This window comes from Robinsoniella sp. RHS, from assembly GCF_001029355.1.
GTDB lineage: Bacteria > Bacillota > Clostridia > Lachnospirales > Lachnospiraceae > Robinsoniella > Robinsoniella peoriensis.
On record NZ_JNGB01000001.1, the window covers coordinates 1 to 115,343 of the forward strand.

Consider the following 115,343-nt stretch of genomic DNA (forward strand, 5'->3'; position numbering starts at 1 on the left):
AGAGAAGGGGGCGGACCAGGACATTGGTTTTKGAAGGCGTATAGCAGAGCTGAGCATTTACTTACCTTCCCGAAGTGCTTTTTGGCGGATAGTATTCGACTGGCTCCCATCGGATACTAAGCGGGCAGTGAGCTGCGAAATGCATCAGGATTTCGGAGCGAATGCCCGCGTGCCGCCAAAAAGTGCTCCGGGAAGGTTAGAAAATGCCAGTTCTGCGGTAAGCCTTCCAAACCAATGTCCTGGTCCGCCCCCTTCTCTTTCCGTACACTACCTACATCTACAAAGCGTCCCCTTCCTCAGCAAAACCCAAATTTAAGCTATAATTATCTGCTCTAATATACTATGTATAAGATCATGATTTCAAGCAAAAAAAAGACACCATATACAGGTGCTTTTCAAAAGTACTGATATTACTGCCGGCAATGGGACTTGAACCCATACGTGGTTGCCCACAACAGATTTTGAGTCTGCCTCGTCTGCCATTCCGACACGCCGGCTTAAGTTGATGTGTTCCTCTCAACGAAAATAATTCTAACATAAGATACCAAATTATGCAAGCATTTTTTGAATTTTTTTTATTTTTCCTAATTTATCGACAATAAGAACTTTTCTGAATGGAAACTGCCCCATAAGGGATCGGATGTATTAAAAACACACCAATCCTTTATGAGGCAGAATGCAATGAGATCAGGCAGCTGTGGCCAAATACTACTCTTCTACTAACTTGTTATATAGATCAAAACAATCAAATGTAGCAAAGTAATCTTGTGGAGTTTCCGCGCGGCGGATTAAAGCGGTGCTTCCATCTTCTTTTAAGAGTATTTCAGCAGATTTCAGTTTACCATTATAGTTATATCCCATGGAAAAACCATGTGCTCCGGTATCGTGAATTACCAGAAGGTCACCTTTTTCAATTTCAGGCAGCATTCTGTCAATTGCGAACTTATCATTATTTTCACACAGAGATCCTGTTATGTCATACTTGTGGTCACAAATCTTGTTTTCTTTGCCCATGACGGTAATATGATGATAAGCGCCGTACATTGCCGGGCGCATCAGATTGACAGCGCATGCATCTACCCCGATATATTCTTTATGGGTATGTTTTTCATGAATCGCCCTGGTAACCAGACATCCGTAAGGTCCCATCATAAACCTTCCAAGCTCCGTATAAATGGCAATATCACCCATATTGGCAGGAATAAGCACTTCTTCATATACTTTTCGAACACCTTCTCCAATAGCACGGATATCATTTGATTCCTGATCCGGGCGGTAAGGTATTCCGATTCCTCCGGATAGATTGATAAATGTTACATGGGCACCGGTTTCTTTTTGAATCTCTACGGCTGTTTCGAATAATACTTTAGCAAGCATTGGATAATAATCGTTTGTTACCGTATTACTTGCAAGGAATGCATGGATTCCAAACTCCTCCACCCCTTTGCTCTTTAATATTTTAAAAGCCTCTTTGATCTGTTCTGCTGTCATGCCGTATTTGGCATCTCCGGGATTATCCATAATATCATTGCTGATTTTGAATAAACCGCCCGGATTATAGCGGCAGCTGATTTTCTTAGGCAGCGTTCCAATCGCTTTTTCCAGAAATTCGATATGTGTAATATCGTCCAGATTAATAATAGCATTCAGTTCATGTGCATATTGAAATTCTTCCATTGGCGTGTCGTTGGAAGAAAACATAATATCATCGCCGGTTGCGCCGATTGCTTTCGCCAACATAAGCTCTGTCTTGGAAGAACAGTCACAGCCGCAGCCATACTCCTGTAAGATATTGATCAGAAATGGATTTGGTGTTGCTTTTATGGCAAAATATTCTTTATAACCCTTATTCCAGGAAAAGGCTTCTTTCAAAGCTTTTACATTTTCCCGTATTCCTTTTTCATCATAGAGATGAAATGGTGTAGGATATTTATTTACTATTTCTTCCAGCTGTTCTTTTGTTACAAAAGTTTCTTTCTTCATAATGCTTCTCCTCTTATGCTTATTTGCTGATTTCGCATCAGATGTAGTCTTCGGGTCAACTATAATATGCACATTTTTATTTGTCAATACTTAACCGCCAAAAAAGTCATTCACACGGTTTTTATAATCACTTAGATGATTATATTGTAAAATAGAGTACTGGTTTAGCTGTTCTTTAAAAGAATCTTCGGAATACTGGTGATAGTTTCCATCTTTATCAATATATACATTTGCAGTTATAACAGGTATTGTCTTTCGAAGATCTTCTAAATAAGATTGATAATCAGTTAAAGGCAGCCCGGCATTGGAAAGGAGTAATCCACTGAGATAGTTTGGACTTATCATAGGGATATCCTGATTCTCCAGCTTATAATTTGCCCACATAACCATAGGTACGATATAACCGTTCTGGTATTCTTCCACAGAAGCATCCTGATTGATATGATTCAGTTTCAGAATAGGTTTTGCCACATTATCAGCGGGCTGATGGTCTCCAAACATTACGATTATGGTAGGTTCCGATTCTTTTTTAAAGTAATCGGTGAGTTCTTGAAAAGCTTTATCCGATTCCTTAATTAATGTCAGATACTGTTCCGCCGCCCGCACATTATCGGATTTCTTCTTATCGGCATATTGTGATAGGGTAATGGTTGGTTCAAACCCCGGAAACTCTTTATCATAGCCACCATGATTTTGCATGGTTACTTCGAAGGTAAATATTCTATCATCCTTTGCCTTGTTTTCATAGATTTCAATAATTTTCTGAAATGCTGACTCGTCACTGATATAGTCACGGATTTTCTTTGGTTTTTTGAAATCTGTTTTTGAAAAATATGTATCAAATCCAAAATAGGAATATACATTTTCCCGGTTCCACCCCTTTGAATTGTACGGATGGATGGCAGTTGTTTTATAGCCCAGACTTTTTAAATAGTTTGGCAGTGCGGGCATGGGGTGGCGTACAAACTGTTGGTATGCCACACTTCCGCTGGGTAAAAATGCCATAGTATCACTTGTCAGAAACTCATATTCTGTATTTGCGGTATTTCCACCTTTTACTGAAACAAACATATCAGATTTAATGGTATTTTCTGTCAGGGAGTGGATGAAAGGCATGTAGTCCTCGTTGGTTTCAAATTTTCCACGGACAGACAGATCTGAAAAGGCTTCATTCATTATTACGATAATATTGGGCTTATCTTTTGAAGTTTTTTTATTTGTACTAGCTGCAGAAGCCACCTGCACCTTTGATTCAGACATAATTTCTTCTGCTTCTTTTGGGGTGTAATCTTCTGGCTTTTGTATATGTAGATATCGAAAGTTGGTAATGAATGCAACAGCAAAGCCATTTCTCATATAGATCCGTTTTGGGGCGAATAAAGTATGATATAGCTTAAATACTTCTGTAGTTCGCTCAGATTTTACAACAGTGACATATCCTGCCATACAAATAGATGAAAAAAGGAGGACCGCCAGTCGGATTCGAAGGTTCTTGATTTTTACCTGAATTTTTTCAGCACAGATCATAAGATAGGCAAAACCAAAGATTAGGAATACAAATCTATAATCAAAGGTAAAAGAATAATTATCTGTGATAGAAAGTGCCGTCCTTGCTGCCAGAAAATCCCAAGGCATTAATGGTGAGGAGCGAAATTGAATCACAAAGAAATTTATTACACCAAAAATTAGTGGAATTAAAGTTGCAAGTACATATCCCCATTTTATAGAGTTTAACAGAGAACTACAAATTGCATACAACAGATAATAAAATACTAAATTAAGCAAAATAACAATTTTCTTAATATCAGTTATCTCATGGGTGAAAGATTCGATTCCGATTAAAGAAAAAAATGGAATCATTATTAAGAATAATATGCTCAGGAACTTTGGAAATTGAACGTTCAGGCTTATCAAAGCCCCGGCTGCCAAAGATATCATAATACAAAGAACCAGCTTGACGGCATGCCCTTTACTGTGCATTGCCGCCAAACTGGAAAGTAATATAAGTGTACAGGTTACTAAAATGGATATACCTATTCTTATTTTTGATTTCGTAATTATATTTTTCATTTGTCATAACTCCCCGAAATATCTTCTGTATCCGAAACAGATAAATTCCCCGGTATTAACCTCCGAAAAATTTATCTACCCGGTTTTTATTATCACATAAGTGATTATATTGTAATATAGAATACTGGTTTAACTGATCTTTATAAGCTTCATCAGAATATTCATAAAACTGACCATCTTTGTCAATATAAATGTTTGCCGTAATAACAGGGAGTGTTTTACGCAGTGACTGCAAATAGGTCTGGTAGTCGGTCAGGGGAAGTCCTGCCTGTTCCATTAACAGTCCACTTAAGTAATTTACACTGATTTGATTAATATCCTGCTCCTCAATATCATAATTAGCCCACATAATCATTGGAACTTTATATCCATTCTGAAATTCTTCAATGGAGGATTCCTGGTCAGTATTATTCAGACGCAGGATCGCATTAGCGATATAATCAGATGGCTGATGATCGCCAAACATTACCACAATGGTATCTTCATCTACATTGCTGAAATAATTAATTAACTCTTCAAAAGCCTGATCTGTTTCTTTTACCAAAGTAAGGTAACGTTCCGTAGAGATAACACTTAAGGTCTTCTCCTCTTCCGGAATCTGTGTTAATTCTATAGATGGCTCAAATCCGGGGTACTCTTTACTATAACCGCCATGGTTCTGCATAGTAACTTCGAAGGTAAACATTGGCTCTCCGGGGGTCTTATTTTCATAAGTTTCAATGATTTTATCAAATGCTGATTTGTCACTGACATAGCCACGGATTGTTTCCGGGTTTTCAAAATCATCCTGGGAATAGAATTGATCAAAACCAAAATAGTCATACACCTTATCTCTGCTCCATCCGGTTGCATAATAAGGATGGATAGCGGTGGTACCATACCCCATACCTTTCAGATAACTTGCCAGCGTTGGCATGGATCCTTTTACATATTGCTGGTATGCGACACTTCCGGTTGGAAGGAATGCCATAGAATCGCCTGTCAAAAATTCAAATTCGGTATTGGCGGTATTACCCCCCTTTACAGATACGAACATGTCCGCTTTGATGGTGTTTTCTTTCATGGAACGGATAAATGGCATATAATCTTCATTTGTCTCAAAATCACCGCGGTAAGCCAGGTCTGTAAATGCTTCATTCATGATCACGACGATATTCGGTTTTTTTTGCTTTTTTGTCTCGTTCGCAGAAGCATTGACAGAGGATGTCTTTTCCTTTTCGATTTCCTGCTCTACTTTTGTTACTTCTTCCGGTGAATAGCCTTCGGGCTTGTCTATATCCAGATAGCGCAGATTTGCCAGGAACGCCACCATAAAGCCATTGTTACGATACAATACATTGGGAGTAAATAAAATATCATCCAACCCGAACATATCTTTTACAGTGTCCGTTTTTACTTCAGTTACATAACCTGTCATAAGAATAACAGATAGAATCAGGGCTATTAAACGAACTTTTATATTTTTAACTGAAAAAACAGTCTTTTCGCCAATAATCATTAAATAGATAAAACCAATAAGTACAAATACTAAACGATAAGAAAAGGTAAAAGTATAATTATCTGTAATTGTTATCGCTGTGCCAAGCGACATAAAATCCCATGGTACGATGGGCGAAGAACGAAAGCTTACAACAAAGTAGTTGGCAACCCCGAAAAACATTGGTACTGCCGTAGCAAGTATATATCCCCATCTTGTGGAACCCAGTAAAAAAGTGCCGATTGCGTACAGCAGATAGTAAAACATAAGGTTCAGGATAAATATTAATACGGTCAGATCCCATGGTACATGGGTGTAAAATTCCATCGTACACAGAGCCAGAATGGGAATTAAAATAAGTGCTGCGATTCCCAGGGGTTTTGGCAGCTTAAATTTTAAAGCGATTAAAACACCTGCTGCAACAGATAAAAGCAGTGAAAGCACCAGTTTGCCGCTATGCATCCCATCGCCGTTCACTGCCAGTATAGTTAATATAATAAGAATAATTGTCACGGCAGAAGCCATGACAATTCGTAATTTTGATTCAGTAAATATTTTTTTCATCTCAACAATCCAATCTATTTTGCTTGTAATACATGCATCATGTTCGTTATTGCACCCTCGCCGGTAACAACATTGGTAGCAGGATCACCTGCCGTAAATATTACCAGATCCCCTTTATTTACGAGATTTTTCTGACGTAATGTAACCATCGGGCTGGAAATAATATGCTCTGTCGTATTTTCATTATTTCCCTTCATCGGATAAACGCCCCAATACAGCTGCATTCTGCGTACGGTACATTCATTAGGTGAAATAGCATATATTGGCATTTCCGGTCTGAAATTAGAGATTAATCTCGCTGTCTGTCCGGAAATAGTCGGGATTACAATACAGGCTGCGTCCAGGTTACGTGCAGTAGATACGGTAGCAAATCCAACTGCGCTGGAAATATTTTTCTTTCTTCTGCTTTTACTGTTCTTAACAAGCATTTTATAATCCAGATGTAATTCCGTAGTTTCAGCAATTTTCACCATCATCTTCAATGCTTCTAAAGGATATTTGCCCATTGCTGTCTCTCCGGAAAGCATGATCGCATCGCTGCCGTCATATACCGCATTTGCCACATCTCCCGCTTCTGCTCTGGTTGGACGAGGGTTACGGATCATAGAATCCAGCATCTGGGTTGCAGTAATAACCGGTTTGTAATGTTCATTACATTTGTTAATAATCTTTTTCTGAATGTATGGAACTTCATCAGCAGGTATTTCAACACCAAGATCACCTCTTGCTACCATGATTCCGTCAGCCACGTCAATGATTTCATCTATGTTTGCGATGCCTTCGGCATTTTCAATCTTAGCTATAACATTGATATGTTCGCCGTGATTATCTTTTAAAAGCTTTTTGATATCACGGATACACTGGGCATTACGTACAAACGATGCTGCAATAAAATCAAAGTCCTGCTCAATTCCAAATAAAATATCTTCTTTATCTTTATCTGTCACACCAGGAAGGTTTACGCTGACATTTGGTACATTGACTCCTTTACGCTCACCAAGTTCACCGCCGTTTACAACAACGCATTCAATTTCTCTTTCTGAGACTTTCTTAACAACGAGTTCAATTAAGCCGTCATCAATTAAAATAAAATCGCCTTTTTTAACATCCTTTGTAAGTTCCGGATAAGTAATGGAACATCTCTTATCATCGCCTTCGATTTCTTCCATTACCAGAGTAAACTCTTCGGCTTCTTTTAACTGTACTTTTTTATGGTCTTTTAATACTCCGGTACGGATTTCCGGACCTTTCGTATCTAAAAGCATAGCCACCGGAATTCCAAGTTCTGTACGGACATCTTTAACTAATTGGATTCTGCCCAGATGTTCTTCATGATCACCATGGGAAAAATTAAAACGTGCAACATCCATACCGTTATTTACCAGATCACTAAGCAATTCCCTGTTGTTTGTATTTGGTCCCATTGTACATATAATTTTCGTTTTTTTCATAATGCGCCTCCTGATGTTGTTTGAGATATATTCTTATTTTCATAGAAAACCTGAGTTCCAGAGCGTGTTTTAAAATTCATTCCCGCCATCTGCACGCCCCACTTTACGGCATATTTGCCCCGAATTCAGGTTACGCAGTCCGCTGCGCGCCCTTCATTCGGGACAAATATCCCTCAAACTGTGACGCGCGGCTGTCAGAAAGCAATTTTCAGACACACTCTAGCGGTGGTGCTTTTTCACATGTTCATGTGTGAACAGATGATCCTGACAGTATTCATAATTGCCGTCACATTTGGAACAGAAACGAAATTCCAGATCTTCTCCGTCCAGTTCTGTCCTGCCGCATATTGCACATTTATGTTTTGTAAGACCGCCTGAAGACTGTCTTGTTTCCTGCTTAAACTTCTTTTTCCGCCTTATTTCACCCGGAGAAACTCTCCTGAAATCTCTTGTTCCAAGGAAGAAAATAATGAAGTTCATTAAGGAAGCAATAATTGCAACTTTAATCGGCCAAGAGGATTTAAAGAAGGAAAACAGGATAAATACTCCATATAAAATTCCCATCCACTTGATTTTAATCGGTATAACAAAATACAATAACACCTGCATATTGGGATAACATAAAGCAAATGCAAGGAAAATTGACATATTAATGTAATAAGTACTGAAAATAGGACCAAACAGTTTACCGCCGCCCAGTACAAAATACAGAATAAATGCTCCTATATCCGTAAATAGAAGACCGGCAAGAATATAAAGCGTATAACGGAAAGCACCCCAGGTATTTTCCAGAGAAGTACCCAAAGAGTAATAAAAGAACAACATGATAACCGTAAATATGCTAAGTGATTCCGGCGGCACTAATATCCAGGTAACTATACGCCAGATCTGACCTCTGAGAATGTAGTAAGGTTCCAGCGTTAAAAAACTCATGATATTCGGCTGAAAAACATTAAAAGTGTAACCCAGGATGTAGCAGATGATAAGGTATAAGGATAAATTACGGATACCGTACCTGCCAAATTTACGTTCCAGTTTATTTATAAAGTCCATTTATACTACCTTTCTTTAAAATAAATTCTTTTTTGAAAAAATCAAAGCTACAACAAGACTTAAAATTAATGAAAACAAAATAACCAGTGCGAAACCATAGGGACTGCCGGAAAATGGCATACCGCTGGAATTCACATTCATACCATAAGCACTGAAGATCATGGTCGGAATAGACATTACAATGGTCACAGTTGCTAAAAATTTCATTACAATATTCAGATTGTTGGAGATAACCGATGCAAATGCATCCATCATACCGCTTAAAATACCGCTGTAGATATTTGCCATTTCAATTGCCTGCTTATTCTCAATAATAACATCTTCCAGAAGTTCGGTATCTTCCGGATAATGTTTAATACCTTCGGTTTTCAGCAGTTTCTCAAGGACAACTTCATTCGACCTAAGTGAAGTTGTAAAATACACCAGACTCTTTTCCAGTTCCAGCAGTTCAATCAGCTCCTGATTTTTCGTGGACAGATGAAGTTTTTTCTCCACGACTTCACTTTTCTTATCAATGATACGCAGATAATGCAGGAACATGGTAGCGTTCTTATACAGAATCTGTAATATGAATCGGGTTTTCTTATAGGTAAAGAAATTCCGTACCCTGCCGTCCATAAAAGCGGAAAGCACCGGCGTATCCTCCAGGCATACGGTAAAAATGATTTCATCTGTTACGATAATAGACATTGGAATTGTTCCGTACCAGTCTTTGTCATTACGTTCCTCAATGACAGGGATATCCACCAGTATCATCGTATAGTTATCTTCTACTTCAATTCTGGACCGTTCTTCTTCATCCAGAGGTGCCCGCAGGTCATCTACCTCAATATTGTATTCATTTGCGATGTCTAATATTTCTGTTGCTGTTGGGTCTACCAGAGCAATCCAGCAACCCTCCTGTGCTTCATTTACCTGATGAATTGCACCATCAATTGTCCTAAAAATTTTGATCATGACTCCATAATCTCCTTTCAATTATCCATAGAACAGGATAATCTTCCGAAGGCCTGTCCTATGCGTATTTTTCTATATGAACTTCGCTATTATTTTCCCTAGGACTAGGACCACCCTCCATGGAATCACACTTCCTTTCTTTCTCCAAAATATCTTGCAACTAAAGGACATTATAAAGACTAAAAAACTATTTGTCAATCGAAGCCATCATTTTTTTCATCTCTTTACAATATTTTAACAATTAGGTATACTAGTAAGAGGCAATAAAGAATGGCTGAAGCATATTGTACAAGGAGGATATTATGGCAGGATCAACATTTGGCAATCAATTTAAAATAACGACCTGGGGAGAATCCCACGGAAAAGGCATCGGAGTTGTGGTAGACGGCTGTCCGGCAGGGCTGGCTCTTTGCGAGGAGGATATTCAAAAAAATCTGGACCGAAGAAAACCCGGACAAAGTAAATATTCTACTCCCCGTAAAGAAGACGATGCGGTAGAAATCCTCTCCGGTGTTTTTGAGGGAAAAACAACAGGGACTCCGATTTCCATGATTGTTTATAATAAAACACAGCGTTCTTCTGATTATGGAGAAATCGCTGATTACTACAGACCGGGGCATGCAGATCTGACTTATGACACGAAATATGGATTCCGGGACTACCGCGGAGGCGGACGTTCATCCGGAAGGGAAACCATCGGGCGTGTAGCCGGCGGTGCCATTGCAATTAAAATACTGGATCTTCTGGGTGTACAGCTTCTGACTTACACCAGATCCATCGGTCCTGTCAAAATAGATAATAATAATTTTGACCGTAGTATTATTTCCCAAAATCCACTATATATGCCAGATGCCGAAGCTGCTCAGCGTGCTGGGGCATTTTTAGAGGAATGTATGCAGCATGGAGATTCTTCCGGCGGCATGATTGAATGCATTGTAAAAAATATGATACCGGGCGTTGGCGATCCGGTTTTCGAAAAATTAAATGCGAACCTGGGAAAAGCGCTTCTATCCATAGGTGCCGTTAAATCTTTTGAAATTGGTGACGGCATTGCCGTATCACAGGCTCTTGGCAGCGAAAATAATGACCAGTATACACTTTCTTCAGAGGGGCATAAAGTAAAACTCACGAATCACTCTGGAGGAATAATGGGAGGAATCAGTGATGGCAGCGATATTCTCCTGCGGGTAGGCATTAAGCCTACACCATCTATTAAAAAGGAACAGTCTACCATAACAAAAGATGGCAGAAGCATACAGATCAAGGTAAAAGGAAGACATGATCCGGTGATCGTCCCCCGTGCTGTGGTTGTGGTGGAATCCATGACGGCTATCACGTTGCTGGATATGTTATTTGCCAGCATGACTTCCCAGATGGACCATCTGATCAGATTTTTTCACAGGTAACAAGAAAAGACAGCCGCACAAACCTGCGGCTGTCTTTAATGAATTTACTCTTCTACTTTTGAAATCAAAATGCAATTTGGCGTTTCAACTTTGACCGGTTTGCCCTTCATTATTAATAGTCCTTTTTCATAATCGATGGTAAAGAAGCGAATTTCATTGCTTTCATGGTTAAGGACAACTAATGTCTTTTCATCCGGGAACACATCGATATCTTTTGGATAATCCCCGCTGATTGGTAAAATGCAGACCTCTTCTAACATTCCGTTTTCCTGATTGATGCGGAATACTCCGGCACTATTGTCTCCTGCCGAAGAACAATACAGGTATTTTCCACTTGGAGCAATCTTCAGGCCCGAAGCTGCACAACCGCCTTCTTTCTGGTCCATTGGTGTGCGTACTGTCTGAATCAGCTCAAATTGAGGGGACTTACCTGCGCCGTCATAGGTATATACGTTAATTTCATTGCTGAGTTCACAGATAACATATGCATATTTTCCATCCTTGCTGAAACGTATGATCCTGGGACCTGACTCCAGCTCACATCTTAAGATATCATATAATTTTAATTTTCCGGAGGTGGGGTTCACGGTATAAAGCTTTATATGGTCAATTCCGTTGTCTACGACACAGAGATATTTTCCGTCCGGTGTTGGCATTACACAGCTGATATGGGGTCTGAAGTTACGTTCAGCAACACTTCCAAGGCCTTTATGGAAAATACCGTCCACTACACTTCCAAGACGGCCATCCTGGTGAATCCGTACAACGCTGACTTTACCGTCATGGTATCCGCCCACAAATAAAAACTTACCATCCAGATCCGTAGAAAGAAAACAGCCTCTCATCCCATCGATATCTACCTGGTTTATGGGCTCTAAATCTCCATTGGGGAATATTTTTAATACTTCAACACCTTCATCTGCTATGGAATACAGATATTGTCCGTTTGGAGATTTCGTAATATGGGAAGCGTTATTAACTGAAACCACATTCCGCTCACTCATTGTCCCCTCTTCAATATCTAAATCATAAATATGAATACCAACACTGCTTCCATGTGTATATGTACCTACATAAGCAACGTATTTACTCTTGCTCATTATCTTATCCTCCTTAGCTAAAAACTTATGTCTCATTAATTTCTTATATCTTACCATAAACTTATCTATTTGTTAATAGAAATCAGAAGAAAAATTTAGCAAATAGTGCGTGACATTCCGATCATTCTATGCTATATTGTTTCTGTTTACAATTGCTAAACTTTATGTTTATTTATACTATTAGTTGAGAGGTAGGAAAATGGTTATCGGACAAAAGCTAAAAGAACTGCGTATTGCCAAGGGTCTGACCCAGGAAGAACTGGCTGGCAGAGCTGAACTTTCCAAAGGTTTTATTTCCCAGCTGGAACGGGATCTGACTTCTCCGTCCATCGCCACTCTGGTGGATATACTCCAGTGTCTGGGAACCAATCTGAATGAATTTTTCTGTGAAACGACGGAAGAACAGGTCGTATTTCATGATACAGACTATTTTCAGAAGGTTGACTCTGAATTTTTCAATAAAATTGAATGGATCATTCCCAACGCGCAGAAAAACATTATGGAGCCTATCCGCCTGACTTTAGAACCCGGCGGAAGCACTTATCCGGACAATCCCCATGAGGGGGAAGAATTTGGATATATATTACAGGGGAATATTACACTGTATATTGGTAAACGTATTTATAAGGTAAAAAAGGGAGAATCTTTTTATTTTAATCCAAGCCAAAGACATTATATTAAAAATACAGGGAAAAGCAGTGCTGTCCTGATCTGGGTCAGCTCTCCGCCCAGCTTTTAAATCAGGAGGTACGACATGAGTAATAAATTAATCGACTTAACGCATATAACAAAATCCTATGATGGACAAAAAGTTTTGGATGACCTTAATCTCTATATACGGCAGAATGAATTTCTAACACTGCTTGGTCCAAGCGGCTGCGGCAAAACTACCACCCTTCGCATTCTGGGAGGATTTGAAAACCCTGACAGCGGCAATATAATTTTTGACGGTAAAGATATTACGAATCTTCCGGCAAATAAACGTCAGTTAAACACAGTATTTCAAAAATACGCACTTTTTACACATATGACTATTTCTGAAAATATAGCATTCGGATTGAAAATTAAGAATAAGAGTAAAAATTATATTAATGATAAAATAAAATATGCCTTAAAGCTGGTTAATCTGGAGGGATATGAAAACCGCTCTCCCGATTCCTTAAGCGGCGGCCAGCAGCAGCGAATTGCAATTGCTAGGGCAATTGTAAATGAGCCGAAAGTGCTTCTGCTGGACGAACCTCTGGGAGCCCTGGATTTGAAACTGCGTCAGGATATGCAATATGAATTAATCAGGCTAAAAAACGAATTGGGCATTACCTTTATCTATGTGACACATGACCAGGAAGAGGCCTTAACCATGTCTGATACGATTGTGGTTATGAATCAGGGATACATTCAGCAGATTGGTTCTCCAGAGGATATCTACAATGAGCCAGAAAATGCATTTGTGGCGGATTTTATCGGGGACAGCAATATTATTGCGGCAACCTTCATGGAAGATAAACTTGTTAAAATACTGGGTGTGCCCTTCCCTTGTGTAGATGTGGGATTTGGGCATAATACACCTGTGGATGTAGTGATCCGCCCGGAAGATATTGACCTTGTTAAACCAGAAGAAGGAACCATAACAGGTGTCGTAACCCATCTGATCTTCAAAGGCGTCCATTATGAAATGGAGGTACTGGCCAATAATCACGAATGGCTTGTACACAGCACGGATCTCTTCCCCGTGGGAACGGAAGTGGGCATTCATGTAGATCCTTTTGATATCCAGATTATGAACAAACCTATTTCAGAAGATGAGGAGGCGGTAAATATTGAAGAGTAAACGACTATTAGCCGGACCTTATCTCTTTTGGGCGGTTTCCTTTATAATTATTCCCCTTCTGATGATTGTATATTATGGTTTGACTGCAGAAGACGGATCTTTTACCCTGATGAATATTGCCAGGATTACAACAGCAGAAAACTTAAAAGCTTTAGGCCTGGCGATCCTGCTTGCCGTGATCAGTACCGTGATCTGCCTGGTGCTGGCATATCCATTGGCGATGATTTTAAGTTCCTCTAATATGAACCAGTCCAGTTTTATTGTTTTAATTTTTATTTTACCTATGTGGATGAACTTTTTACTGAGAACGATGGCATGGCAGAATCTCCTGGAGAAAAACGGTGTTTTAAATGATATTTTAACATTTTTTCATTTAGCACCGCTTGAGATTATTAATACACCCTATGCGATTGTATTAGGCATGGTTTATAATTTTCTTCCCTTCATGGTACTGCCCTTATATAATATACTGAGTAAAATAGATAAAGATGTAATTAATGCGGCAAAGGATTTAGGTGCCAATAATTTTCAGACTTTTGTTAAAATTACTTTTCCGCTGAGTCTTCCAGGCATCATCAGCGGAATTACCATGGTTTTTGTTCCGGCACTTACTACTTTCGTAATTTCCGACCTGCTGGGCGGCGGTAAGATTCTATTAATTGGTAACGTCATTGAGCAGACATTTAAGCAGGGAAGTAACTGGAATCTGGGCAGCGGGCTGTCTCTTGTGCTTATGGTATTCGTAATTGCAAGTATGGCTCTGGTTTCTAAGTACGATAAAGATGGAGAGGGGGCTACATTCTAATGAAAAAAGCGGCACAAAAAATTTACCTGATCTTAATTTTCATTTTACTGTATGCACCCATTGCAACCCTTATCGTACTTTCATTTAATGCTTCCAAGACCCGCGCTAAATGGGGCGGTTTTACTTTAAAATGGTATAAAGCTCTTTTCCAGAATGAGCAGATCATGAATGCTTTTTACACTACGCTGATCATCGCACTGCTCTCGGCTCTGATTGCTACTTTGATCGGCACCATGGCTGCAATCGGCATTCAGAGTATGAAACGAAAATACCGTACCCTTTTTAACGGCCTTGCCAACATACCTATGGTAAATGCTGAAATCGTAACGGGTGTATCTCTGATGCTGCTTTTTATAGCGTTTCATGTAACACTGGGATTTAGTACAATCCTGATGGCGCACATTACGTTTAATATTCCATATGTTATGTTGAGTGTAGCTCCAAAACTAAAGCAAACCAAGCGCAGTACTTATGAAGCAGCGCTGGATCTTGGAGCTTCTCCCCTGTATGCTTTTTTTAAAGTTGTATTTCCGGATATTATGCCGGGTGTATTGTCCGGATTTTTGCTGGCATTTACCATGTCCCTGGACGATTTTGTAATTACCCACTTTACAAAGGGACCGGGGATTGACACCTTGTCAACAAAAATTTATACTGAAGTACGTAAGGGAATCAAACCGGAAATGTATGCGCTTTCCACTCTTCTGTTTGTTTCTGTGCTGGTATTGCTGATTATGGTAAACATGTCGCCAAAAGAACAGGTTCATGACAAAAGAACAACGGCAAAGAAGAAAACAAAGTTAACCGGTATCTTTAAAAAAGTTATTCCGGCACTTATGGCGTTCGTGATTGTGGTAGGAGGCTTTTACTATGGTTCCCAGGGCTCTCTTGCCGGCGATAACAAGGTGATTGTATATAACTGGGGAGAATATCTGGATCCGGAAGTAATTACCATGTTTGAGGCGGAAACCGGCATAGATGTAATCTATGAGGAATACGAAACAAACGAAATCATGTATCCTAAAATAAAATCAGGAGCAATTGCATATGATGTAGTCTGCCCCTCCGATTATATGATCCAGCGTTTGCGGGAAAATGACCTGCTGGCGGAAATAAACTTTGACAATGTTCCAAATATTAAAAATATCGGAAAAACTTATCTGGAGAAATCAAGGGAATTTGATCCTGAAAATCTCTATTCCGTGCCATATTGCTGGGGGACGGTAGGTATTCTATACAATAAGACCATGGTGGACGAACCGATTGACAGCTGGTCTGTACTGTGGGATCCGAAATACAAAGATAATATTTTAATGCAGGACAGCGTCAGGGATGCTTTTGCCGTAGCCCTGAAAGAACTTGGCTATTCCCTGAATTCATCCGACCTGGATGAGCTGACCGAGGCTAAAGATCTTCTGATTAAGCAAAAACCATTGGTTCAGGCTTACGTCATTGACCAGGTGCGTGATAAGATGATCGGAAATGAGGCAGCCCTGGGCGTTATTTATTCCGGAGAAGCAATTTATACTAAGACGGAGAATCCGAACCTGGAATATGTAGTGCCAAAAGAAGGTTCTAATATGTGGATTGATTCCTGGGTAATTCCAAAGAATGCAGAACACAAAGAAAATGCGGAAGCTTTTATTAATTTCTTATGCCGTCCGGATATTGCATTGATGAATTTTAATTACATTACCTATTCTACACCGAATACAGAGGCGCGTAAAATGATAGAGGACGATGCAATCCGCAACAATCCGGTTGCTTTTCCGGATGATACCGTATTAAACCGCTGTGAAACCTTCCGCTATCTGGGTGATAAGGTAGACCAGACCTATAACGAATTGTGGAACAAAGTAAAATCAAATTAGGAGGTATGTATCATGAGTTTTAAAGAAATCAAAGCAACAGAATTACAGAAAAATCCATTTCAGATGATTGGAAAAGAATGGCTGCTGGTAACAGCTAAAAATGGAGACAAATGCAACACGATGACAGCATCCTGGGGTGGTGTGGGCATAATGTGGGGAAAAAATGTAGCATATGTATTTATCCGTCCCCAGCGTTATACAAAAGAGTTTATAGACGCTTCCACCACATTTTCACTGTCTGTACTGGATGATTCCTACCGTAAAACATTAACTTACCTGGGAACTGTTTCCGGCAGAGATGAGGATAAAATCCAGAAATCAGGACTTACGGTTACACTGGAAGAGGATACCCCATACTTCGAAGAAGCCAATACCGTTATGCTATGCCGTAAACTCTATGCACAGGAATATGATCCCGCATGCTTTATTGATAAGAGCTGTGACGAAAAATGGTATCCCCAGAAGGATTACCACACGATGTATATTGTAGAGATTGAAAAAGTACTGGTGAAAGAATAGCATAAAAAGAACGGAACAATGTAATATAAAAGGCATGCCATGTTTTGATCACATGAGCATGCCTTTTGTGTTGGAAAATTTGCAATTAAAAGAATTTTACAACGTAGCCCTGAATAAAGATAGCCAATACAATAATCGGCAGAATCCAGGTCACATATACCTTTGCCCAATTGGGAAACTTTATTCCTTTACCCGCATTTGCTTCTGCAGTAAACTTCTTAAATCCCCATCCATAGCGGCTGGTACAGAATAAAAGATATACCAGACTGCCAAGAGGCAGTAAGTTATTGCTGACAATGAAATCCTCCAGATCCAATATATTTGATCCCGGTCCGAAAGGAGTAAATCCGCTTAACAGATTGAATCCTAATACACATGGCATCGAGAGAATAATAATTACGATCAGATTTACTGCAACTGCTTTTCCTCTGCTGCATCCGGTGAGATCCATTGCAAAAGAAATAATATTTTCAAATACGGCAATGATTGTTGAAATAGCCGCAAAAGACATGAATAAGAAGAAAAGGCTTCCCCATACTCTTCCACCGCTCATTTCATTAAATACATTGGGTAATGTAATGAATATCAGGCTTGGACCGCTGTCCGGCTTAATGTTATAAGCAAAACAGGCCGGAAAAATAATTAAACCTGCCATAAGTGCAACAAAAGTATCCAAAATGGTAACACTTACTGCTTCTCCGGTCAATGATCGGTCTTTTCCAATATAACTTCCGAAAATTGCCAATGCACCAATACCCAGGCTTAAAGTAAAGAACGCCTGACCCATAGCTGCAAAAATACTTTCTGATATCCCGGATTCCACTAATTTACTAAAGTCCGGATATAAATAAAATTTAAGTCCGGTGGAACTGCCTTCTAACATTACGGAACGGATAGCAAGAATAATCATAAGTGCTAACAGGCTGACCATCATTATCTTTGTGATTTTTTCTACACCGTTTTTCAATCCTTTCGCGCAGATGCCAAAGCATACAATAACCACAGCGATCATACAAACGGTCATCAGTACCGGCTGTCCCATTAACTCTCCAAAGGCTCCTGAGACCTGCTCCGAATTCATGCCCTCGAACTGCCCGGCAGCCATTTTGAAGAAATAGAGAATCATCCATCCGCCGATTGTGGTATAAAACATCATCAGCAGATAATTTCCCGCAATTGCTCCAAATTTGTATAAATGCCATTTTGTTCCTTTGGGTTCCAATACGTCAAATGACAGTGCCGCACTCTTCTGGCTTCCACGCCCTACTGCAAATTCCATTACCACAATTGGTAATCCAAGAATCAGCAGGAAGAATAAATAAACTAAAACGAATGCCGCACCTCCATATTTTCCCGTAATATAGGGGAAACGCCATACATTTCCTAACCCGATTGCACATCCTGCCGATATCAGGATAAAGCCCAACCGGGAGGAAAACTTCTCTCTCTCCATATCTGTCTCCTTTTTAAGTTATTCTCTAACTATTTTACACGAATTTTGTATATATGAAAAGCAAAAAACGCTTTTTTCAATAAATTTGGTAGAGATTTAAAGCGTTGATACTTTAAAACGTTGAGTTGTATAAGTATAGCATACCAAGATCAATCCATTGACAGTCTTAAGCCGGTACTGTAAACTAGAAAGGGCTTTACGATAGAACAAAAGGAAGGAAAGGTTTTGCCTGCGGTTATTTTTTAGCGGGCAATAAAGACGGAAACACGAATGAAAAGAATACTGACTTACCACATAGATTTACACAGCTCAGGCAAAAATATCACTGCTTTTCTGAAAGAAAAGGGCTATTCCAGACATATCCTTACCCATCTGAAACGTACAGAATATGGCATTTTAAAAAATGGGAAGTGGGCTTATACCTCAGAACAATTGCAGGAGGGGGATGAATTAACGATACAGATCGTGGAAGAAGGATTTTCCAGTCAGATTGTACCTGTAAAAATGGAACTTGTAATTGTGTATGAGGATGAAGACATACTGATTCTGGACAAAGCTGCCGATACGCCCATACATCCTTCCATCAATAATTATGAAAATACGCTTGCCAATGGTATAGCAGATTACTTCTCCAATAAAGGAACGGCATTTACTTACCGCTGTATTAACCGCCTGGACAGAGACACCACAGGGCTTTTGATTATCGCAAAAAATATGCTGAGCGCTGCTATCTTGTCCGATATGGTAAAAAGCCGGAAAATTCACCGGGAATATCTGGCTGCTGCTATTGGGAAAACACCTGATTCCGGTAAAATTGATGCACCAATTGCCCGAAGAGAGGATTCTGCAATTGAACGCATTGTTGATTATGAACATGGAGAACGGGCGGTGACCTATTTCAGGCGCCTGTCATATAAAAATGGGTACTCCCTGGTTTCCTTAAAGCTGGAAACCGGGCGTACCCATCAGATCCGCGTGCATATGAAATATCTGGGACATCCCCTGCCGGGGGACTTCCTGTACAATCCGGAATATACCAGAATCAAACGTCAGGCACTCCATTCCCACAGACTGGAATTGGAACATCCGATTACAAAAGAAAAACTGGTTTTTACTTCCCCTTTGCCCCCGGATATGCAGTTTGAGGAGTGGGATTAAGACTGCGCGAAACGCTTTCTGCTTCCCTTAAATATTGCCGCGTATTCTAGGGACTTCATCGATGTGCAGATACCGGCTGATACATTTTACAACAAGGTCATGATCGGATACGTGATCCAGGCCGGATACAATTACACCGCCGATGACACCGACTTCTTCCACACGAATTGGGAAACCGCCGCCGCAGGCTGCATAGTCTTTGGGATCCATGAAACGCTCCTCCAGGGTTTCTTCTGTTTTACGAAGCAGCATGTAAGCCCGCAGGCTGCTCTGCTCTAACCTGCGTACTGTATTGAACTTTCTTGCCATCCAACTTTCATTGTCCATGTTTGTCCGATTCGATGCGTATTGGAAAACCACATACCCATTATTTAAACGGATACTAACCGCTACCGGAAGGCTTCTTCTCTTTGCTTCCATTACAATCAGATTTCCAAGTTCCCATGCATCTTCATTTGTAAAATGAGAAAACTGAAGAATTTCTTCCTGCATCTCAAGCATAGCAATTAATTCGTCTACTGTCATAGTCATTCCTCCTAGTGTGAAAATGTTAATATAGTGTCATTATACTACTATTTCGGGGAAAAGAAAAGGGGATGTGAAAAACACCCGGATGCGAAATATTGATCGCAGAACCGAGTGTTTTAAAATGGGTTTTTCTTTATTTTTTACAGGTTTGCTTTAAAGAACGATTCCATTGCTTCGATTGCAGCAGCTTCATCATCTCCTTCAGCGGTTACGGTAACTTCAGCACCCTGTTTTACCCCAAGGCTCATAACAGCCATCAGTCTTCTGAGGTCTGCACTTTTTTCACCAGCTTTCAGGGTCAGCCTGGAGGTAAATGGCTTTGCCTCTTTTACCAAGAGTCCTGCCGGTCTTGCGTGAATTCCAATCTCGTCTGTAATTACATAATTAAATGATTTCATAAAATTTCCACCTTTCGTCTTTTATCTATTGTTATGGCAGTCCGGAAACAGTTTGGAATTATCCGAAATGTTGGTTTGCCGGACTGCACAAATAACCAATTTATTAATAAATCTTAAGCAATTGCTGCTTGCTCTGTATGTCACCGGTATTTACGACGGTAACTGTGTGATAGTCATCTGTATTGGAAACAATGACCGGTGTAACCGTTCTGTAATGTTCACTCTTTATGCCGTCCAGATCCACAACAGCCAGAAGGTCTCCGGTTTTTACACGATCTCCGTCTTTTACGTGAATATCGTAATATTTTCCATTTAGCTGAACGGTATCGATTCCCACATGGATCAGAAGCTCTATACCATTATCTGAGGTAAGTCCGATAGCATGTTTGGTGTCAAATACCATAGATACAACTCCATCAAAGGGGGCAGTTACCCTGCCGTCCGCTGGTTCAATCGCAGCACCGTCTCCCAACATTCTTTCCGAAAACACACCGTCATTGACTTCTTCTAACGGAATGGATTTACCGTTCATCGGGGCATAAACCGTGTAGCCTTTACCAGTTGAATTTTCCTCCTGCGTTTCAGATTCTGCATGGGTACTATTCATATTATTATACTCCCCGCTCGTTTCATCTGCAATCTCCGGTTGATTAAAATTCAGATCTTTATCGCTGTCGCTTGCAGGACTTGCCAGATAATCCTCCAGGTTTGATTTGATTACCGTTACTTTCGGTCCATAAATAACCTGGACTCCATTGCCCTTCATGATAACACCGGCGGCGCCGCTGGCTTTTAATATGCCCTGATCTACTTTTTCTTTATCTGCTACCGTTATACGAAGTCTTGTGGCACAGCAGTCTACGTCGCTGATATTAAGTTTTCCTCCTAGTCCCCGTGTTATCATGGCTGATTGTTCGTCGATGATTTCACTGGCGCTGTTTTCCTGATTTTTTCCTTTTTTTGCATCAACGTCTGCCCTGCGGTAAAGTTTTACCTCTTCTTCCCCTTCTTCACGTCCCGGAGTCTTCAGATTGAATTTTCTTATTAAAAAAGTGAACAGGAAATAGTAAATAATAAAATATATAATACCTATCAGTACAATCCATAGCCAGCTTGTTTTCGCATTTCCCTGCATGATACCAAAAAGCGTCAGGTCAATAAGTCCGCCGGAAAAAGTCATGCCGACTCCTACTCCGAAAATATGCGTGAACATATATGCCAGTCCTGCCAGGACACAGTGAATTGCATACATTAAAGGTGCAACAAACAGGAAGGTAAACTCCAGCGGTTCGGTAATACCGGTAATCATAGAAGTCAGGGCTGCTGAGATTAAAAGGCCGCCCACTATTTTCCTCTTTTCCGGCTTTGCACAGCGGTACATGGCAAGCGCCGCACCGGGAAGTCCAAATATCATAAAGACAAATTTACCCGACATAAAGCGGCATGCATTTACGCTAAAATGTGTGATACCAGGATCCGCTAACTGGGCAAAGAATATGTTCTGTGCACCTTCTACATAGGCACCTGCAACCGTTGCAGTACCGCCTACCGCTGTCTGCCAGAATGGCAGGTAAAACACATGGTGAAGCCCGAAAGGTATCAATGCCCTTTCAATTAAACCGTATAACCAGGTACCAAAATATCCGGAATTCATAACGAATTGCCCCAGGCTGTTAATACCATTTTGTATAAATGGCCAGATATAAAACATCAAAATACCCACGATCATATAGACAGCTGCCGATATGATCGGTACGAATCTGGTTCCGCCAAAGAATGACAGTACCTGTGGAAGCTGAATTTTGTAAAAACGGTTATGGAGTGCTGCCACACCAAGCCCTACAATAATACCGCCGAATACACCCATCTGTAAGGAGGTGATACCAACAACGGAAGTTGTTGCACCTTCTAGCATACTATCCGGTCCGCCCTGTGCAGTAATCAGCGCACCTATGGAAGCATGCATAACAAAAAATGCAATGGCACCCGACAATGCCGCAACTTCTTTTTCTTTCTTCGCCATACCGATGGCAACACCCATGGCAAAAATAATAGGCAGATTGCTGAATACAATACTTCCGGCTGCATTTAGTACGGTCAAAATCGTATAAATAAAAGTACCGGGCCCCATGATCTTCATTAAATGATAGGTCTCAAGCATTGTTTCATTTGTAAATGAACCGCCGACTCCAAGAAACAGTCCCGCGATGGGTAAAATAGCGATGGGCAGCATAAAAGATCTGCCTACACGCTGTAATATACCAAAAATTTTATCTTTCATTTCTCTGATTCCTCCTGAAAAAATATATATTATAATCTGATTCTGCACAAAAAAAGACCGTAACAGAAAACATGATAGTAGTATACCCCAGCTGTAGATATCTACTACCAAATCCTGTTCCGGTCTAGCCTGCATTACCAGTTACAATCCAGATTATACAGTATTTGATACTCTTCTTAAATGAATGGTGAGGAAAATCATCTCTTCCTCAGTGATTTCTTTCTTATATGTCTCCCGGATAAAGGTCCGGATCTCTTCTGCACATTTATAGTCATTTTTATAACGTTTCTTAACCATTTTCTGAAAAGTTACATCATCATCTTTCGTAATCCGGTCAGAAAATAACCGCTGTCCGAAAAATTTCAGGTGTGTTATAAAACGTTCGTAGGCCAGAGAATGATCATCTAATTTCATCTGATAATATTTCTCTGCGATGTCCAGCACCTGCTGTATCATTTCCGTGATATTCACCATGTCGCACATATCCGTGTTTAATTCTGCATTCACAATATGTAAGGCTATAAAACCTGCCTCATCCCTGGATAATTCTACATCCAGCTTTTCTTTGATGATTTCCAGAGCTTTGCAGCCAATCTGGAATTCCTGTATATAAAAATTACGGATTTCCATCAGCAATGCATTCCGGTACTCCATGTTCTGACGCTTGCGTTCAATGGCGAAACTGATATGATCTGTCAAAGTAATATAAACATTTTCATTTAATCTTTTGCCTACGGTATTCCTGGCATAATCGATAATTTCCGTACAGGTCTCCACATATGACAGTGGAATTTCCGCCATTAATTCCTGTAATTTGCCGGATGCCTTGGGGCTTTCCATTTTATAAACTTTTTCAATTTTCTCCCCGGGGATTATATCATGAGGTTTTTGCTTAAATCCAATGCCAAGCCCCCTGACGATGATTTCCTGCCCATCTTCATCAACGGAACATACAATATTATTATTGATAATCTTCGTTATCTCATACATTCCTGTCTTATCTCCATTCCGTTTCCAAACATGTTTGATCAAATAATGTCATTTGTCAGAATTCAAAAAGTATAAACAGGATTTATGCAGTTTCAAACATAAAAAAAACCAACCCTGCAGAAAGTTATCATACTCGCTTCAAAGATGGTCTCGCCTGCATTACCAGTCACAATCCCGTATTTATCTTTAAAAAGGATATCATATAATGTAATTAGTGTCAAGTGGATTTGAAAGAATAATTGAATAATATCATATCAGAGAACAGCCGGTACCGGATTGGCACAAGGCTGTTCTCTTTTTCTTTTAAACGGTTATTTTTTTATTTTCGCTTTTGAAGAAAGTCCCTTATTTTTTAAGAGTTTTTTATAGTATGTTAATTTTTTAGACGGAACCTGAATGACAGCTTTGGAATGAATTTTTTTCAAAGCATTTTTTCCTACCGTTTTTAACTTACTGCTCTCAATCTTAATGGTCTTGAGATTCTTTGCTCCATAGAATGCAGCATCACCGATTTTTGTAATATTCTTTGAAATGGTAATGGATTTTAACTTTGTATTTTTGTAAAATGCTTTGTTTTTAATTTCCGTAACTGTAAACTTATAACTGGAAATTGTAACCGTATTGGGGAGTTTAAGTTTTGAGGTTTTCTTGTTTTTAACGCCTTTCACACAAACCGTCCCATTGCCGGCAGAAGATTTCAGTATCTGATATTTTAATTTTCCTACGGTATAGGAAGCACCTTTCTTAGGGATTTTGTAAACAGAAAGGGTAAGTCTGGCGGCATAGAGTAAATTTTTCGCAGATTTTAATTTATCCAGGTTTGCCCTGCTGTCACTCAATATCTTTTCTGCTTCACTGAGGTTATCTTTGAAACGCCGGAAGCTTGCTAAAGTATAATGTTTCTGTCCTTTCTTTACGATTGCGCTGCATGCTGTAATTTCTGCCTGCAGCGCTTTTCTTGCATCTGACAGGGAAGTATCCGGCTTTAACTGCAGACCTGCCATTGCAGAATTTAGTTTATCCAGAGCTGCCTGTATTTCTTTAGCGGTTGGTTCTGCTGAGGATAACACTTTTACTGCCCCGTCATACGCAGTTTTGAAAACTGCCCAGCTCGTATCGGTATAACTGCCCTGGCCTTTATCGAAGAGTGTCTTTGCTTTGTTTACTGCTTCTCTCAGTCTAAAGGTATCCTCTTTTTGGATCAGGGAAGCCATAGCATGATTTAATTGCTCTGCTGCAGCCAGTATCTCATCTGCTGAAGGATCTTCTTTTTCTAATACAGCGGCCGCTTCTTCATATGCGGCAAGCAATTGTGCCCAGCTTGCATTTGTATAATTACCCTGGCCTTTTTGAATTAGATTTTGTGCAGTACTGACGGTATCTTCCAAGGTGGCTGTATCTCCTATGAGGATCAGTTCCCTGAGCGCATTTTCAAGTGCATCAGATGCCGCCTGGATCTCCTCTTTGGATGCCTCTTTGTTTAAATAGACACCATAAGACTCGACTATACGATCTGCTGCAGACTTCCTGCTGGTAAAGGTATAGTTTTTCATGGCATCCCCTTCAATCTGTTTCATTAAGCCGCCAAGTGATAGGAGAATCGGACTTTCCGTTAATGGCTCATCATCGCCGCCAGACACAGTTTCCACTCCATATTCAAAATAGTCCAAACCAAATTTTCCGGCAGGTACAAGTTTAACGGTATGTTCCCCGTCTTCCAGATAACCGGATGCATAGACTTCTTTGTATACATTAACATTCTCATTGTTATTAATATGTCCCGCAGGTTCTCCATCGATATAAACATCGGCACCCTGCTGTCCGCCATCTGCTTTTGCACCTATTTTTATATAGTTTCCGTTAAATGTAAGGGCGATATAATCTCCATCTTTTACCGGATTGCCTTTGTCACCCAGGAAGGTCTCACTTCCGTTGTAAGCATCGGAAGATGGCCACAGCTGCCAGTCGCCTGTCTTTTCCAGCAGGCTGTCTTCACCATCAACTTTTGTCCAGGCAGTTTCCGTCTTTGATCCGGATTCCAGTTTATCCGGGTCCGGATAGATCATGATTGTATTTGAAATTATTTCCAGTGTATTTTTATCCCACACACTGAGAATGGCTTCATATCCTTTTATATCAGAAGGCATATTGAGCGTCAGGTGAAGATCTTTTGCGGCGCCGGGATAGAATTCGTCGGAAGTCATGGTGAAGCCTGCCAGCATTCCATCCGGTCCATAGAGGGACAGTGAAGCACACAAAGACTGTAAATCTTCCGAAGTATTTTTTAGGGATAATATCCCGGTGAAGTCTTCTCCTGCCTGTAAGCCTTCGGTAATTCCCACATAGGCGGTACGGATGCTTTTGCTTTTTTTGCTGATGTCCCGGATGGCTCCGTACAATTTTGCGTCCGCCCAGTCTGTGTGATCCTGGGATTCAGAACCGTTGGCGTCTGTCATAAGCTTCAGTTCCGAAACTCCGCTGACGCTTAAATTGAATTCATCGGCTTCCCCGCCAGAAAGTTCCTTTTCATAAATCAGGCTGTTGTCGGCATAGATCCTAAAGATTGCATTGCCTCCATCCACTTCATTATCAATGCCCGCCACTCCGGAAAAGCGCGTATACTTTTTGTCCAGGTTATGAATAATGGTGCTGTCAGCATGAAGACCGATTCCTTTTTTATAAACTTTATTGCCTACCTTTATCTGATTTCCCTGGCAGGTCTTGTCTTTTCCTTTTTCACCCCATCCAGTGGAGACTTTGTCGTAATCCACTACATCGGAGAGGTAAGCACTGTATTTGGTATATTGAGGTGTAATTGAGGAGGGGTTTCCATATACATTCAGTTCCGTGAGAAAGGCTTTTTCATTTTCCGGAACGTCCGTAAAGGTTATCTTAACATATCTGGCTTCCGGCCCGTCCAGGGATTCTTCTGCTTTCCTTGATGTAATGGTATCCTTTGTATATTCTGCAGCAATGGTCCATGGGCCATTCTTATCCATAGCTGTTTCGACTTTATATGGATAGGGAGATTTGTTAAATCCCAGTCCTATGTTATAGAGGTATAATGTAAATTCCAGATCTACCATAAAGTATTCCCCGCTGCCTGTATTCTCTGCCTGCCAGGATGTCGCCATATTACCGTCTGCTGCCAGTGCACTGTCCTGATCATTGCTGCTTGGGAACAGGGGTCTTCCGGAAGCGGCATTGTTTTCACCATATATAATGGGATCTTCTATTTTAGCAGTTACACTGCCCCACTTATCTGCATTATAAAAATCTTCCGGTTCCGAACCATCATCGGTTTCGGACATATTATCTGTATGTATTGTAATTGTGGATACCCCAAGACCTTCTGCCGTTGCGCTGATAATGCTGTCTCCCGAATAGTAACTGCGGAATTCGATGCTTGCTTTTCCATCCCGTATTGATTTGCCGGGGGTAAACTTATATGTTTTACCTCCCGGGAAAACACCGGGGCCGGATTCCACCTTCAGGGTTACCTCTTTAGTTTCATTTACCCAGTTGCCGTCTGCATCCTGTAAGGTAACAATCAGCTGGGTGTCTTTTGTACCGTTGTTCGTAATGGTTTCTTCAGAGGACGTAATGTCTATCTGAGATGCCGCACCCGATATGGAGGATTCCTGTTCTATACCCATATTCTGTTCCCGGTACCAGTACCAGCTGTTTAAAGGCAGGCGATAGTAGTCGATTATTCCCATTTTAGCCAGCCCGTCACCGCCGATGGTACCGTGATGAAAGCCACACCAAAGAACCAGGCCTGCGCTACTTGGTTTTAGCTGATAATTATATTCGTCACTGCCCTGTATCTGATCATAAAATGGCCGGTATTCGCCTGGCCGGTCTGCAGTCTTTGAGCCGTATTCCGCAACTACATTGGGCATCCAGGTATTTTCAAATTTTCCTCCGTCTCCGTTGTATCCTGCAATATCACAAACCGCCAGATCGGCATACCCGCCTCTTTGCGCTCCGCCCATTCCTGCTTTTCTGGTAGGATCAAGCTGGTGTGACAGATTCCGCATTTTGTCTACAAGCGCAAGCGCTTTCGGCGCAGTTCCATTTGCAGAAGCATCATTTCCGTTATCCATGCCGCCATTTGTGAAAAACGCTTCATTTCCCATACTCCAGTTAATAATAGAGGGATGGTTGCGGTTTACGCGTATCATAGCTTCCAGGGAATCCAGGCAGCTCTGCTCAAAAGCTGCTTCATCTGCAGGATTCTGCGGGTATGCATCCTTAAACCAGTCCGCAGATGTGCCTATTGCCGGTTCGTCTTTTCCGGCGCATCCACCCATCCCCCAGAAATTGCACTCTGACCAGAACATAATTCCCTGATCATCACAGGCTTTTGCAAATGATGGATCATGGGGATAATGGGAGCCGCGGATAAAATTCATCCCGCACTCTTTGATCATGGATACGTCCCGCATGAATCCTTCGTTGGTAACTGCATCCGCAAAGCCTGCATGATCCTGATGTACATTTGCTCCATTTAATTCTACTTTTTTTCCGTTCAAATAGAACCCGTCGTTTTTATACTGCGCCCAGCGAAAGCCAAAAGAGGATTCATAGGTATCTGCCGGAACACCATTTCGGTATACGGTAGTATATAATTGGTACACATATGGATTTTCAGTATCCCATAACTGTATGTTTTTGATTTTTTCACTGACCGCAGTAATTTCTGCAGCAGATCCTGCAGAAATATTCTGTTCAGCCGATTCAAATACAGCCTGCACGATACCGTCTTTGTCCACCACTTCCTGTTTTACTTTTACCAAAGCCTCAGACAGCGAATCATTTTTTATTTCGGTACTGACGCTTACGTTAGATTGTTTCTGCTCAATATTATTCAGGATTTCTTCCTCACTGGCATAATTATCCGGAATATTCTTTGCAGAAGGGTCGAATCCGGGGTTAGACAAATCAGGAGTAGTGACGAAAGTTCCATACCAGGTTACATGAACCTCATCCGTAATATTGAGATAGACATCCCGGTAAATTCCTCCGGTAAACTGGTGGTCTCCTGCTCTTGGAGCAAGATCCGGCTGCCAGATATTATTGACGCGGACTGCAATCAGATTCTTCCCAGGATTCAGATAGTCTGTAATGTCAAATACAAAGCCAGAGTAACCGCCGCGGTGTGTACCTGCCGGCTGCCCGTTTACATATATTTCGGCCTCCTGAAAAACACCCTCAAATTCCAATTCAATTTTCTTTCCAACCATATTGTCCGATACTTCAAATTCCTTACGATACCATCCGTATCCCACGTAGAAAGATGCCTGCATTTCATAAGGGATGCTGAAATTATGAGGAATACCGATATCCACCCATTGGGAATCATCATAGTCCACGGATTCTGCTCCCGGGATATCATTACGGATAAATTTCCACTCCCTGTTAAAATTCACCTGCTCCCTGCCCGTCTGTTCACTTACATAAGTTTTCCCAACTTGTTCAGCCGCAAGTTTGTAAAGAGCCTCACTTTTTTCGATTGTGGAAGTACGGTTGTCCAATGGATTTTCCGTTTCCGTTTGGGATTGCGTTTCCACCTGATATGTTTCAGATTCTGTCAGAAGTTCTGTTTCAATCTCCTGATTTTCAACCGGGGTACTTTGGAGTGCCTCAGTTACCATTTCCGTTTCCGGCACCTGAGCCGCCGATACCGCCATTGATGGCAGAATCATGGAACAGGACAAAACGATTGCAATGATACTTTTCCATCTCTCTTTTTTTCTCATCTTAACCTTCTCCTTTTTCTCTCACTCTCATTTATCTATTTAAAAACTAAAGCATATTTTACCCTTTCCCCACATTATCTTCAGAATTTACATAAATAGATAAATTATCGTCATTATATTTAAGCTGAATCAAAATGTACATACTATTTTCTGTGGTTATTATTAGAATTTATTAATTACTATTGAATGATACCGGGAAAAGTAAAGAATTTTCTGAAAATAAAAAAAGAAGGGGATTATTTCCCCTTCCCAGACTGTACATAAACTATATTTTTTCCCTTATTCAATACCCCTATCTTGAAAATAATTTGGCAATTTCTTCTTTCTTATTTCTTCGGACTCTTTGTCTTCTTCAAGTTCTTGAATCTGCGCATCACCTGTTCCCGAAAAAGCTTCAAGCATCTTGACTATCTCATTCTGGGCTATGGGACCTGAACCCAGGGACAGGCTCACCATTAGGGTGAGAAATAATTTATATATCTTTTCTTTCATTTATATTCCTCCAATTCAATCTCTGCTTTGCTTCACTCTCGTAATAAGTATTCGTTTATACCCGCTTATACCCGTTACCTATTTGCATACAAAAAAGAAGCCATTGTCTGATTCTAAAATGACTTATAACCACCAACACACTTGCAATGATTTGAAAAGGATTTGATTCAATTGTCCAGACGTACCTTCTGATTAATTAATGACCATTCATCAGGCAATAATATAAATAAGGTCAAGAAGAAAAAAAGAAAAACTATAATAAGAAAAAGAAGCAGGCTGATTCCTTTTGGGATAGCTGCTATCATGAGTATTGAGCATATATTCTTGGTTCCAGGTTCATTATAAGAATTATTTTTGTTCAAAAATGAAGCCTTAAAGCAGGTAGTATTATAACCGTCTTCATTGGTAACGATACTTTCTGAAATTGCCCACGTTTCAATTACAGTTGCCGTATCTAATAATTCATTAAGATTATAAGTACTGCAAAAAAACACATTCATAGTTAAGCACATAGCAAAAAGAAGCATAATGAAAGAGACTCTAATACGAGAGAAATGATTTTTCTTATTATTTATTTCCATTACAATCCCCTTCTTTGCTACTTGCTGCGACAAATGTGGCTATAGTCTGAGAAGGGGATTATTTCCCCTTCCTAATAACTTTATTTAATCCGATCCGGAAATCCTACCTTACGCTGTACCTTACGAAGAGTCTTCGTAGCGTAATAATTTGCCTTTTCAGCGTTTGTTTTGATTATACCGTCAATATAACCTTTGTCTTTGTTTAACTCGGCTACACGGTCCTGTACCGGTTTTAAAACGGAAATAACAGCCTCGCCAATGGCTTCTTTGAATGCGCCATAGCCCAGTCCGTCAAATTCCTTCACTGCTTCGTCCGGTGTCTTGCCCATACAGGCACAATAGATATCCAGAAGATTTTTAATTCCCGGCTGCTCATCACGATACAAAATAGTTGCTTCTGAATCCGTTACGGCACGTTTGCATTTTCGCATTATGGTGTCAGGATCATCCATCAGATAAATACTTCCGTTGGGATTTTCATCGGATTTTGACATCTTCTTCGCCGGATCCTGGAGACTCATAATTTTTGCACCGGTTTTTCCGATATAAGCTTCCGGAACGGTAAAAACATCTCCATAAATTCCGTTAAAACGCTGTGCAATGTCACGGGTCAGCTCCAGATGCTGCATCTGGTCGATTCCTACCGGAACCAGGTCGGTCTGGAATAAAAGGATATCTGCTGCCATAAGTGTCGGATATGTAAAGAGTCCGGCATTGATATTATCTGCATGTTTGGCTGATTTATCTTTAAACTGTGTCATACGGCTGAGTTCGCCCATATAAGTATAGCAGTTTAAGATCCAGCTGAGTTCCGCATGTCCGGAAACATGTGACTGGTAATAGATGCAGTTTTTTTCAGGATCAAGTCCTGCTGCAATATATAAGGTCAGAAGCGCCCTGGCTCTCTTGCGAAGTGTAGCCGGATCCTGACGAACGGTGATGGAATGAAGATCTACAACACTATAGAAGCACTCATACTCATCACTTAAAGTAACCCAATTTTTTAAAGCGCCCAGATAATTGCCCAAAGTCAATGTACCGGTTGCCTGCATACCGCTGAATAAAACTTTTTTGTCATTAATCATGTCTAAATTTCCTCCATTTACTTTGGTTAAAGTTTATCACCTGAAACTATGAAAGTCAAGGTTGTATCCATACACAATCTTTGATAAAATAAAGGAGAAATACAGGGTGGCTGGGAATCAGTCTGTACCCGAAACAGAAAGGAGTGTACTATATGGAAAAAATAACAAGCTTCACCATAGACCATATCAAGCTGTTACCCGGGGTATACGTATCACGAAAAGATCATGTGGGCAGTGAAGTAATAACCACTTTTGACCTTCGCATGACGAAACCAAACGGAGAACCGGTCATGAATACCGCAGAAATGCATGCCATCGAACATCTGGCTGCAACCTGGCTTCGCAACAACGAAGAAATGGGGAATAAGGTCATTTATTTTGGTCCTATGGGCTGCCGCACCGGATTTTATCTTCTGTTACATGGGGATTTTGAATCGAAAGATATCGTCGAATTGATGATTGGATTATTTGAATTCATCAGAGACTTTAAAGATGAAGTCCCCGGCGCATCTGCCAGGGACTGTGGAAATTATCTGGATATGAATCTTGGAATGGCAAATTATCTCGCAGATAAATATTTAAATGAGGTGCTTTACCGCATCACACCGGACAGGCTTGTGTATCCGGTCTAAACCGCACCTTTTCTTCAGATATCTGTTTTTTACAAAATCAAATAACACATCTTCACCATGCTTATCCAGGACATGCAGCAGCTTTTCCAGCTGATCGGCTGTTTCTGGATGAAGCAGGTAGTGTGTCTTTCCGTTTTGGTAATAAGCCAGCGGGTCATGATCGGTATATTTACTTCCATTGTATACTTTCGAGGCTGCTATCCGGTCCATCAGCATTTCCGCCACATATTTTCTTGGCATTTTCACACCAACCAAGGCAGCGCCTTTCTGTTCCAGGCTATAGTCGGTCCAGTACTCAAAATGATGCTTGTTTCTGCCTTTATGATGGAGCCATGCAGCGGAATATCCTTTTACTTCACGTTCCGCATTATTGGGACTTCTTGTACCCTGATAATACTTGCATCCGATCAGAAATTCGGAAGGTAAATACTTAGACATGTCATGCAGCAGCCCCTGTTTATAAAGGCCGATCCGGAAACAATGCTTCATTACCAGAAATTTATGCTTCGTAATAGTTCTAAAATGCGCCAAAGCTTTCATGTCAACACCTCGTTGTTTTTTTGTCTTTCTCTTTTGCTCTTCCGATCAGGACAACGATTGTTCTTGGTAAAACCGTGAAGATATTCTGAACTTCTAAAAGAGGCTCGCTGCCCTCTTCGTATACACAGTTTCCATCGCTTTTCCCGGTATCAATTGCTGTATACCAGTCCAAATTTTCAGGAAGATGCGGCAGGGCAAATTCATGCTCCACCCAATGCATATTATATGCAGTATAGAGGAAAATGTCCTCACCGGCATAGAATCCGCAGTACATTACACCGACCTGGCGGTTCGTATGCTCAAATGCCCCATACCAGGCTCTGCTGCCATGATAAGATACATCCGGATAACCGCAGGAAACCGTATCCATCACTCTTAATTCATATGGCATATGTAAAATTTTATGTCGTTTCCGAAATGCAATAACATCCTTTACGAACTGTAATATTTCCTGGTTTTTCTTATTCAGATTCCAGTCAACCCAGGAAATTTCATTGTCCTGGCAGTAAGGATTGTTATTACCCTCCTGGGAATTACCGATTTCATCGCCTGCCAGAAGCATGGGTGTTCCCTGGCTCAGCAGCAGCAGGAGAAATGCATTTCTAATCTGCTTCATGCGAAGGTCCAGAATCTTTTTCTTTCTGCTTTTGCCCTCCACACCGCAGTTCCAGCTATAGTTGTAACTGGATCCGTCCCGGTTTTGTTCTCCGTTTGCCTCATTGTGCTTTTCGTCATAGGAAACCAGATCCATCAGTGTAAATCCATCGTGGTTGGTGATATAATTTATGATTCCCCGCCCGGCAGGATTTCTGCGTATGCGGTATGTAAACTGATTAAGCTGGTCTTCATCTCCCTTTAAAAATCTGCGGATATCAATCAGGAACCCATCATTACATTCAGCCAGATTTTCATATTCCGGAAATGGGGGTTCACTGTAAAACTCCTCGGTCGGAAAATAGACTGCCATGATTTTTGTCCTGGATAATAACGGATCTTTTGCCAGCATATTGCAAAGAACCTGATCTGCCAGTATATGGAATCCATCAATATGGTAATTGGTTACCCAGAATGTGAGACAGTCCATAATTAATCGGGAATTGATCTGATTTGGAAAGTAAAATTCCATAATCACTTCCATACCATTTGCGTGCATTGTACGCACAAGATCTTTGAATTCACGGATTACATCTTTTGATGCCCCATATGATTTCTTGGGCGCAAAGTAATTACCGGCTTCATATCCCCAATAATTCACCCGGGGCATCTCCTCCTGCCTCATCTCATAGGACATACTCATTTGTGCATGCAGTTTTTTGATTTCATCAAATTCATATGCCGGCATGAGCTTTACCTGATTTATGCCAAGCTCCCTGAGATAAGGTATTTTTTCCTGTAACCCCAGAAATGTTCCTTTGTGGCGGACCTTAGAACCATTATGTCTGGTAAAGCCCCGCACATGAAGCTGGTAAGAAATAATTTCCTGATATGGTATCTGCGGATTGGTATCTTCCATCCAGTCATATGTTTCAAAAGCAAAGCCACAGCGGATGGTGTCACCGTCTTCCAGTGATACCGCCTCACCAAAATGCTCACGGCCGACAATCAGCTGGGCATAAGGATCCTGAAAAATCTGTCCGTCAGACCAGTAATTGTATTCATATTCACTCCAGCGCAGACCACAAACTTTTATGGCTAAGATATCGCCAATCAGATGTTCTTTTGGAAATGGGATCTCCTGGGCAATGTGGGGAGATCCTTTTTTATAAAGCACTAATTTCACTTCATGGCTGCCCGCTACTGCCACGGCAAAGTTGATTCCATCTTCCTCTTTTGTAACACCTAACCTTTGATAATTTCCTTTTTTGACTACCAAATCAATCTCCAGCTTCTCTTCTTCCACAATTAATTACCTGCCCTTTCCTGTTCTATCCGTTCTGCCAAGTCATTCAGGTATTCCCAGCGCTGCATTTTTTCATCCAGTTTACCGGAAAGATCTTCCTTTTGCTGCATCAATTCGCCTAGTTTCCCATAATTACTGGCCGCTTCCAGCATTTCCTCTTCCAGATGTTTCAGCTGTTCCTCTAGCTTTTCTATATCTTCATCAATTGTTTCAAAATCCTTTTGTTCCTGATAGGTAAACTTTAATTTCTTGTCTTTTATTTTAACATTTTTAGTTTCTTTTTGAATTCCGGAGGATTGATTATCTCCGGATGGATTCCGCAGTTCCCATGCAATAAGGTAATCAGAATATCCGCCTTCATACTGCTGTATGACTCCATTTCCTTCAAATGCAAAAATCCTGCGCACTACCCGGTCCAGAAAATAGCGGTCATGGGAAACCGTAATTACAATTCCGTCAAAACTGTCCAGATAATCTTCCAGAATCGTCAGAGTCTGTATATCCAGATCATTTGTGGGCTCATCCAGAATTAAAACATTTGGAGCCGTCATCAGAATTCTCAGAAGAAACAGACGCCGTTTCTCACCACCGGACAATTTGCCGATGAGATTCCACTGCATAGTCCCGTCAAATAGAAACCGCTCCAGCATCTGGGACGCAGTTATCGTGCCCTCCGTAGTCTGAACGTACTCGCCAGCCTCTCTGATGTAATCAATGACTTTCATAGAATCATCCATTGCTTCACTTTCCTGTGAAAAATAACCGATCTTCACAGTTTGTCCAATATCAATGGTTCCACAGTCCGGTTCTGTAATACCGTTTATAATCTTAAGCAGAGTACTTTTTCCACATCCATTTGGACCAATGATACCAATACGCTCGCCTTTTAAAAATATATATGAGTAGTCTCTGAACAGTACTTTTTCGCCATAAGACTTTGACAGTCCGGTTACTTCTATTGTTTTTCGTCCAAGCCTGGTGGAGATGGAGTTCATTTCAACAGACAGATCTTCTTGGGGACATCTTCGTTCCTTCATTTCCTCAATTCTGGCAATATGGGCTTTTTGTTTAGTAGAACGTGCCCTGGCACCTCTGGCAAGCCATTCCAGCTCTGTTTTTAAGATACTCTGCCGCTTGCGCTCTGTTGCAACTTCCATATTCTGCCTGGCCTCTTTTAAACGGACAAATTCAGAATAATTTCCGGGGTAATTGTAAATCTGCCCTTTATCGATTTCAACAATACGGTTCGATACACGATCCAGAAAATAACGGTCATGAGTAACCATAATCAGTGCGCCCCGGAACTGGTTCAGATATTCCTCCAGCCATTCAGACATGGCATTGTCCAGATGGTTGGTAGGCTCATCAAGTATCAGAATTTCAGCTGTGGCAAGCAGTATATTCGCCAAAGCCACTCTCTTTTTCTGTCCGCCGGACAATTGGCTGATCTTCTGATTGAAATCTTCTATTTCCAGCTTATTCAGCATGGACTTTGCTTCACTCTCTAAAGACCATTCATTTAATTTTGTCTTATTTAGATGCATAACTGCTTCAAGAGCAGTCATATCCTCATTAAATTCAGGATTCTGGGACAAAAAACGTATGGTAACCTGATTTCCTTTGGTTACCTTGCCGGAATCGGGAATCTCAAGTCCCGCTGCTATTTTCAGCAGCGTAGACTTACCTGTTCCATTAATTCCGATCAGACCGACTTTATCACCATCGTTAATACTAAAATCAGCCTGATCAAATAATTTCCGTTCTGTAAAAGCGTGTGTCAGATTTTCTATCGTCAATAAATTCATAAGTTCATTCCTATTCTACAAATCAATGTCTAATTCTACCGGGCAATGGTCGGAGCCGAATATTTCCGTATGGATCTTTGCATCTTCCAGCTTGTCCTTCAAAGAGTCGGAAACACAGAAATAGTCAATTCTCCACCCTGCATTCTTTTCTCTGGCTTTAAAACGGTAAGACCACCAGGAGTATATACCTTCCTGATCCGGATAAAAATGGCGGTAGGAATCGATAAAGCCGGAGCGAACCACCTGTGTGAATTTTTCTCGTTCTTCATCTGTAAATCCCGCATTTTTGCGGTTGGTTTTCGGATTCTTCAAATCAATTTCTTCATGAGCCACATTTAAGTCTCCACAGAAAATCACTGGTTTGCTCTCTTCCAGTTTCTTCAGATATTTAAGAAAATCATCTTCCCACTGCATCCGGTAAGGCAGTCTCGCTAATTCGTTCTGAGAATTAGGCGTATATACCGTTATCAGGTAAAAATCTTTGAATTCCAGAGTGATTACCCGGCCTTCCTGGTCGTGTTCTTCCATGCCGATACCATAACTGACACTGACAGGCTCCTCTTTCGTAAACACCGCAGTTCCGGAATATCCCTTCTTTACTGCATAATTCCAATACTGGTGATAACCTTCTAAATCCAGATCTATCTGCCCTGCCTGCAGCTTACTTTCCTGAATACAGAAAATATCAGCATCTATATCCCGAAAGAAATCTAAAAACCCTTTTTGGACGCAGGCACGCAGTCCATTTACATTCCATGATATTAATTTCATATTATTACCTTTGCATATTACAGGCTCACCTGCAATAAGCCCTTTCACTTTCGTCTATTCACATAGATAGATTGATTATAATATACCGAATCGTAAAAGTAAAGGTCGTTTGTGCACAGAAACGCGGGCTGTGTATGATTCAACGGCACTTTAATCATGTACTGAATAAAATCCAATCCCAATTCAGCCTTGCATTTTGTGTCTGGTTACACTAAACTAAAAGAAAGAGAAATTATATAAAGATTAGAGGTTGATTACATAATCATGAGAAGTAAATTCAAGATTCATCTGCGTTACTCTATGGATTTCACATTCATTTTCTTTAAGTGGGTTCTGTGTGCAATATTGATGGGGGTGATCTGCGGAGCAATTGGTACCGCATTTCATTTCAGTGTTCACTATGCATCGGATCTTTTGTCTGTTCATACCTGGCTGCTTTATCTGCTGCCGGTTTCCGGCCTGCTCATAGGATTTCTGTACAAAATCTGTAAAATGGAAAACGATAAGGGTACCAACAGTATCCTGCAATCCATTCGAACGTCCCAGGAAGCACCTGCCAGACTTGCGCCCCTGATATTTATCGGTACTGCGCTTACCCACCTGTGCGGCGGTTCTTCCGGCCGAGAAGGGGCAGCTCTTCAGATTGGGGGCAGTATCGGTACCTGGTTTGGTCATTTCATCCATTTAAATGAGAAAGACCGCCATCTGATTACGATGTGCGGTATGAGTGCTCTCTTCTCTGCCGTCTTTTCAACACCGATAACTGCGGCTTTCTTCTGCATGGAAGTCATCAGTGTGGGTATCATTCATTACAGCGCATTTGTGCCGTGTCTGATCTCTGCAATTATTGCCAACCATCTGGCTTCGTATCTGGGTGTAGAACCTACGACATTTTCCGTACCGCTTCAGCATGCATTCGGACTTGCGCTGGGTGGAAAAATTATTGTGCTGGCGGCTGTCTGCGCTCTGGTAAGCATGATTTTTTGCATTATCATGCATAAAGCAGGAGAACTTTACCAGAAATTCCTGAAGAATATGTATTTGCGGTTTTTTGTGGGCGGCTGCCTGGTGGTTGGATTAACGCTCCTTGTGGGAAGCCGTGATTATAATGGTACCGGTATGGAGTTAATCTATAAGGCGATGAACGGAGAAGCCAGACCGGAAGCATTTTTATTAAAAATGATCTTTACAGCAGTAACACTTGGTGCCGGTTTTAAAGGCGGGGAAATTGTTCCTTCTTTCTGCATTGGAGCTACTTTGGGAGCCACGGTCGGAAGTCTGCTTGGGATGGATCCGGGTCTTGCTGCGGCAATCGGTCTGGTATCTTTATTCTGCGGGGTCATTAATTGTCCGATTGCATCGATTCTCCTTAGTATCGAGCTTTTTGGCTCTTCCAATCTGCTGTTGTTCTGTATTGCCTGCGGGGTTAGTTATATGCTCTCCGGCTACTACGGTATCTACAGTGCCCAAAGAATCATGTATTCAAAACTGCATCCGCAATTTATTAACAAACAGACAAAATAAAGGCTTGCAATTCTATGGCACATCTGATAAAGTGATGGGGAGATACTAAATAATAACATTTAAAGCGAGGTACTTACTATGAGCGAACATGAACACGATTTAGACTGCAGTGGCGGCTGTGATTCCTGTGGATGCGGATGTGACCACGACCATGAAGAAGGTGCTACCGTAACTCTTACTATGGATAATGGCGACGTTGTCGAATGTGCGGTATTAACAATCTTCCCGGCTGGTGACAAAGAATATATTGCCCTTCTTCCATTAAATGAAGAGGGTGAAAACGAAGAGGGAGAAGTTTTCTTATATCGCTTCTCTGAAGAAAATGGAAATCCAATGTTAGAGAATATTGAAGACGATGATGAATATGAAGCTGCAGCTGATGCATTTGATGAGTTTCTGGATGGCCAGGAATATGATGAAATAGTAGATGCTGAAGAGGAAGAAGACGAAGAATAATCTTTGTCAGTAATGAATAATATTTTGGTATATCACAAATCCCCCACCGTTTAATTCCGGCAGGGGATTTTTTGATATTCATTAAGTAATCAACCGGCTGTTTTCACATCCTGCTTCAAATTTTCCAAAAACACAGAAGGCATCAGATTCTTCCCATAGCGTTCCCGTATGGAATACATATGGAGATGTTCTTTTGCTCTTGTCATACCCACATAGAACATACGTCGTTCTTCCTGCATGTCCGCATCCAATATGGCTTTTCTGTGGGGAATAATCCCCTCATTTATATCAATAATAAACACATTTGCAAATTCCAGGCCTTTGGAGCTGTGCAGCGTGGTAAAGGTCACCGCGTTGGATACCCTATTCTGCTCTTTTGCCTGATCATTCAGAGCCTTTGTGTATTCTTCAATATGGGCAAACCAGGCTTCAAATGTCTTAAAGTCTTTTGCCCCCTCCTGCATTTCATTTAATACTTCATAGAGATCTTCTGCTTTTATCTTCCTGAAATCTGCATACTCATTTAAATATGCTTCATACCCGATTCCATGACGTATAAAATTAATCGCTGCATATGGGTTCATCCTTTTTAAAATATTCAGCTGATATTCCAATTGTTCGATCCGTTCGACTACCCAGTGCTTATCATCATAATATTTTTTGAGATTTTCCAATGATACTTGCGCTTCATCTATACATTCTCTTCCGATATACCGGTTTGGACGGTTCATAACCTGTAGAAATTCCCGGCGTTCACGGCTTCCAAGTGCCAGATGAATGTAGCTGATCACATTTTTTGCAATCCAGTGATCGTAGATATTTGGCATGCTGTCCCTCATTTTGAAAGGTATATTATATTCCATGAATTTCTCAGCTAAGAGCCGGGCATCGGTATTTGTCCGAAACAGGATGGCAATATCGCTGTATTGATAATCCTGTTTGATATACTCCTGCACTTTCTTAATAATATGAGCACATTCCTGGGGCTGATTTGCAAATGTGTGGAGTTCGATCTTATCACCAGATTCTTTTACCTCTTTCATATTCTTCTGAAAGCGCATCTGATTGTGCCGGATAACAAGTTCGGCTGCTTTTACAATATTACCGGTGCATCGGAAGTTTTGATCCAGCAGTATGGTCTTTGTATCTTTAAATTCTTTTGGAAAATTCAACATTATTTCCGGTTTCGCACCACGGAACCGGTATATTGACTGATCGTCATCGCCTACAATAAATATGTTATTTTCCGGAGCCGCCAGCATCTTGACGATCTCATACTGAATCGTATTGATATCCTGAAATTCATCCACCAATATGTAACGGTACCGGTTCTGCCAGCCCAGCAGGATATCCGGCCGTTCCTTTAACAGCTGGTAAGTATAAACCAGCATATCATCAAAGTCCAGGCGGTTTTCCCTTTCCAGGCGCTGCTGGTATTTTTGATAAATATCACGGAATGCATTTTCCGAACAGGTCGTCGAATAATAGTGTTCTAATGGGATCTGATCATTTTTTACGAGACTGATCTCAGAAATAATGCCTCCGATAAAATCCGCCTCATCTTCGATATCCAGATTCATCCGCCCTACAATGTCTTTTAGATATTGATGCTTCTGATCCTCGCGGAGTATATTTTCTCCGGTAAAATGATAGGCATGTTTTAATATTCCAAAAAATATTGCGTGAAAGGTTCCAAAAGTAACCTGGGTCTGTTCCTGTTCCATTAAACGTAAAAAACGCTGCCGCATTTCCTGTGCCGCCGCTTTTGTAAAAGTAATGACCAGTATTTCCATCGGGTTAATCCCGTAGTTCTGAATCAGATATTTTGTCCGCTCTGTGATAACGGTTGTCTTTCCGGAACCGGGTCCGGCGAGCACGATCATGGGACCATCTTTGTGGGTAATCGCCCGCGACTGAGCCTTAGTAAAACTCATTCGTATTTCCTCCAATCGCGCACTCAATGCGCCTAAAATCAGTTTTATAGCCCTTAATAGGGACGATGCATGGTTGCACCGCCCCCCACTGGGTGTATTTATGACCCTTACTTAGTTACCCAATTTTTCAATTGCAGCTTTGATGCGGGCAATTGATTCTTCTTTACCGATGATTTCCATGATCTCCGTAGCGCCTGCAGGTGTCATCTGCTTTCCGGACACGGCAGTACGAACCGGCCACATAACATATCCGTTTTTACATCCTTTTTCGGATACATAAGTGGAAAGCAGGGCATATAAAGCATCATTACTATAGTCATCCTGGTTTTCCAAAAGAGGAAGAAGATCTTTTAAGACAGCCAAAGAAGTCTCTTCATTTGTCTTCATCTTTTTATGTGTATACATTGCACTGTCGTATTCCGGAACTGATTCAAAGAAATCAATTAAATCTGGAATTTCCGGAAAAACTTCAATTCTGCTCTTCACCATTTCTGCAATCTTTTTTAAATCCAGATCTTTGGTAAGCGCCTGTTTGATAAATGGCAATGCTTTTTCATAGAACACATCAAAATCCATGGCCTTCATATATTCGCCATTCATCCATTTTAACTTATTGACATCAAAAACGGCAGGTGACTTACTCATATGACGGTAATCGAACGCTTCCACTAGTTCTGGAAGGGAGAAGATTTCACGGTTGTCCTGCGGGCACCAGCCAAGCAATGCTACATAGTTTACAATTGCTTCGCTTAAAAATCCCTGTTCCAGTAAATCTTCATAAGAGGAATGACCGCTTCTTTTACTTAACTTCTTATGTTCTTCGTTGGTAATCAGCGGGCAATGTACATATACCGGTACTTCCCAGCCAAATGCCTGATACAGGCGGTTATATTTCGGTGCGGAAGATAAATATTCATTTCCGCGAACTACATGTGTAATTCCCATTAAATGGTCATCTACAACATTGGCAAAGTTATAGGTAGGATATCCGTCTGATTTAATCAAAATCATATCATCCAGTTCTGAGTTTGGTACTTCGATCGTTCCATAGATCTCATCTTCAAACTTCGTAGTACCTTCTTTTGGCATATTCTGACGAATTACGTAAGGTATGCCTGCCGCTAATTTGGATTCAATCTCTTCTTTTGGGAGGTTCAGGCAGTGTTTATCATATACGATGATTTCCTTGCCTGCCACTTCCTGTCTTAAGGATTCCAGGCGTTCTTTATCACAGAAACAGTAATATGCTTCGCCTTTTTCAATTAACATTTTAGCATATTTCAGGTAGATTCCCTGTGCCTGTCGTTCACTCTGTACATAGGGACCTACTCCGCCATCTTTGTCCGGTCCTTCATCATGAACTAAACCTGTCTTTGCCAGGGTACGGTAAATAATATCCAGTGCGCCTTCCATAAAACGTTCCTGGTCAGTATCCTCTATTCTAAGCATAAAATCGCCGCCGTCATGCTTTGCGATTAAATATGCGTATAATGCGGTTCTTAAGTTGCCTACATGCATACGTCCGGTAGGGCTTGGTGCAAAACGTGTTCTAACCTTACTCATTTTAATACTCCTCCTTCTTATATTAATGCTGATTTACAGCCTAAGTCACATTATATACCGAAAGTGGTTTTTATTACAACCATTATTTTCGATTAAATTATAAATTTTGACATTTTCTTTTGTCATCCCGGGTCTGAAAATGTTTATCTTAATGTTTTTTGTATCTTATGAAACGCATACCGGATTTTGCGTAATCATGGTATCCCTGATATTTACCAGAACATAAAAGGGGACAGTGCCAATTAAGTCACTGTCCTCAGATTTTTATTTCGTTAATTCATCCATGATATCCTTCACATGTTCCAGTTTATCCGCCCGGTACGCATTATCACCGCAGAACAGCAATGCATCCTCAGTATTTCCTTTTGCTGCATTGATCAGCGCCCGGGTAATACAGTAAGGAATGGTTGCCGGATTGCATCTTTCCAGACATTGCAGACATTTTCCATTAATTCCGATGCCTGGCTTTGGATGTTCCATAAAGTCGTTGATAATTGCCCGTCCCGGCATGCCTACCGGGCTTTTTACGATTGCAATATCTTCCTTTGATGCATTCAGATAAGTCTGTTTGTATTCGTCACTGGCGTCACATTCGAAGGTTGTAACAAATCGGGTACCCATTTGTACACCATCGGCGCCAAGCTTTAGCGCATGATCGATATCCGCTCTGGTATAGATCCCTCCGGCAACCACAACCGGAATATGGGTTTCATATTTTTTAGCATATCCTTTTACGACACCTATGATGCCCTTGATTTCTTCTTCATAGACTTCCGGTGTAAAGTTTTCCAGCTGATCCAGTGAGAACCCCAGATGTCCGCCGGCTCTTGGTCCTTCAATCACGACAAGATCCGGAAGTCGCCCTGATTTGCGTTCCCACATCTTCAGGATCACGCTGGCGGATTTGATGGTGGATACAATGGGTGCTATCTTTGTCTTACTATCCTTCACTAATTCCGGCAGCATGGTAGGCAGACCGGCACCGGAGATAATTAAATCCACCCCGGATTTAACCGCAGCTTTCACATACTCAGCATAACGCTTCGTAGCAACCATAATGTTGACACCCACAATCCCATCTTTTGCAATCTGGCGTGCCTTTTTAATTTCATTGGCAATTGCCCTTAAATTTGATTCAATCGGATTACTCTCAAATCCTTCTTCCCGATAGCCAATCTGTGCGGTAGAGATAATGCCAACGCCGCCGCAGGCAGCAACATTTCCAGCCAGCCTTGACAAGCTGACGCCTACGCCCATTCCTCCCTGGATAATCGGTATTCTAGCTGTTAAATCCCCGATTTTTAACGGTTTTAATTCCATTCTTACCTCCTATGCATATCGCAGGCTTGCCTGCGATATGGTTGACTGTCTGCTACATATTTCGGAAGCGCTGGTACCTTTGACTGGCAAATTCCTCTATCTGTAATTTATTCTGGTCTTCCAGAAATCTGCAGATATTTTTCTTCATATAAACTGCTATTTCTGCTATATTTTCCACCATAGCAGGTTCCCGCTCCGGTATAATAAGCTCAATAATGCCAAGATCCTTCAGGTCTTCTGCTGTTATTTTCATAATTTCAGAGGCTTCTTTTGCACGTTTTCCGTCTTTCCACAGAATTGATGCAAAACCTTCCGGTGACAAAACCGAATAAGTGGCATTTTCCATCATCCACACTTCATTTGCTACCGCTAATCCAAGAGCACCTCCGCTCCCGCCTTCCCCGATCATAATACTCAGAACCGGAGTCTTTAAGGCCGACATCTCAAGCAGGTTACGGGCAATTGCTTCACCCTGTCCCCGCTCTTCTGCTTCAATTCCGCAGGCTGCTCCCGGCGTGTCTACAAAATTGATAATGGGACGGTGAAATTTCTCAGCCTGCTTCATCAGGCGAAGTGCTTTACGATAACCTTCCGGAGATACCATTCCAAAGTTCCGGGTAATATTGTCCTTTGTATTTTTCCCCTTTTGCTGACCAATCACCGTTACCGGCTGTCCGTTCAGGTAAGCAATACCGCCAACTACTGCGCCGTCATCCCTAAAACTTCTGTCCCCATGTAATTCGGTAAAATGTTCAAAGATCGCTTCAATATAATCCAGACTGGTTGGACGTTCTGCCATCCTGGAGATCTGAACTTTTTCCCAGGCCGATTTTTTATACCCATCACCAAATGATTCACCGGCAGACATATCCGTATCAAAATCAGATCCTTCGGATACCGCTTTGCCAACGGAAGATAGAATGGTATCGGGAGAGTCAGAAGCACCATATAAAAGTGTGCCAAGTTCTCCAGTTGTTTTTTCAAAAGAGGCATAGCCTTTTCTGCTCTCATGCATGTCAATGAGCATCGCTAAACGCAGTTTAAGATCGCTTCGTTCCACAATACCGTCTATAATACCTTTTTCCACCAGGAACTCTGCTCTTTGGAATCCCTCCGGAAGTTTCTGCCCGATGGTTTGTGCAATTACCCTTGGACCTGCAAATCCGATCAGGGCTCCCGGCTCGGCAAGGATGATATCTCCTAACATTGCAAAACTGGCAGTTACACCTCCTGTTGTGGGATCTGTCAGAACTGGAATATAAAGAAGTCCGGCATCGGAATGGCGTTTAATGGCAGCCGAAGTTTTCGCCATCTGCATCAGAGAAACAATTCCTTCCTGCATTCTGGCACCGCCGGAGCAGCAAAATAAGATAACAGGTAATTTTTCGTCAATTGCCTGTTCAAATGCGCGGGTTATTTTCTCCCCTACTACATATCCCATGCTGCTCATTAAAAAACGTGCATCACAGACACCGACTACGGCATCTTTTCCATAGATTTTGCCTTTACCGATTGTAACTGCCTCGTGCAGATGTGTTTTATCCCTTTGTGCTTCCAATTTTTCCTCATATCCCGGATAATCCAGGGGATTGCGCTGTGGCAGATCAGTATACCATGATTCATAAGTACCATGGTCCAGAACCATACGCAGTCTGGTCTTCGTCTTAATCCGAAAATAACCGCCGCATTTTGGACATACATAATGATTATCTACTACATCTTGCTTATACAGCAATTTACCGCATTTCGGACATTTTACCCAAAGCCCCTCCGGTACGCAGGGTGCTGCATCTTCTTCTACAGAAGGTTTTTCTTCCTTCTTAGGTTCATCCAAACGTCCGATTGGAATGTAGGAAGTTTTTTTAAACATATCCTTAAGCTTCGACATTTTATACTCTCCTTAATTTCTAACAGGATCACAGGCATGTTGTTTGAAATTCATTGCATCAATCTGTACGCTTCCAACCGGCTTCTTTTAGAAATGTTCTTCTATGAAATCGGTTGTGAAATCGCCTGCCTGAAAATCTTCATTATTCAGTATTTCATACTGAAAATCTACATTTGTTGTGACGCCGTCCAAAACCAGCTCACCTAAAGTACTTCTCATTTTATCAATTGCAGAAGCTCTCGTTTTGTCATGCACAATTACTTTTGCAATCATAGAGTCATAATAGGGTGGAATTTCGTATCCGCTGTATACGGCAGTATCAATTCTTACCCCATATCCACCCGGCAGATGTACTTCATTTATCTTTCCGGGACAGGGCATAAAATTCTTAGCCGGATTCTCCGCATTAATTCTGCATTCAATGGCATGACCGGTTAAGGTAATGTCTTCCTGTTTCACACTGAGTGGAAGTCCTGCTGCAATATAGATCTGCTCTTTGATTAAATCTACCCCGGAAACCATTTCGGTTACCGGATGTTCCACCTGAATACGGGTGTTCATTTCCATAAAATAATAATTTTTATTTTTATCTAAAAGGAATTCTATCGTTCCTGCATTTTCATATGAAGCTGCTCTTGCAGCATGAATGGCGGTATCGCCCATGGCTTTTCGCAATTCCGGTGTAAGAACGGCACTTGGAGATTCCTCAATTACTTTTTGATGATGTCTCTGAATAGAGCAGTCTCGTTCACCCAGCTGTACCACATTGCCAAATTTATCTGCAATGATCTGGAATTCGATGTGTTTCGGGTTTTGCACGTATTTTTCAATATACATGGTATCATCACCGAATCCTCTCACCGATTCCATCTGTGCGGTCTGGAAATTCTCCGTGAAATCTTCTGCAGATTCTGATATTCGCATCCCTTTTCCGCCGCCGCCGGAGGAAGCTTTGATCATAACCGGATAACCAATTTCTCCTGCTATCCGTTTACCTTCCTCTGCTGTATAGACCGGTTCTTTGGTACCGGGAACAACCGGTACTCCCGCTTTCATCATGGTGGCACGGGCTTCTGATTTATTTCCCATACGGTTAATGACCTCCGCACTGGGACCGATAAACGTAATATTGCATTTCTGACACATTTCCACAAATTTACTGTTCTCTGACAGAAAACCAAAGCCAGGATGAATTGCATCTGCTTTTGCTGCTATCGTAGCACTTAAAATGCGTTCCATGTTTAAATAACTTTCCAGTGAAGATGCCGGTCCGATGCAGATTGCTTCGTCTGCCAGCTGTGTATGAAGGGCTTCCCGGTCTGCCTCTGAATAAACGGCTGCCGTTTTAATTCCAAGTTCACGGCATGCCCGAATAATACGAACTGCGATCTCTCCTCTGTTAGCAATTAATATTTTCTGAAACATATGATCTCCTATCCGATTGCAAAAGTCAATTCCGCTATGGCTACTACTTTACCGTCTACGGTCGCAGTTGCTTTTCCCACACCGATTGGACCTTTTACTTTAATCATTTCTACTTCCAGCATTAATACATCGCCAGGCAATACTTTTCCTTTGAATTTGGCAGAATTGATTGCTCCAAAATAAGCAACCTTGCCTTTATTCTCCGGTACACTTAAGATGATCACCGCTCCTACCTGAGCCAGTGCTTCAATGGTTAACACGCCCGGCATAACCGGTTCCTGCGGGAAATGTCCAGCAAAAAACGGCTCATTGTAGCTTACGCACTTTTTACCTACTGCACGTTTGCCGGGTTCTAATTCTTCAATAGTATCTATTAATAAAAACGGCTGTCTATGTGGAATGATCTCCATAATTTCTTTCGTTGATAATGCCATAATCGTACCTCCTGATTGGTGTGAAGTTTTATTATTTAATTACAAACAACGGCTGACCGTATTCCACCATCTGCTCATTCTCTATGAGAATCGCTTCCACCACACCGTCAAATTCGCTTTCAATTTCATTCATCAGTTTCATCGCTTCTATAATACCGAGGGTCTGCCCCTTCTTTACCACATCTCCAACTTTAACAAAAGCCGGATTTTCAGGAGAAGCCGCATTGTAGAAAGTTCCCACTAACGGAGCTTTTACAGTATTTCCATCAGGTACAGAAACGCCATCCATGGTTTGCGAAGCAGCAGTCACAGGATTCTGTACAGACGACTGCTGTGTCAGCATTCCTTCCGAAACGCTTGTTACTATCACATCTTTTTGTTTCCGCTTCATGGAGATTTTAACATCTCCATTGTCAATGGAAAAATCGGTGAGATCGGTAGACGCTACTTTATCGATTAAAGTCAATAAATTTTCAAATTCCATGTGATTACTCCTCTCTATATTTCTTCACTAAAATACTGGAGTTGTGTCCGCCAAAGCCAAGTGAATTGCTGATTGCATATTCCAGCGGCTCTTCGATTGCTTTTTGGGCAACATAATTTAAATCCAGTTCTTCATCCGGTACTTTATAACCTACCGTAGGATGAATATAACCTTCTTCTATTTCTTTGATGCAAGTGATAAATTCAATGGATCCGGCGGCACCTAACATATGTCCCGTAATGGATTTTGTTGAGTTAACGCGGATATTATAAGCGTGATCACCAAAGGCTTTTTTGATGGCTCTGGTCTCAAATAAGTCATTATGATGTGTGCTGGTACCGTGTGCATTGATATAAGTAATATCTTCGGGTTTTAGTCCTGCTTCTTTTACTGCATTTAACATCGCTCTTGCAGCGCCTTCCCCATCTTCTGCCGGAGAAGTAATATGATAAGCATCGCTGGTTGCGCCATAGCCGCCAAGTTCGGCATAAATGCGGGCACCGCGTTTCTTCGCATGTTCCAGTTCTTCCAGAACAACCACAGCAGCTCCTTCTGCCATAATGAAACCGCTTCGTTCTTTGTCAAACGGAATGGAACATCTCTGTGGATCTGTTGCACCGGAAAGAGCAGTCAATGCTGCAAATCCGCTGACACCGATGGGACAGATAGAAGCTTCCGTACCGCCTGCAACCATTACATCTGCATCTCCGAATTGAATTGTACGGAACGCTTCACCGATGGAGTGCGTACCCGTTGCACAGGCAGTTACCACATTAATACTTTTCCCTTTCAAACCAAACTGGATAGATACATTACCGGCTGCCATATTGGAAATCATAAGCGGTACCAAGAGCGGATTTACACGGCTGGGACCTTTTTCTACCAGCCTGGTGTGTTCTCTTTCTGCTGCCTGAAGACTGCCGATTCCGGAACCCACGGAGCATCCTACCATATAAGGATCTTCTTTTGACATATCTAATCCCGAATCTTCAATTGCTTCTTTTGATGCAGCAACTGCATACTGGGAAAATAATTCCATACGCTTAGCTGCTTTAAAGTCCATAAAATCTTTTGCAACAAAATCTTTGATCTCTGCTGCCAGTTTTGCCCGATACTCCGTACAGTCAAATCTGGTAATCGGAGCAAATCCTGTTCTTTCCTTTTTTACACTATCCCAAAAGCTCTCTACATTTAAACCTACCGGTGTAATTGCGCCCATTCCTGTTACTACTACTCTTCTCATGCTGCTACCTCCGTTATATCTGCTCATTTGCAGGTGATTTTAAATTGCCATACCGCCGTCTACACTGATTACCTGACCTGTAATATAATCTGCACGGTCAGAAGCCAGAAAGGCTGCCATTTCTGCCACATCTTCTACTTTTCCAAATCGTTTCAACGGGATCTGGGCAATGGCTTGTTCTTTTATAGCATCGGATAATACGTCGCTCATCTCAGTAGCAATAAATCCTGGTGCGATTGCATTTACAGTAATGCCTCTGCTCGCCAGTTCCCTGGCCATTGCTTTTGTAAGCCCGATAATGCCTGCTTTGGAAGCAGAATAATTTGCCTGCCCCATATTTCCAAGTACACCGGATACCGATGCGATATTGATGATTTTACCGCTTCTCTGTTTTAACATTTGTCTGGATAAATGGCGGATTGTGTTAAATGACCCTTTCAGATTTATATCGATTACGGAATCAAAGTCCGCTTCTTTCATTTTCACGATTAGATTATCTTTGGTAATTCCGGCGTTGTTCACTAAAATATCGATGTGCTGGTATTCTGCAATCAGCGCTTTCATCATTTTTTCTGTGCTTTCATAATCAGCCACATTACATTGGAAGGATACCGCATTGCCTCCCTTTTCTTTAATCTGTGCAACTACTTCTTCCGCTTTATCTTTGGAACCATTATAGTTTATAACCACGAATGCACCTTCTGCAGCAAGTTTCAATGCAATTGCTTTCCCGATTCCTCTGGATGATCCGGTTACTAATGCTACTTTATTTTCTAACATATATACTCCTTTATAATTAAACCTGCGGGTTCTTTACTTATGGTACATGCTTTTTTGGTACATGTCATTTCGCAGGCATGTTCTGCATCTTTACATTGACAAAGCGGATAATACTTTTTCTATATCTTCTACTTTCTCAACATTTAATGCTGTCATATCACGGTTGATTTTGCGTAAAAATCCGCTGAGGGTTTTGCCCGGTCCGATTTCAATAAAGGTGTCTACACCTTCTGCAATCATATTTTCAACGCTTTGCTGCCACTGTACAGATGAATAGATCTGCTTTTGCAGTAAATCCTTTACCTGATTCTTATCTGTTACGTATTCTGCGGTTACATTGGAAACGTAAGGGATTTTCACCTCATGAATTTCTACTTCATCTAATACTTTACCAAGCTTACTGCCGGCATCTGTCAACATAGCAGAGTGAAATGGTCCGCTTACCTTCAGGGGAACAATTCTTCTTGCACCGGCTTCTTTAAGAGTCTCACAGGCTTTCTGCACTGCTGCTTCTTCGCCTGTGATTGCAATCTGTCCCGGACAATTATAATTTGCCACACTGACAATACCATCTGTTTTTTCACAGACCTCTGCAATTTTTTCTCCATCCATGCCGATAACCGCCGACATTGCGCCGCCGGACGGAACTGCTTCCTGCATGAAGATACCTCTCTGACGAACTACCTTAAATGCATCTTCCAGGGTTAATACACTGGAAGATGCTAATGCACCATATTCTCCAAGGCTCAATCCTGCGTTTACACAAGAATTCAATCCTTTTTCTTCCAGAACTTTTAAGATCGCTGCCGATACAGCCAGCATACATACCTGGGTATATTCTGTTATATTTAATTTATCATTTTCTTCAAAACAAAGCGCAGGTATATCCAGTCCGGTTACTCCGGATGCCAGATCAAAGATCTCTTTGCAGGATTCATACTGCTCATAAAAATCCTTACCCATGCCTATGTACTGCGCACCCTGTCCCGGGAACACAAATGCTATTTTTTTCATTCTTTACCTCCATGTATATCACAGACCTGTCTATTAGTATTTAATAACTTCCCGGCTTCTGTCATTATTTCCTCTATCATTTCCAAGCAGCTTTGTTCCTTCTTTATCAAGCCGGCGATCTGGCCTGCCATCACAGTTCCAGTGATTACATCACCTTCCATTACTGCACTTCGCAGAGATCCCAGAGTTAAATATTCCAGCTCTTCAAAGGAAGCTCCTGATTTTTCCAATTTCACGTATTCTCTCGTCATTTTATTTCTCAGGGAACGGACCGGATGTCCTGTTGTAGTCCCTGTAACTTCGGAATCAATATCTTTTGCTTTTATGACCCTGTCTTTATAATTTTGATGAACAATGGACTCTTTTGCCACTACAAAACGGGTACCTATCTGCACAGCCTCAGCTCCAAGCATCATAGCTGCTGCAAATCCTCTTCCATCACCGATTCCTCCGGCTGCTATCACGGGAATATCTACCGCATCCACTACCTGGGGAACCAGCGTCATCGTTGTCTGTGATCCAATATGTCCGCCGGATTCCATACCTTCGGCTATGACTGCATCTGCGCCGTATTTTGCCATTCTTCTTGCCAGGGCTACCGAAGCAACTACAGGTATTACTTTAATGCCTGCCGCTTTCCACAGTTCCATGTACTTTTCCGGATTACCCGCTCCGGTGGTTACTGCCTTAACACCTTCTTCCGCAACAACCTTAGCCACTTCATCTGCATGAGGACTTAAAAGCATTATATTGACCCCAAATGGTTTATCTGTCAGTTCTTTTGCTTTACGAATTTCTTCCCGTACCACTTCCGCCGGAGCGCTTGCCGCACCGATCAGGCCAAAACCTCCTGCATTTGAAACTGCAGCAGCAAGATGATGCTCAGCTACCCATGCCATACCGCCCTGGATAATGGGATATTCGATTCCTAAAAGTTCGGTTACTCTTGTCGTCATATTGGACCTCCATTCAAAACGAAACATATAGTAAAGCCGACGGATCCCGCCGACTTTTATTCTGTAGTATGACTGTCAGGTACAGCGTTTTGCTGCGCTGGCCATTTTACTTATTCTTCTACACCTTTTGCTTTTAAGTAATCAAGAACTTTTCCAACCGTAGTCAGTTCTTCCAGGTCTTCTGCAGGGATTTCAACAGAATACTCATCTTCCAAAGCCATTACCAGCTCAAACAAATCTAAAGAATCAGCTCCCAGATCTTCCTTGAATGAAGTCTCTAATGTAATATTCTCAGTTTCACAATTTAATTGCTCAGCGATAATGTCTTTCATTTTTTCTAACATGGTTTTTTCTCCTTTTAATTCAGAAATTAAGTTTTATTCATCAAATATTTTGATATTCAAAGTATATAAGAGCAGGTGTGTTTTGTCAAGAAATATTTTGTGAATTTATTTTGAACTACAAAATAAAAAGAATGTTTTTTTACATAAAAAAATCCAGGGAAGCTTTCACTTCTCTGGATTTTCTGTTTCGGTATTTACTTCCTTTTCCATAGCAGCAGTTTCTTTTTCGCTGTCAGGAACTGCATCCCTGATAGCTGCGGAAGGCTCTGTCTGCAGATTTAATTTTATTTGCGTCAGATGAGGAATGTTTATCTCTATAGAGCCGGCATCAGACAGAAGTTCATTTTCATCAACCGGAATATTTACGATCTTCATTGTAAGGGTTTTTCCGGCGTATGACGATAAATCCATTTTAATACTGTTCTCTTCTGCTTCACCGTCTAATATATAATCACCATTGTTAAAATTGATTTCCACATCCCCATCCATTAATATAAACCTATGGCCTTTTATTTTTCCTGAATCAATCGGGTTATTCTCCCATGAAAATACATAGGTCATATCCTTGAATTCTGCTTCCGTGCAATTATCACCAGCGGTTGCCCCATTACCCATTTGTACAAGAACTTCAAGGTTTTCCGGACTTTCAAGTTTCGTTTTTGGAACCGTAAATTGAAGAACCCCGGCTTCCGATGCAAGCGCTGTGATAGAATTTGATAGTTTTACAATACTTATGCTCAAAGTCTTTCCGGCGTACTGCGACAGATCTTTTGTAAGTGTGTAGCCTGCCTCTTCTGCCATGACTCCCGAATCGGTAATATCTAAATATTCTTTTCCATTCAGTGATATGAGGTTTCCTTCATCATCTGTCAGCTTGATACGGCAGCCTTTGATCTTAGACAGTTCGTTTTTGTCGTTTTTCCAGCTGAATACATACTTCAGTGCCGGATATTCGTCTCTGCCGCATCCATCTTCCGGCGGGATTACCACACCATTTTCATGTTGGATTTCACCCTTAAGTACCGGTTTTGTTAAGCGGTCTTTCGGCAGCACCATGGAAATTGATTTCCCAATAGAGGTAGAGGAAACATCCTGCACACCTAAGGCATACGCATAAACAAAATAATCATTTCCGATACTGGATGTATCAAATTTCAGTTCTGTTTTAACTGTATCCCAGCCGTCTACAACTGTTGTAATGGCGTTATCCATCTGCAGTTCACCAACCGGTAATATCGCAAATAAGTACCCGGAACAGTTTGTTTCATTAACCCCATCCGGTATCTTCCAGTCCAGGTTCACTTTTATCTTGGCAGAATCTTCCGCATCAATCTGAGGTTCTGAATATGTCAGTGAAGCCACTGCTGACAGTGACTTTTTCACGGTTAACTTGCCGACAGAAACTGCCGAGTCCAGAGTCTGCCCGATAATTCCCACCTTTTTAACCGTCAGTTCGATATTATAATCGGCGTCTAATGCTTTGGGTAAATCAACCTGACAAGTAGTTCCGGTGGAATAATTAAGTGCTGCCTCCTTGGTTACGTCCTTACCTTCTGATGTTACCGTAAACATAAATTCATATTTAGTATTTGCTGAATATGATGGATCCTCCCATTTGAAATCTACAATATATGGATAATAAATAGCACTGGGAACCTCGCCTGTAATGGAGTTCACCTGATTTTCCATCAGCACAAGGGTAATGGAATCTGTGGCTGGCTCGGAATCTTTATAGAATACCTTGTCTTCCACATTGCTTCCGCTTAAAGCTGTAACAGACCAGTTTAGTGTATTATTTATCGTTTCTGGTTTTGGATAATCATCTCCCATCAATTCTTTAATATTTTCTGAGGTTAAATCATAACGCAGGGCCTCCGTTTTAAGCAGTTCTTTTTCAATCGATTTTCCTGTAGCCGGATTGGTTATCACTACTTTGTATCCTTTTACATTCTCTTTACTTTCGTTGGGATTCTGCCAGGTTAAACTATATGCCGGTTCTGCGGTGGTACCGGTATAAGTCTTTTCCAGGCCTTTCGGTGGTGTCAGACTGGTAGTCGTACTTAACAAAAATCTCTTTTCTTCCGTATCGGAAGACAAATAACGATATTTAACCATATTATCCGAATACGTATCCGGGTTTAACGACGTTGAGTTCTGTTGGTCTGAGATACATATCTGTACTAAATACGCATGCCAGAACTTATTTTCATATTTTTCACCCGGCTGGCTATAGTCAATAGTTAAGGTGGCTTCTCCCGTTTCCCAGTTAATATTCATCTCATGCTCATTGGAATGCCATTGAAAATATGCATCATTTTCACTATTTAAGAAATAATCAATGACTTTGATCTTTGCCGTTCCGTTTTTATACATCTCATATAAATTATTTTCTAAGAGATGCCCCTGACTTAATTCCCGCAAACCATTGTAATCATTATAAGGACTATCTTTGTAATAATCGTTTAAATTTTTTATGGAGAGCGTTACCTTACTGCTCTTGGATTCCTGTTGTATATCCAATTGATCCGGAACTTCTACTGTCGGTAATGGCGGCATCATCACAAAGGACTGTACGATGGACGTTTTACTATCGGTGGTAATATCAATTTTATTTTCCCCTTCACCAACACTGTATCCTTTAGCCTGAATGGATAAATACAGTTTCTGTCCCATATATTTAGCTGCAATATTTTTAAGATTTAATGTCAGTCCTTCCAGATTATTACTGTCGTAATGACTGCTCCATATTGCTGCCCCATCACCTGTCTTAATCCCATCGACATATTTATAACTGGTATAGATAGATACTTCATAACCACTGGTTAAGCCGACTAATCCCTTCCATTTCATTTCGTAGGTTGTTCCTTTTACGCCGGTAACTTCCTTGGTATCCGGTATCGGCAGCTCATAAAAATAATTCTGCAGGATGTTATTTACATTTGTAAGTTCATCGTTTTTATCCCAGGTGAAATCATCTGTTTTTCCTATTGTATCAAGAAGCGCATCAAAACTTGCTTCATTCCAATAACCCTTTTCGCCGGCTGCATCCTTTACCGTATAGCTTTGACTGTCACCATTGTCGGTATTATATTTCGCAAACGGTTCATTACCAACCATCCATTGATGAAATTGTAAGGGGGTATTGCCGAGTTTTAAGTATGGCAGGGTGGAAGCTACTCTGTCACTGATAAAATAGCAGTCACGTATACTGGCTCCCGTACATGTTTTATCACGTAAGTCACTGCCGTTTCCTATATATCTGCGAGCACCTATAATTCCGCCAATGTAACCGCATACATCATCTTTAGAAGCCGCCTTTCCGTCAGTCCAGCCGATTTTGCCAAGGCTGTAGCAATTGATTACGATACCTTTATTCAGGGTGGAAGCATCATTTGCATACCCGACAATACCGCCCGCAGAATTTACATTGGACAGTTCACTTGCCGCCACACGTTTAACGGATACATTTCCGGTGTTGTAAACAGATAAAATAGCCGAACCTGCTAATTCTCCCACAATTCCCCCTGCTTCTTTATCCGCGGTCACATGAAATGTGTTATAAGTAGCCCTGAACTGTTTTGATTCATTCTCGGGATCAATTTTAATATCACTCATAACCTTTGTGGCAACGCCGCTGACATAACCCGCGATTCCTCCGACACGCTGGCCCCCTTGTATGAAAGGAACTGCTGACCCTGTCGGGATTCGGGTTGAACATGCTGTTATCGTTCCGCCAGAAAGAGCACCTACGATGCCGCCCACATTGACCGATGAATCGTTGGATATTACACTTGCATAATTTGTGCAGCCGTTTAGTGCAGTTCCTGCCGGTGAAGCCATGGATCCCGCAATTCCTCCCAGGGAGTTAATCTGGATATCCGCCCTGTCAAAGACTAAGTCCTTTTTATTCGAACAATTTTTAAACGTACTGTTTGAATTTGCCGTACTGCCCAATGATCCTACGATACCGCCTACCCCTGTCACAGTCCTGGAACCTACCGACTCATCAACAGATACCACACCATCATTAATTAAATTTGTAAATAATTCTCCCGCATATGGCACAAACCCGACACATCCGCCTATACCGGAGGGAGTTGCATTTGCTTCCTTGTTCCATATGGCGGAAACATTGCCTTTATTTGTGCAGTTACTGTATTCTCCTGTATGAAAAGCACTGGAAGTTCCCTGGTATATACGCCCTAATATTCCGCCAACGTTTTGAATTCCGGAAATGGAACCACTATTTTCATTATTCTGAACTTTCAGGTACGCTCCATCTTCCTGTCTTCCGATGATACCTCCTACATCACCGCCGCCCTTTATGGTACCTGCTGCGTTATTGTTACAGCTTTCTATTAAACCTACTGAAACTGCATTGCTTTTACTTTTTATTACCCCTATGATGCCTCCGACCTGGGCATAATTATTGACATCTACTACTCCGGAATTGTTACAATCTTTAATATATACTTTTGTAGTTGCATAGCCGACAATTCCACCCATACCGCAATTCTGATAATTATAAATATCCAGTTTTTTATTGGAATTCATTTTTATTTTACCGTAATTGTTACAGGAATTAAGAATCAGATACAGGTCATTACCGGAAGCATTGCCCACGATCCCTCCAACAGCTCCGCATAAATCGCCATTCATAACTATATTCATATAATTGCTGCAGGAATCAAAGTTTTTTACCAGAGAATTGAGATCTTCCGCATTCTTTACGTCCTTTCCTGGTTTGGGACCTGCATAATTACCTACAATCCCTCCTGCATTGCGGACATCACAGGTTAGGAAATCCAGGGTTTCACCAGCTGTACCATTTTTACAATTTATAAACGTAGATGTTGAGCCATTACCTGCAATACCACCTACATTTGTAATACCGGCAGGTTGATTATTTTCATCTGCATAACAGATTATTCCCATGTTTTTACAGTTGGAAATCGTAGTGCTGCCAGCATATCCTACGATACCGCCTAATTCGCTGGCATTCTCCTGCAAAGGATTAATCTGAGCTTCTGATGTATTCTCGCAATCCGTAATATTTGCTGAATTATTATGCGACCCGCTTATTCCTCCTATACGTGTTTTTCCACCTATAACCCCTTTATTTTTGCAGCTCTCTATTGCAACACTGCTGTTGCCATAAATACCGCCTGCATTTAAAACACCTGTTACCGAGCTATAATTAACGATATAGCCTTTTTTTGCATTACCATTATTGGGTGTGTCACATAAAATGCTGCTGTCCTTATCTCCAATTCCCACAATTCCGCCTACATTTGTGCAGCCGTTAATGGAAGAAGGGGTATCGGGCGTTGTGTTAATACCATATTCATTACTATCTCCAATCCGGTTTAAATATATCGTTCCCGCATTGCGCCCGGTAATACCGCCTACACCTCCATCCGTCTTCAGGTTGCCCTTGTCGTCGAAATTTCTGTTTCCAAGTCCGCTGACAGTACCTCTGAATTCACAGTTTTTCACAATATGCCCTTTGTTATTATAGCCGATTATTCCGCCGGCATATAAGGTCTGTGCCATCTCACTAATTTGAATGGTTCCGCTGTAGATATAGTTTTCAATGCCTGGCGGATTCTGAGCCGTCACTTTTCTGTCGTCTTTTCCGATTATTCCGCCGATCAACGGGGTATTTCCGGAGGTACTGTTAACCGCAGCCTGATTTACATTGATATTAATGGAAACATTATTGTTTTCACCATTGTTCTTTTTCATTGTAACAGATCCCTGGTTCCAACCCACAATGCCGCCCACTATATTACTGCCTGTAACAGAGTTTGAATTTGTATCATTTAATTTTGATGTACAGTCCTTAATGTCACCTGCTGCTAAACCTTGGGAAGCACTGTTATTGATACCTGCAATTCCGCCAATAGCATTATTTTCTGTACCTGTGACAGCACCTGTTACACTCCCCAGGTTATGACTGGCCTGAATGACGCCGGAGTTGGTTCCTGTGATGCCTCCTGCCTGAGCATAATCACTTCTTATGGTTCCGAAACGATTGTAGCAGCTTTGTATCGAGCCTAAGTTCATGCCTACGATTCCGCCGGACTGACCGTAATTACTGGATACATTTCCATAATTTTGGCAATCGGTTATTTCTTTGCCCGATTCATTCACTCCGGTAATACCGCCTGCATAACCCGAACCAATTACATTATCCGATGAATCTTTTTTCTCTGATGTAATATTGCCATAGTTACTGCAGGATTTTATGCTCTTGGAATTATGGCTGCCTACGATACCGCCGACATAATTTTCCCCTGTAACATTTGCCCGGTTCACTAAATTTTCCAGAGTCGGCTGCACCCCCTGGGATGTTGTCTCGTTGTCAGAGCCGTCTTGTAAAAGGATTCCTTCGTTAACTCCGATCAATCCTCCAACATAGTTTCTGCCCACTACAGCAGGTATAATCCGCTCACTTCCGATTTCCGTACCGGATATACTTCCTTTGTTAAAACCGGTTATACCGCCTACTTTATCCCCGCCCGGCGCAGATACATTGGCATACGTAGTACAATTAACAATGGAAGCTTCATTTGTACCTACAAGACCTCCGGTATTACTGCCGCCAACGATGGAAGCATATTGATTGGCGCTGCATTTTTCAACCCGTGCCGGGTTTGATGGATCTGTGGTATGGTTTAATCCGACGATTCCTCCAACACTGCTCTTGCCTTCAATTTTAAAACTTTTTGCATCTCCTATGACGCAGTTTAGGATGATTCCCTCGTTTACTTCACACAGTCCGCCCAGATATTTGCTTGGTGATTTTACATTTCCTTCGTTGTAACATTGTTGAATTAAACCGGTCGATGTATTTCTGCCGGTAATTCCCCCGATAAAATAGGAAGTCCCTGTGATCTGATCCGATGTTGCCGCATCTTCTTCTATCTGAATGCCATTCGGGATTACAATTGATACATCGCCATAATTATTGCTTGAATTTACCGCTAAATTACTGCCCTTTTCATTACAGCCGATAATTCCGCCAACATAACGGGAACCGGTTACCGACGCAGTATTTCTGCAGCTTACAAAGTTCGTTATGATTTTCTGTGCTTCATTCTGTGTCTGCGAAGTATTCGCATCAAAGACACCATAAGGGTATGATGCAGTCAGACTTGCACATTGGATGGGAACATTATTCAAATTTTCAATACAGGAATGATAACCGATAACTCCTCCCACATAGGCTTCTCCTTTGATCGAAATATTGCCGGTTGTAGTTCCTGTGATCTGAACCTGTAACTGATCATTTTTCTCAACCGGAACAATATTACAGCCAATGATTCCGCCTACATAATTTTTACCGGTAATTTGTGAGTCTGTACCGCCATTGTAGGCTACCTCAACACCATTTATACCGCTTAAATCAGAATTCATTCCCAGATATCCGCCCACATAATTGTTCCGGCCCCGTACAGACCCGGAGATACTGCGGTATCCACTAATGGAGGATACATTCCATCCAACAATCCCGCCAACAAAAGAATTACCATATACATAGTTATTACTGTTTGAATTATTGGACCCATCACCTGTTATGGTTCCGAGATTTAATCCTGCTATCCCTCCTGCACAGTCTGCCGTTGTAAGAAAATCGTAGTTTGAATTAACCAGACCGTTTTCTTTTTCTTCAAAGCTGCTAATACATTTGTTTAATTCACCATAGTTTACTCCGGTAATACCTCCGCTGTATCGTTTAGCTGCATAAACAAATCCCATATTGGTGCAGTTGCTTATCTTATTTACATCGTTGATGTATTTTGCTGCTAATCCTCCCTGCATTAATTCAGAGTAATAATTACGCAAAGCATTTTCTATATTATTTCTCTCAGTATCATTCAGATCTTTCTGCATGAGTCTCTTATAATATTCATCGGTACCGGAAACGAGGTCATCCAGATTTCCAATCCAGTCAGCATCCAATAATTCCTGTATGCTGTTAAAATCTGCCCCATTCATTCCCATAATGCCGCCGACCATAGATGCACCCAGAACATTTGAGGAATTAACATAATTAGAAATCTCTGTATTCTTTGCATCTGTATATCCAAAAATGCCGCCAACCATGTTGCCGCTTCCAATTACAAGACCACTGACATCCTCTTTTCGCCCTGTTAAATTCTCCAGAATGGAAGATATCAGTCCTCCGTTTGTAACACTTCCCATATTGATGCCGATGAGTCCGCCTACAAAATCCTTACCCAGAACGGCGTTATTTACAAAGCAGTCAATGACTTCTGCTTTACCACCAAAATTACCACCTGCAATACCTCCAACGCCCCTTCCTGAATAAGAGGGTAATGTTCCGTTTTCTTTATTTAAATCATTTAAACAAGTCTCTAAAAGCTTATCGCATTCGGAAAAATATGTTTCGTCCAGTACATTTTCGCATTTTTTTAATTTACCTTCATTATAGCCTGCAATTCCGCCAATATATAGAGGTTCTTTGGTTGATGTACCGGAATCATCTTCCGTCGGTTCATTTTTGTTATTTAGACTAATGACACCTTTATTAACGCAAGACGATAATTTACCTGCATTCTCATTATGTCCTGCTATTCCGCCAAAATTTTGTATTACTTCGTCACCATTGGTTACGATTCCCAAATTGTTATAATTTTTAAGGGAAGTTACTTTATCCGAATAGTTTAAACCAATCATACCGCCGACATTATAGGTACCGGACACAACATTCTGTGTTGCTTTCGATTCATTGTTAACGACTGGCAGTGTGGTAATATCCGACACTTCTCCTTTATTTAAACCAATAACACCGCCAATGTTTTTTCCAAAATCTGCAACTTCATTGGTATCACTTTCCTCACCGCTGCTATTTATAATTTCTGCCTGCACCGCTGCCTGTACCTGAACATCTGTAATTTTTCCGGAAACATTATTTGTGCCTGTGACGGCACCTACATTTGTAATTCCGGATACCGATGTATTAAGGAGACGCAGTCCTTTAATCTCACCGCTATTTACCGCAAAAAGTCCTACATTATTTCCGATTTTGGCATCTGCTTTGATATCGATGCAGGCTATTTTGAAATTTCTTTTATTATTGTCTTCATCTAATGTCTCTTCAACATCATATTTTCCTTTAAACTCTGTTACGATATTGGTAAGATCATTTTGATCCGCTTTTACTTCTTTTACAAACACAATTGGTTCAAAAAGTTTCTTACTTAACATCACAGAATGGGAACTGTCATTGTTGTATTCCGGAATCTTCCAGTTAATATCACCTGTCTGCAGAAAATAAGATTCTGCAGTTACATTTCGCATATTGTTTAGATGGCGGGCATATTTAATGGTATAAGGATAATCTGAAGTGGAATTATTTTCTTCTAATCCGGTTTCCATTTTGCCGCTTCCGCCTGCATCCACCATTGCTCCATTATAATCAGCTTCTTTTTCTCCACCCCCAAAGCTGGCACTTTCATAATTGGAAACACCTTTTTCTTCTGAAACGGACATCCCCTCCAATTTCGGAGTTACTTCACAGTAAATATTATCGGTAGACAAAATCCCTTTATATTTTTCTAATATACTGTAATGGATACAATCCAAGCTCAAAGAGTACGTATTGGTACTGCTATCATAAATAAAAATTGGATTAGAAGAGGTACCTGCTTTTTCTTCAGCTGTTTTCCAATCAGTCGGGGTACCAATAACCGCTTTGATTTTTGGTATAGAAATACTAAAATCAGGTCTGTTTTTTGACTTTATTTTGACATCATAATATAGTTTCCCCGCAAGAGAAGAATCGGCGGAAAAAGCAGGGTTTCCTGCCTCTGCCCCTGCTCCTTCAAGTGGTAAATTTTTATCCTGCCATTCTAAGTATAGTCTGTCACTGTTCACTAATTTTACAGCCGGTTGATATACTTCCACCTTGCTGTTGGCATAGTTGGACATACTGATTCCATAGTAGCCCTGACGTTTTTCTTTCAGACTTTTGGTATCGCGTTTTACCACGTTATATTTTTCGCTGCTATTCAGTTCATATGGATAAATAGATGGTTTACGGCAAAAATCATCTATTTTTTCGGAATAAAAAACGCTAAGAACGATACCGGTTGCCTCATCATATTCCAGTAAAAAACAATGATCGGTAATGTTCTCATCCTTTATACTTGGTTCGATGATCTCTGTCCAGAAAGGATTATAAAAATACAGATCATTATCCTTTGATGACATGTCTTCTCTGTTTCCTAAATATCCCTTCTTACTATTAACAAATACGGAGACTATTTTACTGCTGTTATGGTTCTTCTCCCACTCCTCTTTAACACTGGGATCATCATCCGGAAAATAACCATTTAACTGTAATATGTCTTCCATTCTGGCAGTGCTTAGTCCGGTATCATATGTAGATATGCGCTCATTAAATTGTTCTAATGCACCCATATCCTTTTGCTGTGTCAGATAACTCTGAGCAGCGTAAAAAACAGTTTCCGCTGTTTGATTTGCTTTGAGCATATATGCGGATACCATATAGCCGTATACGGCTACTGTTACGATTGTACCTATAATGGCTACAACGGTGATTACGGAAATCATTTCTAATAATGTGAAGCCTTTTGTTTCTTTGAGTTGTTTTTTTTATTTTGGCAAACATTATATTTCACCCTTTCTTGGATTGATATTTACGAAAAATTTAGTGATTATTCATATTAGTAAATGTAGTATTATTAATTCTGCACTTAATAATATGGATAATATTTTAGTAACTAGGCAGGCAATAGCCTGCCTCAGTGAACTTTTATTACACAGTTTTTCTTGTTTTATTATGGTGTTGTTGTTGGCTCTGTTTCTTTTGGATAAGTGGCGCTGTTTCCACCCGCTACATCCCAAGTTACTTTAGTTAATGTATTATTTTTGCCAACTTCAGCTGTTATAGTTACTTTATCTAGTTCTTTGGCATTAAAATACCCATCAATACCTTTTAGTACTGGAGTAGCAGCAACTACACCACCTGTTACCTTGATCACATAAGTATTATTACCTATTGTAGTACCAGCAGTTTCCTGCTCTGTCAAATACGTCTGTATAGAAGTATACGCCGTCTTAGCATTAGCATCTACAGATGTCTTTCTTGCCGTTGATAAAAACTTCACCAAATTAGGTGCGATCAAAGCGATCAGGATTGCAATAATAGCAATAACGATGATCAATTCGATTAGTGTAAAACCTTTCTTCTCTTTCGCTGATTTTCTCAGCTTCTGCATGAATGTCATAATTCATACCTCCTTAAATTTATGTTTTTGTATGTATAAACCCTTTGGGGATTTATCAAATTTATATCACATTGAGGATGCAAAAAAATTACGCGAAAAGCTTTTGCATTAACATGTTTTTGTCGATACCATAGTCAACCGCCATTTCTGGTTTTATGATATGGTTTTGTGCCAGTTCCAGTAAATGTCCATCCATGGACTGCATACCCAGCCTGCCGCCTGTTTGTAATACGGAAGTAATCTGGTGGCATTTATTTTCACGGATCATATTCGCAACGGCATCTGTTATCAATAATATTTCAAGGGCTGCTACCCTGCCATTTCCGTCTGCTGTGGGTATCAGCTGCTGGGATATTACCGCCTTTAAAACCGAAGCTAATTGTGTCCGGATCTGCTGCTGCTGATACGGAGGAAATACATCAATAATTCGGTCTATTGTCTGTGCTGCTCCTGTTGTATGCAGTGTAGAAAAAACAAGGTGGCCGGTTTCGGCTGCCGTTACTGCCGATGCTATGGTCTCCAGATCCCGCATTTCTCCAACCAGGATAATATCCGGATCTTCACGGAGTGCACTCCTTAGAGAAGCTGCAAAGCTGTTGGTATCTACTCCGACTTCTCTTTGGTTTACCATACAGTTTTTATGCTGGTGCACATACTCAACCGGATCTTCGATTGTAATAATATGTTCACTCCGGCATTGGTTGATATAGTCTAAAGAAGATGCCAATGTTGTGGATTTACCGCTTCCGGTAGGTCCGGTGACAAGTACCAGTCCCCGTTTCAGCATGGCAAGATCTTTTAATATTTTAGGTAATTTCAGTTCTTCCATGGTAGGAATATATGCGCTTAGCAATCGTATGGCGATTACCGTTTTTTTCTGCTGATAATAAATATTAACACGGTTTCTGCTTCCGTCTGCCGCTTCATAGCAGAAATCTATTTCTTCCAATGGATCCTGCGGTCTTTGAATCTGGCACTTAATCAGCATATCGTCAGCTGACACCTGAAGCTGCTGGGCATCCAAAACCTCATGCCCCTGCATTTTAATTAATTTCCCGTTCTTCCGCGCCATTGGCGGAAGTCCGAAGGTAAGATGGATATCGGAGCATCCAAGTGCTCTTCCCTGTTGGATTAAATCATCTATCTGGCCCATAAATCCCCCTTTTATTCGATGAAATTAGCTACTTTTATCATTTGTTCCATGGTAGTACGTCCCTGTTCAATCAGATCCATAAGATTTTCTTTCAGATCCGTAAATCCATATTCTTTTGCTTTCCTCTTAATATCCTGAGCAGAAGCATGCTTCATAATTAAGTTTCTAAGGTCCGGAGATACCATAATAACTTCATGTACTGCTGTTCTGCCCCGGTATCCTGTGTGATTGCAGTTTTTACAGCCTGCGGCATGATAAAACTTTTCCGGCATTGGACGGTCGGCACTCCATTGCAGTAACTCCTCTTCGGTCGGGGTATATTCCGTTTTGCAATCCTCACAGATCACTTTAACCAGTCGCTGGGATACTACGCCGATTACAGAAGATGCTACAATGTAGGGCTCCACGCCCATGTCTATTAATCTCATAAATGCGGATGCCGCATCATTTGTATGGACGGTAGTCAGCACAAGGTGCCCTGTAATTGCTGCCTGTGCTGCAATCACAGCCGTCTCCTGATCCCGGACCTCACCTACCATGATAATATCAGGATCCTGACGCATGATAGAACGAAGCCCTGCGGCAAATGTTAATCCTGCCTTTGTATTGATATGAACCTGAGTTACATTTTTTATATATTTTTCTACCGGATCTTCAATTGTCACCACATTGACATCTGGTCGGGACAATTCATGAAGTGCAGAATAGATGGTTGTTGTCTTTCCGCTTCCGGTTGGTCCGGTAACCATTATAATTCCGTTTGGATTCGCAAGCAGACGTTCAAACTTCTGATAATTGCTTTCGCTCATACCCAATTCCCTTGCCTGCACAATATTTATCGCATTATCACCCAAAATACGGACTACAATTTTTTCACCGAAGACGGACGGAAGTGTAGAAATTCGGAAATTAATATTTTTATTTCCTACCGTTTGACTGAAACGTCCATCCTGAGGAACCCTGCGTTCTGCAATATCCAATCCGCCCATAATCTTAAAACGTGTTGTAATCGGAACCAGTACCGTGGTATTTAATACCATTGCTTCCATTAAATCCCCATCAATACGAAAACGGATACGGATGTTATTCTGGCAAGGTTCTATATGAATATCGGATGCTCGCATACTGCATGCCTGAATGACAATGGTATTTGCTAATTTTACCACGGGCGAACTGTCTACCCGGTCCATCATCTGCTGGAAAGATTCGGATACATTCACATCCGATTCTCCCGTATATTCTCTATGTACATCATCGATCGCGCTGATCATCGTCTTATTTACGTAATTGCGCTTAATGGCTTCTTCTACGTCTGCTTTAGAAGCCAGTGCCGGAACAACCTGCTTTCCGGTGAGCGTCTCTAATTCTTCAAACCCATAATAATTCAATGGATTATCGGTCGCCAGAACTAAATTATTCTGATCTACACGAAGCGGGATCACCATAAGGCGTTCAGCAGTTTCCCTGGGAACCAGTGAAATTGCTTCAATGGTTGATTTTAACTGTTCGAAATCCATGATGCGGACATTCATACGCGTAGACAATGCTTTTAACCGGTCTTCCTCTGTGATATATCCCAGTTCAACCAGTACATCTCCAAGCATTTTTTTCATACTGCTGTTTTTTTGGTATTCCAGGGCTTCTTCTAATTGCTGCTCTGTAATATATCCGGTTTCTATAAGAACCTGACCCAGTCGTAAGTTTTTTAACATACTATTCCCCTTTGATTCTATCTGTGTTATAATTCATCTGCAAAACAATACGAAGGAGAGAAAACAATGGAATATTTTTGGCTGACATACATTACTGTTATGGGATTCGTTATTGGGAGCTTTTTAAATGTCTGTATCTACCGAATTCCCCTGCACCTCAATATCGCAAAAGGACGTTCCTTTTGTCCTTCCTGTCATACGACCCTTAAGCCTTATGACATGGTTCCCATCTTCAGTTATCTCATATTGAGAGGCAAATGCCGCAAATGCAAGGCACCTATCTCTGTGCAATATCCGCTGGTAGAAGCATTAACAGGAATTCTCTTCCTTGCAGCATTTTTAGCTCATGGCTTTACCATTTACAGCGGTTTGCTTTGTTTGTTTTTCTGCTGTCTTATTGTTGTTTCAATCACTGATATCCAAACAATGATGATTCCTGATTCCCTGCAGGTTTTTATTTTCATTCTCGCTGTAATCAACATCATCGTAACACCCAATGAATTTATTGAAAAATTAATCGGGCTGGCAGTGATCAGCATTCCCATGCTTCTCATCGCGGCTATAACAGGCGGATTTGGCGGAGGCGATGTTAAACTCTGCGCTGTAAGCGGGCTTTTCCTTGGATGGAAATTAGTGTTGCTGGGTGCCTTTGCCGGTTGTATTCTCGCCTCTTGCTGGTCCATACTTTTAATTATCCGAAAAAAAGCAGATAAAAAAACTTTGATTTCCTTTGGACCCTTCTTATGTTTCGGTTTTCTGTTCGCCGCTCTTTTTGGTTCGCAGCTTATAACCTGGTATCTGACTTTACTTGGTTTCTGATGATTCATTCCCTGACTGTTCTTTAGGCTTATTGATACCATAGAGAGATAAGCCTATTGTTGCATTCTGACTGGCATTTCCCGTTGCATCCCTGTTATTTTCTGAGAGTGAAATGCTATCTATCCTAAGGCAAATACTTTTTGCATTCAAAGCCTTCACATAAGCTAAAATATTATCATAGGTACCTGATATGGAAATAGATACCTGACTTTTCAATAATTTTGCCTGGTTTTCTACCTTTTCTTCTATGACTTGATCATCTGATTTTGTTACCTCAGCAGACTCATCAATTGCTTCCGGTGTCTCTTCCGTCTCAATCACAAAATCGGAGGATGCATCTGTATATTCTCCGATTTGAAGACTTTGTACATATAACGAATTTTCTTTAGCAAGATCATTAACAATTTTATCAATATTATAACTGTTTAATACGGAATAAAAAAACTCATAATTCTCTTTAGAAATATTCTGCTGAACTAATAACTCATCTTCAAGTGTGGCTTTTTCTATTAATGCCTGCATTTGTTCCTGCTCTATTCTTGCTGCTTCTTCCCTTTCCCTTAGAACCTCTTTCTTTTCAAGTGCGGGTTTTAGAAAAAACATCCAAACCACAGCTAATAAAACTACACAGATCAAAATCTGCAGAAGTATTTTTTCGCTCTTTTTCATTCTGATACACCTCCCGATTGCGCCCATAAAGTGCAAACTAACTGGAAAGTATAATTTGCTGATCCATCTTCGCTGCTTCCGCTGCTGAATCCTGTATATTTTACATCCGTATATAACCCGGAATCAGATAAAATTTTAGCAAAAGCAGATGCCCCATCCTGATTTGTGGTATCACAGGAAATGGTAATCTCCCCATTACTGTAACCATAGCTTTTAATTGTTACATCCTCAGGCTTTTTGGCATCCAGTTCATTAAAATCATTTGATTCTAATCTCCGCGTATTCTTAATAACATCTATATACTGATTACATGTTTCATTATATTCAGCCAGCGATATGGTATAGTCCTGTAATGCTTTTGCTTTCTGATATAATTTCTGATTCTCAGGATCGTTAATAAAATCCTGGCTCATCTGAACAGACGCTTCAACCGTCATATTACTCGAAGACTGCAGTGCATAAATTCCAGACAGAATCAAAATGAGCCCCATGCCTGCCGCTAACGGAATCAGATCTTTTTTTGTAGTCTTCTCCGCTTTCTTTTCTTTCATTAATGGAAAAAAATCAATATCCTTTTCTTCTGCAACTTCATACAAACCGCCTGCAGATGCCCCTATAGCATTTAAACAGGTCAGATCCCCCGGCCCCGCAAAGGTTACATGATCGGGAAAATCGCACTTTATTGTAGTGATGCCCGTTGCATTCTCAATACGGCTTAGGAATTGTGAATCCCTTGACAGATCTCCATACATTAATATCTGTCCGACTTTATTCTTCTTCCCTGTTTGAGAATGAAACTGTACCAGTTTAGAAACGTTCTCAACAATTTCTTCCAGTGCAATTGCAATCGGATCTACTTCCCTGTTCAGCGACTGTACGGCAGATACAATAAATGCATTTTCTTCAATCGTATCTTCTGCTTTAATTTGCGTGCTTCGGTATATCATTTTAGTACCTGCCCCTGTAAATAACAGACCTATCTGGTCTCTTTCCGCACAGCAAAGAATCGACATATCGTCCCCATCGGCGACTTTCAGCAGGAATGCCAGTCGCTCCATGCTATTGCTGACTGTCTCAATTCGATAAGGAGTAAGCCCCGCCCTCCGCAAGGTAGTGAGATAATTATTTACCAAAGCTCTCGGCATTAAGTATACATCTACGTTTTGCATTGTTTCACTTTTTGCCTGATCTTTTTGGATATTCTTCTTAATAATATAGTCAAACAAGTAGTCTGATCTGAGCATTCCGGCCTTATTCAGCTCATTTTCAACCATTCCCCGGGTGTGTTTATTATTACCTGACGGAACCTGGAATTCTTTTCGTAAAATGTCTACACCACTTACGGTAACAATACTTTTTTTCGTATGAATACGGTGCTCTTTTACGGCAACCTGTATAGCAGCCGCTACGGCTGCAGTGTTAACAATCACTCCATTCAAATAAGATCCATCCGGCATAGGAATTTCTATAAAACGTCTTACAGTTATGGATTTGGCATTTACATCTTCTTCCACTATATGAATATGTTCTGCCGTAAATTCAATCGATAGTATCATTTTCGTCAGTTCCTTTCTAAATCGTCTGATACATACCATATATCGGTATTAAGACGCTTGCCACTACCGAACCCACGATTATTGCTATAATAATCAGCATCACCGGTTCCATAATCGCCATCATCTTTTGCGTTGCACTTTCTGATTCTTCCTCATAATATTCTGCAAGCTTCAAAAACATCGCATCTAAATTACCGGATTCTTCACCAATATGAACCATGGACCACACCATACTGTCATACAATCCCTGTTCTTCTAAAGCCTGGGACAGGGATGTTCCCTTTTCCACCTGTTCTGTGGCTCTCTGCATTTTGAATTCCAGATACGTATTGGATATTACCGTACTGCAAATATCCATACAGCGTATAATAGAAATACCACTGGAGTATAAAATGCTCATACCATTGGCGAATCTGGATATTAATATTTTCTCTAAAAGCTTACTGATTAAAGGAATTTTCAATTTACTTTTATCATATTCTAAACGAAATCCCGGATCTCTTTTCAAAAAATGTATCAGTAAAATGATGCCAATAATGATGCCTAATGGAATATACCATTGGTTCTTTAAAAATACACTAAGTTTCATATAAAATGAGGTAAGGGGATTGAGATCCTGCCCCTCAAACATTGTAAAAAACTGTGGAAGTACGACCGTAAATAAAAGAATTATTACAGCAACGGTTACCGACATCAATAGTATTGGATAGATCATAGCCGTTTGGATTTTCCCTTTTAAACGATAGTCCCGCTCATAATACTGCGCCATCTTTTCCATCACGATATCTAACGATCCACTGGCCTCTCCAGCCAAAACCATAGAAGAAAGAAGTGTCGGAAATGTTTTCCCTAGCTTCCTCATAGCATCATGCAAAGTCTCTCCTTTTTCTATCGCTTCTATCATGTGCATATAGCATTGTTTTTGTTTAGCTTTACGGCAGCGTTCATACAAAAGCTGAAGTGTAGTCAGCATATTCATTCCGGATGACAGCATAATAGCAAATTCCCGGCAAAATAATGCTACTTCCTTTGGTTTAAAGCGGTATTCCGACTGATTCTGTGCTTCGCGAAGCAGATCTGTTCTTGAAACGGATATACAATACCAATTCTGTTTATCTAAAAAAAGATAGAATTCATCATCCCCATTGGCTTCTATTTTGCCATTATGTATTTTTCCAGCCGCATCTTTTGCAGAGTAATTGTAAAGGATCATACCTGTCCCCCTAACTTTTTTCAGGTCCATAAAGTCTAATATAACGAACTTTTTCAATAACCGTTTTACCAGTATTTCTATTTATTAATGTTACCGTTAACTTACATACATTCTTTTCTGAAGGTGTAGCTGATTCTACAAAATCTTTTGCAATTTTTGCATGTATTTTTAACTTATTATTTATAAAATATTTATCATCATATACTAATCCGGGAATGACTTTGCAATCATCACCCAATACAATTTCCCGATATTCTCCCGTTTTGTACTGATAATAAATGCTGTCCGGACTGCCGGATTTTACTTCCACAGAACCTGAATAAGTGATCTGCTCATCGATTGCTGTAATAACGCTGTTCGCTATCTGGCTGGCATTACTTGCACTGATCACGTTCTGATAGGATTTAAACCATTGGGGGAGTATCGCTGCAACAGTTGTAAAGAAAACGGCAACTAATGTAACCGTTAAAATTACTTCTATTAGAGTAAACCCTTTCTTTCTATCTGATTTTAAACACAAATTAATCTTCATGACCCATCACCACTTTCAGACTCTACAACCCGTTGAAACTTTGCAAGCGTTGAATCTATAGTACCTTCCGAATCACCACTTAATGGCTTTACTAATTTTACCTTTGTATTTACTTTTATCGGTTCCACACCAGTACTGCCATCCTTTGAAAGTATAAAAGTCATATCAATATCACTTTTAATTGTTGTCAGTTCATTTCCAAGTTCTAAATTATTTATCTGATGATTCAGGTTTTTCTGAATTGTATTATTTTTAATCAGAATACGATTCGCATTAGAAAATAAAACAGCAACTAAAACCATTGTCATTGCAAATAACGCCAAACTGGTTATTAACTCAATCATCGTTTCGCCCCGGTTATTTAAACATACATTTCTGAGGCGGGAGAAACTTTTCACCTTATGAATCAGATTATTCATTATCACTTGACACCACACCTTCACATTTTATTAAAGTGTATTTTGTTTGTTCAGGCAAACTTTTATCTTGCAGGTAAATTGATGTAATACAGTAGTCTCTGGCTTTATAGTTTATAGTTATCTGCGCTTTGATACGATTTTTTTGAGTGACGCTTGCATTTGTATCCCTTGCAAACTTAATCGATACGTCTATTTTATTCCCATTACTATCTTCCAGATTATTAGTACCTAAAACGGCAGTCATACCGGACACTTCTGTCCCTTCTTCTTCCAGACAGGCATCCAGATTAAATTCTCCGCCTTGTATCATACCATCAACAATTTCATAAATAGAATTCACATATTGGATCGCCTGTTCATTCGCTAACTGCCCTCTGGAATTATATGTATTTGCAGATGCCGCGGCTAACACATTAAATCCAATAACAGCAAGTACCATGAAGATACAAATTGCCAGAAGCATAGATGCTCCTTTGTTTTTTGCAAGCGCTTTTCTCACTTCTGGATCATCCTCTCCACTAAGTTCTAATATTATAATTATAGCACAGACACAAATTTAATCAATCAAATTTAAGTTGAATTCCTACAATTTTATCTATATTTCGACCATAATAAACATTAACTACAGGAAATACCTGTTTTATAAAAATACTGAGAAAATATGGTAAAATATTTTACCAGTTATTTACAATTATCTAATCAAATTTTACTTTTCAGATATCCCCGGTCTCTTCCCAACTATTATACTGCAGTTATAACACCATTACTACATCATCAATTGACAGAATAAATTAAATATTCTAATATTCTGAACAAAAAGATGAAGCATCCCACGGCGCTTCATCTCCATTCTTTAAAATATCCGACTTCCAACCTGATATACCAGTACTGCCAGCCCCCAAGCCAGCAATAACTGGAATAATACCATCTGTAACGTAAACTTCCAGGAATTTGTCTCTTTTTTTATTGTTGCCACTGTAGCTGCACAAGGCGTATACAAGAGGCAGAAAATCATCAGAGCATAGGCATTTACCATGCCAAACCCCGCACTTCCAAGATTATCGATAATCTGTGCCATTCCCGCAGCAGAATTGGCATTTCCAACACCAAACAATACTGCAAAACTGGATACTACAACTTCTTTAGCAGATAAACCAGCTATCAGGGAAACCCCAATCTGCCACATACCTAATCCGGCAGGAGCTAAGACCGGCTCCATCCATTTGCCGATCATGGCACCAAAACTTAAGGAAACATCCTCGACCATACCGCTAAAGTTAAAGTTTAATATAAACCAGATCACAATGGATGCTATAAAAATAGTAGTTCCTGCTTTTGTAAGATAGTCCTTTACTTTTTCCCATACATATATAAATATTGTACGTGCATTGGGCAATTTATATTCCGGCAGTTCTATCAGCAAAGACTGACTTTTTCTCTTGTTCGAATCTAATTTATTCTTCACAAGGGCAATTAGAATACCAATTACCATTCCGATCACATACATGGAAAATGCAGCTGCCATCGCATATTTACCAAAAAACATATCTGCAAATAATACGTAAATAGGAAGTCTGGCTGAACATGACATAAAAGGGGTAATCAGAATCGTCTTTTTCCGGTCTTCTTCCCGCTCTAACGCTCTGGTCGCCATAATGGCAGGAACGCTGCATCCAAATCCAAGAATCATCGGTAAAAATGCCTTGCCCGATAAACCCGCTTTTCCCATAAGTTTATCCATTACATATGCCACACGAGCCATGTAACCGCTGTCTTCCAGAATAGCTAACGCCAGGAAAAGAATAAAAATATTAGGTAAAAATGTAAGAATACCGCCTACACCTGCTATAATACCATCCACAACCAGAGAAATCAGCCAGTCTGCCGCTTTTATATTTAACAAAAGACTATGTACAGCATCCGAAAAAGCTCCCAAACCGATTTCAAATACACCTTTCAGTGCATCACCCACAACAAAAGTCAGAAAAAAAACAAGTGCCATAATGCCAAGAAATATAGGAACACCCCATATGCGGTGTGTCAGTATTTCGTCAATCCGGTCAGTAGATGCTGCTTTTTCATTTCGATAAAACAAACACTCCTCCATGACCTCTTCTATATAGTCATATTTCTGATTAATAATTTCTTTTTCGTAACTGCGGTCCACCACACTATTTGTTTCTTCCATATACTGAACCATTAATTCTTCATCTTTTTCCAAAAGCTTGATTGCCATCCACCGTTCATTATGAATCTTCGGATGATTAACTTTCAGAATTTCCTGTATTTTTGCTATCTTTTCTTCAATATCATCAGAATAGTGAATCACCTGCTCATTTGGTCCTTCTTCATAGTGATGCTTTACCGCATGCATCAATACATCCAAACCGGTTCGTTTTCTTGCTGAAACGGGTACGACCGGAATCGCTCCCAGTAATTCGGGCAAACGATGCAGATCTATTTCCATGCCACGCTCTTCTACAATATCCATCATATTAAGAGCCAGAATTACAGGTTTACCAAGTTCCAGCAGCTGTGTGGTCAGATAGAGGTTCCGTTCCATCGCAGATGCATCCACAATATTCACGATTACATCAATATCTTCTTCCATGATACATTTTCTGGTTACTTTTTCTTCGATTGAATAGGATGTCAGGCTATAAATACCGGGTGTGTCTATGAGTTTGATATGCTGGCCTCTGTAGTTTGTTTGACCTTCCTTACGTTCCACCGTAACGCCCGGCCAGTTTGCCACTTTCAGATTCGCACCTGTATACGCATTAAACAACGTGGTCTTGCCACAATTCGGATTACCTACGAATGCCACATTAATTGTCTGTTTCATTTTGCCACTCCTCTGCCTCAATCCCTGATGCAAATTCTCTTCCCAGCGCCCATCTAGTGCCCCGCACTTTGATAATCACTGCTCCGTTCTTTTTCATGTTCATGATTTTTACTTTTGTGCCTTCGAATATACCCAGTGCTTCCAGTCTTCTTGTGATTCCCTCATCCAAGTGAAGTCCTGCCACTACATAAGTATCTCCTATTCTTCCATCGGATAATATCATTTGTTTAACCTCTCACCGTAAATTGATTCCCTTCTTTTGCTTCTTCTTCCTGCTCTTTAAACTTAATCTGCCTGGATACACTCAGTGCCAGTGCCATCTCTGCCATCAGGAACATGACAGAGGTACCTCCGTAACTAACAAAAGGAAGCGTAATACCTGTTGTTGGAATCAGATTAATTACAACCGCTATATTTAATACAACCTGTAATGCGATATGGGCAAATATTCCGGTTGCAATCAGAGATCCCAACAGGTCCGGTGCATTTTGCGCAATAAATAAAAGCCTGTACAACAGAAAAATAAACAAAATGGTAAGCATCGCTGCACCAAAAATACCAAGTTCTTCACATACAATTGAGAAAATCATATCATTCTGGGCTTCCGGCAGTGATCCTAATTTCTGAGCACTATTGCCCAGTCCCTTTCCAAAAAGACCTCCGGAACCAATGGCATACAATGCCTGCATAACCTGATAACCGCCCAGACTGGAATAGGTTTCCGGCTCTAACCAAACCAAAATACGATTAATACGGAAATTATCCGAATTCTGAACTGCCGATGCAAGATAAGCAACCAGTAATCCGATTAACGCTGCCATACTACAGCCGCCTATGACAAAGGGAAGGGTCTTCGGATGAGCAATAAAAATTAAAATCACCGTAATTCCAGCAATAATAATTGCCGTACTCAGGTTCTCCGTAAACACATATGTAAATAAAGAAGTTGCAGCACCGAATCCAATTACAATCATAGGTGCTTTCAATCCTTTCATATTCTTTCCGAGTTTCACTATTAAGAAGGGCAGAAACAATATAACTGCCAATTTGGCGAGCTCTGCCGGCTGGAAAGACAATGCACCCAGAAAGATCCAACGCCTCGCTCCATTAATGGTTCTACCTACAAACTTCGTAGCAATCAGCAAAATATTTGCAATAATGTAAATAAAAAGTGCAAACTTTGCATAAAAATGGTAATCGATCTGGGAAAACAGTAATACGATTACAAGACAGACCGCACTGATGATTGCCTGCTTTCCAAAATAATACATATCTGTACCAAATTCTATCTGTGCTTCATATGCACTTGTACTATATAACATAACCAATCCAAAACAGGTAAGCAGGATAACACTTGCCAAAAGGTTATAATCGTAATACCGAAAATCTCCCTGTAATCTTTTGCTTATTGTTTTTCTTTTTTTTGCCGGTTGATTTGCTCGTCCTGCATTTCTCGTTTTCTGAACCATTTATAAACTCCTTAATTCCACTTATAACTGCATTTCATTTTGTCTATGGATTATAATACCACATTCCCCTGAAAATAGGAAGCTTGAATTCCTGTCAATTGAAAGGTTTTTAGCCATGGCTAACAATACCCTTTTATTCGTCAGGAACAGTCCAGCCAGGATTCTATTTTTTCTACATTATTTTTTGAAACAAACGCGAAAAACGCTCCTCCATCCGTTTTTTACGCTGAACGGTCTCTTCCTCTAAAATAATATATTCCCCATTTTCATTTAATTCCAGACAACTGCCCTCTTTACAACCGGATGGCAGTTTCTCTATCGGAATATTGATCATTGTCTTATCTTCCATTTCACACACTGCGTATTTTTTTTCGATTCTGTCTATCACAAACATTTTATCAACCTCTCTCCTATTTGGACATCCTGTCCGTCCAAATGCCGTTTTCTTTATTTTATCACATTTCATGATTATTACAAACTTTATCCGTAATATGACACGTTTTTAAAGGTATTTCATAAGATAATATTGAAATTAAGATTAATGAAAAAGGAGACTTTATGAATAATTGTACACCTTGTGATTATAAAACAACAAGACCTTGTACTTGCCTGGAAGATATGCCGGTAGCAATGGCTTACGTACCATGGCAAACATTTCAAGATAAGTTCGAACTGTGTAAGGCCCTTGAGGTTGGTACTATCTTCCCGGAACTTTGCAAACCATTTTGCGGAAAGAGAGGTTGCCGTTAATGAATAATTGGAGAAATGGAAATTTTAACAATATGAACCAGCGCCAGTCTTGCCAAAACATGTACAGACCGGACAACAGACCTCAGATGAGACCAGATTGCGGTTCTCAGCGTCCCTGCCAGCCACAGATGAAACCAGATTGTGGCTGCCAGCGCCCTGAAAGACCTCAGGTAAAACCGGACTGCGGCTGCCAGCGTCCATGTGAACCAGTAAAACCTGACTGTGGATGCCATCGTCCTGAAAAACCTCAAATGAAACCAGACTGCGGCTGCCAGCGCCCCTGTGAACCAGTAAAACCGGACTGTGGCTGCCATCGTCCTGAAAAACCTCAGATGAAACCGGACTGCGGCTGCCAGCGTCCATGTGAACCAGTAAAACCGGACTGCGGATGCCATCGTCCTGAAAAACCTCAGGTAAAACCGGAATGCAGACCAGAACCACCTTGCCCAAAAAAGTCAAGGGAAGAATTGATGTGCTATATAAATGAAGTAAGTTTCGCTGTAAATGATATGGTTCTGTATTTAGATACTCATCCATGTGATGAAAAAGCACTGGCTTTTTGTAAAGAACATGTTAAAAAACGTGACAAAGCATTAAGAGAATATGCTGCCCTTTACGGTCCGCTTACCATTGATACCACGGATGATGTAAAGAGTAAAACCTGGGAATGGGTAATGCAGCCTTGGCCATGGGAAAGGGGGAAATGTTAACCTATGTGGAATTATGAAAAACGATTACAATATCCTGTAAATATTAAGACTCCAAATGCTAAAATTGCCCAGATTATAATGAGTCAGTACGGTGGACCTGATGGTGAAATGGGCGCCTCCATGAGATATCTTTCCCAGCGTTTCACAATGCCCAACAGAAAAGCAATGGGCGTTTTAAACGATATCGGAACAGAAGAACTGGCACATTTAGAGATGGTGTCCACAATTGTTCATCAGTTGACCAAAAACCTGTCAATGGAAGAAATTGAATGTTCCGGTTTTGCACCTTATTACGTTGACCATACAGTTGGGATCTGGCCGCAGTCTGCAGGAGGAGTTCCTTTTAATGCATGTGAATTCCAGTCTAAAGGGGACCCGATCACTGACCTTCATGAAAACCTTGCTGCTGAACAGAAAGCAAGAACTACCTACGATAATATTCTCAGACTTGTAAAAGATCCGGATGTAATCGATCCAATCCGTTTCCTGCGTGCAAGAGAAGTCGTACACTATCAAAGATTCGGTGAAGCACTTCGTACTGTTCAGGATGAACTGGACTTTAAAAACTTCTATGCATTTAATCCGTCTTTTGATATGCCGGCAAAATGCAGTTGTGATTCCTGCAAATAATTGATCTATAGGGGTGGTTCATCCGCCCCTATTTATCCCTAACGATCCTGATGATCTATTTATATTTTTAAATTATGGATTTCATACCGGATTGACGAAATTAATTCCCCAACTTTCTATAACTTATGCCGGATTGAATAACTTTTTCAAATCTGTCTACACACTCCACGCTTCCTGGAAATATTCCCGTACTTGGATCAGGGAAGGGAATATTTTTAAACTTATTTTTATCATTTCGTCATTTGGCTTAATCAGATCAGGAACCATGATAGGTTTCATACCCGCACGATGGGCTGCACGCATTCCGTTTAAGGAGTCCTCCAGTACATAGCAATCTCCTGCACTCACTTGCAGCATTTCGCAGGCTTTCAGGAAAATGTCAGGTTCCGGTTTGCTTTTTTGAACCATATCTCCACCGGCTATCACCTGGAAATAATCCCGGATGCCTGCCATATTTGCTTCCTCCTCTAAAATTTCAATTTTTGTAGATGAAGCAACTGCGATATTACAGTTATTTTCTTTTAGAAATTGCAACAGCTCTAACAACCCTTTTTTGAGCGGTATACCATCTTTATTTAATTTGTTATTAAAGTTAATCAGCATCTCTTTGTTGTATTCGTCATAGGGGAAATCCGCACCATATTTATCACAAAATATTTTGCGCGTTGCAAGATTTGTAGTGCCGATACAGCGATAGCATAGGTCTCGCAAATCACCTAAACCATGTTTTTCGCCAACTTCAATCCAGGATTGGAGTATTAAGGTTTCTGTGTCTGCAACTGTTCCGTCCCAATCAAATATTACTGTCTTTTCCATATATACTCTTTCCCTTCGTAGGTTTTTGTACCACCATTACACTCATATGGGATATTTTTTACAAATTGAAATCCCAGCTTGGTCATTACATTTTTAGAAGCCGGGTTTTTTATTGCATGTCTTCCTACAATTTCTTTAATATTTAATTCTTCTGCTGCAAACCGGATAATTTCTTTCATTGCTTCTGTTGTGTATCCATTTCCCCAGGCTTTTTTACTAAGGTTATAACTGATTTCGTATTTATTGTATTCTTCTTCTAAATAGATCAATCCGGTTCCTATTAGTTCACCAGTGTCTTTTCTCACAAATGCCCAGCGATACCAGTCATCCGCATCCTCTTTCCCGGTTTCAAAGATCAGCCATTCTATCGTTTTTTTGATTTCATTATGGCTTGTCCAAAACATATATTTTGCAACATCCGGATCATTTTCCCATCCCTGGAATACAGCTTGTGCATCGTCCATGGAAAAAGATCTCAGTAGAAGTCTTTCGGTTTCTAATATTGGTGTTTTCATTTTTCTTTTCTCCATAGTCATTATTAATAGGTTACTTGTTTCCAGGTTTCTTCCTGGTTTTTGTACTCTTCATTTAACCAGTCCACTACCTGATCCAGACTTTGATCACTTGCTTCGAATTCTTTAATCTGCTTTTTCTCATCCGGAGTAACATCCGAGCAATAAGGCCCCGCCCAGATTGATACTATAAGAACTTTTCCAACGAGCTCAATTTTATATCTCATGCCCTGGTAACTTCCGGTACAGGCTTCTTTTTTTAAAAAATTTAAATTAACGATATCTTTTTTATCAATCATAATATGTAAACAAACTCCTTTTAAGCATATTTATATTTCTCGCTATCTTTGCTTTGTAATCGGTTTGAACCCTTCTCCCAGCACCTGGTCTGCTTCCGTTACAATCATAAAAGCGTTTGGATCTTCATTATATACTATGGTTTTCAACTGGTGATATTCTTGAATACGTACCACACACAGCAAAACCAGGGTATCTTTCTGGCTGTATGCACCTTGTCCTTTAATAAAGGTCGCACTTCTCTCCAACTCTTCAATTACTCTGCCTGCAATAGCTTCATTTTTATCTGACATAATCACTACCTGTCTTCCCTTATCCAGACCGTAGATCATTCCATCAATCACTTTTGTCTGACAAAACAGAGCTACCATTCCAAATAAGCCGGATTCAATATTTCCAAATACAATGATGGAGAGGCCAAGTATAATGCAGTCCACCAGCATCAGGGCGCTGCCGATCTGCACATGAGGAAATTTTCTTTCAATCAGACAGGATATAATATCAGTACCTGCAGTGGTAGATCCTCTGTAAAAAATAACACCCAGTCCGAATCCCATGCAAACTCCGCCAAAGATGGCACCCAGCATGCGGTCGCCTGAATACTGTGGGAAATATGGCGTTACTAAATAATCCAGAATTAAACTGCTGATAATCAGAGTACGAAGGGTTTTAAATGTAAATTTCTTACCCAGATACCGAAATGCCAGATAGATGATGGGAATATTAATAACCAGCGTCATGGTTCCGATTGGAAGTCCCCAGAGGTATTTTATGAGAATTGCAATGCCGGATACACCTCCCGGCGCAATATTGGCTTTTTCAGCAAAATAATATATACCAATCGCCAGCGCAAAAGAACCGATGATGTCAAATATAGTATCTATGATGATTTCCTTATAACTCTTTTTTAGCTTCATAGTTTACCTTCTCTCTTTTTCGTGATTCAAATATTAAAGTCCGGATATGTGATTCAGTATTCATAGTCTAACATAAAGAAATACGGCTTTCAATGAAAAGAACTTGTAACAAAGCATATTTATCTTGAATATTTTAATTTAAGTACTATAATAAGGTTATGGGGACATAGCTCAGCTGGGAGAGCGTTCGCTTCGCATGTGAGAGGTCGCGGGTTCGAATCCCGTTGTCTCCATATTACCAACTCATCATATATATATCCAATGATATTCAAAACTTCTATAGCTTAACTTAAGCTATTCTTAAGACCTCCTTCCAAATAATGGTGTATAATTAATATAATTTAGAAAGGGGGCTTTACACTTGCGAATTAGTCATTGTATTCCATTTTACAAACCAATCATTCCGGATAACATAAAGGATAAAATATGTTTTTCCGCGACTGAGTCTTTAACACGAGATGAAGCTATCTGGTATAGTTATGCTTTGATGATAGTTGCTGAACAATTGGAAAAAGAAGAAATTGATCTCAATTCACTCACTGCAGTTACTGTAATATTTACAATAAATGGTATTCTCTCTATCGATGGGGAGTGCTCTACAGGAGAAAGTGTTTATTTAGACCTTATCATCTATTCTATGAGACACATTCGATCCATTTCATCACGGAAACTGGTTCTTTTCAAATTTCTTGAAGGACTGATCAGACATTTTTGGCAATTGGAAGATGATTCTATGGTAAATAGCAAGGTAAGGCAGTTAATGCAATACATAGAAAAAGATTTTTCCTCAGGAGATTTACTACATAAATTTGAAGCAGCCGAACTTCAGGAGATGTACAGTTAAGCAAAGTTCCTTCTATCGGCTGCTGTAATCTTATTTTAATAGATAGAAAAAGAATATCCTGTTTTCATTGATACTTCCCGTTATGGAAAGGCATCAATAAAAACGGATATTCTTTTTATTTTGTTGTGCTTCCAAATCCGCCATTTCTGAGCTCGGTTGCATCATCGTCTACTGTTATCCCATATTCTACGAAAATCCCCTGCATAAAACCAGTTCCGGCATCTACCGTAATTGCCTTTCCCTCATTGCTGTCATTGGTTATTTTCGAAAATATATGGCCTTCATTGTCTGAATAAAAGTAGTCACTATCTATAATTCCTACTGTATTATTAAGCTGAAGACGGAATTTAAATCCCAATCCGCTTCTGGGATAACATTTTAATACCCAGTCTGCGTTCATTTCTACACGGATACCGGTTGGAATTTTGATTGTCTGACCGGGATTCAGTGTAAATGTAAAGGGACTGTAGAAATCATATCCGGCAGAACCTGTGGTTGCTCTCTTTGGTAGTTTAATTTCTTCATATATGCGTTTGACTTCTGACTCAGATGCTGACGGAAATCCATCTTTGTACCCTTCCTCAAACTGCTTATAACTTACTTTATGAAATTTCGCTATTCTCTGCATTTAATTCTCCTATACTGTGTTCTTATTGTTATGTAAATATGCTGCTGACTATTCGCAGTGCAGAACAGTTTTACCCAGTTTCAGGGATTTTTGAACATCAATTACCCGTTGGTTAGAACTGCCTCTCCAATGCAGCTGTTTCGATTTCTTATCACAATCAAATTCTCCATCAACTAGAACATCCAGATATTTCATTATAGAGGAATCTCTGATACTCTCCCAGGACGATCCGGTATAGAGCCAGATTGTTTTTAAAGGAAATTTATTCCGTATTTCTTTTGCCAGCTCTTCTACGTCTTTTTTATTTTTTGAATGCAATGGATCTCCACCACTGAAAGTGATACCGGATATGTAAGTCTTCTCTAATTCAGCAAATAATTCTTTCTTAGCACTTTCGTCAAAAGTTACACCGCCATTTGGATCCCAGGTTATCGGATTGTGACAATCCTTACAGCAATGGGAACATCCGGATACCCAAAGTACTACCCGCAGTCCGTCTCCATTTAGCATATCGTCTTTTGTAATATTATGATACCTCACGTCTATCGTCCTTTCAGTAACAATATTTAGTAAAAATTTTATAATTGCACACCATATCGTGTTTTTACGCCAGTGATTATCTTACCATTTTCATTCCCTGACGTCAAGACTTAAATCCCTTGTTTGGATTCGGACGGATTGATTTCTGATTAAAAAATATAATTTAAATAGCAAGAAAACCGGAGAACAAAGCGCTTCCTGGTATCCGCACATTTCTCCGGTAAATTTTTAATTTCCACATTCGATACTGATCTCATTAAACAAATCCAGGATCTCTTCTACTTCTGTTGTTTCTTTTGCGTTCCCTTTTTTATCAAGAATTACATTTCCCTGATGCATCATAATCAGACGGTTGCCATACTCTACTGCGTATCTCAGATTGTGCGTTACCATGATTGTTGTGAGATTTTTTTCTTTTACAAGCTTCCCTGTTAATTCCATAATAATCTCAGCCGTCTTGGGATCCAGTGCAGCGGTATGTTCATCCAGGATTAAGAATTCGATAGGTGTCATGGTAGACATTAAAAGTGCCATAGCCTGGCGCTGTCCCCCGGAAAGAGCTCCTACCTTCACATCCAGTTTATCTTCCAGCCCCAGATTCAGCTGGCGCAGACTATCTCTGTAATGATCAATTCTTTTTTTATTGATGCCTGGCTTCAAGTTGTACTTTTTTCCTTTGTTGTCAGCCAGTGACATATTTTCAAGAATCGTCATAGTTGGGCAGGTACCCATAGACGGATTTTGAAAAACCCGGCCAATGCGCTGATGCCGTTTAAAATCCCTTGCACTGGTGATATCTTTCCCATTCATCAGTATGCTGCCCGAATCAATATCTATGCTGCCGCAGATAATGTTCAGCATGGAGGTTTTACCGGAACCGTTGCTGCCGACAACGGATACAAATTCTCCCTGTTTCACCTCAAAATTAAAATTTTCAAAAAGACACATTTCATTGATCGTACCGGGATTATAATATTTATTAATATTCTTTAATTCAAGCATGTGCCTTCACCTTCTTCTTCCTGTCCATACTGATCACTAATATTACAAAAAACAGTACCGCAGTGATTAATTTCATGTCATTTGCCCCAAAACCAAGCTGCATTGCAATTGCCACACACGCCCTGTATAAAATTGCTCCTACAATGACAGCCGTTGTATTATTCACTTTGGGGATAAATTTACAGAGATTTACTCCGATGATAACGCTGGCAAGACCAATCACCATGGTGCCGGTACCGATTGAAATGTCAAATACCCTCTGCCACTGTGTATAAACACAACCGCTAAGTGCCACAAGACCATTAGCGATAGCCAGACCCAGAATCTTAACCTTTCCGCTGTCTTTTGCCAGGACTGTCACCAATGCATGATTATCACCTGCTGCGCGGAGTAAAAAACCGGATTTCGTCTTCATATAGGCATCTAATAAAAGCTTTACCACCAATGCCACAATTACAATAATGATTAAAGTCTGATAAGGTACCAGGAATTCCGGTACAATTTTCGTTAAGAATGAATTATCAAACATATTGTCCATACTAAAGATCGGAACATTTGCTTTGCCTGCAATTTTAAGGTTAATGGTATATAATGCAGTCATCATGATGATTCCCGATAACAGATCGCGGACTTTAAATTTTACATGAATGATGCCCGTAAGCATACCAGCCAGTGCTCCGGCTGCAAATGCGATGGGAAGGGTCAGATAAGGATTTACCCCATTCACCATCAGAGTAACTGTTACCGCCGCCCCCAATGGAAAACTTCCGTCTACTGTCAAATCCGGAAAATCTAATATTTTGTAAGTAATGTAAATGCCTAAGGTCATGATGGCATATATGATTCCCTGTTCTAAAACACCTATTAGTATGGACATATCTTTACCTCTGTTATCCTACGATTTTTGATTATCTTCTATTGTGCTGTAATTTCTGTGAAAGTTTCTACTGCTCTTCCTTTTGTATCATCACTGATTGTAATTCCAAGATTCTCTGCTACTTTGGTATTCAGGTACAGACTGCTTTCTGTAATTGTTTCAAATTTCATATCATCAGCTTTTGCTTCGCCTTTTAACACTTTTGCAGCCATTCTTCCGGTCTGTTTACCAAGTTCAATATATTCAATTCCTTCCGATGCCATACAGCCAATTTTTACCTGCTCTATCTCACTTCCGAATACCGGGATGTTTTTCTTAGATGCCTTATCTAATATAGTAGGAAGTGCGCTTACAACGGTATTATCTGTCAAATTGTTCAGGCAGTCTACCTTCGCTAATAATGTATCCGCTGCAGACGGAACATCGGCGATTGTTGCTACTCCGGCTGTTTCCAGGGTAAAGCCGTATTTATCTACTAAGGATTCATATTCTTTGATACTGCTTTCTGAATTTACTTCACTGGTTGTATATAAAATACCGATGGTTTTCGCTTCGGGAAGCATTTCACGAATCATTTTCAGCTGTGCTTCCACAGGAAGTTTATCACTGGTACCTGTTACGTTTCCGGATGGCATCTGGTCCTCTTTGGCTAGCTCTGCTGCAACCGGATCCGTAACGGCAGTATAAATAGTAGGAATATCTGTTTTCATTGCCGCATTATAGCATGCCTGGGCACTAGGTGTGGCAATCGCGCACATCAGATCTACTTTATTTGCTACAAACCCCTGTGCGATGGTATTAGCGTTTCCCATATCTGCTTCTGCATTCTGATAATCCACCTCAAGGTTTTTGCCCTCTACAAATCCTTCTTCTGCAAGGCCTTCTAAAAATCCTTCACGGCAGTTCTCAAGAGAACCATGCTGTGCAAATTGAGCAATTCCAATTTTAAAGGAACCCTCCACTAAATCACCCGAAACCGTCTCTGCTGCACCACTGTCAGCCATTTTGGCACTGTCTGCATCCGTTCCTGCATCCGTGGTTTCCTTGCTTCCTGATCCCGTTTCCATTTTATTAGATCCACCTGTTGATGTGGAATCTGTGCCGGCAGAACCGGTGGCTGCAGAACCGCATCCTGTTGTTATTGCTGCTGCCATTGCCACGCTTAAAATTGTAACTAAAATTTTCTTTTTCATAATAAATTCTCCTTATTTTCATTAATTTTGATTAATAGTATCAAACAATCACAAAACTAATGGGAACGTTAATCTGATTTCTTTGTGATATTTATAAATACACTAAAAAACCGCCCCAAGCCTTCGCTTGAGACGGTAATAATATCGTATTATTATCGCGGTACCACTCAAATTAACATAATGTCCACTTTCGCATGTACTATCATACACTCCTGATTGATAACGGGTTCGGTTCCCGACAGTGCCTACTCTTTTAATACCGGATCACTCCACTATCTCTATTTCAGACTGCCCTCGAAAGTCCATTCGGCAAATCACTCAATACTGCAATCACACCACCTGCAGCTCTCTGGAATTTTGTTGATAAGCTTACTACTCTTTCTCATCGGTTTTGCTTTTTGTTTTTTTCATTCTAATACTAATTGGTGGGTGTTGTCAAGTGCTTTTTATATTATTTTTGCAGTTTCAACTTAAATATTCAGTTTATTGGATCTTTTGCAAAATTATCTAGAGCGTGTTTTTGATAAAATAAATTTTCGCAACACCATTCATCTTCTTGACATAATATAAATACCGCCATATAATAACATTGTTATATAACAACGTTATTATACAAAAAGGAGAAAACTAAATCATGCCCCCTAAATCAAAGCTTACCCGCTCAGATATTGTAGAAAAAGCTTTTTCCCTTACCAGACTCATGGGTTATGAAAATATTACTGCACGCTTACTTGCTAAGGAATTACAATGTTCTACACAGCCTATCTTTCATATTTTTAAAAATATGGATGAATTGAAAAAAGCATTATACGAAAAAACAAGAAACTATTTTACTGAAGTAATGCTTACCCCTTCTTCGGATCCCAATACTCCACTTTTTTTAAGTATGGGTTTGCATTACGTAGCGCTTGCGCAAAAAGAAAAACATCTTTTTCAGTTGCTATGCATGTCAGATAGTTTTCAATTGAATAGTATTTATCAGCTTGCCGAAGGAGTACCTGCATCAGTTGGTGCCGAAGTGTTTACTAAAATGTGGATATTTACACATGGCATCGCTTCCATTGCAGCCACAAATACCACAGATCTTCCGGAAGATGAAATCCGCGATTTGCTAATTGAAGTATTTAAAGACTTTTATAAAGGGCAATGGAATGAAATAATATAGGCATAAACTCAATATGTTACAGCCAGGCTTGCTTCTGCTGAAATAAAAACCCCGCTGACACATTTCAACAAGCTCATAAAAGAAAGGGCAGATGATATGGAAAAGAAAAATAATGAAATTCGAAAAGAACGTACCCACTTATTCTCTCCAAACATAAATATTGCTATTTCCTTTTGCATACGGGAAAACCTTTGTATAGACACATTAAAATCAGCTATTGATAAAGCGGTTCAAAACAATGAGATTTTTTCCTGCCGTCTGGGGTTTAAAAAAAACGGTCAGGTGTTTTATGAACATTCCGGAAGATGCATCTATACTTTTCAAGTTTTAGAAGTCGACTGGATGGATGTCGTAATGAAGCAAGCATCCATACCTTTTGATTTGCCAGGCGGGGAGCTGATCCGTTTTTTCGCTCTGCCGGACAAGAATGGAACCCGCCTGCTTATAATCGCACATCATCTAGCAGGAGACGGATTATCATCGCTTATTTAGCAGAAGATATCATGAATGCCCTGGCTGCAGAAACTCTGATTTATAAACCACTTCTGCTGCCGGATCGTAAGCTGATCCTCAAAAACTGCAGTTTAAATCCCATTATGCAGTTAATGGTAAACTTATTAAACCGAAGATGGAGAAAAACAGGTAACCCCTTTTCTTATGACGAATATCTTAACATGTTTAGAAAATATTGGTCCTGCCATGAAACAATTGCCTATACTTCAGCAATTCCGCCATCTCTGCTGCTAGCATTAAGAAGCCAGTCAAAAAAATATGGGATTACAATAAACAGCATTTTAATCACTGCTTTTATCAAATCAGCTAATGAACTGTCAGATGTGGGAATAGCTGCAAGCATACGCCCGGAACAATTCACCGGAATGGGAAATTATGCAACCGGTATCTCCATCCGCTACCGGTATGACACCAAAAAGGATTTTTGGAAGAATGCCCAGGCAGTGCATCAGCTCATATACCGGAAACTGAACAACCCTAACAAAAAATTCTTTCTTTTAAAATTTATGGATAGTTTAGAACCGGGCCTGATAGACTCAGCCTATTTTTCTGCTTATGGAGGATATCAGAACAAAACTTCCGCCATAATTCAAAATATGTTCGGTTACAATCATAATCCGAAAAGCATTAGTGTTACAAATTTAGGAAAGCTTCCTATATCAGCGGAATATGGGGATTATCATATTTCCGATTTTATTTTTCTTCCGCCCCTTGTTCCGAATGCAAAGCGCCTGTTTGGTATCGTTACTCTGGAGGATCAGATGTATATCACGATACATTTAGAAAAGAATGCGTCCCTGCCTGCAGAAAAAGTTTTCTTTGATAAGTCGGTGGAATACCTGCTTCAATTGACGGATAATAATACATAAGTATAATACTAAACCAATCATGTTTATTGTAACCGGGCGCAGCAGCCACTTCCCATTATCTGCTGCGCCGTCTCACTTCATTATTCACATCTTTTTCACCTCTATATTACCTGATTTCTAAAATAAACGAAAATACCCAAATATTTCAATTTTATCCTGGTGTGCTATTCCAATCTTTCACAATAATATTCCATTTACATGGAAAATATTGTGCTATTTCACTATTTCTCTTTTAAGATATCTAAATATAAACAAGCCATATCTTACTTCGAAACCAAAAACTGACGATTGGTCATTTTTGTATTGTATTGTGGATTCTTTCGTGCTAAAATATCCCTATCTTATTTAGAAAGGCAATGACGTTATATGGAAGACTTTAATCTTTTTTTAGATGAATTATTTCTGGATATGCCTGATACCAAAGAAACGAAAGCCGCTAAGCAAAATTTGCTTCTGTATTTACAATCTGATTATGAGCAGCGGATTCTTGAGGGAAAGACATCCAGACAGGCATTGATGGAATCTCTGATCTATTTTGGTGCCCGGGAAAATATTGATAAAGAAGTGGCACATCAGGAATTCATCGGTTCTTACAATCGCTTCCGTGAAAAATATCCGATGTTAATCCGGTGTGGATTTTTGGCTATTCTTATCATTCCGGCTGTTTTTTTAATACTTATGTTTAGCCTGGAATCAAAACTGAATTTTCTTACTGCCTGGATTGTTTCGATTATTCTTTCCTCCGGATATTTAATCTGTGTGGAATACATTGATTATCGTTATAAACAAAAACTCCACCTGAGTGAGCCGGAACCCGAGCTGGAAGGTGACGGCAGAGCGTATTTTAAAAATATCAGAAAATTATAATTGGAGGCTAAAATGAAAAAAATATTTAAAATTTATGTTCGGGATTTATCACGTCTAAGTAAAAATGTAATGGCAATGATTGTGGTAATCGGAGTCAGTATTATTCCTGCATTATATGCCTGGTTTAATATTGCAGCAAACTGGGATCCCTATGGAAGCACATCCGGCATCAAGGTTGCCGTTTCCAATGAAGATAGCGGATATAAAATGGATACGATGAATCTGGATGTAGGTTCACAGATTATCGATAATCTAAAAGCGAATGATCAGATCGGCTGGGAGTTTACAGATACGGCATCTGCCGTTGACGGAGTGAAATCCGGCAAATACTATGCTGCTGTAGTTATACCCAAGGATTTCAGCAGGAAAATATCCAGCATACTGTCAACGAATATTGAAAGCCCGAAGATACAATATTATATCAACGAAAAAAAGAATGCTATTGCGCCAAAGATCACGGATAAAGGTGTAGGCGTTATTCAGCAGCAGGTTAACAGTACCTTTATCAGCGTAGCTACCGAAACCATAGCAGGAATATTGAATACTACTACGGGGGATTTACAGGAAAACAGCAATACATTAATTGACCGTCTGATTAACGTATTACAGATTGTGGATTCGGATCTGAGCCAGTACAGTTCCACGATTGATGCCTTTTCAGAAACAATTGACGGTGTGAATACGCTGCTTTCCACAACAAAACTGACCTTGCCGGATATCAGTTCCACACTGGAAAACGGTACGCAGACAATTAACGATTCCCAGTCCGTGCTGGATACTTCTAAGTCCTCTTTAAACAGTGTAAACCAGTCATTCAGCAACGTATTGAATTCGGCGCAGGATATCTACGATTCCATTTCAAATACTGCCTCACAGGCCTTTGGTGACATTAATAATGATATCTCCGATGCTGCCCAGCAGCTTGCCCAGACAACCCTGCTTGCCCAGGCAATCATTGATATGAATACGAAAAATATTAATATACTGACAGACCTAAATGCCCAGCTGCCGGAACCCAAAGATGAAATCAACAATCTGATTGATAAACTTAATACATCCAGTCAGAACCAGCAGTCTATTATTGATAAAATAAATGCTACCAGTGAAAGTATAAAAAGTGCTTCTGACATCAGCAGTGAAACCCGTAATTCCATTTCTTCGGTAATTTCCGGCAGTAAAGATGACATTTCCGGTATCCGTACCTCTTATTTAAATTCGGTACAGCCGATGCTTGATAACCTGATGGATGAAATTACCAAAACTGGCAGTGACCTTTCCGGACTATTGCAGAGCACCAATGGCAGCCTCAGCAATCTGGACGGTATTTTTGACGGCCTGAGCTCTTCCCTGACCTCAGGGCAAAAGGCTTTATCCAGCACAAAAGATGTGATCAGCAGTACACACGATAAAATACAGAATATAATTTCACAGTTAAATTCTGTGGGGAAAGATAAAAAGCTGCAGAAATTGATGGAGATTATACAAAATGACCCTGATCTTATGGGCAGTTTTATGTCATCTCCGGTACAGCTGGAAACTACTTCCTTTTATCCGATAGAAAATTATGGTTCGGCAATGGCACCTTTTTATACTACTTTAGCTATCTGGGTTGGCGGCATTGTTCTGGTTGCCATATTGAAAGTCCGGGTAGACGAAGATGAAAAACTAAAGAATTTACGCCCATCCCACTGTTATCTTGGAAGGTATCTGCTTTTCATGACATTGGGACTGATACAGGCATTTATTATCTGTATGGGGGATTTGTATTTCCTGGAGATACAATGCAGGAATCCGCTGCTGTTTGTGGCCGCAGGGCTGTTATCCAGCTTTGTATATACGAATATTATTTACACACTGACCGTTTCCTTTGGAGATATTGGCAAAGCACTGTGTGTCATTTTACTTGTTATTCAGATTGCCGGCGCGGGAGGAACCTTCCCCATTGAAGTGACCCCCCGGTTTTTCCAGAATGTATATCCATTCCTGCCATTTACTTATGGCATCAATGCAATGAGAGAGACGGTAGCCGGAATCTATGGCAGCAGCTATATCAAAGATCTGCTTCATCTTCTGGTATACGTTCCTCTTGCCCTGATGCTCGGTCTGATCTTACGCAAACCGCTGATCAGACTAAATGTATTCTTTGAAAAACGGCTTGAAGATACACATTTAATGTAAATATAAAAAATCAAATAAAGGGAGGATTTGTAATGAAGAAATTTAAAAAAATGATGATGCTTTTTACCCTGGCTTTCTGCCTTGCTTATACAACGGGGCTGGTGGTATGTGCCGCCGAGAAGCCGGTCAACGGCGGGAGCAGTCCTAAATCTGCCGCTGTGTTAGAATACAATACCCGGTATATGGACCGCCTGGAAGGAACAATACCCCACAGCAAATGGTACCAGTTTACTACGAATAGCCAGGATGCATATTATAATATCACCTGTAAAAATTTAAGTATTCCTACTGGATTACTTGCGGTATCCCAACCCGATTTTGTACTTCGTACCGAAAACCTGATTGACCTCAAAAACAGCCGTATTCATCTGAAAGAAAATGAACAGGGTAATATCAATCTGAAATTAGAGAAAAATACAACCTACTATGTGTCGGTAAATCCGGGAATGAATCCCTCCAAAAATACCGGGCAGTACAGCATACAGATCAGCTGCCGTTACGACACTGTCAGCGATATTTCAAGCCAGGCATCGAATGCTGCACTTGGGCAAAAATACACCTCTTCCCTGGATGGCAACGGAGATATTGACTGGTATCAGTTTAAAGCTCCTTCAGACGGAACCTATCATATCAGTTTTACCAACCAAAATATTGAAACCAGTGCTTTAGATTCCCAGAAAGCTAATGTGTATCTTTGCACATCTTATGAAGAACAGCTCTATCAGCAGAGCGCGGGGAACGGGGAATCAAAGACATTCACCTGCAGCCTGTATGCCGGGGAAACTTATTTGCTAAAAATAACCATGGGAACGAATAAGCGTACCAATACCGGAGACTATTCCTTTAAGATCTGGAAAGATGTTCCAGTTTCTTCTGTTAATATAAAACCGGGAAAAACCATTACCCTGGTAAAAGGAAAAACAAAACAGCTCCAGGCCGTGGTTGTTCCCCTGTCAGCAACGAATAAATCAGTATCCTGGACTTCCAGGAACAAAAAAATAGCCACGGTCTCAAAATCAGGTAAAATTACCGCAAAAAATTTTGGAACTACGAAAATAACCTGTACATCAAAGCAGGAAAATAATAAAAAAGCAGTCTGTATGATAAAGGTTGTTCCGTCTAAAGGGAAAATATCCAGAATATCCAGTGTATCCGGTAAATCCCTGCATATCACATGGAAGAAGCAAACCGGAACCACTTCTTATAAATTATACCGCTCTGCCAATAAAAATAAAGGGTTTACCCGAATTGCAACCATAAAAAACAATTGCAGTTACACAGATAAAAAAGTAAAACCAAAGAAAGTCTACTATTATAAGATACGCGCCTGCAAAATCAAAGGAAATACAAAACTCTATGGTAAATTTTCTGATGTACGCTATGGTAGACTAAAATAAATAAAAAAGAAACAGCCAATTGATATCCCATAAGGGGAAGTTCAAATTTGACTGTTTCTTTTTAATTATATAAGAGAATAAAATTACTGCTCTGAATGCTTCTCAGCTTTCTTTTCTGCATATTCTTTATGCTCTTTGTTCTCTTTATTTTCTTTATTTTCTTTATTTTCTTTATCTACATCTTTCATACTGAAGCTGATTCTGCCCATTTTATCCTTGCCAAGGCAAACTACTTTAACCATGTCTCCAAGAGTCAGAACGTCTTCTACGCGGTTAATTCTCTCTTTTGAGATTTTAGAAATGTGAACCATTCCTTCTTTGCCCGGAGCAAATTCGATAAATGCGCCAAATTCTTTGATACTTACTACTTTTCCAACAAAGAACTGTCCAGCCACAAAATCAGTTGTGATGATTTTGATCATATCGATTGCTTTATCCATGCTGTCTTTATCTACACCGCAGATAGATACTGCACCATCATCGGTGATATCAATCTTTACACCGGTCTGTTCGATAATTGCATTAATTGTTTTACCTCTCTGACCAACTACATCACCAATTTTGTCCGGATCAATTTTGATCTGCACTATCTTTGGTGCAAATTTGCCTACTTCACTGCGAGGTTCTGCAATTTCCTTATTCATAACTTCATCTAAGATAAAAGTTCTTGCTTCTTTTGTTCTTGCAATCGCTTCTTCAATAATTGGTCTTGTTAGGCCATGGATTTTAATATCCATCTGAATTGCTGTGATACCATCCTGGGTACCTGCTACCTTAAAGTCCATATCTCCAAAGAAATCTTCCAGTCCCTGGATATCTGTCAGTACAAGATAGTCATCATCTGTATCTCCTGTTACCAGTCCTGCTGAAATACCAGCTACCGCTTTCTTAATTGGAACACCCGCTGCCATCAAGGACATACTGGATGCACAGATACTAGCCTGAGAAGTAGAACCATTCGATTCAAAAGTCTCGGATACGGTTCTAATTGCATATGGGAATTCATCTGCTGAAGGCAATACCGGAATAAGTGCACGTTCAGCAAGAGCTCCATGTCCGATTTCACGACGTCCCGGTCCTCTGGATGGTTTTGTTTCCCCAACGGAATAGCTTGGGAAATTGTACTGATGCATGTATCTCTTAGAAGTCTCAGCTTCGTCTAAACCATCGATTCTCTGCGCTTCCGATAAAGGTGCCAGCGTGGTAATGGTACAGATCTGAGTTTGTCCGCGTGTAAACATTGCAGAACCATGAACTCTTGGAATTAAATCTGTTTCTGCTGCTAATGCCCTGATTTGGTTGATTGCTCTTCCATCCGGACGTTTGTGGTCTTTTAAGATCATCTTACGAACAGTCTTTTTCTGATACTGGTAAACGGCTTCATCTAATACTGCAAGCCATTCTTCGTTCTCAGCAAAGCTTTCCGTTAATTTATCTTTAATAATACGGATATTTCCTTCTCTTGTCTGCTTGTCATCTGTGAAGACAGCTTCTTCCATCTGCTCTGGCGTTACAATTTCCTTCATTGCTGCAAATAATTCTTCCGGAACGGCACAACTTGTATAAGTATGCTTCTCTTTTCCGCATTCAGCAACAATTGTATCGATAAATTTGATTACTTCCTGATTTAATTCATGTGCAGCGAAAATAGCTTCAATCATTCTTGCTTCCGTAACTTCGTTTGCACCTGCTTCGATCATAATGACTTTGTCTTTGGTAGAAGCAACGGTCAGCTGAAGATCAGATACTGCTTTCTGAGCCGCATTTGGATTAAATACCAGTTCCCCGTCTACCAGCCCCACCTGAGTTGTAGAAGTAGGTCCGTCGAATGGAATATCAGAAATAGCAGTTGCAATAGCGGAACCCAGCATTGCTGTTAATTCCGGGCTGCAATCAGGATCTACTGACATAACCAGGTTATTTAATGTAACATCATTACGGTAATCTTTTGGGAATAATGGTCTCATTGGTCTGTCGATTACACGGGATGTCAGGATTGCATTTTCAGATGCCTTTCCTTCTCTTTTATTAAATCCTCCCGGAATCTTTCCAACAGCGTATAATTTTTCTTCATATTCAACACTTAAAGGGAAGAAATCAATTCCTTCTCTCGGCTTTTCTGAAGCAGTAGCTGTTGATAATACGGTGGTCTCACCATAGTGCATAAATGCTGCACCATTTGCCTGTGCTGCAACTCTTCCTACATCTACGGTAAGAGTTCTTCCAGCCAGTTCCATTGAAAAACTTTTGAACATATTTTGTCTCCTTTTAATTTGCTGCAGCATACTTTCCGAAACAACTGAAAAACAGACTTAACTGAAATCTGCTTTTCAGTGGTCTCGGCTTCTGTGATGCTACATGATTTGGTTAACGGGTTACGGGTTACGAAACAAACTTAAGGGACGGATTCCTCCGCCCCCAACTTTGTCCGAATTATTTTCTGATTCCTAATTTTGCAATCAAAGTACGGTATCCTTCAATATCAGTTTTCTTTAAATATGCAAGTAAACCACGTCTCTGACCTACCATTTTAAGAAGACCTCTTCTTGAATGATGATCTTTCTGATGCTCTTTTAAATGCTCTGTAAGTTCCTGAATTCTTGCTGTTAAGATAGCGATCTGTACTTCAGGTGATCCTGTATCTCCAGCTTTTCTGCCATACTCGTTAATAATTGCTGTTTTCTTTTCTTTTGAAATCATTTTGATTTCCTCCTTATTATTTGATCGCCTGATACTAAGAACATGGTCGGAGTTGTCCAAAATTCTGAATATCGGCTGTATTGCCGTGTATAAGTGAAACGTAAACTTACTTGTAAGCACGGCCTTACACACTTCGATAGTATATCACATCTGTATTCTTACGTCAACCTCTCGTTGCAAATAAAAGGAAGGTTATTCCACCTGCAATACAGAACAAAAACCCTAATAAATAAACAGCGGTCAACAGATATGATCTTGGATCTTTTTGCAGAATTTTAAAATGATATGGCTTTTCCAGATTATAACATATCTTTAATTGCTGTTTCATTCTGAATTCACTTGGATTACTTCCATTTTCATAACGCTCCTTAAAAAGCAGCCCATTAGCATAATATGCAATTACCGGATAATAATAATGATGTATTCCGGCTCTCTCGCCTTCGTCGTCCGGTTTATCCATAACCAGATCTACAACCTGACCGTCAGCACGTCCCTGATAATCTTCTTTCCCCTGAAAGTAATACCGGAAGGCAGCTGTACCAATCACCAGAACTACTCCAATAAAAATGAATACCCCGCTTAAAATTAACATCTATTGCTCACCAAAATATTCCTTTCCAAACTCAATATCTCTGTGCATGCACTCTTTTAATTTTTCTAAGGAATCAAATTTCATTTCAGGGCGCTCAAACGTATAGAGCAGAATCTCAATCGTCTTGCCATAAAGATCCTGGTCAAAATCAAAAATATACGTCTCAACACCCCGAAATGATTCGCCGACTGTAGGCTTATAACCGATATTGGTAATGCCGGGATACATTTTCCCATCAATTACGGTCTTAGATGCATATACGCCGTTAGGCGGCAATAACTTTTCTTTCTCCGGGATCAGATTGGTAGTAGGCATTCCAAGTGTTCTGCCTATTTTCCTTCCATGAAGTACTTCTCCGATAATTCCATATGGCCGTCCCAGTAGTTCATTTACAACTCCCATGTTGCCTTTTTTTAATTCTTCTTTTACAAATGTACTGCTGATATCTTTTCCTTCGTACTTCTTTTTATGAATCACCTCGACCTGAAATCCATATTTAGTCTGCAGGTCCTGCAGAAGCCTGTAATCTCCTTTTCGTTGATATCCGAAATGAAAATCTGTCCCTACTACCAGATACTTTGCATGGAGGCGGCCTGCCAGGATCTCAGATACAAATGTTTCCGGCTCCATATGTGATATTTCCGGCACAAAGGGACACTCAATCAGGCAGGAAAGTCCCTGGTCTTCCAGAAGTGACCTGCGTTCTTCTCCGGTTAACAATACTTCAGACCTGTTGGAATTCAAAGTGAATACCACACCTTTCAATCCCTCTCGCTGAAGCTGTCTGACACGCCGTATTAACCTCTGATGCCCCCTGTGTAAACTGTCAAATTTACCTAAGGTAACTGCACATGCTTCCTCACAGCTAAATTCTGTCGTTCCTACGATGTACTCCATACTCTTTTGTCCCTCCAGTGACCTTAAACGGCAAATATCTTGACCGGCTTAAATCTTTTTTCGGCTTTTTCGTAACCGTAAACAGCAAAAAATTGTCCCCCGGCATCGTAAACTCTTACGAGTCCATCCTGCATAGGAACCTGCCCTGCCGTATGGTTATCATAAAACATATTGCCATTGTATAATAATTTGTGGAACTCTTCTCTTATATCAACCCTCGGATACTCTAAAAACATTTCATCAATTGGCGTGATATGATCCATCAGGGTTCCATTATCCCGCAATTCTTCTATCTGACCCAGGGTAATACTGTCCTCAATCACAAAAGAACCAGCTTTTGTGCGAATCAGACTTTCCATGCAGCCTCCACAGCCAAGTTTATCGCCAATATCATGACACAAAGTACGTATGTAAGTTCCTTTTGAGCAGGAAACAGTCATGGTGACACGCGGCAGTGCAGCCTCATCTATCCTAATTTCATGAATATGAACCAGTCTTGCCTTGCGTTCAATAACTTTACCTTCTCTAGCCAATTCATACAGCTTTTTACCATCTACTTTTAATGCAGAGTACATGGGGGGGATCTGTTCATAATCTCCGGTAAAGCTTCGTATCGCTTCCTGAACTTCTTCCTCAGTGGAAGTTACTTCTTTTTGAGCTAATACGGTTCCGCTGGTATCCTGTGTATCTGTAACGGTACCAAGCAGCAACACCGCCTGATAGGTCTTATCCCTGTCTGTGAGCATATCACAAAGTTTTGTACCTTTTCCCAGACATACAGGGAGAACTCCCGTGGCATCCGGATCCAATGTACCGGTATGACCGATTTTTTTCTGCTTTAGAATCCCGCGAAGCTTAGCTACCACATCATGAGAAGTAAACCCCTGCTCTTTGTAAACATTTATAATTCCATGAATCACGATTCTTTCTCCTGTAACAGCTGCTTTTCTATATGTTTTGTTAAATTATTAAGCACATCATGCATCGTTCCCTGCAGCGTACAGCCTGCAGCACGTACATGACCGCCACCACCGAAATATGCACCGATTTTACTTACATCTACAATACCATTAGAGCGCATACTCACCTTAAATTCCTGGCTGCCCGTCTCATAGATAAAGATTGCCACTTCAACACCTTTTGTATTGCGAAGCTGGCTTACGATACCATCCAGATCTTTTGGTTCCACTCCATAAAAAACCATATCTTTCTGATGGATAGCACTGATAATGCACTGTCCGTCCAGAACCATAATGCTCTCTAAGAGCGCTCTTCCGAGTATCTGATTCTGAACATATGATTTTTTATAATACGTATCATCTAAAATACCGGAAAAATCAATTCCTTTTTCCATCAGATCTGCAGCTGCCCGCATGGTTTTCGCTGAAGTACAGCTATACTGAAATACTCCCGTATCATGTGCAATTCCCATATAGAGTGCTTCTGCTATTTCTTTTGTAATCTTATCTTTGTCCAGCACATCATAAACCAGTTCTGAAGTGGAACTTGCTTCCGGAACAATATAATCCACATCTGCAAAACCTGAATTGCTGATATGGTGGTCAATGCACATCCTGCGTTTTGCTGTTTCAAAATATTTTGCAGCTTCGCCCAAACGCTCCTTATCTCCGCAGTCCAGGGAAATGAACAGATCATATTCCATTTCCTTATCACAAGTATGGTGAATCTCATCTGTTCCCTGAAGAAAGCGGTAAGAGTCAGGAATCTTTTCTAAATACACATCTACATCTGTAAGTTGCGGGAAGTTTTTCTTTAAATAGAGATACATTCCCATGCTGGAACCCACGCAGTCACCGTCCGGCCTGATGTGGCCGGCGATAGCTACCGTTTTCACATGATTCAGTTCAGATGCTATGTTATTCATTCTCATCATCCTTTTCTGTCTCTTTGATATCTTTGTTGACATCGTCAATAAGTTTCGACATATTCACACCGTATTCAATTGACTGGTCTAAGATAAAGCGAACCTCCGGCGTATTACGAAGATTAATCGTTCTGGCAAGCTGCCTGCGGATATAACCCTCTGCACTTTTTAATCCTGCCAGCGTATCTGCCTGGGATTTTTCATCACCCAGAACACTGATATACGCTTTACAGCTTTTTAAATCCGGTGCTACTTCTACGGCAACCACGGAAGTCAGCGGATTAATCCTGGGATCTTTTATTTCACCCCGGATTATATTAGACAGCTCGTGCTGGACTTCTGCATTGACACGTGTATTTTTAATACTGTTTTTTCTCATATATAAAACTCCGTTCTACTTAACGTGGAACCTCAACCATTGTGTACGCTTCAACCTGGTCAAACTCTTGCACGTCATTGAATTTTTCAAATACCAGACCACATTCATAACCTGATTTAACTTCTTTTACGTCATCTTTAAATCGTTTCAGTGATGCAAGCGGTCCTTCAAAAATCTGTTTTCCTTCTCTGGTAATACGCACGGAACAGCCTCTCTGGAAAATACCGTCCAGAACATAAGAACCTGCTATTGTACCAATTCCGGATGCTTTGAATGTCTGGCGTACTTCTGCATGACCCAGTACCTTTTCTTCAAATACAGGATCTAACATTCCCTTCATTGCTGCTTCCACATCTGCGATTGCATCATAAATGACACGGTATAAATTTACATTTACCCCTTCGCGTTCTGCGGTAAGTTTAGCCGTTGCATCGGGACGGACATTAAATCCGATAATAATTGCGTTGGATGCAGAGGCCAGTATAACGTCAGATTCATTGATAGCACCAACTCCGCCGTGAATAATCTTAACGACTACTTCTTCATTGGAAAGTTTTAACAGACTCTGTTTTACCGCTTCTACACTACCCTGTACATCGGCCTTGACGATAATTCCGAATTCTTTCAGATTACCGGCTTTAATCTGTGTGAAGAGATCATCCAGGGACATTTTTGCTTTCGTATCTTCCAGAAGTTTTTCACGACCCTGGCTGATAAAGGTTTCTGCAAAGCTTCTTGCTTCCTTATCGCTGTCAGTAGCAACAAATATCTCACCTGCGTTTGGTACGTCGCTTAAACCTAAAATTTCAACAGGAGTAGAAGGGCCTGCTTCTTTTACTCTTCTTCCCTTGTCATCCATCATAGCACGTACTTTACCATAACAGGAACCTGCTGCTATCGGATCACCTACTCTTAATGTTCCTTTTTGAACCAGAACTGTCGCTACCGGTCCTTTTCCCTTATCTAACTCTGCCTCGATCACAAGACCTCTGGCTTTTCTCTTTGGATTTGCTTTTAACTCTGCAACTTCTGCTGTTAAAATAATCATCTCCAGCAATTGCTCAATACCTTCCTGTGTGTGTGCTGAAACCGGTACAAATATCGTACTTCCGCCCCAGTCTTCCGGAATCAGTTCATATTCTGATAATTCCTGTTTTACTCTTTCAATATTGGCACTTGGCTTATCAATTTTATTGATGGCAACTATTATCTCAATTCCAGCGGCTTTCGCATGGTTGATTGCTTCAATTGTCTGCGGCATAACACCATCATCTGCAGCTACTACCAGAATGGCAATATCTGTAGAGTTCGCTCCACGCATACGCATAGCTGTAAACGCTTCATGTCCCGGTGTATCCAGGAATGTAATTTTCTGTCCATCAATATTTACCACATAAGCACCGATATGCTGTGTGATTCCACCGGCTTCTTTTGCAATAACATGTGTATTACGGATGGCATCCAAAAGGGATGTTTTACCATGGTCAACATGACCCATAACACATACTACCGGAGGTCTTGCTACTAATGTTGTATCATCATCGTCATCTTCTTTTAAGAGTTCTGCGATAACATCTACTTTTACTTCATGCTCTGCAATACAGTTGTATTCCAATGCAATCTCTTCTGCAGTATCATAATCGATTTCATGATTTACCGTAACCATTGTTCCCTGAAGGAATAATTTTTTAACAATAACAGCAGCCTGGATTTTCATCTTATCTGCAAGTTCTTTAATTGTCAAAATATCCGGTAAGATAATTGTCTTGATTTCATCTTCCTTCTTTTCTACTGGCTGAGACATTGGCTTAACTGGTTTAGCAGTCTTGCTAATAGCTTTCCCACCCTTGAAATTACTATTCTTCTGATTTGGACGGTTTCCTTTGGTTTCTTTTACAAATTTATCTGTTTTGTTAAATTTATCTGCTCTGATTCTGGACTCTTTTGTAACCGGTTTAGCCAGATCTGATTTTGGAGCACTTGAAGCTGCACCATAAGATCCCTGTCCCTGTGAACGCTGTCCATTATTGTATGGTCTCTGGCCGCCCTGGTTATTATAAGGTCTCTGGCCGCCTTGACCGCCGTTGTTATTATAAGGTCTCTGGCCACCCTGACCGCCGTTGTTATTATAAGGTCTCTGACCGCCCTGACCGCCGTTGTTATTATAAGGTCTTTGGCCTCCTTGACCGCCCTGGCTATTATAAGGTCTCTGACCGCCCTGACCGCCCTGGCTATTATAAGGTCTCTGGCCGCCCTGACCGCCGTTGTTATTATAAGGTCTTTGGCCTCCTTGACCGCCCTGACTATTATAAGGTCTCTGACCTCCCTGACCGCCCTGGTTGTTATAAGGTCTCTGACCACCCTGACCGCCGTTGTTATTATAAGGTCTTTGGCCGCCTTGACTGCCCTGGCTGTTCTGGTTATTGTATGCTCTCTGGCCACCCTGACCGCCCTGGCTGTTCTGGTTATTGTATGGTCTCTGGCCACCCTGACCGCCCTGGCTGTTCTGGTTATTATAAGGTCTCTGGCCGCCCTGGCTGTTCTGATTATTATAAGGTCTCTGGCCACCCTGGCCGCCCTGATTATTATAGGTTCTCTGACCACCCTGACTGTTTTGATTATTATAAGGTCTCTGGCCGCCCTGGCTGTTTTGATTATTATAAGGTCTCTGGCCACCCTGATTGTTATAAGTTCTTTGTTCCGTTTCCTGTGGTCTGCTGTTTGGGGTAACCGGTGCCGCTGTCTGCGGTTCTTTTACACTTGTATGCTGTACCGGAGCTGCCGTCGGCTGTACGGAAACAGGTTTTGCCTGTACATCACTTCCGGCTGCCGGCTGAACCTGTGGTTTTACCGGAGCTGCTGACTGCGCCCTAACTTCCGGGTTTTCCTGTGGCTTCACTGTCTGCTGGCTCTGTGGATGCTGTACTGCACCTGTATTTCCCTGAGGTCTTCTTGCCTGTCCCTGTGAACGCTGCTGACCCGGGCGCTGCTGCATTCCGGTACGGCTGTTCTGCGGACGGAATACCTGTGATATATTTTTTTTCTTTACCGGTTCTCCTGTGGATTGTTCTTTACTTTCCGGTTTTGTAGATGTGGATGCTTCCTGTGCCTTTACTTCCCCTGCTCCCGTTGCAGGTTTAGCAGTGCCTTTTCCGATATTTTTACGGATGTCATCCACCATACCTTCCTCTATTGTACTCATATGGCTCTTTACCGTTATTCCTTTCTCTGTAAGATAATTCATGACTTCTTTATTTTGTTTCCCTAATTCTTTTGCTAACTCATGCACTCTCAATTTTGACATATTACTACCTCCGTTAATTACTGTTACTAAGCTGCTTTTCTATGGCAGTAGATAACCCCTGGTCGGTCACTGCTAAAGATGCCCGAAACTCCTTTCCAATGGCGATACCCAGATCAATCTTCGTTCCATAAAAATAAATCGGCACTTCATAGTACGTACACATATTCTGAAATTTTTTTCTGGTATTATCGGAGGCTTCTTCGGAGATAATTACAAGACATGCCTGCCCTGTTTTTACTGCTTTCTCCGTCGAGAATTCGCCGCTTACAACTTTGCCGGCTTTCATTGCCAAACCAATGAGAGACAGAATTTTATTTTGTTTCAATATGCTCTATCTCCTTTTTTAAACCTTCATATACAGATGGGGGGATACTCATTTTTAATGAACGCTCCAGCCCTTTGCTTTTCACTGCCTTTTCAAAACATTCTTTTGAAAAGCACAGATATGCGCCTCTACCATTTTTTTTACCGGTCGTATCAATGACAAGTTCGTCTTCCGGTGTTTTGAGGACTCTCATCATTTCTTTTTTGTTTTTCATTTCCTGGCATCCGATGCATTTTCGCATAGGTGCTTTTTTAACCTGGCTCATACTGTACTCCTTCGATTACTTATCTTCCGGATCCGGACTGCCTTCCAGAGAAGCTTCTTCTTCAAGAATATCCTCATCAAAACCGTCTTCTTCCATCAGTTCATCTTCGTGAAATAATTCATCTTCTGTATATGCTTCCTGGTCTTCCATAATGTTCTGTGCAAATGATTCCTGCTCATCTGCCGTCTCATTATAATTTTCTTCTTCAAAGAATCCTTCTTCTGCTTCCTCTTCGAAAATATCTTCTTCATAAGGATCATCATAGAAATCACCGGATTCTCTTGCCTGGGTTTCACTCTTGATATCTATCTTAAATCCAGTAAGCCTTGCTGCCAGTCTTGCGTTCTGTCCCTCTTTACCGATTGCCAGTGACAACTGATAATCAGGAACCACAACCTTAGCCGTTTTCTCATCATTATCTGCGATAACCGAGATTACTTTTGCAGGACTTAAGGCGTTTTCAATAAGTATTGCAGGATTCTCATCCCAGTTGATGATATCGATCTTCTCGCCTCTGAGTTCATTAACAATAGTGTTAACCCTTGCACCGTTTAAGCCGACACATGCGCCAACCGGATCTACATCAGAGTTGTTTGACCATACTGCTATCTTCGTTCTGCTTCCTGCTTCTCTTGCGATGCTTTTGATCTCTACTGTTCCATCCTTAACTTCGGTTACTTCAGATTCGAAAAGACGTTTCACCAGTTCCGGATGTGTTCTGGAAACCAGAATTTTTGGTCCCTTGGGTGTATCTTTTACTTCCAGTACATATACTTTAATACGTTCTGTAGGTTTGAAGATTTCACCTTTTACCATTTCATTTTCATTTAAGATTGCGTCTACCTTGCCCATATTGATACTTACATTCTTGCCAAGATATCTTTGAACAATACCGGTAACAACATCTTTTTCTTTGCCGTAGTACTGATTAAAGAGTACTTTACGCTCTTCTTCACGGATTTTCTGTAAAATAACGTTCTTCGCATTCTGTGTGGCAATACGTCCAAACTCTTTGGATTTCACTTCCACATTAACGATATCACCCACATCATACTTGGAATCGATCAGCATCGCATTAACAAGGCTGATCTCCATAACGCTGTCTTCTACTTTTTCCACCACTGTCTTTTCCATAAATACATGATATTCACAAGTATCCGGATTAATTGAGACTTTAACGTTGTCTGCTTTTCCAAAGTGATTCTTGCAAGCCTGAATCAGTGACTGTTCAATTGCCTCCAGCAATGTATCCTTGCTGATGTTCTTCTCCTTTTCCAGAATATTCAGCGCTTCTAACAATTCGTTATTCATGATTATACTTTTCCTCCTTGATTAGAAATCGAACGCCAGCCTGATCAGCGCAATATCCGATTTCTCAAACTTCATTTCTTCTTTGTCTTCTAATTCAATAGTTACGCTCTCTTTATCATAGGCACATAAGATTCCGACGAATTCTTTCTGTTTATTAAAAGCACGATAAGTACGGATTTCTACTTCTTCACCCATACTTCGTACGAAATCTTTCTCCTTCTTAAGCGGCCTTCCTAGTCCGGGAGAACTCACTTCCAGGATATAAGCATCTTCAATAAAATCCTTCTGGTCTAAAATTTCACTTAATGCGCGGCTCACTACTTCACAGTCATCAATTGCGATTCCGCCTTCTTTGTCGATATATGCACGCAGGTACCAGCTTCCACCCTCCTTCACATATTCCACATCAACCAGTTCAAATGCATGCTCCTTTACAATTGATAAGAGGATTTCTTCTGTTTTCTGCTCATAGATTTCTTTTTTCGTCATCTGCATCGCCTTTCTGTTCTACACAATAAAGATGAGTGGACTTTCGCCCACTCATACTCTAGTAATTTATTCATCATCTTGTTCATTATAGCACCGTGAATTGTAAATTGCAACCCCCAATTTGGGAGAAACTACCTGAAGCCCGGTTTCACTGAGGCTGTCCGCCTTTGCGTATTTACGGAGACTGCACGGACGGTTATTGGATTTTCACGGACTATACTCTGATTTTTGTTCCCTTGGTATCACGTTTGCCAAGGCGGAGTTTACTCAACTGTACTTCCTTATCTTTATATAGAATCGTAGTGTCATCCTGAGATGACAGATAGTAAACTTCCTGGATGAAATCATTTTCAGACAAACGGATCCCCCGCACGCCAACAGCGCCTTTTTTCTTCTGCGGAACTTCTTCTAATAAAAATCTCAGGAAAATGCCCTGATCTGTCTGCAGTACGATCTGCCCGCTGTCTTCAAGGCAGGTGACAGATACCACCTGGTCTTCTTCCGCCAGCTTCGTTGCGGCAATGGTTCTCTTTGCCACATCAAATTCTGTTCCTTCCACTTTTTTGATCATTCCTGTTTTCGTGGTAAATATCAGGACCGACATTTTCACCTTAGCCAGGGTTTCCACCAGTACGATCTGTTCTTCACTGCTGCTGTAGTTACAAAGATTGTCAATCGGCTTGCCCTTATCCCTAAACTTTCCGTAAGGCACATCCATTACTTTGATCAGATGCTGCTTCCCGGTATCTGTAAAAATACAGATCTTATCCGTATTCATACAGGAAAGGACATATTTATTTTCACTGTCCGCAGCTTCCTTATTCCGGTCATATGCAGTCACATCAATTGTTTTTGCATATCCGAACCGGTCCATAAGAAAGATCACTTCCATCTCTTCTATTTTCTTTTCTTCATAAACAGCCTCTGCAGCGTTTTCGATGGCTGTTCTTCGCGGTCTGGCATATTCTTTTTTGATGGCATCCAGTTCCTTAATTATCACTTTCGCCATGGATTTATAATTATTTAAAATATCCTCATAAGAAGCGATATTCTTAAGAGTTGCCTCGTGTTCTTTTTGCAGTGCTTCAATTTCAAGCCCTATCAGCTTATATAAACGCATCTCTAAAATGGCAGTTGCCTGGGCTTCCGTAAAATTCAAAGACGCGGCCGCCTTTTTGGAAGCTGCAGATTTGAATTTGATTCCTTCTGTCACACCATTAATCAGGCATTCTTTTACCTGCTTCTGGTTTTTGCTGCCTCTTAAGATTTCAATAATTAAATCAATAACATCACAGGCTTTGATTAATCCTTCCTGGATTTCTTTCTTATTTAATTCTTTTGCAAGAAGTGTTTTATATTTCCTGGTGGCAAGTTCAAACTGGAAATCAATGTGATATTCAATAATTGCTTTGATACCCAGAGTTTCCGGCTTACCTTGCGCCACCGAAAGCATATTTACACCAAAAGTATCTTCCAGACGTGTTTTTTTGTAAAGCATGTTCACAAGGTTTTCATGATCTGCATTTTTACGCAGTTCCAAAACAATACGGATACCGTCTTTGGATGACTGGTTGGATATATCCACGATGTCATTGGTTTTTTTTGTCTCCACCAGGGTTGCCACATCATTTAGGAATTTCCCGATATTGGCACCCATCATGGTATAGGGAATCTCGGTAATTACAAGGCGGTCTTTTCCGTTTTTCCCAGGTTCAAACGCTACTTTTCCTCTGAGCTTAATCTTACCTGCACCAGTCTTATATATTTGAAGAAGATCATCTTTATTCACGACGATGCCGCCTGTTGGGAAATCCGGTCCCTGTACATACTGCATTAACTCTTCCGTTGTGATTTTATTATTTTTAATCGTTGCCTTTACCGCATCGATGACCTCTCCCAGATTGTGGGGCGGGATACTGGTTACCATACCTACCGCAATACCTTCCGCACCATTTACCAGAAGATTTGGCAGACGTACCGGCAATACAGCCGGCTCTTTTTCTGTACCATCGAAGTTTGGAATAAAATCCACGACATCTTTATCCAGATCATTTAAGTAAGCTTCCTGGGTAATTTTCTGCAGCCTTGCTTCCGTATAACGCATTGCCGCCGCTCCATCCCCTTCAATTGAACCAAAATTACCATGTCCGTCTACTAAAGGAAGGCCTTTTTTAAATTCCTGTGCCATTACCACCAGGGATTCATAAATAGAACTGTCACCATGCGGATGATATTTACCCATGGTATCCCCCACAATACGGGCACATTTACGATAAGGACGGTCATACTTAATTCCCAGTTCATACATATCATAAAGCGTTCTTCTCTGAACCGGCTTTAAGCCGTCCCTCACATCGGGAATCGCTCTGGCTATAATAACACTCATTGCATAATCGATGTAAGATTTCTGCATTACATCCGAATACTCTGTTCTAATTATCTGTTCCTGTATATTTTCCATTTAAATGCTCCTTCATCGTTATACCAATTAGCAGTTTGACAAACTTATACATCCAGTTCCGCATCTGAGGCATGCTCATAAATAAATGCCCTTCTTGGCGGTACTTCCGTCCCCATTAAAAGCTCCGTTACATTGGATGCCATTCTGGCATCTTCTATTTCCACAAGCTTCAAACGGCGCGTGGCCGGGTTCAGGGTAGTTTCCCAAAGCTGATCCGCATCCATTTCTCCAAGACCTTTGTATCGCTGCAGCGTAAAGGGTCCCTTATGGGCTCTGCGGTATTTTTCCAGTGCTTTATCATCATAGAGATATTCTTCCGTACCTCTGGATGGAACTGCCTTATACAATGGCGGCATTGCTATATACACGTGTCCTTCATAGATCAGATCCGGCATAAACCGGTAAAACAGGGTCAGTAGAAGTGTACTGATATGAGCACCGTCCACATCGGCATCTGCCATAATAATGATTTTATTATAACGCAGTTTCGATATGTCAAAATCGTTGCCATAGCCTTCAGAAAATCCGCAGCCGAAAGCATTGATCATTGTCTTAATCTCAGCATTCGCCAGTACTTTATCAATACTTGCCTTTTCAACATTCAGTATCTTACCACGGATAGGCAGAATTGCCTGGTAGTTACGGTCTCTTGCATTTTTGGCTGATCCGCCTGCGGAATCTCCCTCTACGATGAATATTTCACATTGCTCCGGTTTACGGCTTTCACAATTGGAGAGTTTTCCATTAGAATCAAAGGAATATTTTTGCCTTGTCAGCATATTCGTTTTTGCTTTTTCTTCAGATTTTCGAATTTTAGCAGCTTTTTCGGCACAGGAAAGTACACTTTTTAAAGTTTCCAGGTTACGGTCAAAGTAAAGGACAACCTCTTCTCCCGTCACCTTTCCGGAAGCTTTTGCCGCATCCTGATTATCCAGCTTAGTCTTTGTCTGGCCTTCAAAACGCGGAGCCGGATGCTTGATAGAAATTACGGCAGTCAATCCGTTTCGGATATCGGCACCGGTAAAGTTGGTATCTTTTTCTTTTAAAATCCCTAATTCCCTTGCGTAATTATTCATGACGGTGGTAAAAGTTGTCTTAAATCCGGTCAAATGGGTTCCGCCCTCTGCATTATAAATATTATTACAAAAGCCCAATACATTTTCATGGAACTCATTGACATACTGAAACGCACATTCTACTGTTATGCCTTCCGCTTCTCCTTTAAAATAAATGGGCTCATGTAGGGATTCTTTATGCTGATTCAAATCCTTTACAAACCCAATAATTCCATCTGGTTCATGAAATTCAATATGTTCTGTCTCCGCTCCCCGCCTGTCTTCAAATACGATTGTAAGAGTCGGATTTAAATAAGCTGTTTCGTGGAGACGGCTTTTCACTTCCTCCGCCGCAAAATTAGTCTTTTCAAATATTTCCGGATCCGGCAGGAAGTTAATCAGTGTACCTGTCTTCCTGGACTTTCCAATTACCGGCAGCAGTCCGTTTTCCAAATCAATGACCGGAATTCCTCTTTCATAGCGGTCATGATGAATCGCACCTTCCCTGCTTACCTTAATATCCAGATACGTAGATAATGCATTTACGACAGAAGAACCTACACCATGCAGTCCGCCGCTTGTCTTGTATACCGAATCATCAAATTTCCCCCCGGCATGCAGTGTCGTAAATACCAGACGTTCTGCTGACATTCCCTTCTCGTGCATCCCCACCGGAATACCACGTCCATTGTCATTTACCGTACAGGAACCGTCTTTCTCCAGTGTTACCTCGATCCGGTCACAAAATCCAGCCAGATGCTCGTCCACTGCATTATCGACAATTTCATATATAAGATGATTGAGGCCTTTTCTGGAAACACTACCAATATACATACCTGGTCTCTTTCGAACTGCTTCCAGGCCTTCCAGTACAGAGATGCTGCTCGCATCATATGTCATCGTTTGCTTTGCCATTTTCATTATCCTTTCATAACTTATCATTTACCTAACCGCTATTATAACAACATCCGGATTAAAAATGCAAGTAAAAATCAAATTGCCTCTTCATCCGGTAACTTTTACAGGCATTAAAAAGGAACCCGCATATTGAAAAAGGGTTCCTTTTCTGATTCGTCTGATATTTAATTTACGGGCTGCATCTTTTGCAGGGATCATATCCTTTGGAAACTAAATCATCCCTGCTTCCATTATAATACTGCTTATTGGATTCGTTCATTTGTTTTACGGATGAACATCCGGGCTTATGAAATTTACCGGTATTCGTATTAATGATAAAATCCGTTCCTTTTGCCGTAGCCTCTGTTGCTGATTCCGTAGTTTGTTTTTCGCTCCGGCTATTTTTTATATCACCTGATTTACCGGTTTTATCTTCTTTATTGGAAGTATATTTCCAGGTAATATCAGTCCCATCGCTGGATGCCACGATGGATCCCAGTTCATCTGTCCTATAATATTTAATCTTATTCTCAGATAACTTTTTAAGACTCTCTTCATCCGGAAGTCCGTAATCATTATCTTTCCCTACGCTGATAACCGCGTATGCAGGCTGTACAGCTTTTAGAAATGCATCCGTTGTGGACGTGCGGCTGCCATGATGGCTAAGTTTTAATACATCTGCCTTCAGATCGATCTTGGAATCCAGCATATCTTTTTCTGAATCTTTTTCAGCATCTCCGCACAGTACAAAGCTGTTCTTTCCATTTACCAATTTAATGCCTACCGACCAGTTATTATAATTATCGCCATAGTCCTTGCCCTTTTTTGGTGACAAAATGGTAAATTCAGAATCACCCAGCTTGTATTTCTTACCCGGTACAGGATCGGTAATACTAAGCTTCTTTTTTTCAATTGCAGCTACAACATCTTCAAATGTCTTCGTTGTGTGGGCTTTTGCCGGCATGATTAATGTCTGGATGTCATATGTATCAATTACAGTGTCTAATGAACCGATATGATCTTCATGGGGATGTGTTCCGATTACATAATCCAGCTTTTTCACACCCTGTTTTTTCAAATAATCTAAAATTGTGTCTGCATCATCATTATTTCCTGCATCAACCAGCATATACTTTCCTGCTGACTCCACCAGAATACAGTCCGCCTGACCCACATCAATAAAATGTACATTCATCCCCTTATTTTGGGTTTCTTTACTTTTGGATATCTGTTGATCTGCAGCTGAAGCAGTTCCTGCCGCTGCTTCAGCTTTATTCATTCCGATTGTTCCAATTCCGCACAAAACAAAAACCATGGCAAATAACAGCCCTAATATTCTCTTTGTTTTAAATCCTCTCATCTCTTGTTCCTCCCTGGCATATATGGCAGCAGCCTAATGATACCTCTATATTAGTGCCAAATCATGGATTTGTCCAGTGCTTTGAAGGAAAATTAGTTCTTACCTGGTAACTTTTTTACTTATTACCTTGCCAGTTTTCCCGGTTATATTTGTTTTTCCAGATTTACGGTAAGCTCTTATTTTGTAGTAATAAGTTTTACCTTTTTTTAGTCCGCTATCGGTAAATGTAAAGGACTTTCGCTTAGTATTAGTAACTTTGATGGTTTTAATTTTTTTGAATGTCCCATTTTTACCGGCAGCACGATATATTTTGTAGCCATCGGCACCATCTGTCTTCTTCCATTTGATGGATAAAGATTTCGCTTTTTTGTTGGAAACAGAAGCAATTTTAACTTCTCCTGGAACAACTTTGCAGCTTTTAATCGCAGAATAGCTTCCATATTTCTTCTTATTATTTATATATCCAAATGCTCGTATCTTATAGTAGTAGGTTTTTCCGGATTTACGCTTTTTGTCCGTATAGGAAGTCTGAGATCCTTTTTTTATGGAGGCAGCTACTTTATATTTTCCATTTTTCTTATCACTCCGGTAAATGATATAGCCCGAAGCATTTTTTGCCTTTTTCCAGGTGAGCTTCAGACTGTTATAGGAAGAAGCTGTTACTTTAAGAGCGGTGTTTCCAACGGTTACTTCAGGAGCAACGGGTTCTGACGGCTCATCCGGTTTGGGGGGCTGCGGTTTTGGCGGTTCTGGCCTGGACGGTTCCGGCTGCTTTTTCGTAGTATAGAATATATCTACATCTGACCGGGCAGTTCCCGTGTTATCATTAGTCACTTTGGCATACCATCCATATCCCGTTTCCGGCGAAAGCCCGCTATAGTTAAACTCTGCCTTGCCGTTAGAAACAGGTGCTCTTCCGATCAACTCATCCGTGTATACTGCCGCAGCAAAACGGCTGGTTTCCAAAGATTTGGCTGAGGTATCAAAATCAACATCCAGTTCATAGATATCCTGATTAATTGCAACGGTTCCAGCGCCATAAGACTCCAGCTTTGGTGAATCAAAGTAGTTAAAATCTTCTTTCGCAGGCGAATAGGAATTCATATAAATCTTATCATTCTGAAGATCGAAATACAGGAATTTAATATACTCTGAACCACCTTCCGGATCTGACTGATAATCAGTACAGATCTGATATACCAGACGCTGTGTGCCATCCGCATTCTGGAATTCGTCTACCTGTATAGATGCACCATGGTAATGACCATTTAAAACTGCGATTACATTTTCATTTTTAGCTACTACATTTTCCTGAATCACCTTTCCGGCATAATCTAAGATGCTGTCATCTGTAATTTTAACATTTGCATATCTGTGGAAACACAAAATTGCTTTTCTATCTTTGTATTGCTCCAATACCTGATTCATCCAGTCAATCTCTTCCTGATAAATATCCCAGCTCATATATAGAATAATGAGATCCTGTCCATTTTCCGTCAGCAGATCATAATGTCCTAGATTATTCTTGTAGCTCTCTCCATAGTAATCCTTATCTGAGAACCGGTCTTCACCAAAATTATTCCAGTAATTATTGTAATACTCATTTCCTGCTGCTACATCATGGTTTCCGGCCAATACCCCATACGGCATATTGTTATCGTCAAATATTTTCATTGCCTGATCCGCACGCTGCCATTGATCCTGCATATCCCATTCGTCTACAATATCTCCTGTATGGATGGTGTAGCGAATCTTCCAATCCAGTGCATTGTTTACAATCCATTGATTCTGAGCTGAAAAATGGTCATGCCAGGTTTCTGCATAATATTGGGTATCTGTAATCCATGCCATGGAAAAGTCGTATTGCTCCGGTCTTAGCGTACCCTCCCAGCCAGAAAGTGCTGCACTTTTTGCTTTTCCCGGAGATACTTGTGGAGTACCTGCACTTCTGCATTGAACCAAAAGATATGCCGTGTCCTGCACCACATGATTTTCTGCCTTGAATTCTGCCTTAATGCTTCCGGTATCATCTGCTTTTTTCAGCAGTTCCCATCGGTTTTCCTTTGTATTGTATACGTACATAGCGGTCGCATGTGTTTCGTCTGCATAACTTGCATTACCATCCCAGTTTGCGGCAATGCGGTCCGTACTTTTAACGGTCCCCGTCTTAACGGTAAAGATCTGATAAGGAAGATTGCCGGTAGGTGAGGTAACCTTCATTTCTTCATTTCCAGCAGCCAGTGTGATCTGGCTGCTCCCATCACTTTGTACCATGGTTACCGATCCATTTTCCAGGGTCAGGGCTCTTCCTTTATAAAATTCTGCTGTTCCGCTCTTCCCGTTTAATTGTGCAGCCTCCACTGTCAGTTTCGCCTGATCTGCTTTTGTTTCGCTGGTTTTTGCGGTAATTCCGGAAGGATTAACGGTATTTGTTGTGAATGTCACTTCATTTTCGGTTTTATTTCCGCAGATATCATATGCTGTTACCGTAAATGTGTGCTCTCCTGCCTCCATATCTTTTGAAGCAATTTTATATGGAAGTGAAATGGTTTTTCCGTCCAGACGTGCCCAGGTCATCTGTTCCTGAATTCCATTTGCATCTGTGATTTCAGGATCAAACAGAATATCCCCTGTTAATACGTCATGATTCTGTATCCCCGGACGGATAACCGGTGCCGTATTATCTACGGTAACATTTGCTGTAGCTTCTTTCTCTTCTGAAACAGCTTTTACTTCATACACACCATCTATCAATTTTGAAGTATCCCAGTTTGTACCAACTGCGGTGAGTTTATCAGCAGGTATTGTAAAATGCAGTTCCAATGATGGCGCCATGGTACCATTTTTTGTGTCTCCGATCTTATATGTCCTGTCTATTTCCGGATTCTCCAGATCCAATTGGAATGAATCCCCTGAATAGGTATAATCCTGCATAGCGCGGTCGGGCCCGATTACTTCTCCATTTGCCAGCACTAATTTTACATTGTTCACCGTAAAATCTTCATGGTTTTCGGATGGCTGATAGATATCTTCAAACGGTGTTCCGGAATCACCTGCCCAAATAGTGAATGTAACAACATAGTTTCCATTTTCATCTACTGCAAAGTATTTGTTATCTACCAAAAATGCGCGGTCTGCCAGATTTGTCCATTTTCCAAGATAGGATATGATCTCCCGGTTATTCTCCCCATATGGAGCTGTCACAACATTTTTGAAATAATTATCCTGACCCCCTGTTTCCAGCGAAAGAAAAGCACCATTTTCTAGTACTCCTGCTGTATCTTCTTCTTTATTATTAATTAATATCTTTGTATCTTTATTATTCTTGCCATTATTTGCAGTGATTGTCTTTACTCCATTTACAACGCTTGCGTCATTAACGTTCAGACGAATGCCCTCAAAATCATTTGCTCCATTGATTCCTACGGTGTAGGTTTTTGTCTTAGTACTGCGGTAAAGGTTGTATCCCTCAACATAAAATTCCAGTCTTTTATGTCCCAGGATTTCATTTGCCGGAATTCTGGCAAAAAAACGTCCATTTACCCGCTGCTTTGCTTCATAAACAGTGCGAAATGTCTCTTCATTATCAAAGCGGTACTTGATTGCCATGGAAGTCAATCCAATAGCATCGGTACAATCAAAAGCTGCAAATAATTCCTCTCCTTCACTAATGGATGCCGGCACCGGATTATCCGTACGTTCTTTCACAACCGGAGAAGCCCCTGTATCCGGATATTCCGGGTAACCCGGGAAATTTACCCGCTTATCTTCGGAAGGTACCTGCCATGTATGCGTATTTCCTGGTGATTGCTGCAGCTTATTTGATACCTTTATGCTTTCTTTATAATCGCCGCTTTTTGGATAAGTGTACTGAATGGCAGTATTCTCTCCGGGTTTACAATCAGCACCATTTTCATTGAAAGTAACACTTGCAATCACCTTATCAAAGGCACGTCCAATACTTAACTTTCGCCAGTCGCTGCCATGGAATCCAGCATAATCAATCCGAACAATATCCTTATTTTCAACCAGTTCTGTGCCAAAATTTGTGTTAAACTGTTCTACGGTAGTTCCATTATTGCTCAACCACAAAACAACGCTTTTTCCGGGCTCCATATAGATATCCGGCGCATTTATTGTCCAGGTCTTAGATACTTTGCCTGATTCTGCATCCGTCGGATACTGATAATAAAGGGTATAATAACCCAGATTTATCGTCTGGTTGGA

93 protein-coding genes, 2 tRNA genes, 2 pseudogenes and 1 other annotated feature (1 of these 98 running past the window's edge) are annotated in these 115,343 nt (G+C 40.6%); of the genes and pseudogenes, 23 read left to right on the top strand and 74 right to left on the bottom strand.

All coding sequences use genetic code 11. The features are described from left to right. Positions 1-414: 414 nt before the first annotated feature. From RHS_RS00010 to RHS_RS29770, 7 genes are all read right to left on the bottom strand, one after another. Positions 415-497: transfer RNA gene (locus RHS_RS00010), tRNA-Leu, on the bottom strand. A 211-nt stretch (positions 498-708) separates the two neighbouring features. After that, positions 709-1,983, bottom strand: coding sequence for a diaminopimelate decarboxylase (locus RHS_RS00015; RefSeq protein ID WP_047832028.1), 1,275 nt, complete (start codon positions 1,981-1,983; stop codon positions 709-711). 90 nt (positions 1,984-2,073) lie between these two features. After that, complete coding sequence (locus RHS_RS00020) at positions 2,074-4,053, bottom strand: LTA synthase family protein (protein WP_395020847.1); 1,980 nt, start codon at positions 4,051-4,053, stop codon at positions 2,074-2,076. Between the two features lie 55 nt (positions 4,054-4,108). Continuing rightward, positions 4,109-5,992: an LTA synthase family protein gene (locus RHS_RS00025; protein WP_395020955.1), complete on the bottom strand. Its 1,884-nt coding sequence runs from the start codon at positions 5,990-5,992 to the stop codon at positions 4,109-4,111. After that, positions 5,985-6,074: a hypothetical protein gene (locus RHS_RS29765; protein ID WP_377143895.1), complete on the bottom strand. Its 90-nt coding sequence runs from the start codon at positions 6,072-6,074 to the stop codon at positions 5,985-5,987. The genes RHS_RS00025 and RHS_RS29765 overlap by 8 nt, the downstream gene beginning before the upstream one ends. Positions 6,075-6,108: 34 nt before the next feature. Continuing rightward, the gene (pyk, locus tag RHS_RS00030; RefSeq protein ID WP_027294175.1) at positions 6,109-7,545 is read right to left on the bottom strand and encodes a pyruvate kinase; all 1,437 of its coding nucleotides are present in this window, start codon (positions 7,543-7,545) and stop codon (positions 6,109-6,111) included. After that, positions 7,542-7,640 (bottom strand): hypothetical protein, encoded by a 99-nt coding sequence (locus RHS_RS29770; protein ID WP_394910369.1) that lies wholly within the window; start codon positions 7,638-7,640, stop codon positions 7,542-7,544. Before RHS_RS29770 ends, pyk begins: the two co-directional genes overlap by 4 nt. Positions 7,641-7,655: 15 nt before the next feature. Between RHS_RS29770 and RHS_RS29775 the strand changes: the two genes are divergently transcribed. Continuing rightward, positions 7,656-7,799 (top strand): DUF6783 domain-containing protein, encoded by a 144-nt coding sequence (locus RHS_RS29775; RefSeq protein WP_395020957.1) that lies wholly within the window; start codon positions 7,656-7,658, stop codon positions 7,797-7,799. Here RHS_RS29775 and RHS_RS00035 read toward each other — a convergent pair. Then, positions 7,765-8,598, bottom strand: coding sequence for a hypothetical protein (locus RHS_RS00035; protein ID WP_027294176.1), 834 nt, complete (start codon positions 8,596-8,598; stop codon positions 7,765-7,767). The two genes, RHS_RS29775 and RHS_RS00035, sit on opposite strands and share 35 nt — an antisense overlap. Before the next feature lie 15 nt (positions 8,599-8,613). Next, a complete protein-coding gene (locus RHS_RS00040; protein ID WP_027294177.1) occupies positions 8,614-9,555 on the bottom strand; it encodes a magnesium transporter CorA family protein in 942 nt (313 codons plus the stop codon). Between the two features lie 302 nt (positions 9,556-9,857). On the opposite strand from RHS_RS00040, the gene aroC reads away from it, so the two are divergent. Then, positions 9,858-10,961: a chorismate synthase gene (gene aroC, locus RHS_RS00045; protein ID WP_027294178.1), complete on the top strand. Its 1,104-nt coding sequence runs from the start codon at positions 9,858-9,860 to the stop codon at positions 10,959-10,961. Positions 10,962-11,005: 44 nt separating this feature from the next. Here the strand turns inward: aroC and RHS_RS00050 are convergent, their stop codons facing one another. After that, positions 11,006-12,061 (bottom strand): lactonase family protein, encoded by a 1,056-nt coding sequence (locus RHS_RS00050; protein ID WP_027294179.1) that lies wholly within the window; start codon positions 12,059-12,061, stop codon positions 11,006-11,008. A 199-nt stretch (positions 12,062-12,260) separates the two neighbouring features. Here RHS_RS00050 and RHS_RS00055 point away from each other — a divergent pair, with 199 nt between their 5' ends. From RHS_RS00055 to RHS_RS00075, 5 genes are read left to right on the top strand one after another with little or no spacing between them, the layout of a single operon-like run. Next, positions 12,261-12,800: a helix-turn-helix domain-containing protein gene (locus RHS_RS00055; protein ID WP_027294180.1), complete on the top strand. Its 540-nt coding sequence runs from the start codon at positions 12,261-12,263 to the stop codon at positions 12,798-12,800. A gap of 15 nt (positions 12,801-12,815) precedes the next feature. Then, complete coding sequence (gene potA, locus RHS_RS00060; RefSeq protein WP_027294181.1) at positions 12,816-13,889, top strand: spermidine/putrescine ABC transporter ATP-binding protein; 1,074 nt, start codon at positions 12,816-12,818, stop codon at positions 13,887-13,889. Beyond that, positions 13,879-14,694: an ABC transporter permease gene (locus tag RHS_RS00065; protein ID WP_027294182.1), complete on the top strand. Its 816-nt coding sequence runs from the start codon at positions 13,879-13,881 to the stop codon at positions 14,692-14,694. The genes potA and RHS_RS00065 overlap by 11 nt, the downstream gene beginning before the upstream one ends. Next, entirely contained in the window at positions 14,694-16,565 is a 1,872-nt protein-coding gene (locus RHS_RS00070; RefSeq protein WP_044295967.1) for an extracellular solute-binding protein, read from the top strand. The genes RHS_RS00065 and RHS_RS00070 overlap by 1 nt, the downstream gene beginning before the upstream one ends. Positions 16,566-16,577: 12 nt before the next feature. Beyond that, a complete protein-coding gene (locus tag RHS_RS00075) occupies positions 16,578-17,084 on the top strand; it encodes a flavin reductase family protein (RefSeq protein WP_047832029.1) in 507 nt (168 codons plus the stop codon). Between the two features lie 85 nt (positions 17,085-17,169). Here RHS_RS00075 and RHS_RS00080 read toward each other — a convergent pair whose 3' ends face one another. After that, a complete protein-coding gene (locus RHS_RS00080) occupies positions 17,170-18,537 on the bottom strand; it encodes a sodium-dependent transporter (protein ID WP_047832030.1) in 1,368 nt (455 codons plus the stop codon). Between the two features lie 270 nt (positions 18,538-18,807). Between RHS_RS00080 and RHS_RS00085 the strand changes: the two genes are divergently transcribed. Further along, the gene (locus RHS_RS00085) at positions 18,808-19,695 is read left to right on the top strand and encodes an RluA family pseudouridine synthase (RefSeq protein WP_047832031.1); all 888 of its coding nucleotides are present in this window, start codon (positions 18,808-18,810) and stop codon (positions 19,693-19,695) included. 27 nt (positions 19,696-19,722) lie between these two features. Here RHS_RS00085 and RHS_RS00090 read toward each other — a convergent pair whose 3' ends face one another. From RHS_RS00090 to trpS, 8 genes are all read right to left on the bottom strand, one after another. Then, on the bottom strand, positions 19,723-20,220 hold the full coding sequence (locus RHS_RS00090) for a heme-degrading domain-containing protein (RefSeq protein ID WP_027294187.1): 498 nt from the start codon (positions 20,218-20,220) through the stop codon (positions 19,723-19,725). A 143-nt stretch (positions 20,221-20,363) separates the two neighbouring features. Next, positions 20,364-20,621: an HPr family phosphocarrier protein gene (locus tag RHS_RS00095; protein ID WP_027294188.1), complete on the bottom strand. Its 258-nt coding sequence runs from the start codon at positions 20,619-20,621 to the stop codon at positions 20,364-20,366. A 103-nt stretch (positions 20,622-20,724) separates the two neighbouring features. Next, on the bottom strand, positions 20,725-22,902 hold the full coding sequence (locus RHS_RS00100) for a PTS transporter subunit IIABC (RefSeq protein ID WP_047832129.1): 2,178 nt from the start codon (positions 22,900-22,902) through the stop codon (positions 20,725-20,727). 153 nt (positions 22,903-23,055) lie between these two features. Next, positions 23,056-23,892, bottom strand: a complete 837-nt coding sequence (gene licT / locus RHS_RS00105; RefSeq protein ID WP_044289381.1) for a BglG family transcription antiterminator LicT — start codon at positions 23,890-23,892, stop codon at positions 23,056-23,058. Positions 23,893-24,203: 311 nt separating this feature from the next. Beyond that, complete coding sequence (locus RHS_RS29780) at positions 24,204-29,654, bottom strand: NPCBM/NEW2 domain-containing protein (protein ID WP_395020852.1); 5,451 nt, start codon at positions 29,652-29,654, stop codon at positions 24,204-24,206. Positions 29,655-29,933: 279 nt separating this feature from the next. Continuing rightward, on the bottom strand, positions 29,934-30,146 hold the full coding sequence (locus tag RHS_RS00115) for a hypothetical protein (protein WP_027294191.1): 213 nt from the start codon (positions 30,144-30,146) through the stop codon (positions 29,934-29,936). A gap of 167 nt (positions 30,147-30,313) precedes the next feature. Continuing rightward, on the bottom strand, positions 30,314-30,727 hold the full coding sequence (locus tag RHS_RS00120) for a hypothetical protein (protein ID WP_047832032.1): 414 nt from the start codon (positions 30,725-30,727) through the stop codon (positions 30,314-30,316). Positions 30,728-30,807: 80 nt separating this feature from the next. Beyond that, positions 30,808-31,812, bottom strand: coding sequence for a tryptophan--tRNA ligase (trpS, locus tag RHS_RS00125; protein ID WP_027294193.1), 1,005 nt, complete (start codon positions 31,810-31,812; stop codon positions 30,808-30,810). Between the two features lie 152 nt (positions 31,813-31,964). Between trpS and RHS_RS00130 the strand changes: the two genes are divergently transcribed. Continuing rightward, the gene (locus tag RHS_RS00130; RefSeq protein WP_044295962.1) at positions 31,965-32,444 is read left to right on the top strand and encodes an S-ribosylhomocysteine lyase; all 480 of its coding nucleotides are present in this window, start codon (positions 31,965-31,967) and stop codon (positions 32,442-32,444) included. Here RHS_RS00130 and RHS_RS00135 read toward each other — a convergent pair. The 4 genes from RHS_RS00135 to xth are packed head-to-tail and all read right to left on the bottom strand — an operon-like array spanning position 32,391 to position 37,460. After that, entirely contained in the window at positions 32,391-32,984 is a 594-nt protein-coding gene (locus RHS_RS00135) for a DUF5662 family protein (protein WP_044295961.1), read from the bottom strand. The two genes, RHS_RS00130 and RHS_RS00135, sit on opposite strands and share 54 nt — an antisense overlap. 1 nt (position 32,985) lies before the next feature. Further along, a complete protein-coding gene (locus RHS_RS00140) occupies positions 32,986-34,884 on the bottom strand; it encodes an alpha-amylase family glycosyl hydrolase (RefSeq protein ID WP_395020855.1) in 1,899 nt (632 codons plus the stop codon). Between the two features lie 2 nt (positions 34,885-34,886). Further along, positions 34,887-36,689 carry an ABC-F family ATP-binding cassette domain-containing protein gene (locus RHS_RS00145; RefSeq protein WP_047832033.1) on the bottom strand — a complete coding sequence of 601 codons (1,803 nt, stop codon included), beginning with the start codon at positions 36,687-36,689 and terminating at the stop codon, positions 34,887-34,889. Positions 36,690-36,704: 15 nt separating this feature from the next. After that, entirely contained in the window at positions 36,705-37,460 is a 756-nt protein-coding gene (gene xth, locus RHS_RS00150) for an exodeoxyribonuclease III (protein ID WP_027294196.1), read from the bottom strand. A 264-nt stretch (positions 37,461-37,724) separates the two neighbouring features. Between xth and RHS_RS00155 the strand changes: the two genes are divergently transcribed. Continuing rightward, complete coding sequence (locus RHS_RS00155; RefSeq protein ID WP_027294197.1) at positions 37,725-38,984, top strand: chloride channel protein; 1,260 nt, start codon at positions 37,725-37,727, stop codon at positions 38,982-38,984. 78 nt (positions 38,985-39,062) lie between these two features. Further along, on the top strand, positions 39,063-39,440 hold the full coding sequence (locus RHS_RS00160; protein WP_027294198.1) for a DUF1292 domain-containing protein: 378 nt from the start codon (positions 39,063-39,065) through the stop codon (positions 39,438-39,440). Positions 39,441-39,529: 89 nt separating this feature from the next. On the opposite strand, the gene RHS_RS00165 is transcribed toward RHS_RS00160, so the two are convergent. The 16 genes and pseudogenes from RHS_RS00165 to RHS_RS00240 all read right to left on the bottom strand — a co-directional run bounded on the left by RHS_RS00165 (position 39,530) and on the right by RHS_RS00240 (position 66,969). Then, complete coding sequence (locus RHS_RS00165) at positions 39,530-41,374, bottom strand: UvrD-helicase domain-containing protein (protein WP_047832034.1); 1,845 nt, start codon at positions 41,372-41,374, stop codon at positions 39,530-39,532. A gap of 111 nt (positions 41,375-41,485) precedes the next feature. After that, on the bottom strand, positions 41,486-42,937 hold the full coding sequence (gene gltX, locus RHS_RS00170; RefSeq protein WP_027294200.1) for a glutamate--tRNA ligase: 1,452 nt from the start codon (positions 42,935-42,937) through the stop codon (positions 41,486-41,488). A gap of 264 nt (positions 42,938-43,201) precedes the next feature. Then, positions 43,202-44,257, bottom strand: coding sequence for a nitronate monooxygenase family protein (locus tag RHS_RS00175; protein ID WP_027294201.1), 1,056 nt, complete (start codon positions 44,255-44,257; stop codon positions 43,202-43,204). Between the two features lie 52 nt (positions 44,258-44,309). Continuing rightward, the gene (locus tag RHS_RS00180; RefSeq protein ID WP_047832035.1) at positions 44,310-46,145 is read right to left on the bottom strand and encodes an acetyl-CoA carboxylase carboxyl transferase subunit; all 1,836 of its coding nucleotides are present in this window, start codon (positions 46,143-46,145) and stop codon (positions 44,310-44,312) included. Between the two features lie 87 nt (positions 46,146-46,232). Then, positions 46,233-47,570 carry an acetyl-CoA carboxylase biotin carboxylase subunit gene (locus RHS_RS00185; RefSeq protein ID WP_027294203.1) on the bottom strand — a complete coding sequence of 446 codons (1,338 nt, stop codon included), beginning with the start codon at positions 47,568-47,570 and terminating at the stop codon, positions 46,233-46,235. A gap of 8 nt (positions 47,571-47,578) precedes the next feature. Continuing rightward, positions 47,579-48,004 carry a 3-hydroxyacyl-ACP dehydratase FabZ gene (gene fabZ / locus RHS_RS00190; protein ID WP_044295956.1) on the bottom strand — a complete coding sequence of 142 codons (426 nt, stop codon included), beginning with the start codon at positions 48,002-48,004 and terminating at the stop codon, positions 47,579-47,581. Positions 48,005-48,035: 31 nt separating this feature from the next. After that, a complete protein-coding gene (gene accB, locus RHS_RS00195) occupies positions 48,036-48,488 on the bottom strand; it encodes an acetyl-CoA carboxylase biotin carboxyl carrier protein (protein WP_027294205.1) in 453 nt (150 codons plus the stop codon). Positions 48,489-48,492: 4 nt separating this feature from the next. Beyond that, entirely contained in the window at positions 48,493-49,731 is a 1,239-nt protein-coding gene (fabF, locus tag RHS_RS00200; protein ID WP_047832036.1) for a beta-ketoacyl-ACP synthase II, read from the bottom strand. Between the two features lie 39 nt (positions 49,732-49,770). Next, positions 49,771-50,511 carry a 3-oxoacyl-[acyl-carrier-protein] reductase gene (fabG, locus tag RHS_RS00205; RefSeq protein ID WP_047832037.1) on the bottom strand — a complete coding sequence of 247 codons (741 nt, stop codon included), beginning with the start codon at positions 50,509-50,511 and terminating at the stop codon, positions 49,771-49,773. A 90-nt stretch (positions 50,512-50,601) separates the two neighbouring features. Continuing rightward, entirely contained in the window at positions 50,602-51,525 is a 924-nt protein-coding gene (fabD, locus tag RHS_RS00210; protein ID WP_047832038.1) for an ACP S-malonyltransferase, read from the bottom strand. Continuing rightward, entirely contained in the window at positions 51,522-52,481 is a 960-nt protein-coding gene (gene fabK, locus RHS_RS00215; protein WP_047832039.1) for an enoyl-[acyl-carrier-protein] reductase FabK, read from the bottom strand. Before fabK ends, fabD begins: the two co-directional genes overlap by 4 nt. Before the next feature lie 110 nt (positions 52,482-52,591). Next, positions 52,592-52,825 carry an acyl carrier protein gene (gene acpP, locus RHS_RS00220; RefSeq protein WP_027294210.1) on the bottom strand — a complete coding sequence of 78 codons (234 nt, stop codon included), beginning with the start codon at positions 52,823-52,825 and terminating at the stop codon, positions 52,592-52,594. Between the two features lie 165 nt (positions 52,826-52,990). Further along, a pseudogene (locus RHS_RS00225) lies at positions 52,991-63,442 on the bottom strand (hypothetical protein); the annotation flags it as partial. Between the two features lie 212 nt (positions 63,443-63,654). Then, positions 63,655-64,104, bottom strand: coding sequence for a prepilin-type N-terminal cleavage/methylation domain-containing protein (locus RHS_RS00230; protein WP_047832041.1), 450 nt, complete (start codon positions 64,102-64,104; stop codon positions 63,655-63,657). A gap of 88 nt (positions 64,105-64,192) precedes the next feature. Then, positions 64,193-65,257, bottom strand: coding sequence for a type IV pilus twitching motility protein PilT (locus tag RHS_RS00235; protein ID WP_027294212.1), 1,065 nt, complete (start codon positions 65,255-65,257; stop codon positions 64,193-64,195). An 11-nt stretch (positions 65,258-65,268) separates the two neighbouring features. Then, entirely contained in the window at positions 65,269-66,969 is a 1,701-nt protein-coding gene (locus tag RHS_RS00240; protein WP_047832042.1) for a GspE/PulE family protein, read from the bottom strand. A gap of 66 nt (positions 66,970-67,035) precedes the next feature. On the opposite strand from RHS_RS00240, the gene RHS_RS00245 reads away from it, so the two are divergent. After that, positions 67,036-67,788 (top strand): A24 family peptidase, encoded by a 753-nt coding sequence (locus RHS_RS00245; RefSeq protein ID WP_047832043.1) that lies wholly within the window; start codon positions 67,036-67,038, stop codon positions 67,786-67,788. On the opposite strand, the gene RHS_RS00250 is transcribed toward RHS_RS00245, so the two are convergent. The 10 genes from RHS_RS00250 to RHS_RS00295 all read right to left on the bottom strand — a co-directional run bounded on the left by RHS_RS00250 (position 67,774) and on the right by RHS_RS00295 (position 76,885). Next, positions 67,774-68,457: a hypothetical protein gene (locus RHS_RS00250; RefSeq protein ID WP_027294215.1), complete on the bottom strand. Its 684-nt coding sequence runs from the start codon at positions 68,455-68,457 to the stop codon at positions 67,774-67,776. The two genes, RHS_RS00245 and RHS_RS00250, sit on opposite strands and share 15 nt — an antisense overlap. After that, the gene (locus tag RHS_RS00255) at positions 68,454-70,013 is read right to left on the bottom strand and encodes a PilN domain-containing protein (RefSeq protein WP_047832044.1); all 1,560 of its coding nucleotides are present in this window, start codon (positions 70,011-70,013) and stop codon (positions 68,454-68,456) included. Before RHS_RS00255 ends, RHS_RS00250 begins: the two co-directional genes overlap by 4 nt. A gap of 16 nt (positions 70,014-70,029) precedes the next feature. Next, positions 70,030-71,226 carry a type II secretion system F family protein gene (locus tag RHS_RS00260; RefSeq protein WP_047832045.1) on the bottom strand — a complete coding sequence of 399 codons (1,197 nt, stop codon included), beginning with the start codon at positions 71,224-71,226 and terminating at the stop codon, positions 70,030-70,032. Between the two features lie 10 nt (positions 71,227-71,236). Continuing rightward, the gene (locus RHS_RS00265) at positions 71,237-71,758 is read right to left on the bottom strand and encodes a type II secretion system protein (protein WP_047832046.1); all 522 of its coding nucleotides are present in this window, start codon (positions 71,756-71,758) and stop codon (positions 71,237-71,239) included. Beyond that, entirely contained in the window at positions 71,755-72,102 is a 348-nt protein-coding gene (locus RHS_RS00270; RefSeq protein ID WP_138004154.1) for a hypothetical protein, read from the bottom strand. Before RHS_RS00270 ends, RHS_RS00265 begins: the two co-directional genes overlap by 4 nt. Before the next feature lie 67 nt (positions 72,103-72,169). Continuing rightward, positions 72,170-72,676 carry a hypothetical protein gene (locus RHS_RS00275; protein ID WP_027294220.1) on the bottom strand — a complete coding sequence of 169 codons (507 nt, stop codon included), beginning with the start codon at positions 72,674-72,676 and terminating at the stop codon, positions 72,170-72,172. 354 nt (positions 72,677-73,030) lie between these two features. Beyond that, the gene (gene feoB, locus RHS_RS00280) at positions 73,031-75,022 is read right to left on the bottom strand and encodes a ferrous iron transport protein B (RefSeq protein ID WP_044295948.1); all 1,992 of its coding nucleotides are present in this window, start codon (positions 75,020-75,022) and stop codon (positions 73,031-73,033) included. Further along, the gene (locus RHS_RS00285; RefSeq protein WP_027294222.1) at positions 75,006-75,245 is read right to left on the bottom strand and encodes a FeoA family protein; all 240 of its coding nucleotides are present in this window, start codon (positions 75,243-75,245) and stop codon (positions 75,006-75,008) included. Before RHS_RS00285 ends, feoB begins: the two co-directional genes overlap by 17 nt. Before the next feature lie 4 nt (positions 75,246-75,249). After that, the gene (locus RHS_RS00290) at positions 75,250-76,491 is read right to left on the bottom strand and encodes an FtsW/RodA/SpoVE family cell cycle protein (RefSeq protein ID WP_047832047.1); all 1,242 of its coding nucleotides are present in this window, start codon (positions 76,489-76,491) and stop codon (positions 75,250-75,252) included. 172 nt (positions 76,492-76,663) lie between these two features. Then, entirely contained in the window at positions 76,664-76,885 is a 222-nt protein-coding gene (locus RHS_RS00295) for a DUF3006 family protein (RefSeq protein ID WP_047832048.1), read from the bottom strand. Positions 76,886-77,049: 164 nt separating this feature from the next. On the opposite strand from RHS_RS00295, the gene RHS_RS00300 reads away from it, so the two are divergent. The 3 genes from RHS_RS00300 to RHS_RS00310 are packed head-to-tail and all read left to right on the top strand — an operon-like array spanning position 77,050 to position 78,581. Then, complete coding sequence (locus RHS_RS00300; protein ID WP_044289386.1) at positions 77,050-77,241, top strand: spore coat associated protein CotJA; 192 nt, start codon at positions 77,050-77,052, stop codon at positions 77,239-77,241. Further along, the gene (locus RHS_RS29785; RefSeq protein ID WP_330386752.1) at positions 77,241-77,951 is read left to right on the top strand and encodes a spore coat protein CotJB; all 711 of its coding nucleotides are present in this window, start codon (positions 77,241-77,243) and stop codon (positions 77,949-77,951) included. Before RHS_RS00300 ends, RHS_RS29785 begins: the two co-directional genes overlap by 1 nt. A 3-nt stretch (positions 77,952-77,954) precedes the next feature. After that, the gene (locus RHS_RS00310) at positions 77,955-78,581 is read left to right on the top strand and encodes a manganese catalase family protein (protein WP_027294226.1); all 627 of its coding nucleotides are present in this window, start codon (positions 77,955-77,957) and stop codon (positions 78,579-78,581) included. Between the two features lie 156 nt (positions 78,582-78,737). Here the strand turns inward: RHS_RS00310 and RHS_RS00315 are convergent, their stop codons facing one another. The 4 genes from RHS_RS00315 to RHS_RS00330 are packed head-to-tail and all read right to left on the bottom strand — an operon-like array spanning position 78,738 to position 81,123. Next, the gene (locus RHS_RS00315; RefSeq protein WP_047832049.1) at positions 78,738-79,397 is read right to left on the bottom strand and encodes an HAD family phosphatase; all 660 of its coding nucleotides are present in this window, start codon (positions 79,395-79,397) and stop codon (positions 78,738-78,740) included. Continuing rightward, the gene (locus RHS_RS00320; protein ID WP_047832132.1) at positions 79,382-79,912 is read right to left on the bottom strand and encodes a GNAT family N-acetyltransferase; all 531 of its coding nucleotides are present in this window, start codon (positions 79,910-79,912) and stop codon (positions 79,382-79,384) included. The genes RHS_RS00315 and RHS_RS00320 overlap by 16 nt, the downstream gene beginning before the upstream one ends. A gap of 23 nt (positions 79,913-79,935) precedes the next feature. Further along, a complete protein-coding gene (locus RHS_RS00325) occupies positions 79,936-80,208 on the bottom strand; it encodes a hypothetical protein (protein WP_047832050.1) in 273 nt (90 codons plus the stop codon). Between the two features lie 42 nt (positions 80,209-80,250). After that, a complete protein-coding gene (locus tag RHS_RS00330; protein ID WP_047832051.1) occupies positions 80,251-81,123 on the bottom strand; it encodes a YitT family protein in 873 nt (290 codons plus the stop codon). Positions 81,124-81,283: 160 nt separating this feature from the next. Here RHS_RS00330 and RHS_RS00335 point away from each other — a divergent pair. After that, positions 81,284-81,356: transfer RNA gene (locus RHS_RS00335), tRNA-Ala, on the top strand. A gap of 128 nt (positions 81,357-81,484) precedes the next feature. Next, positions 81,485-81,967: a hypothetical protein gene (locus RHS_RS00340; protein WP_027294230.1), complete on the top strand. Its 483-nt coding sequence runs from the start codon at positions 81,485-81,487 to the stop codon at positions 81,965-81,967. A gap of 115 nt (positions 81,968-82,082) precedes the next feature. Here the strand turns inward: RHS_RS00340 and RHS_RS00345 are convergent, their stop codons facing one another. From RHS_RS00345 to RHS_RS00365, 5 genes are all read right to left on the bottom strand, one after another. Then, positions 82,083-82,595, bottom strand: a complete 513-nt coding sequence (locus RHS_RS00345) for a deoxyuridine 5'-triphosphate nucleotidohydrolase (protein WP_027294231.1) — start codon at positions 82,593-82,595, stop codon at positions 82,083-82,085. A gap of 48 nt (positions 82,596-82,643) precedes the next feature. After that, positions 82,644-83,135 carry an anaerobic ribonucleoside-triphosphate reductase activating protein gene (gene nrdG, locus RHS_RS00350; RefSeq protein WP_047832052.1) on the bottom strand — a complete coding sequence of 164 codons (492 nt, stop codon included), beginning with the start codon at positions 83,133-83,135 and terminating at the stop codon, positions 82,644-82,646. 228 nt (positions 83,136-83,363) lie between these two features. After that, entirely contained in the window at positions 83,364-84,137 is a 774-nt protein-coding gene (locus tag RHS_RS00355) for an ABC transporter ATP-binding protein (protein WP_044295940.1), read from the bottom strand. Further along, on the bottom strand, positions 84,130-85,014 hold the full coding sequence (locus tag RHS_RS00360; protein ID WP_027294234.1) for an ABC transporter permease: 885 nt from the start codon (positions 85,012-85,014) through the stop codon (positions 84,130-84,132). Before RHS_RS00360 ends, RHS_RS00355 begins: the two co-directional genes overlap by 8 nt. Before the next feature lie 38 nt (positions 85,015-85,052). Beyond that, on the bottom strand, positions 85,053-86,207 hold the full coding sequence (locus RHS_RS00365) for an ABC transporter substrate-binding protein (RefSeq protein WP_047832053.1): 1,155 nt from the start codon (positions 86,205-86,207) through the stop codon (positions 85,053-85,055). A gap of 125 nt (positions 86,208-86,332) precedes the next feature. After that, positions 86,333-86,602, bottom strand: a binding site (T-box leader). 239 nt (positions 86,603-86,841) lie between these two features. Here RHS_RS00365 and RHS_RS00370 point away from each other — a divergent pair. From RHS_RS00370 to RHS_RS29790, 6 genes are all read left to right on the top strand, one after another. Next, positions 86,842-87,372 carry a TetR/AcrR family transcriptional regulator gene (locus tag RHS_RS00370; RefSeq protein WP_047832054.1) on the top strand — a complete coding sequence of 177 codons (531 nt, stop codon included), beginning with the start codon at positions 86,842-86,844 and terminating at the stop codon, positions 87,370-87,372. A gap of 96 nt (positions 87,373-87,468) precedes the next feature. Then, complete coding sequence (locus tag RHS_RS00375; RefSeq protein WP_047832055.1) at positions 87,469-87,864, top strand: hypothetical protein; 396 nt, start codon at positions 87,469-87,471, stop codon at positions 87,862-87,864. Between the two features lie 11 nt (positions 87,865-87,875). Then, entirely contained in the window at positions 87,876-88,754 is an 879-nt protein-coding gene (locus RHS_RS00380; RefSeq protein ID WP_047832056.1) for a hypothetical protein, read from the top strand. 366 nt (positions 88,755-89,120) lie between these two features. Next, positions 89,121-89,621, top strand: coding sequence for a hypothetical protein (locus RHS_RS00385; RefSeq protein WP_047832057.1), 501 nt, complete (start codon positions 89,121-89,123; stop codon positions 89,619-89,621). Positions 89,622-89,633: 12 nt separating this feature from the next. Continuing rightward, positions 89,634-91,799, top strand: a complete 2,166-nt coding sequence (locus tag RHS_RS00390) for a YhgE/Pip family protein (RefSeq protein ID WP_047832058.1) — start codon at positions 89,634-89,636, stop codon at positions 91,797-91,799. 32 nt (positions 91,800-91,831) lie between these two features. Next, positions 91,832-93,196 carry an Ig-like domain-containing protein gene (locus RHS_RS29790; protein ID WP_395020874.1) on the top strand — a complete coding sequence of 455 codons (1,365 nt, stop codon included), beginning with the start codon at positions 91,832-91,834 and terminating at the stop codon, positions 93,194-93,196. A 167-nt stretch (positions 93,197-93,363) separates the two neighbouring features. Here the strand turns inward: RHS_RS29790 and RHS_RS00400 are convergent. The 16 genes and pseudogenes from RHS_RS00400 to RHS_RS00475 all read right to left on the bottom strand — a co-directional run. Next, positions 93,364-95,451 (bottom strand): annotated as a pseudogene (locus RHS_RS00400) (polyribonucleotide nucleotidyltransferase); the annotation flags it as partial. Between the two features lie 178 nt (positions 95,452-95,629). After that, the gene (rpsO, locus tag RHS_RS00405; protein WP_027294240.1) at positions 95,630-95,896 is read right to left on the bottom strand and encodes a 30S ribosomal protein S15; all 267 of its coding nucleotides are present in this window, start codon (positions 95,894-95,896) and stop codon (positions 95,630-95,632) included. A gap of 163 nt (positions 95,897-96,059) precedes the next feature. Continuing rightward, positions 96,060-96,488 carry a DUF3592 domain-containing protein gene (locus tag RHS_RS00410; protein WP_047832060.1) on the bottom strand — a complete coding sequence of 143 codons (429 nt, stop codon included), beginning with the start codon at positions 96,486-96,488 and terminating at the stop codon, positions 96,060-96,062. Then, complete coding sequence (locus RHS_RS00415; protein WP_047832061.1) at positions 96,489-97,385, bottom strand: bifunctional riboflavin kinase/FAD synthetase; 897 nt, start codon at positions 97,383-97,385, stop codon at positions 96,489-96,491. A 23-nt stretch (positions 97,386-97,408) separates the two neighbouring features. Next, on the bottom strand, positions 97,409-98,305 hold the full coding sequence (gene truB / locus RHS_RS00420) for a tRNA pseudouridine(55) synthase TruB (RefSeq protein ID WP_027294243.1): 897 nt from the start codon (positions 98,303-98,305) through the stop codon (positions 97,409-97,411). Further along, on the bottom strand, positions 98,302-99,270 hold the full coding sequence (locus tag RHS_RS00425; RefSeq protein ID WP_027294244.1) for a bifunctional oligoribonuclease/PAP phosphatase NrnA: 969 nt from the start codon (positions 99,268-99,270) through the stop codon (positions 98,302-98,304). Before RHS_RS00425 ends, truB begins: the two co-directional genes overlap by 4 nt. Further along, on the bottom strand, positions 99,263-99,649 hold the full coding sequence (gene rbfA / locus RHS_RS00430) for a 30S ribosome-binding factor RbfA (RefSeq protein WP_027294245.1): 387 nt from the start codon (positions 99,647-99,649) through the stop codon (positions 99,263-99,265). Before rbfA ends, RHS_RS00425 begins: the two co-directional genes overlap by 8 nt. A gap of 19 nt (positions 99,650-99,668) precedes the next feature. Beyond that, the gene (gene infB / locus RHS_RS29795) at positions 99,669-102,953 is read right to left on the bottom strand and encodes a translation initiation factor IF-2 (protein ID WP_395020878.1); all 3,285 of its coding nucleotides are present in this window, start codon (positions 102,951-102,953) and stop codon (positions 99,669-99,671) included. A gap of 13 nt (positions 102,954-102,966) precedes the next feature. Continuing rightward, positions 102,967-103,278 (bottom strand): ribosomal L7Ae/L30e/S12e/Gadd45 family protein, encoded by a 312-nt coding sequence (locus tag RHS_RS00440; protein WP_027294247.1) that lies wholly within the window; start codon positions 103,276-103,278, stop codon positions 102,967-102,969. Next, positions 103,265-103,543 carry an RNase P modulator RnpM gene (gene rnpM / locus RHS_RS00445; RefSeq protein ID WP_027294248.1) on the bottom strand — a complete coding sequence of 93 codons (279 nt, stop codon included), beginning with the start codon at positions 103,541-103,543 and terminating at the stop codon, positions 103,265-103,267. Before rnpM ends, RHS_RS00440 begins: the two co-directional genes overlap by 14 nt. A gap of 15 nt (positions 103,544-103,558) precedes the next feature. Beyond that, positions 103,559-104,854, bottom strand: coding sequence for a transcription termination factor NusA (gene nusA / locus RHS_RS00450; protein WP_044289389.1), 1,296 nt, complete (start codon positions 104,852-104,854; stop codon positions 103,559-103,561). 21 nt (positions 104,855-104,875) lie between these two features. Then, positions 104,876-105,343: a ribosome maturation factor RimP gene (gene rimP, locus RHS_RS00455; RefSeq protein ID WP_027294249.1), complete on the bottom strand. Its 468-nt coding sequence runs from the start codon at positions 105,341-105,343 to the stop codon at positions 104,876-104,878. Between the two features lie 214 nt (positions 105,344-105,557). Continuing rightward, positions 105,558-107,804, bottom strand: coding sequence for a DNA topoisomerase (ATP-hydrolyzing) subunit A (locus RHS_RS00460; RefSeq protein WP_047832062.1), 2,247 nt, complete (start codon positions 107,802-107,804; stop codon positions 105,558-105,560). 44 nt (positions 107,805-107,848) lie between these two features. Further along, a complete protein-coding gene (locus RHS_RS00465; protein ID WP_047832063.1) occupies positions 107,849-109,774 on the bottom strand; it encodes a DNA gyrase subunit B in 1,926 nt (641 codons plus the stop codon). A 172-nt stretch (positions 109,775-109,946) separates the two neighbouring features. After that, the gene (locus RHS_RS00470; protein ID WP_047832064.1) at positions 109,947-111,116 is read right to left on the bottom strand and encodes a ComEC/Rec2 family competence protein; all 1,170 of its coding nucleotides are present in this window, start codon (positions 111,114-111,116) and stop codon (positions 109,947-109,949) included. Between the two features lie 99 nt (positions 111,117-111,215). After that, a protein-coding gene (locus RHS_RS00475) for a metallophosphoesterase (protein WP_047832065.1) crosses the window boundary here: on the bottom strand, positions 111,216-115,343 show its 3' portion. 1,698 nt of this gene lie beyond the right edge of the window; only the last 4,128 of its 5,826 coding nucleotides appear in the window; the start codon falls outside the window, past its right edge — the gene reads right to left on this strand; its stop codon occupies positions 111,216-111,218.

What these genes read in the sequence shown, in the direction of transcription:
- RHS_RS00465 (WP_047832063.1), bottom strand. Translation starts at nt 109,774, where the DNA reads ATGGCAAAGCAAACGATGACATATGATGCGAGCAGCATCTCTGTACTG.
- fabK (WP_047832039.1), bottom strand. Translation starts at nt 52,481, where the DNA reads ATGACGACAAGAGTAACCGAACTTTTAGGAATCGAATATCCCATTATC.
- RHS_RS00410 (WP_047832060.1), bottom strand. Translation starts at nt 96,488, where the DNA reads ATGTTAATTTTAAGCGGGGTATTCATTTTTATTGGAGTAGTTCTGGTG.
- RHS_RS00165 (WP_047832034.1), bottom strand. Translation starts at nt 41,374, where the DNA reads ATGAGTTTTACTAAGGCTCAGTCGCGGGCGATTACCCACAAAGATGGT.
- RHS_RS00265 (WP_047832046.1), bottom strand. Translation starts at nt 71,758, where the DNA reads ATGAAGATTAATTTGTGTTTAAAATCAGATAGAAAGAAAGGGTTTACT.
- aroC (WP_027294178.1), top strand. Translation starts at nt 9,858, where the DNA reads ATGGCAGGATCAACATTTGGCAATCAATTTAAAATAACGACCTGGGGA.
- RHS_RS00360 (WP_027294234.1), bottom strand. Translation starts at nt 85,014, where the DNA reads ATGTCCATACTAATAGGTGTTTTAGAACAGGGAATCATATATGCCATC.
- RHS_RS00180 (WP_047832035.1), bottom strand. Translation starts at nt 46,145, where the DNA reads ATGTCGAAGCTTAAGGATATGTTTAAAAAAACTTCCTACATTCCAATC.
- infB (WP_395020878.1), bottom strand. Translation starts at nt 102,953, where the DNA reads ATGTCAAAATTGAGAGTGCATGAGTTAGCAAAAGAATTAGGGAAACAA.
- RHS_RS00070 (WP_044295967.1), top strand. Translation starts at nt 14,694, where the DNA reads ATGAAAAAAGCGGCACAAAAAATTTACCTGATCTTAATTTTCATTTTA.
- fabD (WP_047832038.1), bottom strand. Translation starts at nt 51,525, where the DNA reads ATGAAAAAAATAGCATTTGTGTTCCCGGGACAGGGTGCGCAGTACATA.
- xth (WP_027294196.1), bottom strand. Translation starts at nt 37,460, where the DNA reads ATGAAATTAATATCATGGAATGTAAATGGACTGCGTGCCTGCGTCCAA.
- fabG (WP_047832037.1), bottom strand. Translation starts at nt 50,511, where the DNA reads ATGTTAGAAAATAAAGTAGCATTAGTAACCGGATCATCCAGAGGAATC.
- nusA (WP_044289389.1), bottom strand. Translation starts at nt 104,854, where the DNA reads ATGAATAACGAATTGTTAGAAGCGCTGAATATTCTGGAAAAGGAGAAG.
- RHS_RS00425 (WP_027294244.1), bottom strand. Translation starts at nt 99,270, where the DNA reads ATGAATAACATAGCATCTGAACTGAATCATGTGAAAACGGTAGCTATC.
- RHS_RS00090 (WP_027294187.1), bottom strand. Translation starts at nt 20,220, where the DNA reads ATGACAGTAGACGAATTAATTGCTATGCTTGAGATGCAGGAAGAAATT.
- RHS_RS00385 (WP_047832057.1), top strand. Translation starts at nt 89,121, where the DNA reads ATGGAAGACTTTAATCTTTTTTTAGATGAATTATTTCTGGATATGCCT.
- rnpM (WP_027294248.1), bottom strand. Translation starts at nt 103,543, where the DNA reads ATGAGCCAGGTTAAAAAAGCACCTATGCGAAAATGCATCGGATGCCAG.
- RHS_RS00020 (WP_395020847.1), bottom strand. Translation starts at nt 4,053, where the DNA reads ATGAAAAATATAATTACGAAATCAAAAATAAGAATAGGTATATCCATT.
- RHS_RS00025 (WP_395020955.1), bottom strand. Translation starts at nt 5,992, where the DNA reads ATGCATAGCGGCAAACTGGTGCTTTCACTGCTTTTATCTGTTGCAGCA.
- gltX (WP_027294200.1), bottom strand. Translation starts at nt 42,937, where the DNA reads ATGAGTAAGGTTAGAACACGTTTTGCACCAAGCCCTACCGGACGTATG.
- RHS_RS00120 (WP_047832032.1), bottom strand. Translation starts at nt 30,727, where the DNA reads ATGGAAATAAATAATAAGAAAAATCATTTCTCTCGTATTAGAGTCTCT.
- RHS_RS00390 (WP_047832058.1), top strand. Translation starts at nt 89,634, where the DNA reads ATGAAAAAAATATTTAAAATTTATGTTCGGGATTTATCACGTCTAAGT.
- RHS_RS00015 (WP_047832028.1), bottom strand. Translation starts at nt 1,983, where the DNA reads ATGAAGAAAGAAACTTTTGTAACAAAAGAACAGCTGGAAGAAATAGTA.
- RHS_RS00370 (WP_047832054.1), top strand. Translation starts at nt 86,842, where the DNA reads ATGCCCCCTAAATCAAAGCTTACCCGCTCAGATATTGTAGAAAAAGCT.
- RHS_RS00260 (WP_047832045.1), bottom strand. Translation starts at nt 71,226, where the DNA reads ATGATCCTTTACAATTACTCTGCAAAAGATGCGGCTGGAAAAATACAT.
- RHS_RS00135 (WP_044295961.1), bottom strand. Translation starts at nt 32,984, where the DNA reads ATGAAAGCTTTGGCGCATTTTAGAACTATTACGAAGCATAAATTTCTG.
- potA (WP_027294181.1), top strand. Translation starts at nt 12,816, where the DNA reads ATGAGTAATAAATTAATCGACTTAACGCATATAACAAAATCCTATGAT.
- RHS_RS00050 (WP_027294179.1), bottom strand. Translation starts at nt 12,061, where the DNA reads ATGAGCAAGAGTAAATACGTTGCTTATGTAGGTACATATACACATGGA.
- RHS_RS00055 (WP_027294180.1), top strand. Translation starts at nt 12,261, where the DNA reads ATGGTTATCGGACAAAAGCTAAAAGAACTGCGTATTGCCAAGGGTCTG.
- feoB (WP_044295948.1), bottom strand. Translation starts at nt 75,022, where the DNA reads ATGAAACAGACAATTAATGTGGCATTCGTAGGTAATCCGAATTGTGGC.
- fabZ (WP_044295956.1), bottom strand. Translation starts at nt 48,004, where the DNA reads ATGGCATTATCAACGAAAGAAATTATGGAGATCATTCCACATAGACAG.
- RHS_RS00295 (WP_047832048.1), bottom strand. Translation starts at nt 76,885, where the DNA reads ATGTTTGTGATAGACAGAATCGAAAAAAAATACGCAGTGTGTGAAATG.
- rbfA (WP_027294245.1), bottom strand. Translation starts at nt 99,649, where the DNA reads ATGAGAAAAAACAGTATTAAAAATACACGTGTCAATGCAGAAGTCCAG.
- RHS_RS00075 (WP_047832029.1), top strand. Translation starts at nt 16,578, where the DNA reads ATGAGTTTTAAAGAAATCAAAGCAACAGAATTACAGAAAAATCCATTT.
- RHS_RS00380 (WP_047832056.1), top strand. Translation starts at nt 87,876, where the DNA reads ATGAATGCCCTGGCTGCAGAAACTCTGATTTATAAACCACTTCTGCTG.
- rpsO (WP_027294240.1), bottom strand. Translation starts at nt 95,896, where the DNA reads ATGATTTCAAAAGAAAAGAAAACAGCAATTATTAACGAGTATGGCAGA.
- RHS_RS00365 (WP_047832053.1), bottom strand. Translation starts at nt 86,207, where the DNA reads ATGAAAAAGAAAATTTTAGTTACAATTTTAAGCGTGGCAATGGCAGCA.
- RHS_RS00245 (WP_047832043.1), top strand. Translation starts at nt 67,036, where the DNA reads ATGGAATATTTTTGGCTGACATACATTACTGTTATGGGATTCGTTATT.
- RHS_RS00415 (WP_047832061.1), bottom strand. Translation starts at nt 97,385, where the DNA reads ATGGAGTACATCGTAGGAACGACAGAATTTAGCTGTGAGGAAGCATGT.
- acpP (WP_027294210.1), bottom strand. Translation starts at nt 52,825, where the DNA reads ATGTTAGAAAAAATGAAAGACATTATCGCTGAGCAATTAAATTGTGAA.
- RHS_RS00040 (WP_027294177.1), bottom strand. Translation starts at nt 9,555, where the DNA reads ATGATCAAAATTTTTAGGACAATTGATGGTGCAATTCATCAGGTAAAT.
- RHS_RS00185 (WP_027294203.1), bottom strand. Translation starts at nt 47,570, where the DNA reads ATGTTTCAGAAAATATTAATTGCTAACAGAGGAGAGATCGCAGTTCGT.
- RHS_RS00290 (WP_047832047.1), bottom strand. Translation starts at nt 76,491, where the DNA reads ATGGTTCAGAAAACGAGAAATGCAGGACGAGCAAATCAACCGGCAAAA.
- licT (WP_044289381.1), bottom strand. Translation starts at nt 23,892, where the DNA reads ATGTATGAGATAACGAAGATTATCAATAATAATATTGTATGTTCCGTT.
- RHS_RS00250 (WP_027294215.1), bottom strand. Translation starts at nt 68,457, where the DNA reads ATGAAAAAGAGCGAAAAAATACTTCTGCAGATTTTGATCTGTGTAGTT.
- RHS_RS00315 (WP_047832049.1), bottom strand. Translation starts at nt 79,397, where the DNA reads ATGGAAAAGACAGTAATATTTGATTGGGACGGAACAGTTGCAGACACA.
- RHS_RS00310 (WP_027294226.1), top strand. Translation starts at nt 77,955, where the DNA reads ATGTGGAATTATGAAAAACGATTACAATATCCTGTAAATATTAAGACT.
- RHS_RS00330 (WP_047832051.1), bottom strand. Translation starts at nt 81,123, where the DNA reads ATGAAGCTAAAAAAGAGTTATAAGGAAATCATCATAGATACTATATTT.
- RHS_RS29785 (WP_330386752.1), top strand. Translation starts at nt 77,241, where the DNA reads ATGAATAATTGGAGAAATGGAAATTTTAACAATATGAACCAGCGCCAG.
- rimP (WP_027294249.1), bottom strand. Translation starts at nt 105,343, where the DNA reads ATGACGAAAAAAGAAATCTATGAGCAGAAAACAGAAGAAATCCTCTTA.
- RHS_RS00240 (WP_047832042.1), bottom strand. Translation starts at nt 66,969, where the DNA reads ATGTTAAAAAACTTACGACTGGGTCAGGTTCTTATAGAAACCGGATAT.
- RHS_RS00115 (WP_027294191.1), bottom strand. Translation starts at nt 30,146, where the DNA reads ATGAAAGAAAAGATATATAAATTATTTCTCACCCTAATGGTGAGCCTG.
- RHS_RS00375 (WP_047832055.1), top strand. Translation starts at nt 87,469, where the DNA reads ATGGAAAAGAAAAATAATGAAATTCGAAAAGAACGTACCCACTTATTC.
- RHS_RS00255 (WP_047832044.1), bottom strand. Translation starts at nt 70,013, where the DNA reads ATGATACTATCGATTGAATTTACGGCAGAACATATTCATATAGTGGAA.
- RHS_RS00035 (WP_027294176.1), bottom strand. Translation starts at nt 8,598, where the DNA reads ATGGACTTTATAAATAAACTGGAACGTAAATTTGGCAGGTACGGTATC.
- trpS (WP_027294193.1), bottom strand. Translation starts at nt 31,812, where the DNA reads ATGATTAATGACAAAAAAGTTTTATTCAGCGGTATGCAGGCAACCGGT.
- RHS_RS00160 (WP_027294198.1), top strand. Translation starts at nt 39,063, where the DNA reads ATGAGCGAACATGAACACGATTTAGACTGCAGTGGCGGCTGTGATTCC.
- RHS_RS00155 (WP_027294197.1), top strand. Translation starts at nt 37,725, where the DNA reads ATGAGAAGTAAATTCAAGATTCATCTGCGTTACTCTATGGATTTCACA.
- RHS_RS00085 (WP_047832031.1), top strand. Translation starts at nt 18,808, where the DNA reads ATGAAAAGAATACTGACTTACCACATAGATTTACACAGCTCAGGCAAA.
- RHS_RS00300 (WP_044289386.1), top strand. Translation starts at nt 77,050, where the DNA reads ATGAATAATTGTACACCTTGTGATTATAAAACAACAAGACCTTGTACT.
- pyk (WP_027294175.1), bottom strand. Translation starts at nt 7,545, where the DNA reads ATGAAAAAAACGAAAATTATATGTACAATGGGACCAAATACAAACAAC.
- RHS_RS00355 (WP_044295940.1), bottom strand. Translation starts at nt 84,137, where the DNA reads ATGCTTGAATTAAAGAATATTAATAAATATTATAATCCCGGTACGATC.
- RHS_RS00270 (WP_138004154.1), bottom strand. Translation starts at nt 72,102, where the DNA reads ATGATTGAGTTAATAACCAGTTTGGCGTTATTTGCAATGACAATGGTT.
- RHS_RS00460 (WP_047832062.1), bottom strand. Translation starts at nt 107,804, where the DNA reads ATGGAAAATATACAGGAACAGATAATTAGAACAGAGTATTCGGATGTA.
- fabF (WP_047832036.1), bottom strand. Translation starts at nt 49,731, where the DNA reads ATGAGAAGAGTAGTAGTAACAGGAATGGGCGCAATTACACCGGTAGGT.
- RHS_RS00095 (WP_027294188.1), bottom strand. Translation starts at nt 20,621, where the DNA reads ATGAAATCATTTAATTATGTAATTACAGACGAGATTGGAATTCACGCA.
- RHS_RS00145 (WP_047832033.1), bottom strand. Translation starts at nt 36,689, where the DNA reads ATGAATTTATTGACGATAGAAAATCTGACACACGCTTTTACAGAACGG.
- RHS_RS00175 (WP_027294201.1), bottom strand. Translation starts at nt 44,257, where the DNA reads ATGGAATTAAAACCGTTAAAAATCGGGGATTTAACAGCTAGAATACCG.
- RHS_RS00470 (WP_047832064.1), bottom strand. Translation starts at nt 111,116, where the DNA reads ATGAGAGGATTTAAAACAAAGAGAATATTAGGGCTGTTATTTGCCATG.
- RHS_RS29790 (WP_395020874.1), top strand. Translation starts at nt 91,832, where the DNA reads ATGAAGAAATTTAAAAAAATGATGATGCTTTTTACCCTGGCTTTCTGC.
- RHS_RS00345 (WP_027294231.1), bottom strand. Translation starts at nt 82,595, where the DNA reads ATGCAGAGAATAGCGAAATTTCATAAAGTAAGTTATAAGCAGTTTGAG.
- RHS_RS00100 (WP_047832129.1), bottom strand. Translation starts at nt 22,902, where the DNA reads ATGAAAGATAAAATTTTTGGTATATTACAGCGTGTAGGCAGATCTTTT.
- RHS_RS00130 (WP_044295962.1), top strand. Translation starts at nt 31,965, where the DNA reads ATGGAAAAAATAACAAGCTTCACCATAGACCATATCAAGCTGTTACCC.
- RHS_RS00080 (WP_047832030.1), bottom strand. Translation starts at nt 18,537, where the DNA reads ATGGAGAGAGAGAAGTTTTCCTCCCGGTTGGGCTTTATCCTGATATCG.
- accB (WP_027294205.1), bottom strand. Translation starts at nt 48,488, where the DNA reads ATGGAATTTGAAAATTTATTGACTTTAATCGATAAAGTAGCGTCTACC.
- RHS_RS00325 (WP_047832050.1), bottom strand. Translation starts at nt 80,208, where the DNA reads ATGATTGATAAAAAAGATATCGTTAATTTAAATTTTTTAAAAAAAGAA.
- RHS_RS00230 (WP_047832041.1), bottom strand. Translation starts at nt 64,104, where the DNA reads ATGACATTCATGCAGAAGCTGAGAAAATCAGCGAAAGAGAAGAAAGGT.
- RHS_RS00285 (WP_027294222.1), bottom strand. Translation starts at nt 75,245, where the DNA reads ATGATATTATCCGATGGAAGAATAGGAGATACTTATGTAGTGGCAGGA.
- RHS_RS29780 (WP_395020852.1), bottom strand. Translation starts at nt 29,654, where the DNA reads ATGAGAAAAAAAGAGAGATGGAAAAGTATCATTGCAATCGTTTTGTCC.
- RHS_RS00320 (WP_047832132.1), bottom strand. Translation starts at nt 79,912, where the DNA reads ATGAAAACACCAATATTAGAAACCGAAAGACTTCTACTGAGATCTTTT.
- RHS_RS00235 (WP_027294212.1), bottom strand. Translation starts at nt 65,257, where the DNA reads ATGGGCCAGATAGATGATTTAATCCAACAGGGAAGAGCACTTGGATGC.